Source organism: Mesorhizobium ciceri WSM4083 (genome assembly GCF_000519305.1).
Classification (GTDB): domain Bacteria; phylum Pseudomonadota; class Alphaproteobacteria; order Rhizobiales; family Rhizobiaceae; genus Mesorhizobium; species Mesorhizobium ciceri_B.
Genome location: NZ_JAFG01000004.1, coordinates 1 through 112,399, shown reverse-complemented (window position 1 = coordinate 112,399; position 112,399 = coordinate 1). Strand labels below are relative to the sequence as shown.

At 62.5% G+C, this 112,399-nt stretch carries 103 protein-coding genes, 1 tRNA gene and 1 pseudogene (1 of these 105 cut by a window edge); 51 read left to right on the top strand and 54 right to left on the bottom strand.

The features are described 5' to 3' along the window. Together MESCI2_RS0106460 and MESCI2_RS0106455 are read left to right on the top strand one after the other, a co-directional pair. A protein-coding gene (locus tag MESCI2_RS0106460; RefSeq protein WP_027035848.1) for an ABC transporter permease crosses the window boundary here: on the top strand, positions 1 to 791 show its 3' portion. 334 nt of this gene lie to the left of the window's left edge; the window shows 791 of its 1,125 coding nt (coding positions 335–1,125); its start codon lies off the left edge, out of view; its stop codon occupies positions 789 to 791. 17 nt (positions 792 to 808) lie between these two features. Then, positions 809 to 2,428 (top strand): ABC transporter ATP-binding protein, encoded by a 1,620-nt coding sequence (locus MESCI2_RS0106455; RefSeq protein WP_027035847.1) that lies wholly within the window; start codon positions 809 to 811, stop codon positions 2,426 to 2,428. 33 nt (positions 2,429 to 2,461) lie between these two features. Here MESCI2_RS0106455 and MESCI2_RS0106450 read toward each other — a convergent pair whose 3' ends face one another. The 4 genes from MESCI2_RS0106450 to MESCI2_RS0106435 form a co-directional block, all read right to left on the bottom strand. Continuing rightward, positions 2,462 to 2,806, bottom strand: coding sequence for a hypothetical protein (locus MESCI2_RS0106450; protein ID WP_027035846.1), 345 nt, complete (start codon positions 2,804 to 2,806; stop codon positions 2,462 to 2,464). A 224-nt stretch (positions 2,807 to 3,030) separates the two neighbouring features. Next, the gene (locus tag MESCI2_RS1000000138760; protein WP_027035845.1) at positions 3,031 to 3,474 is read right to left on the bottom strand and encodes a hypothetical protein; all 444 of its coding nucleotides are present in this window, start codon (positions 3,472 to 3,474) and stop codon (positions 3,031 to 3,033) included. Positions 3,475 to 3,480: 6 nt separating this feature from the next. Next, on the bottom strand, positions 3,481 to 3,651 hold the full coding sequence (locus tag MESCI2_RS0106440; protein WP_430981656.1) for a hypothetical protein: 171 nt from the start codon (positions 3,649 to 3,651) through the stop codon (positions 3,481 to 3,483). Positions 3,652 to 4,477: 826 nt separating this feature from the next. After that, positions 4,478 to 4,554, bottom strand: a tRNA-Pro gene (locus MESCI2_RS0106435). A 201-nt stretch (positions 4,555 to 4,755) separates the two neighbouring features. On the opposite strand from MESCI2_RS0106435, the gene MESCI2_RS0106430 reads away from it, so the two are divergent. Then, complete coding sequence (locus MESCI2_RS0106430) at positions 4,756 to 6,276, top strand: phosphomannomutase/phosphoglucomutase (RefSeq protein ID WP_027035843.1); 1,521 nt, start codon at positions 4,756 to 4,758, stop codon at positions 6,274 to 6,276. Positions 6,277 to 6,287: 11 nt separating this feature from the next. Continuing rightward, positions 6,288 to 8,528 (top strand): mannose-1-phosphate guanylyltransferase/mannose-6-phosphate isomerase, encoded by a 2,241-nt coding sequence (locus tag MESCI2_RS0106425; protein WP_027035842.1) that lies wholly within the window; start codon positions 6,288 to 6,290, stop codon positions 8,526 to 8,528. A gap of 9 nt (positions 8,529 to 8,537) precedes the next feature. Here MESCI2_RS0106425 and betB read toward each other — a convergent pair whose 3' ends face one another. Genes betB through betI form a run of 5 tightly spaced genes read right to left on the bottom strand, consistent with a single transcriptional unit; the run spans position 8,538 to position 14,816 of the window. Then, positions 8,538 to 10,001: a betaine-aldehyde dehydrogenase gene (gene betB / locus MESCI2_RS0106420; RefSeq protein WP_027035841.1), complete on the bottom strand. Its 1,464-nt coding sequence runs from the start codon at positions 9,999 to 10,001 to the stop codon at positions 8,538 to 8,540. A 52-nt stretch (positions 10,002 to 10,053) separates the two neighbouring features. Next, positions 10,054 to 11,706 carry a choline dehydrogenase gene (gene betA / locus MESCI2_RS0106415; protein WP_027035840.1) on the bottom strand — a complete coding sequence of 551 codons (1,653 nt, stop codon included), beginning with the start codon at positions 11,704 to 11,706 and terminating at the stop codon, positions 10,054 to 10,056. After that, positions 11,699 to 12,700: a threonine/serine dehydratase gene (locus tag MESCI2_RS0106410; RefSeq protein WP_027035839.1), complete on the bottom strand. Its 1,002-nt coding sequence runs from the start codon at positions 12,698 to 12,700 to the stop codon at positions 11,699 to 11,701. Before MESCI2_RS0106410 ends, betA begins: the two co-directional genes overlap by 8 nt. Then, positions 12,700 to 14,229, bottom strand: a complete 1,530-nt coding sequence (gene betC, locus MESCI2_RS0106405; RefSeq protein WP_027035838.1) for a choline-sulfatase — start codon at positions 14,227 to 14,229, stop codon at positions 12,700 to 12,702. Before betC ends, MESCI2_RS0106410 begins: the two co-directional genes overlap by 1 nt. After that, the gene (betI, locus tag MESCI2_RS0106400) at positions 14,226 to 14,816 is read right to left on the bottom strand and encodes a choline-binding transcriptional repressor BetI (protein WP_027035837.1); all 591 of its coding nucleotides are present in this window, start codon (positions 14,814 to 14,816) and stop codon (positions 14,226 to 14,228) included. Before betI ends, betC begins: the two co-directional genes overlap by 4 nt. A 201-nt stretch (positions 14,817 to 15,017) precedes the next feature. Here betI and MESCI2_RS0106395 point away from each other — a divergent pair, with 201 nt between their 5' ends. Further along, positions 15,018 to 16,184: an acetyl-CoA acetyltransferase gene (locus MESCI2_RS0106395; protein WP_027035836.1), complete on the top strand. Its 1,167-nt coding sequence runs from the start codon at positions 15,018 to 15,020 to the stop codon at positions 16,182 to 16,184. A 25-nt stretch (positions 16,185 to 16,209) separates the two neighbouring features. Further along, complete coding sequence (locus MESCI2_RS0106390) at positions 16,210 to 17,214, top strand: asparaginase (RefSeq protein ID WP_027035835.1); 1,005 nt, start codon at positions 16,210 to 16,212, stop codon at positions 17,212 to 17,214. On the opposite strand, the gene MESCI2_RS0106385 is transcribed toward MESCI2_RS0106390, so the two are convergent. Beyond that, positions 17,207 to 18,583, bottom strand: a complete 1,377-nt coding sequence (locus tag MESCI2_RS0106385) for a TIGR03808 family TAT-translocated repetitive protein (RefSeq protein WP_027035834.1) — start codon at positions 18,581 to 18,583, stop codon at positions 17,207 to 17,209. The genes MESCI2_RS0106390 and MESCI2_RS0106385 overlap by 8 nt on opposite strands. Before the next feature lie 121 nt (positions 18,584 to 18,704). On the opposite strand from MESCI2_RS0106385, the gene greA reads away from it, so the two are divergent. Next, a complete protein-coding gene (gene greA, locus MESCI2_RS0106380; protein WP_027035833.1) occupies positions 18,705 to 19,178 on the top strand; it encodes a transcription elongation factor GreA in 474 nt (157 codons plus the stop codon). A gap of 32 nt (positions 19,179 to 19,210) precedes the next feature. Here the strand turns inward: greA and MESCI2_RS0106375 are convergent, their stop codons facing one another. Genes MESCI2_RS0106375 through MESCI2_RS0106365 form a run of 3 tightly spaced genes read right to left on the bottom strand, consistent with a single transcriptional unit; the run spans position 19,211 to position 23,058 of the window. After that, positions 19,211 to 19,435, bottom strand: a complete 225-nt coding sequence (locus tag MESCI2_RS0106375; RefSeq protein ID WP_027035832.1) for an AbrB/MazE/SpoVT family DNA-binding domain-containing protein — start codon at positions 19,433 to 19,435, stop codon at positions 19,211 to 19,213. Positions 19,436 to 19,495: 60 nt separating this feature from the next. Then, entirely contained in the window at positions 19,496 to 21,619 is a 2,124-nt protein-coding gene (scpA, locus tag MESCI2_RS0106370; RefSeq protein WP_027035831.1) for a methylmalonyl-CoA mutase, read from the bottom strand. Continuing rightward, positions 21,616 to 23,058 (bottom strand): methylmalonyl-CoA mutase subunit beta, encoded by a 1,443-nt coding sequence (locus MESCI2_RS0106365; RefSeq protein ID WP_027035830.1) that lies wholly within the window; start codon positions 23,056 to 23,058, stop codon positions 21,616 to 21,618. The genes scpA and MESCI2_RS0106365 overlap by 4 nt, the downstream gene beginning before the upstream one ends. A gap of 310 nt (positions 23,059 to 23,368) precedes the next feature. On the opposite strand from MESCI2_RS0106365, the gene MESCI2_RS0106360 reads away from it, so the two are divergent. Next, a complete protein-coding gene (locus tag MESCI2_RS0106360; RefSeq protein WP_027035829.1) occupies positions 23,369 to 24,916 on the top strand; it encodes a helicase HerA-like C-terminal domain-containing protein in 1,548 nt (515 codons plus the stop codon). Between the two features lie 59 nt (positions 24,917 to 24,975). Here the strand turns inward: MESCI2_RS0106360 and MESCI2_RS0106355 are convergent, their stop codons facing one another. From MESCI2_RS0106355 to MESCI2_RS0106345, 3 genes are all read right to left on the bottom strand, one after another. Then, positions 24,976 to 26,025 (bottom strand): class I SAM-dependent methyltransferase, encoded by a 1,050-nt coding sequence (locus MESCI2_RS0106355; RefSeq protein WP_027035828.1) that lies wholly within the window; start codon positions 26,023 to 26,025, stop codon positions 24,976 to 24,978. Between the two features lie 158 nt (positions 26,026 to 26,183). Further along, positions 26,184 to 27,266: an alpha/beta fold hydrolase gene (locus tag MESCI2_RS0106350; protein ID WP_027035827.1), complete on the bottom strand. Its 1,083-nt coding sequence runs from the start codon at positions 27,264 to 27,266 to the stop codon at positions 26,184 to 26,186. Positions 27,267 to 27,319: 53 nt separating this feature from the next. Continuing rightward, positions 27,320 to 27,937, bottom strand: a complete 618-nt coding sequence (locus MESCI2_RS0106345; protein ID WP_027035826.1) for a CGNR zinc finger domain-containing protein — start codon at positions 27,935 to 27,937, stop codon at positions 27,320 to 27,322. Positions 27,938 to 28,092: 155 nt separating this feature from the next. On the opposite strand from MESCI2_RS0106345, the gene MESCI2_RS0106340 reads away from it, so the two are divergent. From MESCI2_RS0106340 to MESCI2_RS0106320, 5 genes are all read left to right on the top strand, one after another. Next, complete coding sequence (locus tag MESCI2_RS0106340; RefSeq protein ID WP_027035825.1) at positions 28,093 to 28,806, top strand: alpha/beta fold hydrolase; 714 nt, start codon at positions 28,093 to 28,095, stop codon at positions 28,804 to 28,806. Positions 28,807 to 28,847: 41 nt separating this feature from the next. Beyond that, positions 28,848 to 29,702: an alpha/beta fold hydrolase gene (locus tag MESCI2_RS0106335; RefSeq protein ID WP_027035824.1), complete on the top strand. Its 855-nt coding sequence runs from the start codon at positions 28,848 to 28,850 to the stop codon at positions 29,700 to 29,702. 26 nt (positions 29,703 to 29,728) lie between these two features. Then, complete coding sequence (locus MESCI2_RS0106330; protein WP_027035823.1) at positions 29,729 to 30,499, top strand: SDR family oxidoreductase; 771 nt, start codon at positions 29,729 to 29,731, stop codon at positions 30,497 to 30,499. Between the two features lie 59 nt (positions 30,500 to 30,558). Next, a complete protein-coding gene (locus MESCI2_RS0106325; RefSeq protein WP_027035822.1) occupies positions 30,559 to 31,968 on the top strand; it encodes a mercuric reductase in 1,410 nt (469 codons plus the stop codon). A gap of 66 nt (positions 31,969 to 32,034) precedes the next feature. Continuing rightward, entirely contained in the window at positions 32,035 to 32,319 is a 285-nt protein-coding gene (locus MESCI2_RS0106320; RefSeq protein WP_027035821.1) for a hypothetical protein, read from the top strand. Positions 32,320 to 32,325: 6 nt separating this feature from the next. Here MESCI2_RS0106320 and MESCI2_RS0106315 read toward each other — a convergent pair whose 3' ends face one another. Beyond that, positions 32,326 to 33,150 carry a L,D-transpeptidase gene (locus MESCI2_RS0106315; RefSeq protein ID WP_027035820.1) on the bottom strand — a complete coding sequence of 275 codons (825 nt, stop codon included), beginning with the start codon at positions 33,148 to 33,150 and terminating at the stop codon, positions 32,326 to 32,328. Positions 33,151 to 33,320: 170 nt separating this feature from the next. Continuing rightward, a complete protein-coding gene (locus MESCI2_RS0106310) occupies positions 33,321 to 33,983 on the bottom strand; it encodes a haloacid dehalogenase type II (RefSeq protein ID WP_027035819.1) in 663 nt (220 codons plus the stop codon). 157 nt (positions 33,984 to 34,140) lie between these two features. On the opposite strand from MESCI2_RS0106310, the gene MESCI2_RS0106305 reads away from it, so the two are divergent. The 4 genes from MESCI2_RS0106305 to MESCI2_RS0106290 all read left to right on the top strand — a co-directional run bounded on the left by MESCI2_RS0106305 (position 34,141) and on the right by MESCI2_RS0106290 (position 37,278). Further along, complete coding sequence (locus MESCI2_RS0106305; RefSeq protein ID WP_027035818.1) at positions 34,141 to 35,019, top strand: branched-chain amino acid aminotransferase; 879 nt, start codon at positions 34,141 to 34,143, stop codon at positions 35,017 to 35,019. Between the two features lie 106 nt (positions 35,020 to 35,125). After that, positions 35,126 to 35,725: a superoxide dismutase gene (locus tag MESCI2_RS0106300; protein ID WP_013532667.1), complete on the top strand. Its 600-nt coding sequence runs from the start codon at positions 35,126 to 35,128 to the stop codon at positions 35,723 to 35,725. Between the two features lie 155 nt (positions 35,726 to 35,880). Continuing rightward, positions 35,881 to 36,318 carry a c-type cytochrome gene (locus tag MESCI2_RS0106295; protein ID WP_027035817.1) on the top strand — a complete coding sequence of 146 codons (438 nt, stop codon included), beginning with the start codon at positions 35,881 to 35,883 and terminating at the stop codon, positions 36,316 to 36,318. Between the two features lie 9 nt (positions 36,319 to 36,327). Further along, the gene (locus MESCI2_RS0106290; RefSeq protein WP_027035816.1) at positions 36,328 to 37,278 is read left to right on the top strand and encodes a cytochrome c; all 951 of its coding nucleotides are present in this window, start codon (positions 36,328 to 36,330) and stop codon (positions 37,276 to 37,278) included. Positions 37,279 to 37,400: 122 nt separating this feature from the next. On the opposite strand, the gene MESCI2_RS0106285 is transcribed toward MESCI2_RS0106290, so the two are convergent. The 3 genes from MESCI2_RS0106285 to MESCI2_RS0106275 form a co-directional block, all read right to left on the bottom strand. Then, positions 37,401 to 37,808, bottom strand: a complete 408-nt coding sequence (locus MESCI2_RS0106285) for an SET domain-containing protein (RefSeq protein WP_027035815.1) — start codon at positions 37,806 to 37,808, stop codon at positions 37,401 to 37,403. A 158-nt stretch (positions 37,809 to 37,966) separates the two neighbouring features. Then, positions 37,967 to 38,593, bottom strand: coding sequence for a LysE family translocator (locus tag MESCI2_RS0106280; protein WP_027035814.1), 627 nt, complete (start codon positions 38,591 to 38,593; stop codon positions 37,967 to 37,969). Next, a complete protein-coding gene (locus MESCI2_RS0106275; RefSeq protein WP_027035813.1) occupies positions 38,590 to 40,713 on the bottom strand; it encodes a S9 family peptidase in 2,124 nt (707 codons plus the stop codon). The genes MESCI2_RS0106280 and MESCI2_RS0106275 overlap by 4 nt, the downstream gene beginning before the upstream one ends. Positions 40,714 to 40,893: 180 nt before the next feature. On the opposite strand from MESCI2_RS0106275, the gene MESCI2_RS0106270 reads away from it, so the two are divergent. Together MESCI2_RS0106270 and MESCI2_RS0106265 are read left to right on the top strand one after the other, a co-directional pair. Beyond that, complete coding sequence (locus MESCI2_RS0106270) at positions 40,894 to 41,262, top strand: hypothetical protein (protein ID WP_027035812.1); 369 nt, start codon at positions 40,894 to 40,896, stop codon at positions 41,260 to 41,262. Positions 41,263 to 41,702: 440 nt separating this feature from the next. Beyond that, positions 41,703 to 42,128: a MucR family transcriptional regulator gene (locus tag MESCI2_RS0106265; protein WP_013532660.1), complete on the top strand. Its 426-nt coding sequence runs from the start codon at positions 41,703 to 41,705 to the stop codon at positions 42,126 to 42,128. Between the two features lie 169 nt (positions 42,129 to 42,297). Here MESCI2_RS0106265 and MESCI2_RS0106260 read toward each other — a convergent pair whose 3' ends face one another. Together MESCI2_RS0106260 and MESCI2_RS0106255 are read right to left on the bottom strand one after the other, a co-directional pair. Next, positions 42,298 to 42,726 carry a SufE family protein gene (locus MESCI2_RS0106260; RefSeq protein WP_027035811.1) on the bottom strand — a complete coding sequence of 143 codons (429 nt, stop codon included), beginning with the start codon at positions 42,724 to 42,726 and terminating at the stop codon, positions 42,298 to 42,300. Positions 42,727 to 42,827: 101 nt separating this feature from the next. Next, on the bottom strand, positions 42,828 to 43,181 hold the full coding sequence (locus MESCI2_RS0106255) for a DUF5330 domain-containing protein (RefSeq protein WP_027035810.1): 354 nt from the start codon (positions 43,179 to 43,181) through the stop codon (positions 42,828 to 42,830). A gap of 535 nt (positions 43,182 to 43,716) precedes the next feature. Here MESCI2_RS0106255 and MESCI2_RS0106250 point away from each other — a divergent pair. From MESCI2_RS0106250 to MESCI2_RS0106240, 3 genes are all read left to right on the top strand, one after another. Further along, entirely contained in the window at positions 43,717 to 45,450 is a 1,734-nt protein-coding gene (locus MESCI2_RS0106250; RefSeq protein WP_027035809.1) for a sensor histidine kinase, read from the top strand. Next, positions 45,425 to 46,222 carry a peptidoglycan-binding domain-containing protein gene (locus MESCI2_RS0106245; protein WP_013532656.1) on the top strand — a complete coding sequence of 266 codons (798 nt, stop codon included), beginning with the start codon at positions 45,425 to 45,427 and terminating at the stop codon, positions 46,220 to 46,222. The genes MESCI2_RS0106250 and MESCI2_RS0106245 overlap by 26 nt, the downstream gene beginning before the upstream one ends. Positions 46,223 to 46,291: 69 nt before the next feature. Continuing rightward, positions 46,292 to 46,639, top strand: a complete 348-nt coding sequence (locus tag MESCI2_RS0106240) for a DUF1491 family protein (protein ID WP_027035808.1) — start codon at positions 46,292 to 46,294, stop codon at positions 46,637 to 46,639. Here the strand turns inward: MESCI2_RS0106240 and MESCI2_RS0106235 are convergent. After that, a complete protein-coding gene (locus MESCI2_RS0106235; protein ID WP_027035807.1) occupies positions 46,617 to 47,654 on the bottom strand; it encodes a hypothetical protein in 1,038 nt (345 codons plus the stop codon). The genes MESCI2_RS0106240 and MESCI2_RS0106235 overlap by 23 nt on opposite strands. Before the next feature lie 210 nt (positions 47,655 to 47,864). Here MESCI2_RS0106235 and MESCI2_RS01000000134390 point away from each other — a divergent pair, with 210 nt between their 5' ends. Continuing rightward, complete coding sequence (locus tag MESCI2_RS01000000134390) at positions 47,865 to 48,053, top strand: hypothetical protein (RefSeq protein ID WP_027035806.1); 189 nt, start codon at positions 47,865 to 47,867, stop codon at positions 48,051 to 48,053. A 127-nt stretch (positions 48,054 to 48,180) separates the two neighbouring features. On the opposite strand, the gene MESCI2_RS0106225 is transcribed toward MESCI2_RS01000000134390, so the two are convergent. The 6 genes from MESCI2_RS0106225 to MESCI2_RS0106195 form a co-directional block, all read right to left on the bottom strand. Beyond that, complete coding sequence (locus MESCI2_RS0106225) at positions 48,181 to 48,750, bottom strand: DUF1254 domain-containing protein (protein WP_027035805.1); 570 nt, start codon at positions 48,748 to 48,750, stop codon at positions 48,181 to 48,183. Continuing rightward, the gene (locus tag MESCI2_RS0106220) at positions 48,743 to 49,327 is read right to left on the bottom strand and encodes a DUF1214 domain-containing protein (RefSeq protein WP_027035804.1); all 585 of its coding nucleotides are present in this window, start codon (positions 49,325 to 49,327) and stop codon (positions 48,743 to 48,745) included. Before MESCI2_RS0106220 ends, MESCI2_RS0106225 begins: the two co-directional genes overlap by 8 nt. A 205-nt stretch (positions 49,328 to 49,532) precedes the next feature. Beyond that, positions 49,533 to 51,686, bottom strand: coding sequence for a transglycosylase domain-containing protein (locus tag MESCI2_RS0106210; RefSeq protein WP_027035803.1), 2,154 nt, complete (start codon positions 51,684 to 51,686; stop codon positions 49,533 to 49,535). Between the two features lie 243 nt (positions 51,687 to 51,929). Further along, positions 51,930 to 53,369: an FAD-binding oxidoreductase gene (locus tag MESCI2_RS0106205; protein ID WP_027035802.1), complete on the bottom strand. Its 1,440-nt coding sequence runs from the start codon at positions 53,367 to 53,369 to the stop codon at positions 51,930 to 51,932. 168 nt (positions 53,370 to 53,537) lie between these two features. Continuing rightward, positions 53,538 to 54,470, bottom strand: coding sequence for a dimethylarginine dimethylaminohydrolase family protein (locus MESCI2_RS0106200; RefSeq protein WP_027035801.1), 933 nt, complete (start codon positions 54,468 to 54,470; stop codon positions 53,538 to 53,540). Beyond that, complete coding sequence (locus tag MESCI2_RS0106195) at positions 54,467 to 56,086, bottom strand: peptidase M20 (protein WP_027035800.1); 1,620 nt, start codon at positions 56,084 to 56,086, stop codon at positions 54,467 to 54,469. Before MESCI2_RS0106195 ends, MESCI2_RS0106200 begins: the two co-directional genes overlap by 4 nt. 84 nt (positions 56,087 to 56,170) lie before the next feature. Between MESCI2_RS0106195 and MESCI2_RS0106190 the strand changes: the two genes are divergently transcribed. The 5 genes from MESCI2_RS0106190 (at position 56,171) to MESCI2_RS0106170 (ending at position 61,126) form a co-directional block, all read left to right on the top strand. Beyond that, positions 56,171 to 57,067: a LysR substrate-binding domain-containing protein gene (locus tag MESCI2_RS0106190; RefSeq protein WP_027035799.1), complete on the top strand. Its 897-nt coding sequence runs from the start codon at positions 56,171 to 56,173 to the stop codon at positions 57,065 to 57,067. A gap of 119 nt (positions 57,068 to 57,186) precedes the next feature. After that, the gene (locus tag MESCI2_RS0106185; protein ID WP_027035798.1) at positions 57,187 to 58,281 is read left to right on the top strand and encodes an ABC transporter ATP-binding protein; all 1,095 of its coding nucleotides are present in this window, start codon (positions 57,187 to 57,189) and stop codon (positions 58,279 to 58,281) included. A 68-nt stretch (positions 58,282 to 58,349) separates the two neighbouring features. Next, entirely contained in the window at positions 58,350 to 59,465 is a 1,116-nt protein-coding gene (locus tag MESCI2_RS0106180; RefSeq protein WP_027035797.1) for an ABC transporter substrate-binding protein, read from the top strand. 24 nt (positions 59,466 to 59,489) lie between these two features. Continuing rightward, on the top strand, positions 59,490 to 60,323 hold the full coding sequence (locus MESCI2_RS0106175; protein WP_027035796.1) for an ABC transporter permease: 834 nt from the start codon (positions 59,490 to 59,492) through the stop codon (positions 60,321 to 60,323). Further along, complete coding sequence (locus MESCI2_RS0106170) at positions 60,323 to 61,126, top strand: ABC transporter permease (protein WP_027035795.1); 804 nt, start codon at positions 60,323 to 60,325, stop codon at positions 61,124 to 61,126. Before MESCI2_RS0106175 ends, MESCI2_RS0106170 begins: the two co-directional genes overlap by 1 nt. Here the strand turns inward: MESCI2_RS0106170 and MESCI2_RS0106165 are convergent. Then, positions 61,123 to 61,911 carry a 2-keto-4-pentenoate hydratase gene (locus MESCI2_RS0106165; protein WP_027035794.1) on the bottom strand — a complete coding sequence of 263 codons (789 nt, stop codon included), beginning with the start codon at positions 61,909 to 61,911 and terminating at the stop codon, positions 61,123 to 61,125. The genes MESCI2_RS0106170 and MESCI2_RS0106165 overlap by 4 nt on opposite strands. A 294-nt stretch (positions 61,912 to 62,205) precedes the next feature. Here MESCI2_RS0106165 and MESCI2_RS0106160 point away from each other — a divergent pair, with 294 nt between their 5' ends. The 9 genes from MESCI2_RS0106160 to MESCI2_RS0106120 all read left to right on the top strand — a co-directional run bounded on the left by MESCI2_RS0106160 (position 62,206) and on the right by MESCI2_RS0106120 (position 70,080). Then, complete coding sequence (locus tag MESCI2_RS0106160; protein ID WP_027035793.1) at positions 62,206 to 62,613, top strand: DUF3168 domain-containing protein; 408 nt, start codon at positions 62,206 to 62,208, stop codon at positions 62,611 to 62,613. Between the two features lie 175 nt (positions 62,614 to 62,788). Beyond that, the gene (locus tag MESCI2_RS0106155) at positions 62,789 to 63,091 is read left to right on the top strand and encodes a hypothetical protein (protein WP_013532640.1); all 303 of its coding nucleotides are present in this window, start codon (positions 62,789 to 62,791) and stop codon (positions 63,089 to 63,091) included. 117 nt (positions 63,092 to 63,208) lie between these two features. After that, positions 63,209 to 63,874: a response regulator transcription factor gene (locus tag MESCI2_RS0106150; protein WP_023812809.1), complete on the top strand. Its 666-nt coding sequence runs from the start codon at positions 63,209 to 63,211 to the stop codon at positions 63,872 to 63,874. Further along, positions 63,858 to 65,291 carry an ATP-binding protein gene (locus tag MESCI2_RS0106145; protein WP_027035792.1) on the top strand — a complete coding sequence of 478 codons (1,434 nt, stop codon included), beginning with the start codon at positions 63,858 to 63,860 and terminating at the stop codon, positions 65,289 to 65,291. Before MESCI2_RS0106150 ends, MESCI2_RS0106145 begins: the two co-directional genes overlap by 17 nt. Positions 65,292 to 65,475: 184 nt before the next feature. After that, positions 65,476 to 65,913 (top strand): hypothetical protein, encoded by a 438-nt coding sequence (locus tag MESCI2_RS0106140; RefSeq protein WP_027035791.1) that lies wholly within the window; start codon positions 65,476 to 65,478, stop codon positions 65,911 to 65,913. A 93-nt stretch (positions 65,914 to 66,006) separates the two neighbouring features. Continuing rightward, on the top strand, positions 66,007 to 67,143 hold the full coding sequence (ccmI, locus tag MESCI2_RS0106135) for a c-type cytochrome biogenesis protein CcmI (protein WP_027035790.1): 1,137 nt from the start codon (positions 66,007 to 66,009) through the stop codon (positions 67,141 to 67,143). An 8-nt stretch (positions 67,144 to 67,151) separates the two neighbouring features. After that, entirely contained in the window at positions 67,152 to 67,595 is a 444-nt protein-coding gene (gene ccmE, locus MESCI2_RS0106130; RefSeq protein WP_027035789.1) for a cytochrome c maturation protein CcmE, read from the top strand. A gap of 32 nt (positions 67,596 to 67,627) precedes the next feature. Beyond that, entirely contained in the window at positions 67,628 to 69,619 is a 1,992-nt protein-coding gene (locus MESCI2_RS0106125; protein WP_027035788.1) for a heme lyase CcmF/NrfE family subunit, read from the top strand. After that, complete coding sequence (locus MESCI2_RS0106120) at positions 69,616 to 70,080, top strand: cytochrome c-type biogenesis protein (RefSeq protein ID WP_027035787.1); 465 nt, start codon at positions 69,616 to 69,618, stop codon at positions 70,078 to 70,080. The genes MESCI2_RS0106125 and MESCI2_RS0106120 overlap by 4 nt, the downstream gene beginning before the upstream one ends. On the opposite strand, the gene MESCI2_RS0106115 is transcribed toward MESCI2_RS0106120, so the two are convergent. Together MESCI2_RS0106115 and MESCI2_RS0106110 are read right to left on the bottom strand one after the other, a co-directional pair. Further along, positions 70,077 to 70,385 carry a type II toxin-antitoxin system RelE/ParE family toxin gene (locus MESCI2_RS0106115; protein ID WP_027035786.1) on the bottom strand — a complete coding sequence of 103 codons (309 nt, stop codon included), beginning with the start codon at positions 70,383 to 70,385 and terminating at the stop codon, positions 70,077 to 70,079. The two genes, MESCI2_RS0106120 and MESCI2_RS0106115, sit on opposite strands and share 4 nt — an antisense overlap. Beyond that, positions 70,382 to 70,651 (bottom strand): CopG family ribbon-helix-helix protein, encoded by a 270-nt coding sequence (locus MESCI2_RS0106110; RefSeq protein ID WP_027035785.1) that lies wholly within the window; start codon positions 70,649 to 70,651, stop codon positions 70,382 to 70,384. The genes MESCI2_RS0106115 and MESCI2_RS0106110 overlap by 4 nt, the downstream gene beginning before the upstream one ends. A 196-nt stretch (positions 70,652 to 70,847) precedes the next feature. On the opposite strand from MESCI2_RS0106110, the gene MESCI2_RS0106105 reads away from it, so the two are divergent. Further along, complete coding sequence (locus MESCI2_RS0106105; protein ID WP_027035784.1) at positions 70,848 to 72,401, top strand: Do family serine endopeptidase; 1,554 nt, start codon at positions 70,848 to 70,850, stop codon at positions 72,399 to 72,401. Between the two features lie 194 nt (positions 72,402 to 72,595). Here MESCI2_RS0106105 and MESCI2_RS1000000139145 read toward each other — a convergent pair whose 3' ends face one another. Beyond that, on the bottom strand, positions 72,596 to 72,718 hold the full coding sequence (locus MESCI2_RS1000000139145) for a hypothetical protein (RefSeq protein WP_276325607.1): 123 nt from the start codon (positions 72,716 to 72,718) through the stop codon (positions 72,596 to 72,598). Positions 72,719 to 72,752: 34 nt separating this feature from the next. Here MESCI2_RS1000000139145 and MESCI2_RS0106095 point away from each other — a divergent pair, with 34 nt between their 5' ends. The 3 genes from MESCI2_RS0106095 to MESCI2_RS0106085 are packed head-to-tail and all read left to right on the top strand — an operon-like array spanning position 72,753 to position 77,858. Further along, on the top strand, positions 72,753 to 73,427 hold the full coding sequence (locus MESCI2_RS0106095; protein WP_023812818.1) for a response regulator transcription factor: 675 nt from the start codon (positions 72,753 to 72,755) through the stop codon (positions 73,425 to 73,427). A 7-nt stretch (positions 73,428 to 73,434) separates the two neighbouring features. Next, positions 73,435 to 74,910, top strand: coding sequence for a sensor histidine kinase (locus tag MESCI2_RS0106090; RefSeq protein WP_027035783.1), 1,476 nt, complete (start codon positions 73,435 to 73,437; stop codon positions 74,908 to 74,910). Next, positions 74,910 to 77,858 carry a bifunctional [glutamine synthetase] adenylyltransferase/[glutamine synthetase]-adenylyl-L-tyrosine phosphorylase gene (locus tag MESCI2_RS0106085; RefSeq protein WP_027035782.1) on the top strand — a complete coding sequence of 983 codons (2,949 nt, stop codon included), beginning with the start codon at positions 74,910 to 74,912 and terminating at the stop codon, positions 77,856 to 77,858. The genes MESCI2_RS0106090 and MESCI2_RS0106085 overlap by 1 nt, the downstream gene beginning before the upstream one ends. Before the next feature lie 59 nt (positions 77,859 to 77,917). Here the strand turns inward: MESCI2_RS0106085 and MESCI2_RS0106080 are convergent, their stop codons facing one another. The 4 genes from MESCI2_RS0106080 to pepN all read right to left on the bottom strand — a co-directional run bounded on the left by MESCI2_RS0106080 (position 77,918) and on the right by pepN (position 83,858). Then, positions 77,918 to 78,343 carry a type II toxin-antitoxin system PemK/MazF family toxin gene (locus MESCI2_RS0106080; RefSeq protein ID WP_027035781.1) on the bottom strand — a complete coding sequence of 142 codons (426 nt, stop codon included), beginning with the start codon at positions 78,341 to 78,343 and terminating at the stop codon, positions 77,918 to 77,920. Next, positions 78,340 to 78,600, bottom strand: a complete 261-nt coding sequence (locus tag MESCI2_RS0106075; protein WP_027035780.1) for a type II toxin-antitoxin system prevent-host-death family antitoxin — start codon at positions 78,598 to 78,600, stop codon at positions 78,340 to 78,342. The genes MESCI2_RS0106080 and MESCI2_RS0106075 overlap by 4 nt, the downstream gene beginning before the upstream one ends. A gap of 108 nt (positions 78,601 to 78,708) precedes the next feature. Next, positions 78,709 to 81,030: a PAS domain-containing sensor histidine kinase gene (locus MESCI2_RS0106070; RefSeq protein WP_027035779.1), complete on the bottom strand. Its 2,322-nt coding sequence runs from the start codon at positions 81,028 to 81,030 to the stop codon at positions 78,709 to 78,711. Between the two features lie 182 nt (positions 81,031 to 81,212). Beyond that, positions 81,213 to 83,858: an aminopeptidase N gene (pepN, locus tag MESCI2_RS0106065; protein WP_027035778.1), complete on the bottom strand. Its 2,646-nt coding sequence runs from the start codon at positions 83,856 to 83,858 to the stop codon at positions 81,213 to 81,215. A 156-nt stretch (positions 83,859 to 84,014) separates the two neighbouring features. Between pepN and MESCI2_RS0106060 the strand changes: the two genes are divergently transcribed. Together MESCI2_RS0106060 and MESCI2_RS0106055 are read left to right on the top strand one after the other, a co-directional pair. Then, positions 84,015 to 86,321, top strand: a complete 2,307-nt coding sequence (locus tag MESCI2_RS0106060) for a xanthine dehydrogenase family protein molybdopterin-binding subunit (RefSeq protein ID WP_027035777.1) — start codon at positions 84,015 to 84,017, stop codon at positions 86,319 to 86,321. A gap of 71 nt (positions 86,322 to 86,392) precedes the next feature. Further along, the gene (locus MESCI2_RS0106055) at positions 86,393 to 87,295 is read left to right on the top strand and encodes a DMT family transporter (RefSeq protein WP_245270280.1); all 903 of its coding nucleotides are present in this window, start codon (positions 86,393 to 86,395) and stop codon (positions 87,293 to 87,295) included. Here MESCI2_RS0106055 and MESCI2_RS01000000134385 read toward each other — a convergent pair. The 3 genes and pseudogenes from MESCI2_RS01000000134385 to MESCI2_RS0106040 form a co-directional block, all read right to left on the bottom strand. Beyond that, positions 87,296 to 88,107 (bottom strand): annotated as a pseudogene (locus MESCI2_RS01000000134385) (helix-turn-helix domain-containing protein). Positions 88,108 to 88,161: 54 nt separating this feature from the next. Beyond that, entirely contained in the window at positions 88,162 to 89,043 is an 882-nt protein-coding gene (locus MESCI2_RS0106045; protein WP_027035775.1) for a uracil-DNA glycosylase, read from the bottom strand. Positions 89,044 to 89,271: 228 nt separating this feature from the next. Beyond that, the gene (locus MESCI2_RS0106040) at positions 89,272 to 89,916 is read right to left on the bottom strand and encodes a hypothetical protein (protein WP_027035774.1); all 645 of its coding nucleotides are present in this window, start codon (positions 89,914 to 89,916) and stop codon (positions 89,272 to 89,274) included. Positions 89,917 to 89,926: 10 nt separating this feature from the next. Between MESCI2_RS0106040 and MESCI2_RS1000000137840 the strand changes: the two genes are divergently transcribed. From MESCI2_RS1000000137840 to MESCI2_RS0106030, 3 genes are all read left to right on the top strand, one after another. Beyond that, on the top strand, positions 89,927 to 90,073 hold the full coding sequence (locus MESCI2_RS1000000137840; RefSeq protein ID WP_155936584.1) for a hypothetical protein: 147 nt from the start codon (positions 89,927 to 89,929) through the stop codon (positions 90,071 to 90,073). Between the two features lie 63 nt (positions 90,074 to 90,136). Next, the gene (locus MESCI2_RS0106035) at positions 90,137 to 91,816 is read left to right on the top strand and encodes an electron transfer flavoprotein-ubiquinone oxidoreductase (protein ID WP_027035773.1); all 1,680 of its coding nucleotides are present in this window, start codon (positions 90,137 to 90,139) and stop codon (positions 91,814 to 91,816) included. Positions 91,817 to 91,938: 122 nt separating this feature from the next. After that, positions 91,939 to 92,538, top strand: coding sequence for a DUF922 domain-containing protein (locus tag MESCI2_RS0106030; protein WP_027035772.1), 600 nt, complete (start codon positions 91,939 to 91,941; stop codon positions 92,536 to 92,538). Between the two features lie 4 nt (positions 92,539 to 92,542). On the opposite strand, the gene MESCI2_RS0106025 is transcribed toward MESCI2_RS0106030, so the two are convergent. From MESCI2_RS0106025 to MESCI2_RS0106005, 5 genes are all read right to left on the bottom strand, one after another. Next, positions 92,543 to 93,559, bottom strand: coding sequence for an endonuclease/exonuclease/phosphatase family protein (locus MESCI2_RS0106025; RefSeq protein ID WP_245270247.1), 1,017 nt, complete (start codon positions 93,557 to 93,559; stop codon positions 92,543 to 92,545). Positions 93,560 to 93,660: 101 nt separating this feature from the next. Next, complete coding sequence (locus MESCI2_RS0106020; RefSeq protein ID WP_245270246.1) at positions 93,661 to 95,124, bottom strand: AMP nucleosidase; 1,464 nt, start codon at positions 95,122 to 95,124, stop codon at positions 93,661 to 93,663. 116 nt (positions 95,125 to 95,240) lie between these two features. Beyond that, entirely contained in the window at positions 95,241 to 95,435 is a 195-nt protein-coding gene (locus MESCI2_RS0106015; RefSeq protein ID WP_027035769.1) for a hypothetical protein, read from the bottom strand. A 39-nt stretch (positions 95,436 to 95,474) separates the two neighbouring features. Next, complete coding sequence (locus MESCI2_RS1000000138420) at positions 95,475 to 95,633, bottom strand: hypothetical protein (RefSeq protein ID WP_023812838.1); 159 nt, start codon at positions 95,631 to 95,633, stop codon at positions 95,475 to 95,477. A gap of 224 nt (positions 95,634 to 95,857) precedes the next feature. Continuing rightward, positions 95,858 to 96,199, bottom strand: coding sequence for a DUF2147 domain-containing protein (locus MESCI2_RS0106005; protein WP_027035768.1), 342 nt, complete (start codon positions 96,197 to 96,199; stop codon positions 95,858 to 95,860). 449 nt (positions 96,200 to 96,648) lie between these two features. Here MESCI2_RS0106005 and MESCI2_RS0106000 point away from each other — a divergent pair, with 449 nt between their 5' ends. Further along, the gene (locus MESCI2_RS0106000; protein ID WP_013532614.1) at positions 96,649 to 96,915 is read left to right on the top strand and encodes an SEL1-like repeat protein; all 267 of its coding nucleotides are present in this window, start codon (positions 96,649 to 96,651) and stop codon (positions 96,913 to 96,915) included. A gap of 390 nt (positions 96,916 to 97,305) precedes the next feature. Continuing rightward, a complete protein-coding gene (locus MESCI2_RS0105995) occupies positions 97,306 to 98,427 on the top strand; it encodes an ABC transporter substrate-binding protein (protein ID WP_023812840.1) in 1,122 nt (373 codons plus the stop codon). An 89-nt stretch (positions 98,428 to 98,516) separates the two neighbouring features. On the opposite strand, the gene MESCI2_RS0105990 is transcribed toward MESCI2_RS0105995, so the two are convergent. From MESCI2_RS0105990 to MESCI2_RS0105965, 6 genes are all read right to left on the bottom strand, one after another. Next, entirely contained in the window at positions 98,517 to 100,499 is a 1,983-nt protein-coding gene (locus MESCI2_RS0105990) for an acetyl/propionyl/methylcrotonyl-CoA carboxylase subunit alpha (RefSeq protein WP_027035767.1), read from the bottom strand. A 49-nt stretch (positions 100,500 to 100,548) separates the two neighbouring features. After that, on the bottom strand, positions 100,549 to 100,923 hold the full coding sequence (locus MESCI2_RS0105985; protein ID WP_027035766.1) for a hypothetical protein: 375 nt from the start codon (positions 100,921 to 100,923) through the stop codon (positions 100,549 to 100,551). Positions 100,924 to 101,160: 237 nt separating this feature from the next. After that, on the bottom strand, positions 101,161 to 102,768 hold the full coding sequence (locus tag MESCI2_RS0105980; RefSeq protein WP_027035765.1) for a carboxyl transferase domain-containing protein: 1,608 nt from the start codon (positions 102,766 to 102,768) through the stop codon (positions 101,161 to 101,163). Between the two features lies 1 nt (position 102,769). After that, a complete protein-coding gene (locus tag MESCI2_RS0105975) occupies positions 102,770 to 103,933 on the bottom strand; it encodes an isovaleryl-CoA dehydrogenase (protein WP_027035764.1) in 1,164 nt (387 codons plus the stop codon). Next, positions 103,902 to 104,546, bottom strand: a complete 645-nt coding sequence (locus tag MESCI2_RS0105970; protein ID WP_027035763.1) for a TetR/AcrR family transcriptional regulator — start codon at positions 104,544 to 104,546, stop codon at positions 103,902 to 103,904. Before MESCI2_RS0105970 ends, MESCI2_RS0105975 begins: the two co-directional genes overlap by 32 nt. Before the next feature lie 72 nt (positions 104,547 to 104,618). Beyond that, the gene (locus tag MESCI2_RS0105965) at positions 104,619 to 104,903 is read right to left on the bottom strand and encodes an acylphosphatase (protein WP_027035762.1); all 285 of its coding nucleotides are present in this window, start codon (positions 104,901 to 104,903) and stop codon (positions 104,619 to 104,621) included. A gap of 163 nt (positions 104,904 to 105,066) precedes the next feature. On the opposite strand from MESCI2_RS0105965, the gene MESCI2_RS0105960 reads away from it, so the two are divergent. Next, complete coding sequence (locus tag MESCI2_RS0105960) at positions 105,067 to 106,059, top strand: bifunctional helix-turn-helix transcriptional regulator/GNAT family N-acetyltransferase (RefSeq protein WP_027035761.1); 993 nt, start codon at positions 105,067 to 105,069, stop codon at positions 106,057 to 106,059. Between the two features lie 28 nt (positions 106,060 to 106,087). Here the strand turns inward: MESCI2_RS0105960 and MESCI2_RS0105955 are convergent, their stop codons facing one another. Continuing rightward, a complete protein-coding gene (locus MESCI2_RS0105955) occupies positions 106,088 to 107,200 on the bottom strand; it encodes a pyridoxal phosphate-dependent aminotransferase (protein WP_027035760.1) in 1,113 nt (370 codons plus the stop codon). Positions 107,201 to 107,317: 117 nt separating this feature from the next. Here MESCI2_RS0105955 and MESCI2_RS0105950 point away from each other — a divergent pair, with 117 nt between their 5' ends. Further along, the gene (locus MESCI2_RS0105950; RefSeq protein ID WP_024505736.1) at positions 107,318 to 109,018 is read left to right on the top strand and encodes a tetratricopeptide repeat-containing sulfotransferase family protein; all 1,701 of its coding nucleotides are present in this window, start codon (positions 107,318 to 107,320) and stop codon (positions 109,016 to 109,018) included. Positions 109,019 to 109,249: 231 nt separating this feature from the next. After that, a complete protein-coding gene (locus MESCI2_RS0105945) occupies positions 109,250 to 110,917 on the top strand; it encodes a tetratricopeptide repeat-containing sulfotransferase family protein (RefSeq protein ID WP_024505737.1) in 1,668 nt (555 codons plus the stop codon). Between the two features lie 228 nt (positions 110,918 to 111,145). Here MESCI2_RS0105945 and MESCI2_RS0105940 read toward each other — a convergent pair whose 3' ends face one another. Next, positions 111,146 to 112,321, bottom strand: coding sequence for a porin (locus MESCI2_RS0105940; RefSeq protein ID WP_027035759.1), 1,176 nt, complete (start codon positions 112,319 to 112,321; stop codon positions 111,146 to 111,148). Between the last annotated feature and the right edge of the window lie 78 nt (positions 112,322 to 112,399).

The window sequence follows — 112,399 nt, the reverse complement described above, 5'->3', positions numbered from 1 at the left end:
GGCCGATCGATGATCGCAACATCCGCTATCTCGACCGTTCCGATGCCTTTGACGACACCAAGATCGAGAGCAAGTCGTCCGATGGTCTCGAAGTGACGATGAGCGCCTCGATCAAGCAGCAATATTTCCTGTTCGGCACCGATAACACGGGCCGCGATCTTCTCTCGCGCACGCTGATGGCCGGGCGCATATCGCTGGCCATCGGCCTGCTCGCGGGCGTCGTGGCGGTGATGATCGGCGTGGTCTACGGGGCCGCTGCAGGCTTTGCCGGCGGCAAGGTCGACGAGGTGATGATGCGCATCGTCGACGTGCTCTATTCCTTGCCCTTCATCTTCTTCGTCATCATGCTGGTGGTGTTCTTCGGCCGCAACTTCGTGCTGATGTTCCTGGCGGTCGGCGCCGTGCTGTGGCTCGACATGGCGCGCATCGTGCGCGGCCAGGCGCTGTCGATCCGCCGGCAGGAATATGTCCAGGCGGCGGAAGCCATGGGCGTCGGCCAGCGCGGCATCCTGCTGCGCCACGTCATCCCCAACCTGCTCGGCCCGGTGGTGATCTACATGACGCTGCTGGTGCCTCAGGTCATCATCCTGGAAAGCTTCCTGTCGTTTCTCGGCCTCGGCGTGCAGGAGCCCATGACCAGCTGGGGCGTGCTGATCTCGGTCGGCGCCAAGAACATCGGCACCGCCAACTGGCTGCTCCTGTTTCCCGCCTTCTTCCTCGTCTCAACGCTGTTCGCGCTAAACTTCGTCGGCGACGGCCTGCGCGACGCATTGGACCCGAGAGATCGATAAAGATGGGGATCGCTGAGATGGCTGCTTCCGAAACGATCCTCAGCGTCAAGGATTTGCGTGTCCGCTTCCGCACGCTCGACGGCGCCGTCGAGGCGGTGAAGGGCATCAGCATCCACGTCAATGCGGGCGAGACCGTTGCCGTGGTTGGTGAATCCGGGTCCGGCAAAAGCCAGACGATGATGGCGGCGATGAGCCTGCTGGCATCGAACGGCGAGGCGACAGGTCACGTCGACTATCGCGGCCGCAATCTTCTGACGCTCAGCAAATCCGAACTCAACAAGGTCCGTGGCCGCAAGATCAGCATGATCTTCCAGGAGCCGATGACTTCGCTCGATCCGCTCTATTCGATCGGCAACCAGTTGATCGAACCGATCCGCCGGCATCGGGGCCTGAATGCCGCCGAGGCGCGTGAAGAGGCGCTCAACCTGCTGCGGCTGGTGCATATTCCCGATCCCGAGCGGCGGATGAAATCCTATCCGCACGAAATGTCGGGTGGCCAGCGCCAGCGTGTGATGATCGCCATGGCGCTCGCCAACGACCCTGACATATTGATCGCCGACGAGCCGACGACGGCGCTCGACGTGACCATACAGGCGCAGATCCTGATGCTTCTGGCCGAATTGCAGCGCAAGCTCGGCATGGCGATCGTCTTCATCACCCACGATCTTGGCATCGTCCGCCGTTTTGCCGACCGGGTCTATGTCATGCGCCAGGGCGAGGTTGTCGAGGAGGGGGAGGCGGAGGCGATCTTCGCCAACCCACAGCATGCCTACACGAAAATGCTGCTGGCGGCCGAGCCGACCGGCAGCAAGGCGCCGCCGCCCGCCAATGCCCCAGTGCTGCTCGAAGGCAGGAATGTCGAAGTGACGTTCAGGATCGGCGGCGGGTTTCTTGCTGGTGAACCGCTGATGCTGCGTGCCGTCGATCACATCTCCATCCGGCTGCAGCGCAACCAGACCATCGGCATCGTCGGTGAATCCGGCTCGGGCAAGTCGACCCTCGGCCGCGCCTTGCTGCGGCTGTTGCCGAGCGACGGGCTCATCCGTTTCGGCGATCGCGACATTTCCCAAGCCGACCGGCAGGCGATGCGGCCGCTGCGGCGCCAGATGCAGCTCGTCTTCCAGGACCCGTTCGGCTCGCTGTCGCCGCGCATGACCGTTGGCCAGGTCATCACTGAAGGACTTCTGGTGCATGAGCCTGATCTTTCAGGCAAGCAGCGTGATCAACGCGCGGTCGAGGCCTTGCGCGAGGTCGGCCTCGACCCCAACGCACGTAATCGCTACCCGCACGAATTCTCGGGCGGCCAGCGGCAGCGCATTGCCATTGCTCGCGCCATGATCCTGAAGCCCAGGCTGGTGGTCTTGGATGAGCCGACCTCGGCGCTCGATCGCTCTGTGCAGAAACAGATCGTCGAACTGCTGCGCAAGCTGCAGGCGGACCACGAATTGTCCTATCTTTTCATCAGCCATGATCTGTCCGTCGTGCGCGCCATGGCCGACTACATCATCGTCATGAAACAGGGCAAGATCGTCGAGGAAGGGCCGACCGAGGCGATCTTCAGCAATCCGCAGCACGCCTACACGCAGACCCTGATGGCCGCCGCGATCGACGTGACGCGATTTCGGCTGAGCGCCTGAACCGGGCTCGGCACCGAGGCATTGGCTGTCCGCTCAATTCGCGGACCTCGGGCACTTGCGCGCTCGCACAGCGGCAATGGCATCCTGTTGCTGCTTAAGCCGGTCGATCCTGGCTGTTTCGCGGTTGGCCACCGCCGTCTTCACGCGTGAGCCGCCGAGCAGCCAGCGTGGAACATTGGTGTTGGTGACCTTGCCGCGCGTGATTGCCGTTTGCGAGATGTCACGGGCGACGTCTCCCATCGCACTGTTGAGGTCGGTGCATGTCATCGAATCGTATTTCGCTGGATCGACGGTTCTGCCGAGCGATGAACAGCCAGCAACGAGAACCAGCGTCATCACAAGGATCAAGGGCCGGGCTGTGGTTGAATTCAAATTCATGTCGCACTCGGGCCGCCGTTTCACTCTTTCCATCAGGTCCATCGACCCTAAAGCCGACGCACCTTTTCGTCAAAATATGCGGCCGCGAAGGAACCTGCCACTGGGCCCGGCATTTTCGGCCGACGCAGGAACATTTCAGTCACTCGAATTGCTATCTGGCGCGTGTTGGGTTCCATCGCTGGTAAACGGAGAGGGCCCGCCCCGGCGACGTCGGGCGGCCTTTCCTACGCTGCTTCGGCCACGAGCGCCGACGGGGGGCGCCCGCCGAGCACTGTCTGAGCGATGTCGGCGTCATTTTCATCGACATGCGCCGTCACCAGAACCACCCCCTCGGCAACCGCCTGATCATCCGACTTCATGGCGGCCATGGCGAACGTTCCAAACAGACCGCCGGCAACGCCGCCACAGACCGCGCCAGCCACCGCTGTTGGCAATACGCTCGCAGCAACAGGATTGGTGCCATAGGCCGCAACGGCGCTCAGGCAGGCCAACACGCCGGCGGCAGCGCCAAGTAACGATCCTAAAGTGGAAACCCGAAGGTATCCCGCCTCGTCATTGTAAGGCCCGATGATCGCGATCTGTACGCGAGGAATTCCGGCCGCCACCAAGTCGCTGGCAACCCGCGCCGCATCGGCGGGGGAATCAAAAAGTCTGCTAATCGTCGGCATGGTCGCTTAACGCTTCTGGCTGTTCAGCTGCGTGTCGGTGAGGAATGAAGCGGCAATCAGGTCGTCAACCTCGATTCGGCCCTCGCGGCCCTCCATGATGGCCGCGACCTTCTGGAAGGTCTTCATCTCGTCTTCGGTAATCTGGGCTTCCTGCATCCTGGCCTTGATCTCTGTCATGCGCATGCTCAAGGCATGGGATCTTTTGGTCTCACGGTTCGACATGCTGCTGCTCTTAGTTTCATTGACCATTTTTTCCCGCCACCCGAATTTGGGGCAAGGGCAAGCGTTTCCAACCTGGACTTCGGTCGGGTAAGGGCCGGACCTAAGTCTGGTCGTGGGCACATGATCGGGACGCGTGCCAAGAGGCCTCTCGTGGCCCCACTCCCATCCAAACTCGAACCCCATCAAGAATCTTGGCCGGATCCCTGCGTTCGTACCGTCGTTCGATCACCGCGGGATGGTGCCGATGGGTTAGGACGGAGCCCGTCACGGCAGCGCTGTCGTGGTGATGATGCCGGCGCCCATGATCATAGAACGCCACGACGGAACATTAGGCGTGCCTGACGGTTTATTTCTCGCAGCCAGGATCACGATTTGGTGTCTGCTGAAGATCAGTCGGCAAAGGCTGGTCGGCCCGCGTTCTCTGCCAGAGGCGCGGGCTTCCCCCAGGCAACAGGAGAGAAATCATGAACAATATCATTTGGCTCGTTGGAGCTGTGGTCATCGTGATAGCGATCTTGAGCTTTTTTGGCCTCCGCTGAGCGGGACGCGCGTACCAGTCGGGATGTTTTCCGGAATCTGCCCGCGAGCGCACGCATGAAGGCATCAGGCGGCCGGTTGAGACCGTCTGGTTACTGTCCAGTGCAACAGGCATCGCTGTCAGGCGGTCACAGAGGCACGGCGAATAGAAATTCGCCCATCCGACTGACGGGGGACGAGAGTAATCTCGCTTGAGGGGCAGGTGGAGCGCCGAAGTCGGGATGCGCTAACTCTTTGTTTTTTCTGGTCGGAGTGGCAGGATTTGAACCTGCGACCCCCTCGTCCCGAACGAGGTGCGCTACCAGGCTGCGCTACACTCCGTGACCAGACCGCGGGCTTATAGCCGCCACACTTCGTTCCTGCAAGCGGCATGGCGGCACTTCTGTCGCATTTCGTAGGCTTTCGTCGAGCATAGCCCTAAAGGCTCGGATTCCCTCCTGGGATAAACGTGGCTTAAAGCCTTCTGTGCTAAGCCGCAGTCCTCGACAACTCGTAATTTCCGTCACTCGGAGTTTTCCAGTCTTGTCCTTCAGCATCGTTGGCGACGCCCGGCCCAACAGTTTCGAATTCGAAACCGAAGCGCTGATCAAGGCGTCCGGCTTTCGCGAATATGATGCGCGCTGGTGGTTCGGCCATCCCGGTTCCGCGCAACTGCCGGAGCTCAATCTGATCGGCGTCCAGGCGCTCGGCATGGGGCTTGGCACGCTGATCCGCCGTGTCGGTGCCGGTCCCGATATCGTCACCGGGCATGATTTCCGCTCCTATTCGCTGTCGATCAAACTGGCGCTGGTGTCCGGTTTGATGGCAGCAGGCGCACGGGTGAGGGACATCGGACTGGCGTTATCGCCGATGGCCTATTTCGCCCAGTTCGCACTGGACGTGCCTTCGGTCGCCATGGTCACCGCCTCGCATAACGAGAATGGCTGGACCGGCGTCAAGATGGGCGCGGCGCGGCCGCTGACTTTCGGACCGGAAGAGATGAGCGCGCTGAAGGCGATCGTGCTGGCTGGTGATTTCGATCTCGTCGGCGGCGGCTCCTACGATTTCGTCCGCGATTTTCGCGCCACTTATCTCGACGATTTGACCCGCGACAAGCGCATCACGCGAAAGCTGAAAGTGGTCGCCGCCTGCGGCAACGGCACCGCCGGCGCCTTCGCGCCGCAAGCGCTGCAGCGCATCGGCTGCGAGGTCATCCCGCTCGATGTCGAACTCGACCATACCTTTCCGCGCTACAACCCCAATCCCGAGGACATGCAGATGCTGCATGCCATCAGGGACAAGGTGCTGGAGACGGGAGCCGATGTCGGCCTTGGCTTCGATGGCGACGGTGACCGCTGTGGCGTCGTCGACAATGAGGGCAATGAGATTTTTGCCGACAAGGTCGGTGTGATGCTGGCGCGCGATATCTCCAGCCAGCATCCGGGCTCGACCTTCGTCGTCGACGTCAAGTCGACCGGCCTGTTCAACACCGACAACGTGCTGCGCGCCAACGGCGCCGTTACTGATTACTGGAAGACCGGCCACTCCTACATCAAGCGCCGCGTCGCCGAGCTTGGCGCCGTCGCCGGTTTCGAAAAATCGGGCCATTTCTTCTTCAACCCGCCGATCGGCCGTGGCTACGATGACGGCCTGGTCACCGCCATCGCCATTTGCCGGATGCTGGATCGCAGTCCTGGCAGTTCGATGGCCGATCTCTACCGCGCGCTGCCGCTGACCTTCGGCACGCCGACCATGTCGCCTCACTGCGCGGACGATATGAAGTATGGCGTCGTCGAGCGGGTCGTTGTCGACTTTCAGGCCATGAAGCGGGATGGAATGGTTTTCGCTGGCCAGAAGATCGCGGACCTCATCACCGTCAACGGCGTGCGCGTCGTCGCCGATGACGGCACCTGGGGGCTGGTGCGCGCCTCGTCGAACAAGCCGGAACTGGTCGTGGTGGTCGAAAGCCCGGTATCGTCGCAGCGTCGCCGACAGATGTTCGACGCCGTCGACGCCGTACTGCGCCGCAGCCCCGAAGTGGGCGCCTACAATCAGACCTTTTGAATGGTAGTTGAATGACCGAGCGGATTGTCAGTTTTGTCATGAGCGGCGGCGTCGGCTCGAGGTTGTGGCCGCTGTCGCGCGAGGACAACCCCAAGCAGTTCCACGATCTGTCCGGCGATGGCTCGATGCTGGCCAAGACCTTGCGTCGGCTGACCGCCCGGCCGGAAGGCGAAACGCCGATCTTCCTGATCGCCGCGGAGCGCCATGCCGATCGTGTTCACGCCGATCTTGCCGGCCTCGACCTCGCCGGCGGCGGGCCGCTGTTCGAGCCGACCGGGCGCAACACAGCCGCCGCCGTCGCACTGGCGACGTTGCGCACACTGTCCGAGTTCGGCGACAGTCTGGTGCTGGTGGTGCCGTCTGACCATGAGATATCGACCCCGCGCCAGTTCTGGCAGAGCGTCGAAGCCGGCACCGAGGCAGCGCGTAGTGGACGGCTGGTGGTGTTTGGCATCAAGCCGACACAGCCCGAGACCGGCTACGGCTATATCGAGGTCGCAGCCGAAAGCGGCGGCATCTTCGATGTATCGCGCTTCGTCGAAAAGCCGGATATTGCGACTGCGCAGAGCTATCTCAAGGCCGGAAATTTCTACTGGAACACCGGTATCTTCCTGTTTCGCGCCAGCACCATGCGCGACGCCTTCATAGCGCTCCAGCCGGATATCTGGCAGGCCACCGAAGCAGCTTACAAGGCAGCGACATCGGATCTGTCCGGCCTTTACATGCCGCTAGAACTCTACGCCGCCATTCCGTCGAACTCGATCGACTACGCGATCATGGAGCGGGCAAAAGACATCGCCATGGTGCCGGCCGGCTTCCGCTGGAACGATCTCGGCTCGTGGCAGTCGCTGCTCGATGTCGGCCCCGCAGACGACCGGGGCAATGTCATCATCGGCGATGTCGTCGCCATCGATTGCGAGAATTCCTACATTCGCAGTGACGGCCGCCTGCTGTCGGCGATCGGCATGAAGGACATCGCCATCGTTTCGACATCGGATGCCACCTTCGTCGCCCCGGTCAGCCACAGCCAACACGTCAAGAAGATCGTCGAGCAGCTCGAAAAATCGGGTCGCCTGGAAACCAGGTTCACGCCGGCGCATGACCGCGTCATCGAAAGCGGCGCCTGGCGGCGGCGCGTGCATCACTGGCTGTTTCAGGAGACCTTGCCGCTGTGGTCGACATCGGGCGTCGACGAACGCCATGGCGGCTTTCACGAAGCGCTCGGCCTGGACGCCTCGCCGTTGATGAAGCCCAAGCGCATGCGCACCATGGCAAGACAGGTCTATGCTTTCGCCGTCGCCCGGGCGCGCGGCTGGGACGGTCCGGCTGACCGTCTGATCAGCCACGGCATCGCCTTCATGGCCGGCAAGGGCCGCACCGACAAAGGCGGCTGGGTTCGCACGCTGAATGTCGACGGCTCGGTCGCCGACGCCACCGAGGATGCCTACGATCATTCCTGCGTGCTCCTGGCACTGGCGCATGCGCATATGTCTGGCAATTCCGACGCCTTGCGGCTCGGCGAAGAAACCTTCGCCTTTCTCGATGCGCATCTCGAGGACAGCCGCATGACCGGCTTCCTCGAAACGTCGGACGGGGAGGGCGAGCGGCGCTCCAACCCGCACATGCATCTGCTCGAGGCATTTCTTGCCTGGTATCAGGCGACCGGCGAGCGCGCCCATCTGCGCCGCGCGGCGCGCATCATCGACCTCTTCCGCAGCCATTTCTTCGACCCAGAAAGCTGGACGTTAGGCGAATATTTCGATGCCGAATGGAAACCATCCGCCGGCGAGAAAGGCTCATGGACCGAGCCCGGCCATCACTTCGAATGGGCCTCATTGCTGGTCGATTTCGCCGGGCGTAGCGGCCAGGCCGAGTTGAGCGGCTTTGCCCGGAAACTCTACGCCTCGGCCACCGCCAATGGCCTAAACCGCGCCACCGGCCTTGCCTATGGCGCCGTCTCCAGGCAGGGCCTGCCGCTCGATCTGATATCGCGCAGCTGGCCGCAAGCCGAAGCGGTGAAGGCGGCGATCGCGCTGGACGGTTCGGGTGGTCCCGACCTCAAGCCGGAGATCGAAGCGCGTGTCGGCCGGCTGTTCCGCTGGCATATCGACCCGGCGCCGCTCGGCCTGTGGATCGACCGCATCGACGAGCGCGGCCGCTCGCTGGCATCGGACGTGCCGGCAAGCATCTTCTATCATCTGGTCTGCGCGCTGACCCAGTATCTGGATGGGACGGCCGACCCGAAGGCGTAGAGGGCTGGATCAGTACGGGCTCACCACGTCGCCCGTCTCGACATAGATCGACTTCAGCTGCGAATAGAGCGCCAGCGCCGCCAGTGAATTCTCACGTCCGATGCCCGACTGCTTGAAGCCGCCGAACGGGATTTCCACCGGCGTCAGATTGTAGGCGTTGATCCAGCAGGTGCCGGCCTGTAGCTCGGCAATGACGCGGTGGGCGCGCGGCAGGTCGCGCGTGAAGACGCCGGCGGCAAGGCCGAATTCGGTGTCGTTGGCGCGGTCGATCACCTCGTCCTCATCGTCGAACTTCAGCACACTCATGACAGGCCCGAAAATCTCTTCGCGGGCGATGCGCATTGTGTCGGTGACGCCGGTGAACACCGTCGGCTCGACGAAGAATCCGCCCTGAAAACCCTGCAGCGAAGGCACGCTGCCGCCGCAGGCGAGAACAGCTCCGTCCTGCTTGCCGATTTCGATATAGCCGACCACCTTGTCGTGCTGCGCCTTGGAGACCAGCGGGCCCATCTGAGTTTCGGGATCGAGCGGGTCGCCGATGCGGATTTTCTTGGTCCGCTCTATCAGACGGTCGACAAAGCGGTCGTGGATGCCGCTCTGCACGAAGACGCGCGTGCCGTTGGAGCAGATCTGGCCGGTCGAATAGAAATTGCCGAGCATGGCGCCGCCAATGGCGTTCTCGATGTCGGCATCGTCGAACACGATCAGCGGCGACTTGCCGCCGAGCTCCATCGTCGCGTGCTTCATCTTCGAGCCGGCCAGCGACAGCACCTTGCGGCCGGTCGGCACCGAGCCGGTCACCGAGACCTTGGCGACGACATCGTGGCCGACAAGCCCGGCGCCGACATCGCCATAGCCCTGCACGACATTGAACAGTCCGTCGGGCAGCCCGGCTTCGCTGTAGATCTCGGCCAGCGCCAGCGCCGACAGCGGCGTGTTTTCCGATGGCTTGAACACCATGGCGTTGCCCATGGCGAGCGCCGGTGCTGATTTCCAGCCGGCGATCTGGATCGGATAGTTCCAGGCACCGATGCCGACACAGACGCCGAGCGCTTCGCGTCTTGTGTAGGCGAAGGGCCCGCCGAGATCGACCGACTCGCCATTGTAGGCGGCAACCGCACCGCCGAAATATTCAAGGCAGTCCGCCGCCGAAGGGGCGTCCGCCACCAGCGTTTCCTGGATCGCCTTGCCGGTATCCAGCGTCTCGATGCGGGCGAGGTCGGCATTGCGGGCGCGCAATATGTCGGCGGCGCGGCGCAGGATACGCCCGCGCTCGACCGGCTTCAGCCGCGCCCAGGCGGGTTGCGCAGCGCGTGCTGCCTCGACCGCCAGTTCCAGCACGTTCGGCGTCGCCGAGCGCAGCATGGCAATGGTCTCACCGGTTGCCGGATAGATGACCGGCAGCGGCGCGCCGCCCTCGTCCTCGATGTAGCGTCCATTGACATAGTGCGATGCCGTGGGCTGGGCGCGCATGGTTTTCTCCAGATGTATTCGCTATGGCGGAGCACGTCCGTTCGACAATGCCCTATCGATCCGCGACCTGCCAGCGCGGATTGATCCACGGTTCCTGGTTGGACGGCGCCAGCGGCGTCCGGCCAAGGATGTGATCGGAAGCCTTCTCCCCGGTCATGATCGATGGCGCATTGAGATTGCCGTTGGTGACGCGCGGGAAGATCGAGGAATCGGCGACCCGCAAGCCTTCGATGCCGATGACCCGGCATTCCGGATCGACGACGCTCATCATGTCGTCGGCGCGGCCCATCTTGCAGGTGCCGCAAGGATGGTAGGCGCTCTCTGCGTGATCCCTGATGAAGACGTCGAGATCGTTGTCCGACTGCACGTGGCTGCCCGGCGATATTTCCTTGCCCCGATAGAGGTCGAACGCCGACTGGCCGAAGATCTCGCGCGTCAGCCGGATGCAGTGGCGGAACTCCGCCCAGTCGTCTGGATGCGACATGTAGTTGAAGTGGATCACCGGCTTCGATTTCGGGTCCGGAGAGCGCAGCGTCACCGAGCCGCGCGACTTCGAGCGCATCGGCCCGACATGCGCCTGGAAGCCGTGCGACTTGGCCGCTGCCTTGCCGTCATAGCGGACAGCGGCAGGGATGAAATGGTATTGGATATCGGGGTAGTCGACGCCGGCGCGCGAGCGCACGAAGGCCGCTGCTTCGAAATGGTTGGTGGCGCCAAGCCCGGTCTTGAGGAACAGCCACTGCGCCCCGATGAGCGCTTTCGAGAACGGATTCAGCACCGAATTGAGCGTGATCGGCAGCAATGATTCCTGCTGGATGTAGAGCTCCATATGGTCCTGCAGATTGCGGCCGACGCCGGGTCTGTCGGCCACCACCGGAATGCCGTTTTCGCGCAAATGTTCGGCCGGGCCGATGCCGGACAGCATCAGGATTTTGGGCGAATTGATCGACGAGGCGGCGACGATCACCTCACGTCGCGCCTTAACGACCTGAATCTGTTTGTGAGCTTCGATCTCGACGCCGATGGCGCGTTGATTCTCGATGATCACCCGCCGCGCAAAGCCCTTGACCAGACTCACATTTTTGCGCTTCAGCGCCGGCTTCAGATAGGCTGATGCCGCCGACCAGCGGCGGCCGCCGCTGATGGTCTGCTCCATCGGCCCAAACCCTTCCTGCTTGGAACCATTGTAGTCGTCGGTCAGTTCGAACCCCGCCTGGCGGCCGGCCTCGACAAAGGCGCCATAGAGCGGATTTTTACGCGAGCCGCGCTGCACATGCAGCGGGCCGCCGTGCCCGCGCCAGCCATCCTCCCCACCGTCCGAGTCCTCCATGCGCTTGAAATAGGGGAGCACGTCGGCGAAGCCCCAGCCGGCCGCACCCTCTTCGGCCCAATGGTCGAAGTCGCGGGCGTGGCCGCGCACATAGACCATGCCGTTGATCGAGGACGAGCCACCGATGACCTTGCCGCGCGGTGTCGCCAGCACGCGGCCGCCGAGATGCGGCTCCGGCTCGCTGGCAAAGCCCCAGTCGTAGAGGCTCATGTTGAGCGGGATCGACAGTGCCGACGGCATCTGGATCAGCGGCCCGATATCGGTCCCGCCGAATTCGATGACGATGACCGAATGCTTGCCGTCCTCCGACAGGCGATAGGCCATGGCCGAGCCGGACGAGCCGGAGCCGATGATGACGAAATCTGCTTCAAGCATGGTTCATATGCGCCATAAAATCGGCGAGCGAGACATTGCCGCCGGTAGCCACGACGAGGACGGTTTTGTCCTTCACATCCACCTTGCCGCCGAGCAGTGCCGCCAGCGACGCTGCGCCCGATGGTTCGAGCACCAGCTTCATGCGCTCGAAGGCGATCCGCATGGCACGCCGCACCGATTGGTCGTCAACGGTGATGCCGCGCACACCGGCGGTCTTCACCGCCGCGAACGGTGCGTCGCCCGGCCGTCGCGACATCAAACCGTCGCATATCGATTTCGGCCCGATCGGCATCGTCTCGATGCTGCCATGTGCCAGCGACGAGCCCATGCCGTTGAAACCGTCCGGCTCGACGCCTATGATCTCTGTCGCTGGCGACAGATAGTGGAAGGCAAGCGAAACGCCGCCGATCAGGCCGCCGCCACCGACCGAGCAGAACAAAAGATCGGCGCTGGCACCTTTGGCTTCGAGTTGGTCAAGCGCTTCGAGGCCGGCGCCCGCCTGGCCGGCGACGATCTCCGGATCGTCGAATGGATGCAGCAGGGCCAAGCCTTCGGTTTCAGCGATCTCGCGTGCCTTGGCCGCGGCGACTTCCTCACGTGCGCGCTCGCCATGATCGGTCAGCACGACGCGGGCGCCATAGCCTGCCGTGGCATCACGCTTGGCGGCCGGTGCGTCGATCGGCATGACGATGGTGACGGGAATGCCGAGCGCCTGGCCGGCAGCCGCCAGCCCTTGCGCGAAATTGCCGGAGGAATAAGCGACGACACCTTTCCTGGCTTCGTCAGCCGAAAGCTGCTTCAGGCGCCAATAGGCGCCGCGCACCTTGAACGAGCCTGCCCATTGCAGCGATTCCGGCTTGATGAAGACGCGGGCCGCCCCCATCTCTCTGGCCAAAGCCGTCGATTCCAGCAGCGGCGTGATCTGTGTCGCCCTGGATGTGACGGCATAGGCCTGCTTGAGATGGTCGAGGGAGGGGACGAGAAGGTCTGACATCATTCGCCTCGCGGATACCTTTTGCTCTCTTCGAGATTGTCGAGGTTCATGTGATTGCGCATGTAACGCTCGGACGCTTTTTGCAGCGGCTGGAAATCCCAAGGGTAATAGGCGCCGTTGCGCAGCGCCGGATAGACGACCCAGCGGCGCGCCTGGCTTTCGCGGACGGCGGCATCGAAGCCGGCCATGTCCCAGCGCGCCTGGACCTTGTCCAGGAAGGCCGCCACCAAGCCCGCATTGGCGGGGTCGTCGGCCAGATTGTCTCGCTCGAGCGGATCGACTTCGAGATCGAACAGTTGCGGCGGATCGAGCTCGCAATGGACGAATTTGTATCTGCCGTCGCGGATCGCCACCAAAGGCGCATTGGACCCTTCGGCGGCATACTCCATCAAGACCGGCGCTGTGCGCTCGATACCCTTGGTGAGCGGCAGCAGCGACTGGCCGTCGGTCCACGGCGAGATCGCGGCGATGTCGATGCCGGCGAGGTCGCAAAGCGTCGGCGCCACGTCAAGATTGGAAACCGGCGTCTCGATCAGCCCGGCGTGAACATCCTTGCCGGCAATCATCAGCGGCACCCGCGCCGAGCCCTCGAAGAAACTCATCTTGAACCACAGGCCGCGCTCGCCGAGCATGTCGCCATGGTCCGAGCAGAACAGGATGATGGTGTCGTCGGCCATGCGGGTGCGCTCGAGAACGTCCAGGATCTCGCCCAGCTTATCGTCGACATAGGAGATGTTGGCGAAATAACCCTGCCGCGAACGACGCACCTGTTCCGGCGTAATCTCGAAAGAGGGATAATCGCTGGCGTGGTACAGCCGCCGGGAATGCGCATCCTGCTCGTCATGCGCGATGAACCCGGTTTCCGGATCCAGCGCCTGGCAATGCTCATAGAGATCCCAATATTGCTTGCGCGCGACATAGGGATCGTGCGGATGCGACAGCGAGACGGTCAGGCACCAGGGCCGATGGCTCGCATCGTCCTGTTCGCGCGAAAGCTGATAGAGCTTTTGCGTGGCGAGGAACACGACCTCGTCGTCATACTCCATCTGGTTGGTGATCTCGGCGACGCCGGCGCCGGTCACCGAGCCCAGATTGTGGTACCACCAGTCGATACGCTCGCCGGGCTTGCGGTAATCCGGCGTCCAGCCGAAATCGGCAGGATAAATGTCGGTCGTCAGTCGCTCTTCGAAACCGTGCAACTGGTCCGGCCCAACGAAATGCATTTTGCCCGACAGAGAGGTGTAGTAGCCGGCGGCGCGCAAATGATGGGCGAAGGTAGGGATCGACGAGGCGAATTCGGCCGCATTGTCATAGACGCCGGTGCGCGACGGCAACTGTCCGCTCATGAACGAAGCGCGGCCCGGCGCGCAGAGCGGCGAGGCCGTGTAGTTGTTGGCAAAGCGTGCCGAACGCGCGGCCAACGCTTTCAGATGCGGTGTGTGCAGAAACTCCGCCGGGCCGTCCGGAAACAGGGTTCCGTTGAGCTGGTCGACCATGACGATCAGAAAATTGGGTCGCTTCATTGTCACTGTTTAGGCCGTTCGCCAAGTTTGGTTTCAAGATAGTCCTCGACCAGCGCGATTGCGGTCGCGGCATCAGGCACGCCGTCTTTCAGCGCCCGCCTGATGTAGAGCCCGTCGATCATCGCCGCGGTCGCTTCGGCGGCGCGGTCGGCCTCGGCCCTGGGCAGGATGCCGACAAGCCCGCTCATCAGGTTCGAGTGCAGCCGCCGCGCATAGACCCTGAGCAGCCGGCGCAAGGCCGATGATTTCTGCGCCTCGACATAGAAGGCGAGCCAGGCGGCGATGGTTTCCGGCTGGAACTGGATGTCGGAGAAGTTGACGGCGACCACCGCCGAAACGCGTTCGCGCGCAGTGGCAGCCGATTGCAGGGCGCGTCGCATGTCGATGGTCAGTTCGGCCAGAATGTGCCGCATCGTTGCCAGCAACAGCTCGTCCTTGGCGCCGAAATAGTGATGGGCAAGAGCTGAGGACACGCCGGCGCGTCCGGCGATCTCGGACATGGTGACGTCGAGCGAGCCGCGCTCGCCGATCGCCGAGATCGTCGCGTCGATCAGCGCCTTGCGGCGCAGCGGTTCCATTCCGATTTTCGGCATCTCGCCATGATCCTTTGAGAAACAGGGTTATTTTTTATTGACGCGTCAATCAACAAAAAAATCGGCCGCGATCTTGGCTGTACCAAGCGATTGTCCGCCTCCAGCCCTTCACGAACCAGCCGGATTGTTTATCTTTGAACAATAAATGCGACGTGCGCCGTGAGCCCACATGTTAGGCTGGCGCCAAGGATGGAGACCGCCATGACCGCATGCATCGCTGGCTGGGCGCATTCGCGCTTCGGCAAGCTCGAAGGCGAAACGCTCGAAAACCTCATCGTCAAGGTGGCAACGGACGCGCTCGACCATGCCGGCATCGGTCCCGACGAGGTCGACGAGATCGTGCTCGGCCATTTCAACGCCGGCTTTTCGGCCCAGGATTTCACCGCCAGCCTGGTGCTTCAGGCCGACGACCGGCTGCGCTTCAAGCCGGCGACGCGCGTCGAGAACGCTTGCGCCACCGGATCGGCGGCGGTCAGGCAAGGTATCCGCGCCATCGACGCCAATGCCGCCCGCATCGTGCTGGTGGTCGGCGCGGAGCAGATGACGTCGACGCCGGGGCCGGAGATCGGCAAAAACCTGCTCAAGGCGTCCTATCTGCCCGAGGATGGCGACACGCCTGCGGGTTTCGCCGGCGTCTTCGGCAAGATCGCGCAGGCCTATTTTCAGCGCTACGGCGACCAGTCGGATGCGCTGGCGATGATTGCCGCCAAGAACCACAAGAACGGCGTCGACAATCCCTATGCGCAGATGCGCAAGGATTTCGGCTATGAGTTCTGCCGCCAGGAGAGCGAGAAGAACCCGTTCGTTGCCGGTCCTCTGAAGCGCACCGACTGCTCGCTGGTCTCGGACGGCGCCGCCGCCCTTATCCTCGCCGACACCGCGACCGCACTGAAGATGCGCCGGGCAGTCGCTTTCCGCGCCAACGAGCATGTGCAGGATTTCCTGCCGATGTCGAAGCGCGACATCCTGACCTTCGAAGGCTGCGAGCAGGCCTGGAACCGGGCGTTGAAATCGGCCGGCGTGACGCTCGACGATCTGTCCTTCGTCGAAACGCATGACTGCTTCACCATTGCCGAACTGATCGAGTACGAGGCGATGGGCCTTGCCAAGCCGGGAGAGGGGGCAAAGCTGGCGCTGGACGGCACGACAGCCAGGGATGGCCGCCTGCCGGTCAATCCATCCGGCGGGTTGAAGGCCAAGGGCCATCCGATCGGCGCCACGGGCGTGTCGATGCATGTCTTGACCGCCATGCAGCTTGTCGGCGAGGCCGGCGGCATCCAGGTGCCCGGTGCAAAACTCGGCGGCATCTTCAATATGGGCGGTGCGGCGGTCGCCAACTACGTTTCCATTCTCGACCGGATCAGATAAACCGCCCGCATTTACGGGAGGGTTCATGACAAATCCGGTTCTGATCGAAGTGTTGCGCGGCGCGATCGTCGAGAGCGCGCATCGCGGCTCGGTCGCGGTCTTCGATGGCGACGGCAAGCCCGTCTGGGAGATCGGCGACACGGCCAAGCCGGTGTTTCCGCGCTCGGCGGTCAAGGCGATCCAGGCACTGCCGTTGGTCGAAAGCGGGGCGGCCGATGCCTATGGCTTCGGCAACCGCGAACTGGCGCTTGCCTGTGCGTCCCACTCAGGCGAGCCGGCCCATGTCGAACTGGCGCGATCCATGCTGGCCAAGGCCGGGCTGGACGGGTCGGCGCTCGGATGCGGCACGCATTGGCCGTCCAACCATGACGCCGAGATTGCGCTCGCCCGCGCCGGCGGCTCGCCAAACGCATTGCACAACAATTGCTCCGGCAAGCATTCCGGCTTCCTCTGCACCTGCGTCCACGCCGGCATTGCACATCGTGGCTATGTCAAGCCGGGACACGGCCTGCAGGAGATGGTGCGCGACGCCATGCAGTCGGTCACGGGCGCTGTCCATGGCGCGGACCAGCGTGCCATTGATGGCTGTTCGATCCCAACCTATGCGGTGCCGCTCAGGAGCTTCGCGCTCGGCTTTGCCCGCATGGCCACGACATCAGGCTTTGGCCCAGAGCGAGCCAAGGCTGCAAAGCGGCTGCTTTCCGCCTGCATGGCCGAGCCCTTCTTCGTTGCCGGCAGCGGCCGCGAAGACGTCGCGTTGATGGAGGCCGCACCAGGGCGGATTTTCACGAAAGGCGGCGCCGAAGGCGTCCATTGTGCCGCAATTCCGGAACTTGGCCTCGGCATCGCGCTCAAATGCGATGATGGCGCCGGCCGCGCCGGCGAAGCCATGGTTGCCGCCGTCCTTGCCAAACTGTTGCGTGCCGACGAGGTCTTGGCGGCGAAGCTGCTCGAATTGGCAAACACGCCCATCGAAAACCGCAACGGTGCCAAGGTCGGAGCGCTGAGGCCGACAGCAGCCCTCAACTGACGTGATTGCGCTCGACGGTCAGATGCGCATAGCCGGTATCGTTTGACGAGGCGAGATCGCCTGTCGCCGGCTCGGCCCAGCGCTGGCCGACAATGGCGCCATTCAGCGCGCCGTCGATGACATTGTCGGAGATGATGGCCGTGCCGGCGCCCTCGACGACGGACACGACGATGCCGGTTCCGGCCTTGCGGATGATGTTGCCGGTGGCGACGACATTGCGCAGGTACGGGCCCCAGCCGATCTGCATGCCATAGAGCGGCGCGTTCTCGATGACGTTGTTGGAAACGGTGGTGTCGGCCTCAACGCCGATGCCGACGCCAAATCCCGGCGAGTCGGCGGGGTAGGGGCCGCTGGTCGACAGATTGCGCACGATGTTGCCGGAGCAGACGCCCATACGGCCGCCTTCGTTGAAATTGACGATCGAGATGCCGTTGGAGGCGCCGTCGACAATGTTGTTGCTGATGATGGCGCCTTCGAACGAGAACTCGGAATAGACCGCCGTTTCGCCCGAACGCGAGCAGGTGTTGCCCGATATCTGCAGGTTGCTGGCGCTGTTGGCGCGGATCGCCGAGAAGGCGCAGTCCGAGACGATGTTGCCCGAGATGACGACATTGCCGGCGCGAAAGGCATTGATGCCGTTGCCGTTCTGCCCGGTTCCGCCGCTGCGTGCCTGGATCCCTTGGACGCGGTTGCCGGTGACCATGGTGCCGTCTTCGGCCACCTGCCAGCGGTGCACGAGGATGCCGCCATTGGCGCAATCGGAGACGGTGTTATCAGTGATAGACAGCCCGCCAGCCTCGACCGAATAGATGCCGGCATCGGCGGCGCCCGATATCTCGCTGCGCTCGACCCGGCCCGCCGCATGTTCCAGCGCCAGTCCGTTCTTGCCGCTGCCGGTGATCTGGCAATTGTCGATGGCGAGGTGCGCGATACGGCGCAGATCGAGCAGCCCTTGCGTGTAATCGCCCATCGTGCGGTTGCTGCCGTCAAAGACCAGCCCGCTGAGTTCGACATGGTCGGCCTGTTCGGCCATGAACAGGTGGCCGTCACCGCCGTAAACGATGCGCGTCGCGCCCGGCACCCCGGAAAGACGCACGCGGCCGGGCAGCGAAAGATTGGAGACGACATAGGTGCCGGGCGGCAGGAATATCGGCATGTCGCGGCTGTTTGCGTCACGCAACAGTTTGGCGAAGGCTTTGCTCTGATCGTCTGATGTGCCGGGCTGCACGCCGAGTTCGGTGGCATTGATCGAGCCGCGCATCGAGGCTTTCTCGATGCCGGTCAGACTGGCAGCGGCCGCCTTGCCGAGCGCAAGGCCCAGGACGGCGAAGCCGGCGGTTCCGGTCAGCAGCGTTCGTCTGTTCAACATCGGCACAGAATCCCAGCGTTCAACCTTGGCATCGCAGGAATCGTGCCAGACGGTCTGCCTCTCCTCTCGACGGAAACGACAATGGCTTGTCGAGCAACCTTTCCGCGCCTAAGTTGAGGCAATGAGCAGAGCTTTCACCCGCGAGGAAGACAGCGAAAATGCCATCGCCGGCGTCGGTGAGCGGCCGGTCAGCCACCATCGCAATCTGGTGACGGAACGCGGCCTGGCGCAGATCGAGGAGAATTTGGCCGATCTGCGCGAGATATTGGCAAAAGCCGAACGCAAAGCCGACCGCGAGCGCATCGCGGTCGTGTCGCGCGACCTGCGCTATTGGACCGCCCGGCGTGAAAGCGCCGAACTCTCCGTACCGGAGCCGGGCAGCGACGTGGTGCGCTTCGGCATGGGCGTCACGATCGAGGGCGACGACGGCAGGAAGGTGCACTGGAAAATCGTCGGCGAAGACGAGGCTGATCCCACCAAGGGTAGCATTTCGCATGTTTCGCCGATGGCGGTCGCCCTGTTCGGCAAGAAGGTCGGCGACTTGGCCAGCGTCAACGGCAAGGAATGGGAAATCGTCAAGCTGTCCGAGAGCTAGGACGTCTCAAATCCGCAGCACTGATTGGCGGGTCATTTGGCGAGTTTCTGAAGCCCGACCTGATATTTTTCCATGACCTCGCGCGCGGCCTTCATCTGCCGTTCGAACCTGTCGGCCACCGGCCTTAAAATGATGCCGTCATCAGTTTCGATGATCTGGAGCTGATCGCCCGATTGCAGATTCAAGCTGTCCAGCATTTTCCGTGGCAAGATCAGGGCATCTGATCCGTCGTCGAGCTTGTGGATGGTCGTCTTCACGGTTACCGCACCTTGGTTGCAGTGTCAGTCTAGCACAACCTTTTCAGAGATGCAGCAGTCCTAGTCCGTGGCCAGCAGCCGGTCCAGCAGGCGATCCGCTGCTTCCGGTATGACCGTGCCCGGCGGGAAGATCTCGGCAGCCCCCGCTTGCCGCACCGCGTCGTAGTCCTGCGGTGGGATGACGCCGCCGGCGACGATCAGCATGTCGCCTCGGCCGAGCTTTTTCAGCGCGTCACGCAGTTCGGGGATCAGCGTCAGATGTCCCGCCGCCAGCGACGAGGCGCCGACGATGTGGACGTCCTGTGCGACCGCCAGCCTGGCGATCTCATCGGGTGTCTGGAACATCGCGCCGACGGTGACGTCGAAGCCGAGATCGGCGAAGGCCGTGGCGATCACCTTCTGGCCACGGTCGTGGCCGTCTTGGCCCATCTTGGCGACGAGAATGCGCGGCTTGCCGCCGGTCTTCTTCTCGAAGGCGTCAAGCTTGTCCTGCAGACCCTCGACCACGGGATGATCGCCAAGCGCCTTGCGATAGATGCCGGAAATGGTCTGCACCGTAGCGACGTGGCGCCCAAAGGCTCTTTCCAAGGCCAATGAAATCTCGCCGACCGTGGCATTGGCGCGCGCGGCGCGGATGGCGAACTCCAGCAGGTTTTCGTTGCCTTGCGCGGCACGGGTCAGCGCATCGAGCGCGCTTTCGACGGCGGCGACGTCGCGCGTGCCCTTCAGCCGTTGCAGCTTCGACAATTGCCGCGCCCTGACCTCGGCATTGTCAATCTTCAGCACGTCGACCTCGATGTCGGTCTCGGGCCGATGGGCGTTGACGCCGACCAGCATCTGCTCGCCGGAATCGATGCGCGCCTGCGTGCGTGCGGCGGCTTCCTCGATGCGCAGCTTGGGAATGCCCTGTTCGGTCGCCGCCGCCATGCCGCCGAGCGCCTCGACCTCCTCGATATGGGCAAGCGCGCGCGCCGCCAGATCATGCGTCAGCCGCTCGAGATAGGCGGAGCCACCCCACGGATCGATGACGCGCGTGGTGCCGGATTCCTTTTGCAGGATGAGCTGGGTGTTGCGGGCGATCCGCGCCGAGTGGTCGGTCGGCAGCGCCATCGCCTCGTCGAAGGAATTGGTGTGCAGCGACTGGGTGTGGCCCTGCGTTGCAGCCATTGCCTCGATCATGGTGCGGACAATGTTGTTGTAGGGATCCTGTGCTGTCAGCGACCAGCCAGAAGTCTGGCAATGGGTGCGCAGCGACAGCGAGCGCTCGTCCTTGGGCGAAAAATTCTTCTGCATCAGGGTCGCCCACAACAGGCGCGCGGCCCGCAGCTTGGCGACTTCCATGAAGAAATTCATGCCGATGGCCCAGAAGAAGGACAGGCGCGGCGCAAAGCGGTCGATGTCGAGGCCCGCCGCGACGCCAGCGCGGGCATACTCGATGCCATCGGCGATCGTGTAGGCGAGCTCGAGGTCGGCCGTCGCGCCGGCCTCCTGCATGTGATAGCCGGAGATCGATATCGAATTGAACTTCGGCATGTTCTTCGATGTGTATGAGAAGATGTCCGACACGATCCGCATCGAAGGTTTCGGCGGATAGATGTAGGTGTTGCGGACCATGAACTCCTTCAGAATGTCGTTCTGAATGGTCCCGGCGAGATCCTTCTGCGCAACGCCTTGTTCTTCCGCCGCGACGATGTAAAGCGCCATGATTGGCAGCACCGCGCCGTTCATCGTCATCGATACCGTCATCTCGTCGAGCGGAATACCGTCGAAGAGCTGCCGCATGTCGAGGATGGAATCGATGGCGACGCCCGCCATGCCGACATCGCCGGCAACGCGCGGATAATCGCTGTCATAGCCGCGATGCGTGGCGAGATCGAAGGCGACCGACAGGCCCTTTTGACCAGCGGCAAGGTTGCGTCGGTAAAAGGCGTTGGAATCTTCGGCGGTCGAGAAACCGGCATATTGCCGGATCGTCCAGGGCTGCTGGACATACATGGTCGGGTAGGGGCCGCGCACGAAGGGTGGCAGGCCGGGATAGGTGTCGAGATGCGGCAACCCCTTGAGGTCGCTTTGATTGTACAGATGCTTGGCGACGAGCCCCTCCGGCGTGGTCCGCTGGCCTTTGAGCTCGACAGGCGTGCGGCGTGGCGGGACCCAGCCGATCTGGCCGAAGTCCGGGATCAAGAGCCGGCTCCGATCAATTGGTCGATGCGGACTGGAAACAGCGGCTCGCAGACGGCAACGCCTTCGGTGAAGGCCGGTCGGCGTTCCGCTGCCAGCGTCTCGACCGGGCGTTCGTGTTTCGATGGATAGAGCGTGGTGCCGATGATGGCCCGTTGGCCTGTGCGGTAGGCTGCATTGCGCTGCTCCGCCGCTGCGTGAACGCGCTTCTGGATGTGCCCGTCCTGAAGGCTGGACAGGACACCGCCCTCGGCTTCAATCGTCTGCAACTCCGCCCAGGCCAGTTCGCACAATTCCGCAGTCAGCGCCTCCACAGCGCCGGAACCATAGGCGGGATCGGTGACATGATCGATGTGGCTTTCATTGGCCATGATCAGTTGCGCGTTGCGGGCAACGCGACGGGCAAAACCCGCCGGCAGACCATGCGCAATCGTGTGCGGCAGGATGGAGATCGAATCGGCGCCGCCGCACGCCGCGGCAAAGCATGCAATGGTGGTGCGCAGGATGTTGGTCTCCGGATCCATCGCCGTCATCATGCGAAACGACGTCTCGGCATGGATATTGGCCGTGGATGTCGGGATCGAACAAGCTTCCTGCACCCGCGCCCATAGCCTGCGCAGCGCCCGCATCTTGGCTATCGACAGCAACTGGTCCTGGTCGACGCTGAGTGCAAAACCGATATGAGGTGCGGCATAGATAAGTGGCTGCCGCGCCGTCTCGAACATTCTCAGGTAGGAGACAGCCGAAGCCAGCATGATGCCAAGCTCCTGCGCTTCCGTGGCGCCGGCATTGTGGAACACGCGCCCGTCAGCTTCCAGCAGCACGCCTGGAACGCCCATCGCGAAGAAATGCGCCAGCGACTGCGGCATGGAGGCCTGCAGCGCCTCGATCGACATGCGCAGCCGACCGGTTCCCGCGAAGATCGCCGCTGGATCGATGCCGAAGGAGAGGTTGAGCTTTGCCGGGTCCGACCGCCGCTTGCTCAGGAACGCGACCAGCCAGTCGGCCACGGCGCGGCTCCAGGGATGGGCGTCTATACGAACCTGGATGCGGTTGAGCGGTATGCCGTCCAGCACCGCCTCCAGCGCTTCCGCCGTTCTCGGCAAGCCGTAGCCGAACGCGTTCGGCGCCCCTTCGAAGACCAGCGACAATCCCGTGGCACCCTGTGCAACATCTTCCAGCGCTTGGCTTCTGGCGCGGTCGACGTCGGGATCGTCGACCCGCTGGCTGACGATCCATGGCGATTTCGGGTTTGCGCGCACGATCGGTTCCGCCGCGGTGCTGCGGTCGTAGAGCGGTTCGATACGGATGTTGTCGTCGCTGTGCGAGACCAGCTTTTCCTCGAAGGAAGCGCCTGCCAATGCCTTTTCCGCCAAGGCGAGCCATCGCTGATGCTCGGCGTTCTCGGGTTCCACGTCCTGGATCAAGGCTCCGGCGCCCATCCGTCCTCCTCGTTTCATGCGGCCGCACCGGCCGGGAGCGGTTCAGTCTACGGTCCCCGGTCCGATATCGCAATGCAATGCGCTTTCAGAGGCCGGATTCGATCCATCAGATATAGGTCAGTCCGCGTGGACGACGATTGCCAAACAGCGGCAAAATCCGCAAGCTCCAAAAACCCGATTTGGACGAATGGCCCGGATTTGGACGAATGGCCCCGATTTGGACGAATGGCATTGTCGCTGTGCAATGGCCTCACTATACCTGCGGCAAGGCCACTGGCATTAGACACATCAGTTTGCGGAGACCGGACATATGGCTGACGACACCAGTATTTTCATCGGCGCCAGCCGCAAGCCCGACGACAGCTATCAGCGTGCCGAGCAACTGTTGCTGCAATATGGGAATCGTCATGGCCTGGTGACCGGCGCCACCGGTACCGGCAAGACAGTCACCTTGCAGATCCTGGCCGAAGGATTTTCCAACGCCGGCGTGCCGGTGTTCTGCGCCGACATCAAGGGCGATCTATCGGGCATCGCGATGATGGGCACGGCACAGGATTTCCTCGTCAAGCGGGCCGAACAGGTCAAGCTCGATCCTTATGACTTCCAGGAATTCCCCGTTATCTTCTGGGACTTGTTCGGCGAGCAGGGTCATCCGATCCGCGCCACGGTCTCGGAAATGGGGCCGTTGTTGCTGTCGCGCCTGATGAACCTGACCGAGGCGCAGGAAGGCATCATGAACATCGCCTTCCGCCTCGCGGACGAGGAAGGTCTGCTGCTGCTCGACATGAAGGACCTGCAGGCGCTGCTCGCCAACATCGCCGAGCGCGCCGACGAGATCGGCTCACGCTATGGCAACGTGACGAAGCCATCGGTCGGGGCTATCCAGCGCACGCTGCTGGTCCTGGAGCAGCAGGGGGCGGCAAACTTCTTCGGCGAGCCGGCACTGCGCATCGCCGACATCATGCGCACCACACGCGACGGACGCGGCGCCATCAGCGTGCTTGCCGCCGACAAGCTGATGATGAATCCGCGTCTCTACGCGACCTTCCTGTTGTGGCTGATGTCGGAACTGTTCGAGGTGCTGCCGGAAGTCGGCGACCCCGACAAGCCGAAACTGGTGTTCTTCTTCGACGAAGCGCATCTTCTGTTCGACGAAGCACCCAAAGTGCTGATTGATCGCGTCGAACAGGTGGTCCGCCTGATCCGCTCGAAAGGCGTCGGCGTCTATTTCGTCACGCAGAACCCTTTGGATATCCCCGAAAAAGTCCTGGCCCAGCTTGGCAATCGCGTCCAGCACGCGCTGCGCGCCTATACGCCGCGTGAGCAGCAGGCGGTGAGGACGGCGGCCGAGACGTTCCGGCCCAATCCAGATTTCGACTGCATGACCGCCATTACCCAGCTTGCCACGGGCGAGGCCCTGGTCTCGACGCTGGAGGCCAAGGGTGTTCCGTCCATGGTGCAGCGGACACTGATCCGCCCGCCATCCTCGCGGCTTGGGCCTATTACGGCCGCCGAGCGGCAAAAGCTGGTCCAGGAAAGCCCGGTCGCCGGCCAGTACGATCAGGCCGTCGATCGCGAATCGGCTTTCGAAATGCTGCAGAAGAAGGCGAAGGACGCGCAGGATGCCGAAGAGCAGGCCCAGCAGGCCGGCAGCGGCGGATCTCGCTGGACCATTCCGGGTTTCGGCAATGACGATCCCGCGCCGCAATCCGGTGGCAGGCGCACGTCTTCACCGCGCCCGTCCAACCGCCAGACGGTGGCGGAAGCCGCGATCAAGTCGGTGGTGCGCTCGGTCGGCTCGTCGGTTGGCAGGGCGATTGTGCGCGGCATCCTGGGCAGTCTTTCCAGGGGGCGATGAGTATCGGATCTGAAGGATTTTGGCCGGTTCGAAGATGACCCGAACCGGCCTTTTCTTCGTCAGGTCGCTTCCAGGACCATGTTGAGGGGCGTCTGGGCTGCCCGCCGGACATGAGAGAAACCACCCGACCGGATCACCTCGGTCAGCCGGTTTTCTCCCGCTTGCGCGCCAAGCGCCAGGCCCGTTTCCTGTGCCAGCGATGTGGGAACGCAGATCATCGTCGAGGCCGAATAGTAGAGCCGTCCGACCGGGTTGATATTTTCCTCCAGCGTGTCTCCTGCCATGGGTTCGACGACCATCCAGGTACCGCCGTCTTTCAGCGATTTGCGAATATGCGCCGCCGCCGCCTTTGGATCGCCCATATCGTGCAGGCAGTCGAAGCAGGTGATCAGATCGAAATCGCGCCCGCGAAAATCCTGCGCTCGGCCGACCTCGAAATCCAGGTTCGTCAGCCCGTAGGACCGGGCGTGCGCGGTCGCGGCGGCAATCGAGGCCGAGTGGAAGTCGTAACCTATGAATCGGGAGTAAGGGAACGCCTGCGCCATCAGGATCGTCGACAGCCCGTGTCCACATCCAACATCGGCCACCGACGCTCCCGCCTTCAACTTGTCGACGATGCCGTCAAGCGCCGGCAACCACTCCTTCACCAGGGCATTGACATAACCCGGTCGGAACAGGCGTGACACCGCGCAGAACAGACAACCCGCCTGATCGCCCCAGGCAACACCGCGCCCGGTCTTGAAAGCCGATTCCACCTTTGGTTGGTTCTCGACCATCGCAGCCGCGGTATCGAACCCGCCGATCAGATGGACGGGGCTGTCGGGTTCTGCAAACACGAATGACTGCTCGGGTGTTAGCGAGAACCGCCCATGTTCGTAGTGGACGTAGCCGGACGCTGCTTGCGCCGCCAGCCATTCGCGAACATAGCGGCGCGCGCATCCTGCGGCATCGGCAACTTCATCTGCCTTCGCCGGGCCGATCTCCTTGAGCGTCTTGTAGAGACCCAGCGCATCTCCGATCCGAACCAACGGCACGCTGACCGCACCACCAAGGTCGCCCAGAACGCGGCCTACCAATTCATTGAGCTTGGTTTCATTGAGTTGCGTCATGTCGGGTTCCTCCTGATCTTCGGACGACGGCTTGTCGTTCCGTCGATTCCGAGGATGAGCCCCCCTCTGATGATGGGCATGAGGCAGCGGTCCCGTGGGGGAAGTGAAAGCGAACGCAAATAGGGACAGAAGTCCCTTATTTGTGGTCTGCGAGGAACTCAATCGGGCTGGGGCGCTCGTTCTATGTCGGAGAGCGTCATCACGATTGCCTGCGATCGGCTGTGGACGCCGAGCTTGCTGAAGGTCATCGACAGTTGATTGCGCACGGTCTTCACGCTCTTGCTCAAGCGCTGCGCGATCGCGCGGTTGTCCAGTCCCTGTTTGACCAGATCAAGAAGCGCCAACTCTGCAGGTGTCAGGCCAGCCTCTCGGATTGCGCGTGGCTGCCTGGGCCGCTCATGTCCGAGGAAGGCATCGAGTTCATCCTGGAACACCTTCCAAGCTGGCTCGGTCGGCAGGAGAACGTGATTTTTGCTTTCAAGCGGCAGGAAGCGGGCTCCAGGGATCGCTGCGGCAAGCTTGCAGCCTTCATCGAACGGCACGCGCATGTCCCCGCGGCTGTGCGCGATCAACGTCGGGACGCGGAGTTTTATCGCGAGGTCGAGGACGTCGATCCCCTGCATCTGCCAGAGCAGGCGGGCGGCTACGTCGGCGCTTGCCGTCACGCGCTCAAGATCGCCCCACCAGCGATGCTGTTCTTGTGTCCCGTTGGGAATGAAAAGGTTGGTGAAGAACTGGCAGAACGCAGGATTTTCGCGTCCCCAGCCGATGCGCACGAAATTGACGAGTGTTTCGGCTTCCAACCGCTCGGCCGCGGTGTGCGCGCGAACTCTCGCACCTTGGCCATAGGCATTCAGCAGCACCAGATGCGACACCCGCTCAGGATGCCGCAGCGCATAGGCGATGCTGAGAGCGCCGCCTTGCGAAAGACCGAGCAGAACGAAACTTGGCTGCTCAATGGTCGCCGTCACGGCGTCCAGGTCTGCGTGCCACGCTTCGATCGAGAGGTCGGCGACATGGCGATCCGACAGACCGCAGCCGCGTGGATCGTAGCGAACAAACTGGTTGTGGGCCGAAAGGGCCTGGAGCCATGGCCGCCAAACCGGGCTCTCGAGATCATAATCGACATGACTCAGCCAGTGCGCCGCCCGCACGATCACCTTTCCCTCCCCACATGATGCGACAGCGATGCGGGTACCGTCCTCGGACGTGCAGAACCGTATGCTCTGGCTGAGTTTCATCGCCCAAGAATATCGTAGTGGGGCGCCACGCAACAGACCGGTCTCCGAGGTCTCTAATGTGCCTTGAGCCGATGCCGATGGGCAGCCTGCTTTGCGCGGTTGCCGCAGATCGCCATGCTGCACCATCTGCGGGTATGGCCTCGCGTGTGGTCGACGAACATCAGTGTGCATGCCGGCCCCTCGCACGCTTTCACGTTCGAAAAGCTTTCCTCGCAGACAAATTTCGCGAGCGTTTCGCCGATCGGCAGAAGCAGCGATTCCGGCGAGCGCCAGCGCCGCAGCGTCCGGAATTCCAGGCCGGCGGCATGTCCAGGGTCGCCCGTCACGATACGGCTGAACTGTTCATCACGTTCGAGCAACCGGTTCAGCGGCTCCAGGGCGCGCAGATCCTCAGTCGAAAGCGGGTGTCCTTTGCGTTCCTGAACGAACCCCCTGAACCACTCGCGCAAATGCCTCGCCTGATCCGCCACCTTGTCGAGTTCGCCGGGGAGGGCCTGGGCTCGAATGCTTTCAAGCGCCTCGGCAGGCACCATCCGGGCTTGTTCCAGCCAAATTAGCAATCCCTCGCCGTCGTCGAGCCAGTCGATGGGGATATCGACCGGCGTTGCGATTGAATTCAGGAAATCCAAACCGAGTGCGTCGGCGACAAAAATCGCAGGGGAATGCTGCATCGGAACTCCATTGGTCCCGGCAGCGTCAGTGCCGACCACGTGTTTGTGAACATAACCGCTCTGATGGCAATTGACAAGTTACTAAGTGCTGAGGTAGTTCGGGATAGTAACCTACATAAATGAGTTAGATAGGTTACTAAAACGGAGGAATCGCAATGGCTGCTTCGGAGCACGTCAACATCTTGCTCGCCCATGGAGCCTGGGCTGATGGATCGAGCTGGGCAAAGGTCGTCGGGCCGCTGGCGGCCCATGGTTTTAGGGTGATAGCCGTGCCGTTGCCGCTGACGTCGTTCCGCGACGATGTGGCGGCGTTGGATCGAACCATCGATCGCGTGACGGGGACGGTCGTCCTTGTCGGCCATGCCTATGCGGGAGCCGTGATAGCAGCGACCCGCAGCGACAAGGTCAAGGCGCTTGTCTATGTCGCCGGGCTTGCCCCGGACGAGGGCGAGACAGTGGCGGACGTTTTCTACCGTGCCAAACCGCATCCGCTGGCGCCCGATCTCTCTCCGGATGGCCATGGACTGATCTATCTGCCGGAAACGGCTTTCGCCGACGCCTTTGCCCAAAACGCCACGGCGCAGGACCTAGCGGTGCTGGCGGCAGTTCAGCGGCCGATCTCGCCGGCTTGCATCAGTGTGGCCATGGAGCGGCCGCTCTGGAAGGAGCGCCCCTCATGGTTCCTGGTGGCTGAACAGGACCGCATGATCCCGCCCGAGACGCAGCATTTCATGGCAACGAGGATGAAGGCTCGGGTGCGGTCGCATCAGGTCGATCACACGCCGATCGTCACCGCGCCTAGCGTTGTCGTCGACATCATTCTTGAGGCGGTGGGCGCGCCTTTGAGTGGGACTAGGCAAATAGGTTAACTGCCATAAGAGCCTCAAGAAAGTTACGGAAGGAAAGCAGAATGACCGCAATCACTTATCACACAACTGATGTGGACGGCTTCAAGATCTTCTATCGCGAGGCCGGCGCACCGGATGCGCCGAAGCTGCTGCTGCTGCACGGGTTCCCAAGTTCGAGCCATATGTTTCGGGATCTCATCCCTCTCCTGGCTGACCGGTTCCATATCGTCGCTCCCGATCTGCCGGGCTTCGGCCGGTCGGACATGCCGATGCGGGACGAGTTCGCCTATACGTTCGATAACATCGCCGAAATCATCGACCGCTTCACCACTCAAGTCGGCTTCGACCGCTATGCCCTTTACGTCTTCGATTACGGCGCCCCGACCGGCTTCCGTCTCGCCATCAGGCACCCGGACCGGATCACCGCAATCATCTCCCAGAATGGCAATGCCTACGAGGAAGGCCTGAGCGAAGGTTGGAATCCGATCCGGGCTTATTGGCAGGAGCCTTCGGAGGCCAACCGGGAGGCTTTGCGCGCTTTCCTGAAGCCTGATGCAACGGCCTGGCAATACACGCATGGTGTTCCCGATGTGGCCGCAATCTCTCCGGACGGGTACGCGCTCGACAATTTCTATCTGGCACGGGCGGGTGCCGAGGAGGTGCAACTCGATCTCTTTGGCGACTACAAGAGCAACGTCGAACTCTATCCGACCTTCCAGACTTATTTCCGGACCCACAAGCCGCCCTTCCTCGCCGTGTGGGGAAAGAATGATCCATTCTTTCTGCCTCCGGGCGCCGAAGCGTTCAGGCGCGACATCCCGGATGCGGTTGTGCGCTTCTTCGACACCGGACATTTCGCGCTGGAGACCCATGCCGGAGAGATAGCGGCAGCCATCCGCGACTTCCTTCCACACTGATATCAACCCCGAACGGGGGGCCCGAAATGTCCAACTCCGTCGCCATCGTCACCGGTGCCAGCCAGGGCATCGGTCAGGCCACCGCAATCCGTCTCGCACGGGACTTCTCCGCCGTGGTCCTGGTCGCCCGCAACCGCACCAATCTGGAGCAGACTTCGGAGGCTGTGCGGGCAGCTGGCGCGCAGGCGCTGGTGATCGATGCCGATTTGGCTCAGCCGCAGGCCGCGAAGGCCGTTGTCGACCAGGCCTCGGCTGTGTTCGGCCGCATCGACGCGCTCGTCAACATTGCCGGCGCGGTGCCGCAAGTCGACCTCTTCGACATGACCGACGAACAGTGGGAAGGGGGCCTGGCGCTGAAGCTGCACGGTGCACGGCGGCTCACCATTGCGGCATGGCCGGCCTTGAAAGCGGCCAAGGGCTCGGTGGTTCTGATGTCCGGCAATTCGGCGCTGTTTCCGAAGGCGCCCTACGCGGCCGTCGGAACGATCAATGCCGCAATTGTCGCCCTGGCGAAGGCCTTCTCCGATCGCGGCATCGCTGACGGCGTGCAGGTCAACAGCGTGTTGCCTGGGCCGGTGATGACCGGTCGTCGTCAGTCCTACCTGGAGCACTGGGCGCCGCTGCACAACATGACTGTCGACGAGGCACTGGCCAGTTTCCCCAAGGAAGCTGGGATCGCCCGTTATGGCGAGCCGGAGGAAATAGCCGAGCTGATGGCGTTCCTGGTGTCGCCCGGCGCGCGCTGGATGACTGGATCGGCATTGCGCATGGACGGCGGTGAGGTGAAGTCGATCTGAGACCGGCTGGAGACTATGGCCCGCCGGTTTGCCCTGTCCAAAATTGAACGGAGAAACTCATGTCACAGCCTGAACAATTTGATGTGCTGATCCTTGGCAGCGGCCAGGGCGGCAAGCTGCTCGCCTGGCACCTGGTACGCTCCGGCAAGAAGGTGGCAGTCGTCGAGCGCAGATGGGTGGGCGGCTCTTGTCCCGCCGTTGCCTGCATGCCCAGCAAGAACGAGATTTGGAGCGCGAGAGTGGCGCATCTCGCCAATCATGCCGCCGAGTTCGGCACGATCACCGGCCCGGTGACCATCGACATGGCGAAGGTGCGCCAGCGCAAACAAGAGATGATCGACGGTGAGATCGCATTTCATCTCGATGCCTATCGAAGCAGCGGTGCCGAGTTGATCATGGGCAGCGGGCGTTTCGTCGGGCCAAAATTGATCGAAGTGACTCTGAATGACGGCGGCACGCGTTTGCTCACCGGCGCCAAGGTCATCATCAACATTGGCTCGCATGCGGCGATCCCCGCCATTCCAGGTCTGCAGGCCGCCCAGCCGCTGACGCACATTGAAGCCCTGGAGCTCGACGTCTTGCCGCCGCATCTGATTGTGCTCGGCGGCGGCTATGTCGGTTTGGAAATGGCACAGGCTTACCGCCGCTTTGGCAGCCGTGTGACGGTGATCGAGGCCGGGCCTCAACTTGTCGGCAGGGAGGACCGCGATGTCGCAGATGAGATGCAGCAGCTTCTCGCCCGCGAGGGTATCGAGTTCCTCGTCGGAGCCGAACCGCTGGAGGTCAGCGGCCGTTCGGCACAAGAGGTCAGCGTGACCGTGCGCACGCCTTCCGGCAACCGGAAAATCGAAGGCACTCATCTGCTCGCCGCCATGGGACGTGTGCCCAACACCGCCGGCATAGGCCTCGAAGCGGCGGGCGTTGAGCTGGACAGCCGCGGCTTCATTCGCGTCAATGAGCGGTTGGAGACGAGCGCGCCCGACGTCTGGGCGCTCGGCGAGAGCGCCGGCAGCCCGCAGTTCACGCATGTCGCCGTCGACGATTCCCGCATCATCAGGGACAATCTATCCGGTGGGAACCGAAGCACACGCGACCGCCTTGTGCCCTACACTATGTTCACCGACCCGCCGCTTGCCCGGGTGGGACTAAGCGAGGGCGAGGCGCAACGTCAGGGCGTCATCGTGCGCGTCGCCAAGCTGCCGATGAAGAGCGTGCTGCGCACTGCCGCAACGGGCGAGACGCAGGGCTTCATGAAAATTGTCATCGCGGGCGATGACGATCGTATCCTCGGCTTCACCATGATCGGGTCCGAGGCGGGTGAGGTCTTGGCCGCGGTGCAGACGGCGATGCTGGCCGCGCTTCCGTATCCGAAGCTTCGCGACGCCGTCATTACACATCTGACCATAGCGGAGGGACTTGGCCCGTTGCTGTCCAACGTGCCGCCTCGGTCGGAGCCACAAATCAAATAGGAGGGTGCCGCCGATTCCGGCACTCTGAGCGGAACTGCAAATCATGACAACCCGGAGGATAGGCCGATGGTAGACTGGAACAGCGTGACCCCTGGTCATGTCCTGCAGGCGATAAACGAGTACGACCGGCTAGGCCCGGAGCGGTTCTTCTCCGAGCATGGCTTCGCCCCAACCACGACCTACGAGCTGGCTTGGGAGGAGCACCTTTACCCGCCAAAGGCAATCCTGGGCACGGCTTATGAATTCGCCACCGGTCGGCGGTTAGCCTCCACTGACTTCGAGGGCGGAAAGACGGGTGCTGTAAGAGTGCTTGGACAGCTGGGGTTCACTGTCCAAGCGAAGCGACGCTGACCTGCGTCAGAAGATCGAGTTGGTGATCTCTTTCACCGGTCCGAGCAGCACCGATCCGTCCGGCACGCCAGCATCGATCGGGATCGCCTGGCGGCTGGCTGTCGCCACCATCGGCTGGCTGGCGTCGCTGGTCACGATGACCGGCGTCTTCGAGGGCACGCGGTCATAGAGGTCGATAATGTCCTGGTTCATCAGACGCACGCAGCCTGACGACACCGACTTGCCGATCGACCGCCACTCCGGCGAGCCGTGCAGACGATAGAGCGTGTCGACATTGCCCTGGAACAGATAGAGCGCGCGTGCGCCGAGCGGGTTCTTCAAGCCGCCGGGCATGCCGCCATTGTCGGCGCTGTAGGGTTTCAGTTCCGGCTGACGGGCTATCATTTCATCCGGCGGCGTCCACTTTGGCCATTTCTGCTTCCACTGAACGACGGCGTCGCCGGACCATTCGAAGCCGGCGCGGCCAAGGCCGACACCGTAGCGTATCGCCTGACCGCCTGGACGAACCAGATAAAGGAAGTGGCCGGTGGTATCGACGACTATGGTTCCCGGCTTCTGTCCCGTTGGGTCGGGAACGATCTGACGCAGGAACTGCGGATCGATCTTGTCGACTGGGATGGCCGGCAGATCGAAGCCGCCGTCGCTGACTGCTGCGTACATCGTCACATAATCAGCCAGAGGCGGCTCGACATAGGTTGGTGGCGGCGGCGCGACCGGACCCGGCCCGGTGGTGGCGCATGCGGAAACCGCGATCGAAGCGGCGCCCAGGGCTGCGGCGTTGAGAAAGCCGCGACGGCTCAGGCGAAAAGATTCGATTTCGGTTATGGACATGGTTGCCTTCTTTAAGTCTCAAATCGCAACAAAGCGTGAATTCGCCGACAGTTGCGCGGGTGCCTGACAACACCTGGGGCGATAGGCGGTTCCGATTCTGGCCCGAACGTGGGCAAACAAAGGCGAAGCTGTGACCAGGCTGCTACTGTGGCGCCAGAGACACAGGTCTCCTAGCTGCCGGGCACAAGGGCTTCGAGTGACGGCAGGATAAGGGCCGGCGGGAAGTCCCGGTATTCTTCGGGCTGATTGGAACGGTTGATCCACACCGTGCGAAAGCCGAATTTGGTGGCGCCTGCAATGTCCCAGCGATTGGAGGACTGGAAGGAAACCGCGCCGGGGTAGAGGCGCCAGCCGGTGGCGACCATGTCGTAGACCGCCGGGTCGGTCTTGAAGCGCCGCACCCTGTCCACGGAATAGATGTCATCCAGAACCTGGTCGAGCGCGGCGGATTTGACCGCCGCCTGCAGCATTTCGGGCGAGCCGTTGGACAGGATCGCCAGCCTCGCTCCCGAAGCCTTGAGCGCCTTGAGCACGGCCGGCACTTCTGGATAGCAATCCAGCCGCCAGTAGGCATCCAGCAATATCGCCTTGAGACCGGGGTCGGCCGAGGGAACCTTGCGCAAGGCGAAATCGAGCGCCTGTTCGGTCAGTTGCCAGAAATCGGCATAGGCGCCCATCAGCGTGCGCACCCAGGAATATTCGAGCTGCTTGGCGCGCCAGATCTCGGACAGCAATTGGCCGTCCGGCCCGATCCGGTCGGCATGACGGCGCACGGCGGCATGCACGTCGAACAGCGTGCCATAGGCGTCGAAGACATAGGCGGCGTATTGCATGACAGCAGTTTTGAGGGCAGGTGCGACAAGGTGCAAGCGTTGATTGTATTGCGCCCCGGCACTGGCCTCAACAAAACTCCATGATGCCGGTTGACGGCGCCCGCCAAAGCATCTTCCAATGGCTGTCATACGAGACCGATTAAGACGGGACGACATGATGACACTGGCGGCTGCGGCGCAATCCGCGACATGGACTTTCGTCGATGGTGATTGGCACGAGGGCAACGTCGCCATTCTGGGGCCGCGCAGCCACGCCATGTGGCTCGGCACCAGCGTGTTCGACGGTGGCCGCTGGTTCGAAGGTGTTGCCCCCGACCTCGATCTTCATGCCGCCAGGGTGAATTCCTCGGCGATCGCGCTCGGCCTCAAGCCGAACATGACCGCCGACAAGATCGTCGGGCTGACATGGGATGGGTTGAAGAAGTTCGACGGCAAGACGGCGGTCTACATCAGGCCGATGTACTGGGCCGAGCATGGCGGCTATATGGGCGTGCCGGCCGATCCCGCCTCGACCCGCTTCTGCCTTTGCCTCTATGAATCACCGATGATTCCGGCGACCGGCTTTTCGGTGACCGTGTCGCCGTTCCGGCGTCCGACCATCGAAACCATGCCGACCAACGCCAAGGCCGGCTGCCTTTACCCCAACAACGGTCGGGCCATTCTCGAAGCCAAGATGCGCGGCTTCGACAATGCGATGGTGCTCGACATGCTGGGCAACGTCGCCGAGACCGGAACCTCGAACATCTTCCTGGTCAAGGACGGTCACGTCTTTACGCCTGCGCCGAACGGCACCTTCCTGTCCGGCATCACCCGCTCGCGCACCATAACGCTGCTTGGCGAGTATGGGTTCAAGACTACGGAAAAGACGCTGTCGGTGCGCGATTTCCTCGAAGCGGACGAAATTTTTTCGACCGGGAACCATTCCAAGGTGGTGCCGGTCACGCGTATCGAGGATCGCAATCTGCAACCTGGGCCGGTGGCCAAAAAGGCGCGCGAACTCTATTGGGCTTGGGCGCATTCGACTTCCGCCGCTTGAGCGGATAAAAAGGCAATCGACGCTTCATCCGGAGTTGTCCCAACCCATTCCAGACCTATCTTACTCCGGTATCGACACCGGATTTTTCCACGAGGGAGTACTATCCATGGCTTTTGAATTGCCCGCTCTGCCTTACGACTATGAGGCCCTGCAGCCTTACATGTCGAAAGAGACGCTGGAATATCACCACGACAAGCACCACAAGGCGTATGTCGATAACGGCAACAAGCTCGCCGCCGAGGCCGGCTTGGGCGATCTGTCGGTCGAAGAGGTGGTCAAGCAGTCGTTCGGCAAGAATGCCGGCCTCTTCAACAATGCCGCCCAGCACTACAACCACATCCATTTCTGGAAGTGGATGAAGAAAGGCGGCGGCGGCAACAAGCTGCCGGGCGCCTTGCAGAAGGCAGTCGATAGCGATCTCGGTGGCTACGACAAGTTCAAGGCCGACTTCATTGCCGCCGGCACGACCCAGTTCGGTTCCGGCTGGGCCTGGGTTTCGGTCAAGGACGGCAAGCTGGCGATCTCCAAGACGCCGAACGGCGAAAACCCGCTCGTCCATGGCGCGTCGCCGATCCTTGGCGTCGATGTCTGGGAGCACTCCTACTACATCGACTATCGCAACGCCCGTCCGAAATATCTCGAAGCGTTCGTCGACAGCCTGATCAATTGGGATCACGTGCTGGAATTGTACGAAAAGGCGAAGTGATCGATTTCCAGAAGCCCCGGTATCACCCGGGGCTTTTCTTTTCTGCGTCCCGTAAGAGCAAAGGTCCGGCAAAAATCATCAGGGGAAGGGAATTTCCCCTCTGTAGCATCCGTTAACGTCCTGTCCCGAAATGCCTTCATCATGGAGCCAATTGAATGAGAAAGCTTGTCATCGCCATCTCTATGCTCGCACTCGCGGTCTCGGCGGCCTTTGCCGACCCGATCCTCGACCGGCAGGCACTGATGAAGGAGCGTGGAAAGATCGTCGGCGGCCTGTCGAAAGTGGTCAAGGGCGAGGAGCCCTTTGATGCGGCGGCCGTGCTGACGCAACTTCAGGCGTTGCAGGCGAATGCGGAAAAATTCGATGCCGATGCACTGTTCCCGGCCGGCAGCGACACCGGCGACACCACGGCCTCGCCGAAGATCTGGGAAGACATGGCTGGCTTCAAGGCAGCCGAGGACAAATATCTCGCCGACGTCAAGGCTGCGGTCGCAGCGGCTCCCGCCGATGCCGACGCGCTGAAGGCGCAAGTCGGCGCTATCGGCTCCGATTGTGGCACTTGCCATCAAGGCTACAGAATCAAGAAGGGCTGATCGCCAGCCATGGCATGGCTGAAAAAACTTGTCGGCGCCGTCATCGTTCTGGGCGGCGTCGGCGCGGTTGCCGGGTGGGTCCTGTCGGCGCCGGTGAGGCTCGACAGGGAAACCCTGGCCAAGCTCGGTCCTGGCGACGCAGCCAGGGGCAAGCGCATCTTTTATGCCGGCGGTTGCACATCCTGCCATGCAAAGCCGGGCTCGCAGGGCGACGCCCGGCTTCAACTCGTGGGCGGCCTCGAACTCAAGACGCCGTTCGGAACCTTCGTGCCGCCCAACATTTCGCAAGATCCCAAGGACGGCATCGGCGCATGGTCGGCCGAGGACCTCGCCAACGCCATGATGAAGGGCGTGTCGCCGTCGGGCGAGCACTTCTATCCGGCGTTTCCCTATGCGTCCTACGCGCGCATGAATCCGGCCGACATTGCCGATCTCTATGCCTTCCTCAAGACGCTGCCGGCCGTCGCCGGCAAGGCGCCTGCAAATTCGCTCGGTTTCCCCTTCAACATCCGCCGCGGCATCGGCCTGTGGAAACTGCTTTACCTCAGCGATCAGCCGGTCGTTGCCTTCCCCCAGGGTACGCCTGATCCGGTGATATCAGGCCGCTACCTGGTCGAGGGGCCAGGCCACTGCGGCGAATGCCACACGCCGCGCGATCTTGCGGGCGGTACGAAGAAGAACGAGTGGCTGGCGGGCGCCGTGGCCGCCGAAGGCAGCGGCGTCGTGCCGAACATCACGTCGGGCGAGGGCGGTCTGGGCAACTGGTCGGAGGCTGACATCGCCAACTATCTCGAAACCGGGTTCACGCCAGATTTCGATTCCGTCGGCGGCGCCATGGTCGACGTCCAGCGGAACATGGCCGAACTGACGCCGCAGGACCGTGCGTCCATCGCCGCTTATCTGAAGGCGATCCCGGCGCATCCAAACGGCTATCCGGCCCGCAAGAAGACGGCGAACTAGAGCATTTCATCGTTTCACGGAAACGGCGATCTTCTCTAACTCTTTGTTTTGACGCAATTCCCAAGGGAAAACCCTATGCGTTTTCCCGGGAAAACCGCTTCACACTTTTCCTGGAATTGCCCCTAGACCGAGTCCGCGGATGACAGGTGGCGGTCACCGAGAAAATCGAAGCCCGTTTCGAAGAAATGGTTGTAGTTGCAGGTCAGCTCTTCGCCGGGCGCGATGTCGCGCAGCGCAAAGCTCTCCTCGGGTGAGGAGACGTCGCAGTTCGGCTCGTCGGCATGGTTCATGTAGCGCGCGTCGTCGGCTTCGAAGACGATGTAGTTCGGATCGCGGCGGTCGGGATAGGAGTAGCGATCAAGATAGCTCTTCACCGGGCCGGCCGCGCGCTCATAAGTCTCGACCTCGATGAGCCGATCGAACCTTGGGTCCAGCTTCCAGATCAGAGTACCGCGAGGAATGTGCTTCTTGGCAAAGACGCCGATTCCCTGGATGGCGGATTTGTCGAGATAGACGTCGACGAGCAGCATAATGGACCTTTACGCGATTGGAGGCTGTCAGGCCGGGAAAAGCCGCGCACTGGGTAGCGCGCGATCATCGCAATAGCGAGTGAAAATGATCAACGGCAACTTCAAAAAATCCTGATCACCCAGCCCTCCGGCAAGGGCGCGTCGACCATCGTCTGGAGTCAGCGTTGCTGCAGGGCCAGACGGACGCCCAAAGCGCAATAGATGCCGCCGACAACTTTGCCCTGCCATCGTAGCACCGACGGATTTCGGCGCAGGAACGTGCCGAGCCGGCCAGCGCTCACGGCAAAGACGACCGTGCTGAGAAGGCCCAGTACGACGAAGATGACCCCCAACGCGGCCATCTGAAGCATCACCGTTCCGTTTTCAGGCCGCACGAACTGAGGCAGGAAGGCGAGGAAGAACAGAGCGGTCTTGGGGTTGAGCGCTTCGGTCAGGACAGCCTGTCGAAACGCCGTGCCGGCAGAGATCGCAAGCGCGCCAGCAGCCGGATTGGCCGGTGTTTTCTCCATGATCGCGCGAATGCCGAGATAGATCAGGTAGGCCGCGCCGACGTACTTGATGACGCTGAACAGCGTCGCCGACGCGGCGATGATCGCCGATATGCCGATCATCGCCATAACGGTGTGAAAGACATCGCCGGCAGCGATCCCGGCGCCCGTCGCGATGCCGACCCTGGTTCCGGAACTCGTTGCCCGGGCGATCGTCAGCAGGGTGGCGGGACCTGGAATGAAGACGAAGCCGAGCACGACCGCGATGTAAGCGATCAGGGTGGTGAGGTCGATCATTTGTTGGTTGCTCCTGCAAGCTGCGCCTTGCCCATCACTTTCAGCGCGAAGGAATAGGTGTAGGCGATCTCTTCCAGCCGCGAAAACCGGCCGGAAGCGCCGGCATGGCCGGAATCCATGTTGATCTTGAACAAAACCGGATTGTCGCCGCTCTTGCGATCGCGCAGCCGTGCCACCCATTTGGCCGGTTCCCAATAGGTGACGCGCGGATCGGTGAGACCGGCGAGCGCCAGGATCGGCGGATAGTCGAGTGCTCCGACATTGTCATAGGGCGAGTAGGCAGCGATGTTTCGGTAGTCGTCGGCGGATGCGATCGGATTGCCCCATTCAGGCCATTCCGGCGGCGTCAGCGGCAGTGTTGCGTCGAGCATTGTGGTGAGCACGTCGACGAAAGGAACCTCGGCGACGATGCCGCCGAAGCAATCCGGCGCCATGTTGGCGATGGCGCCCATCAGCATGCCGCCGGCCGAACCGCCCTGCGCGACGATGCGGTCATGCGCGGTGTAGCGCTCGGTGACCAGATGGCGCGCGACGGCGATGAAATCGGTGAATGTATTCATCTTGTTCTCCCGCTTGCCGTCATCGTACCAGCCATAGCCCTTGTCCTTGCCGCCGCGAACGTGAGCGATGGCGAAGACAAAGCCACGATCGACCAGCGAGAACCAGTTGGTGTTGAAGGCGGCCGGCACGGTGATGCCATAGGAGCCGTAGCCGTAGAGCAGGCAAGGCGCGGATCCGTCCAGCGGCGTGTCGCGATGGTGCAAAAGCGAGATCGGCACCAGTTCGCCATCGCTGGCCGGCGCCATCAGTCGCCGCGTGACATAGTGGTCCGCGTCATGGCCGGACGGCACTTCCTGGGTCTTCAGCAGCACCCGCTCGCGGGTGCGCATATTGTAGTCGAACACCTGGGCCGGCGTCGTCATCGACGAGTAGGAAAAGCGCATGATCTCGGTGTCGTATTCATAGGAACCCGACAGGCCGAGCGAGAAGGCCTCCTCGTCGAGGGACAGAAGATGCTCCTCGCCGCTAATACGGTCGCGCACCACAATGCGCGGCAGGCCTTCCTTGCGTTCGAGCCGGACCATGTGGTCCCTGAAGCCGATCACCGACAGGATCAGCCGGCCGGGCTCGTGCGGCACCAGTTCCTGCCAGTTGGCGCGCACGGGATCGCTCGCTGGTGCCGTCATGATCTTGAAGTCCTTGGCGCCATCGGCATTGGTCAGGATGAAGAAGATATCGCCGCCTTCTTCCAGCTCGTACTGAAGGCCAATCTCGCGTGGTGATACCAGTTTCGGTTCGGCAAACGGATCGTCGGCGCGCATCAGGCGGTATTCCGAGGTCTCGTGATCGTTGATGCCGATCATGATCCACTCGTTGTTGCGGGTGCCGTCGACATTCATGAAGAAGCCGGGATCGGTTTCCTCATAGATCAGCCGGTCGCTTTGCGGGCTGTCGCCAAGCGCATGGAACAGCACCTTTGATGGACGGTGGTTGGGGTCAAGACGTGTATAGAAGAAGCCGTCATTGCCGGCGTTCCAGACACCTGAACCGCCGGTGTCGGGAATCTGGTCCGCAAGTTCCCTGCCGTCGGCAAGGTCACGAACGCGAAGCGTGTAGAATTCGGAGCCCTTGTCGTCGAATGCCCACAGCAGCCTTGCGTGGTCGGCCGAATGGTCGACGCCGCCAAGACGGAAATAGGCCTTGCCCGCGGCCTCCGCGTCGCCATCGAGCAGGATATGCTCGGCACCGCCGTCTCGCGACATGCGGAAATAGCGCGGCTGCTCGCCGCCAAGCTTGAAGGACGAGCCATAGGCATAGGGTCCATCCTTCATTGGCACGGAAGAATCGTCTTCCTTGATACGGCCCTTCATCTCCTTGAAAAGCTGCTTTTGCAGTTCGACCGTGTCGGCCATCAGCTTCGACTGGTAGGCATTCTCCGCCTCGAGTTCTGCGCGGATCCCGGCATCGAGCAATGACGGGTCGCGGAACATCTCCTGCCAATTGTCGGCCCGCAGCCAGGCATAGTCATCGGTTCGCGTGATGCCGTGATGCGTGTCGGAAACCGGCCGCTTCTCGGGCGTTGGCGGGCTGACGATCGGAAATATGGAGGTCTTGGTCATTGCGTCTCGCTTTGCCAGTATCTTCAATGGGCCAGTATCTTCAATGGGCCAGTATCTTGAATGGACCATCTCGAATGGAGAATATCTTGAACGGCGAATGAACACCCCGATCAGGGCAGGTTCAAGAGCCGGAGCGTATGGATTGTGTCGGCTCCAGGAGATGAGCCGGGAGGAGAGATGATGACTATTTGGTCTCGGACTGCTGCGGCTTTCGCCGTTGCTTCACTAACTCTGGCCTTTGTCGGCCAGTCTCATGCGACCGTATTCGCGGCTTGGCAAGTGGCCAATGTGCCGTTCGGCGACACGCTCAATGTACGCAAATACCCTTCGGGCACATCCCAAAAGCAGGCGGGATATCCGAACGGGACCGTTCTGCAGATGACCGGCCGATGCACCGGCGGAATAAACCTGCTCGACATCGCCAATCAGCCGGCATGGAAGCAGGAACAAAAGATTCGCTATCGCTGGTGCGAAGTCTGGCATGATCCGGCCCAGAACGGCAATTTCGTCACCGGCTGGGCCTATGGCAAATACATCACCCCGCATTGATTGACGCCGCGGCAATCAGCCGGTTGGATGACTGGCATGTCGCCTGATTGCTTGTGTATGACCACGGCAACCTGTGGTTTTGTGGACAAATGTGAACAACCAATATTGCTCGAGCGATAGCCAAGCAAGATCAAACATTAAAACCCGTTTCGTGAGTTGCCACGAATGTAACGGCGATCTGACGTTACGTCAGCCGTCGCCGACAGGAGCGCGAAATATCGATAAATTACACAATGCACGAAAGATTGAAGCTGATCGCGGAATAATTGATCAATATCGTTCAATATAGCGCGAGGGGCGAATTGACTTACTTGATCTGCACGCTCATTGATGTGCCCGCGACACGAATCGTAGAAACTCTACCTGCACAAAATTCGTGCGATGCCCTGCTTGTAAAAAAGGGCGCAGATCGATGTAACTCTTGTTGGGGCCCGAAGACCATGGATATTGTCGAAACACCTTCCAGAAACAGCGATGCGCTGATCGAATTGACCGCCGATGTGGTGGCCGCCTATGTCAGCAACAATCCCGTGCCGGTCGGCGAATTGCCGAACCTGATATCCGATGTCCATGCCGCGCTTGGGCGTGTGGGCGGAACCGCCGAACAGCCGCCTGCCGACAAGCAGAAGCCGGCGGTCAACCCGAAGCGGTCGGTTCATGACGACTACATCGTCTGCCTTGAAGACGGCAAGAAGTTCAAGTCGCTGAAGCGCCATTTGATGACCCACTATGACCTGACACCGGACCAGTATCGCGAAAAGTGGAACCTTGACCCGACCTATCCGATGGTTGCACCCAACTATGCGGCTGCCCGGTCACAGCTTGCCAAGAAGATGGGCCTCGGCCGCAAGCGCAAAGCGCGGTAATCGCTGCCAGAGCAATTCCAGGAAAGTGTGACGGTTTTCCCGGGAAAAGCGCATAGAGCTTTCCCTTGGGAATTGCGTCAAAATAAGCCAGATCGGATCGACATCAACGGCGCCTTCGGGCGCCGTTTGATTTTGCGAGCCGCGACGCGCGGATTGGGTTGGTGGGGCGTCAGGCGGTCTGCTTCAGCGCTGCCTCGGCGTCGCGCTTGATGCGATTGACCATCGAGCGAAGGCCGTTGGCACGCTGCGGCGACAGATGTTCGTCGAGGCCGAGTTCTTTCAATGTGGCTTCCGCATCGGTTTTCTGGATTTCGGTGGCGGTCCTGCCGGAAAACAGCGCCAGCATGATCGCGACCAGCCCACGCACAATATGAGCATCCGAATCGCCGGTGAAGGTAATGACTGGGTCGGCTCCAGCCCCGCGTTCGGTGGTCAGCCAGACCTGGCTGACGCATCCCGGCACCTTGTTGGCGGCGCTGCGCTGCTCGTCGGGAAATGGCGGCAGCGCCTCGCCGAGTTCGATGACATAGCGATAGCGGTCTTCCCAGTCCTCGAGGAACGAGAAGTCGTCGCGGATCGTCTGGATCGTCGTGGTCATAATGCCGGATATAGTCACGCGGCGGCTCCGCGTCACGGAAAAAACAAGGACACCGCGGGCGTCGAGAGGGCAGACAGCCCGCGGTGCGCCGTCGAAACGGCTTAATTCTGAGGCGGCAGGTTGACGGTCTCGGGCAAGACGATTTCTTCGGGCAGGCTGCCGGTCATCGTCGACGTGTCGGGGCCGGCGGCGGACTTGTCGTCCATCATCGCTGCCGCGATCTTGGCGGTCTCCTTGGCGCGGGCGGTGATGGTGTGCATCGCCGACTTGCCGGTCTCGCAGACATCGGGTTTGCGTTCGCAAATGCCGGCGATATCGCCAACCGCTTCGCGTGCCGCAAACAAGGCCTGGATCGGTCCGACGCTTTCGCGGCCCGATTCATCGGGGCCGACAGCCAGCGGCAGCGCCAGCAACACCAAGGAAAACCAGAAAGCCATTCTTATGAGGAAGACCATGCCCTTGCCCTCTCGTCGCGACCGGATCATGCATCCATATGGCATGACCTCTTTTGTAAGCAGGATCTTGGCACACAGGCGCAAAGGACGGCTTGCGGGCAAAGAGAGAATTTTCCTCAAATTTTAGGCAAATTCGAAACGAACCGTTCTGCAATTGATTTGTCTCAAATCCGAGTGATTTTCCTTAACAACAAATAACCATATATCTCCATGATTTCCCTATGTTTTTCTTGAAATACGGAAGCCCGGGTGCCGGGTGCGCCCGGCCGATGGGCGCCGTCGGCGGATAACTCTCCGTTTACTATGGCTGCATTTGCCCGTGCTTTCGGCCGCCGGCATCCCGATATTTGCCGCAGGCCGGGCCTTGGTCGGCCCTGCCTTATCCATTCCTTAAACGCTGGATGCGAGTTTCAAAGCCAACCAGAACCATCTGCAAAGCAGAGCTGTCCACGACAAGTGCGAGTGCGTTGAGTTGAGTTCAATCAAGGCCAGATACGTTGAATTGCCTGGCGCGATTTCGGCCGGTTGCGAACGTATGGTCCATCCGTCCATCCTTGGGCGGAGCGACCGCGAGCGCCAGCGCCGCTTCATCGGCGTCATGCTCGCCGCTCCTTTCTTCGTCGCCGGCGCCGCGGTCACGCTGGTCACTTCAGGCATGGGCGTCGCCGTCACCATGGCCGCCATCTTCGCCGCCTTTGGCCTGTGCTGGTTCGTCGCCCTGCTGGTGGCGGCGACCGGCAAGATGGCGATAGCGAGTTGGGTCGCCCTGGTGCTGGCCGGCATTTCCCTCGGCAGTCTCATTGCCGCCGCGGGCGGGCTGAGTTCGCCTGTCGCCATGCTTGTCGTGGCGCTGCCTTTCGAAGCCTGGTGGATCGGCGCCTCGCGGCGTGCAGCGCTGTGGGGAGCCGTGTCGGCCGCTGTCGCCATCCTGGCCCAGCCTCTGGCTGAAACCGTATTCCCGTTCGCAGGAGCGCAGATCGCGGCGTGGCACTGGCTGGTGCCGTTGGCCTGGACGCTCACACTGATCCCGCGCGCATCGGCATTTCAAAACACGGCCGATGCGGCTGATGTGCTCGACACTGCCGACCGGCTCGAAGACATCATCGATGCGGTGGTCTTGCGCGTCGCCCGCCATGGCGAGATCCTGGACGCGTCGCCAAAGGCGCGCACGCTTTTGAAACTGCCGCCCGAACTGCTGTCCGGAAACGGCCTCTTCGATCGAGTCCATCTGTCGGACCGCGTTTCCTATCTCAGCGCAATGGCCGACATGCGCGACGGCGCGTTGTCGCGCCGGCTCGAATTGCGCATCCGGCTGCCTCAGAATGGCAATGGCCTGACGGCCGACAATTACCGGCCGTTCTCGCTCGATCTGGTGCGTGGTGAGGAACAGGGCGACGTCTTTACGCTCGTCCTGCGGGAGAATGACGAGATCGCCCGGTTGCGCGAGGATCTGGCGGCGGCCAATGAGGCGGCCGCATCCGCCGAGGTGGCGAAGGGGCGCTTCCTAGCAGTGGTCAGCCACGAACTGCGCACGCCGTTGAATGCCATTATCGGCTTCTCGGATATGCTGCTGCATGAGATGTTCGGCACCTTCAAGGATCCGCGCCAGAAGGAATATGTCGGCCTGGTACGGGATTCGGGCCAGCATCTGCTCGCCGTCGTAACCTCGATACTCGACGTGTCCAGGATTGAGTCGGGCGTCTATGCCACCGAACCCGAGCCGTTCCGGTTCGCGGAAGCGGTCGACATGTGCCAGTCGATGATGCAACTGCAGGCGCAGGCCAAGAACATCGATCTGCAGGCGCAGATCGCGCCGGACGCCGGCGACATCAATGCCGATCGGCGCGCCGTGCAGCAGATGCTCATCAACCTGGTCTCCAACGCGATCAAGTTCACTCCCGACGGCGGCGACGTCGTGGTCGGTGCCAAGCGGATCGGTTCGCGCCTGCATTTCTGGGTCAGGGACACTGGCATCGGCATCGCCGAGGAGGATTTCGCCAATCTCGGCAAGCCCTTCATGCAGATCCAGAACGACTATACCCGCCGCTTCGAGGGGACAGGTCTTGGCCTTTCACTGGTCAAGGGCCTGGTGGCGCTGCACGAAGGCACGATGTCCATCGAAAGCATGCCGGGCGAGGGCACAACGGTGACCATCAGCCTGCCGATGAACGGACCGAAGGGACATCAGGCGGAGAAGGCCGGCGTGCTGACCATGCCTGTGGCGATGGCGAAAGGGGACAGAGATGGCTCGCTCCGCAAAACCGGCTAAGGCGGTCAAGCGCCGCAGCAATGCCTTTCAGGACGGCGCTGTCGCGGTCGGCGGCATGATCTCGCGCAATCCTGTTCTGGTGGGCGGCTCGACGGCATTCCTGGTGACGCTGTTCTACGTCTCCGCAAATGCCTTGTGGTACCAGCCTTTCCCGCATGCCGGCGCATTCTTCGCGACCCGCAGCATTGCGGGCTTTCCGCACGCGACGCCCGACGAACCGGAGACGACATTCAACATCGTGCGGCCATCCGGCGCGCCGGCGCCGATCAAGGGCGATCCGGTTGTCGAGCAGGTGCAAGGCATATTAAAGGATCTCGATTTCTATTCCGGGACGGTCGACGGCATTTCCGGGCCCAACACCCGCAAGGCCATCCAGGACTATCAGCAGAAGGTCGGGCTCAACACGTCCGGCGAGATCGACGCGCTTCTGCTCGATCAACTGGGCGCAACGCCGAAGACCGCTTCCGTCGTACCCAGGCCGCAGCCGCGCCCGGATATGCCGGCCGCCGTTCCGGTGTCTTTGCAGACAGGTTCAGGACAGACAAATTCCGGGCAGGCGGATGCCGCGACGCAAGCGCCCGATGCCCGCATCGTCAAGATCCAGGCCGGACTCAAGGCGTTCGGCAATGACGACATGCAGCTGGATGGTGTCGTCGGCGCGCGCACCAAGGCGGCGATCAAGGAGTTCCAGTCGCTGTTCGGGCTGCCGCAGACCGGCGAGCCCGATGAGATCGTCTACGTCAAGATGCGCGAGATCGGCCTGACCAACTGACGGCTGAAACGACGGCTCGCCCAGCGGCGGAAATATCGATAGAGAACCGGCAGTTTCGGGAGCTCTCTCATGCGCGTCACATCGGATCTGTGGGTCTCGGCCCTGTTGCGCCGGGTTTTCGGCGCCGGGGGATTTGCCGCCGTGGTCAAGCGCGGCGCGACCGAGGCCGGCGCTGTGTTCGTCCTGGCGCGGGGCAGGCTGGGCGAGGTTGCCCTGTTCGGGCCGGCGCCGCAGACAAGCTATGATTCGGCCAAGCCCGACGACCGGTTTTTCACTCTGCTCGGAGCAGGCGACGATGCCGCGGTGCTCGACGCCAGGCTGGAAAGGGAGAAAAAATTCGATCCCGACATCTGGGTGGTCGAGATCGAGGCCGGCACCGTGCCCGTCGAGGAGCTTATTTCCGTGAAGACGCCCTGAGGCCGGAGGTCTCAGCCGCATCGTCGCTGTTCGAAGCGGTGCGTGTATCGCTGTTGGCAGGTGCTGCGCCGCGAACCACCCTTGAAAGGGTTTCCGCTCTCCACGACCGCATCTTGTCCTGGGCCGCCTCGCGATGCAGCAGCCGGTAGCGGTCGAGGAAAGTCCGGATAGCCTGCGGGTGCGGGAACTGGCTGGGATAGACGGCAACCGTGATCAGGAAGGCCCTGTCTTCGCTAAGGTCGAGCGAGCGCAAGGCGGCAAGCAGCGAGGCATAATTCTGGTTGGCGGTGAGCGATCGCGCGATCTCGAAATCGATATCCAGTGCATCGGCGAGCGCGGTCTGGAAGAACGCGGCGTTTCCCGTCAGCGCTGTCTCGCGCAATTTCACATAGGTGTCGGCGCCCTTGAAAGGATCGGGGCCCGTCGCTGTCGCCTCGTCGCCGGTGCGCATCATCGAGCGCAGCCTGCGCCGTGCATTCTCGGCCGCGATGCCGAGCGCCTGTTCCCGGGCGGGCTCGCCGGAGGCGGTTTCCGCACTCGCTGGCGCGATCTTGTCTGCCGCGGCGGTGTTCGCATCCGGTTGCGGCGCGCGCACCAGGGTTGGCTTCTCGAGGGCCCTGATCAGATCAGCAATGGTCGGGTTCAAGCCCTTGCGGCGGGCGATGGCACGCGCATGCGGCAGGCCATGTCGCCCGATCAGGGCGATGAGATCGATGTCGCTGACCGCGCGTGAGCGGATGAGCAGCGGCGCGGCAATGTCGACCGGTTCCTCGCAAAGACGGCGCACCAGGGCGGCGGGTGCGTATTCGCATTCGGAAAGGGCGGCTGCCACGTAGCGGCGAGATTCGACGGACACGTCATTGAACAGCGGCAGCGTCAGGTCTTCGAGTTGGCCGATCTCGCGGCGTGAAGGGCGGGTGAGCGAGCAGAACGCCGACACCGCGGCGCGGAACAGCCTTTCGGCCTTTCCCGGGTCTTTTCGTGCCGCGATTTGCCTGAAGTCCGAAGATGACACGAAGGATACGCCCGTACTCGACACAAACTTGGCCGCGCTCGACCGGGACTGTACCGGTTTTGCGAACGCGTCGGTCAGGAAGTCCTGACCTCTAGAACAAAGGTCAAGTTAGCGACGATCCGTTAGCGTTCCGTTAACCCTCTGCCGGCCTTAATGGCATTTGGAGGCGTTGCGTTGTGCTCCGGGGAAACCGAGAGGAATGCGCGAACCATGGGCATGGTACTGTCTTTCGTGCCGCGTACGGCACCAAACACCAGAGCAAAGCAAACCGCCGAAATGCCGGCGGCGGTGATCATCTTTCCCGGCATTCGATACGAGCGGTCGCATGCCGGCGAAGTGCGGCCGGTCGATCCCGACAAGGCGGGGTCGCCAGGAACAAAACCGGTCCCGCACCACTGAGTTTTTGGCTGCCACGGACCTTTGGTCCGGGATCATGTCTAGTGCATGTCGCCCGACCTCGGTTTTGGGAGAACGATAAACAAAGACCTAAAGCGGGTCGTCTGGATCCGTTCAGACGCGACACGCTTTAGAAGTCCTGCAACTCACAGGAACTCTGTTCGAAGAAGCGCGACACGATCGGCTTCCAGCTATCATCGGGCACGAAGGCGCGGATGACGAAGATGCCTTCCTCGATCGGCGCTTCGACGAAGATCGCCCCCTGAAGATCCTCTGGAAGGTCCTTGCGCACTTCGATCATCTGCGCCGGCGTCAGCACGACGGCATCCAGAACGCCGCCGGTCGCTGTGTGGTCGTTGAAGGAATAGATGTTGTGACCGCTGCGGTCATAGACCGACACCGACCAGAACGGGACATGTCCAGGTGCCTTGACGCGGACCATGCCTTCGCCCAGGTCGAACCGGCAGGCCGTCGCGTAAAACAGCGGGTCGACGGATTTCACCACGGGCGCGCCACCGGCCTCGGCATCGAGCCGCGTCATCCTGTAAAGATCCGACGCCATGGACAGCCGCGACCAGGCATCGCGTTCGGAAAACTCGGGCACCAGCAGCAGCACGGCGATGTGCACGATGCCCGCGCCGAGCAGACCGAGCAGGACGGCATGCAGAAGTCCGCGCATCGCAGCGTAAAAATTACGCATTGCAGCCGACCTTGACGATATGCGGCAGCGAGACGTCCGACAGGCCGGTGCTGCTGGCGATCGGCGTGTCGTAGAAGGTGAGCACGAAATACATCCTGCCGAAGCCGTCGGTCAGTAGCCAATTGCCCGGCATCGGGTGATGGCCGGCGGAAATGATCACCGAATTGTCGGCCTGGCGCACCACCCCGTAGGATTGCAGCGCCGCCAGCCGGGGTTTGCCGTTCTCGACCACGCCGAGCGACTGGTCGGCGGCATAGAGCGTCCAGAACCGTGCCGTCGGAAATCCGCCCTCGATCGTGTAGGTGCATTCGCGCTTGAGCTCGGCGCCGGCCGTGTCGCGCTCGGCGACGAAGGACAGCCCCTCGGCGCGGCCAAGCGCAAGCACACCCTCGCGCGCCACGCGGGCCTTGGAATAGGGATCGGCGGACGGTGTGCCGATATCGGGAAAGGCCGTCCATTGGCCGATCCGGATGGCGCCGACGCCATCCTGGACTTTCAGCGCATACCAGACGCTGCCGCCACCGCCGACGATGGCTATGGCAAGCGAAAGCAGCGTCAGGAAGGCATTTTTGAGCATGAGGGGCCGGGAACACGAAGAGTTGCCGCTCGGGGATATCGCGGCGTGGGCCCTTGTGGCAAGCGGGACGATGTTGAATTGCAGACGGCTCTCCCTTCTCCCCTTGCGGGAGAAGGTGGCCGAGCGAAGCTCGGTCGGATGAGGGGTGTTCCAGCTTGGCAATGGCGGTGATCCGCCCATCACCCCTCAACTGCCTCGGCGCCAATCACAGCGCCGACAGCGTCTCCGGCAGTTGCGGCGTACTGAGGACGGGCGCCGACTGAAACAGCGTGGTCATTTCCCGCAGCGTCTGGGTCGTGCGGCTGGACAGCACCGGCGGCCGTTCGGCGGCTGCATCGGCCGCCGCCTGAGCGTCGCTCTTCTTCTGTGCTTCCTCGGCCTTTGCAGCGATCTCCTCATCGACGAAGGGCTTGTCGATGCCCGGGATCGGCTTGAGGTCGATGTTCTGGTGCGCGTAGACCATCAGTCGCTGCCACACCATCGCCGGCAGCGAGCCGCCGGTCATGTTCTTGGTCGGCGTGAAGTCGTCATTGCCCATCCATACCGCCGCCGTGTAGTTGCCGGTGAAGCCGACAAACCAGGCGTCGCGGTAGGATTGCGTCGTGCCCGTCTTGCCGGCGACGACGATGTTGGGAAGTTGAGCCCGCCGCGCCGTGCCCATCACCGGCACTGCCGCCAGCATGGTGTTCATCGATTTCAGCGCCTGCTCCGACAACACCCGGTGCGGCGGCGGCGCATCCTTGGCGAAATCATAGACCACCTCGCCGGTACGGGTGACGAGCTGGCTGACGCCGTGCCGGAAGCCGACGAAACCGTTGTCGGCGAATACGCTGTAGCCCGTCGCCTGATCCATCACGGTCATGCCCGAGGTGCCGAGAACCATGGTCTTATGTGCTTCGATCGGCGATTCCACACCCATCGCCTCGGCCATGGCCTTGATCGGGCCGATGCCGAGATGGTCCTTGGCCAGCCGCACCGGCACGGTGTTGATAGATTTGGCCATTGCCATAATTAGCGTGACGTTGCCCGCCGACCCGCCATTGTAATTGTGCGGCGACCAGCTGCCCCAACTGATCGGGCCGCCGGAAATGATGGAGTTGGGAGTGAAGCCGTGTTCCATCGCCGTTGCGTAGACATAGGGTTTGAATGACGAGCCGGTCTGACGCAGCGCCTTGGTGGCGCGGTTGAACTGGCTGGCGCCGTAGTCGCGGCCGCCGACGATGGCGCGCACGGCGCCGTTGGTCTCGATGACGACGACCGCGCCCTCGGTGACGTTGTACTCCTTGCCGAACTGGCGCAGGTGGAACTCCACCGATTCTTCCGCCGCCTTCTGGATGTTGGCGTCGAAGGTGGTGTGGGCAACAAGCGAGTGCTGGCCCGGCTTGGCGATCTTCTTGACCTCGTCGAACGCCCAGTCGAGATAATAGTCAGGGCTTTTCTGTTCGCCGCGGTCAACGACATCGGCCGGATGCAGCCTGGCCTGCAGAACCTGGCCCTCGGTCATGAAACCGGCATCGACAAGGTTGGACAGCACCACATTGGCGCGCGCGCGCGCCGCCGGCAGGTTGATGTGCGGCGCATATTTGGTTGGAGCCTTGAACAGGCCGGCCAGCATCGCCGCTTCGGCCAGGTTCAAGTCCTTGACGCTCTTGCCGAAATAGAAGTCGGCGGCAGCCTCGATGCCGAACGTGCCGCCGCCCATATAGGCGCGGTCGAGATAGAGCTGCAGGATCTCTTTCTTTGACAGATTGGCCTCGAGCCACAGTGACAGGAAAGCTTCCTTGATCTTGCGCTCCAGCGTGCGCTCATTGGTGAGGAACAGGTTCTTGGCCAGCTGCTGGGTGATGCTCGAGCCGCCCTGGACGACGGAGTTCGCCCGCACATTCTCGAAGATCGCCCGCGAAAGGCCGAGCACATCGATGCCGTAGTGATCGAAGAAGCGGCGGTCCTCGGTGGCAAGCACCGCCTTGATGACGTGATCGGGCATCTCGTCGACCGGCACCGAATCACGCTGGATGATGCCGCGCTGGCCGATCTCGTTGCCATAACGGTCGAGGAAGGTGACGGCGAAGTCGCCCTGGGCGCGCCAGTCGCCGGCAGTGTCCTGGAAAGCCGGGATGGCCAGCGCCAGCATCACCACGATGCCGCCGGCGCCGAGCGTAAAACCTTCGCTCAACAGTTCGATGATGCCACGGCGCCAGCCTTTGACGCGGAAGCGCCTCGAGAAGATCGTCGCCGATTCCCAGAACTGGCGCGCCTTGAAACCGATCTCGTAGAGCGAGGAATCGATCCACGCGTCGAGCGCCAGCAGCCGGGCGGCGATCGGACCTCTTCTCTTGCGCGGTTCAGGACTGGCCATTCGGAATCCGGCTAGGCAATTGCACGACCTGAGAACCGCAAACCGGCAATTTCAGGGCGATGCATTCCGGAAGACTATTCCTCCATTTTTCCAGCCCTCACAAGGGCGGCGAAGACACAGTATCGGGTTTGTTGCTGATGGGCCGGGCCGGGAATACAGACCGACGCCAACAGCATGTGAAAGCAAAAGTCCGCGCCTCCTGCGGCGACGCGAGCTTTTTTATCACTGCAGCACGGGCGCCCCTCAAGCGGCTCGCAGGTTTTCCTTCGGACGCAAATTCTGGTTCATGCGGAACAGGTTCAATGGGTCGTAGCGCTGCTTGATTTCCAGAAGCCGCCGATGGTTGCCACCATAGGCCGCTTCGACCCGGTCGACCTCGTCCTCCGGCATGAAGTTCACATAGGCGGTGCCGGCGGCATAAGGTTTGGCCGCCTCGTAGATTGCACGAGCCCAGTCGATGCAGGCCTTGTCCATCGCCGGTTCGCGCCAGCGGGCGTGAACGTTCATGACGAAGTGCGAACTGCGCTGTGGAAACGCTGTTGCGTCCGCCTTGACGCGACCTGCCGCGCCGCCGACATGGCCGATAAATATCTCGCATTCGGGTCCCGGCAGCTTGGCTATTGCCCCCGTGACGACCGCAGCCGCCTCCTCGGAAAACTCGGTGAAGTCATGGCTCTTCCAGTAGTTCCGGGCGCCGGGCGTAAGCAGCGGATCGAACGCCTGCTGCCAGCCGGTGAACGGGCTGGGGCCCACGACATCGGCAATCGGCGTGCCGATGGCTCGAAGTTTTTGCGTCGCCTTTTCGCCTGCGTCGATGTCGCCGCAATAGCACATGGCCAGAACCAGAACCTCCTTGCCATGCCACGCCACGGGCAGGAAGGGCAGCGGCGGCGCCTGCCGCATGACCACCCAGCAGGTCAACTCGTCAGGAGCGGTTTCGAGCGCCTTGCGATACTCCCGCAGCACCTTTTCGGCATCGGCGAAGGGATGGACGACAAGCCCCGCCAGCACCTGCGGTCCAAACTCATGGAGATGGAACTCGAATGCCGTGACGACGCCGAAATTGCCGCCGCCGCCGCGCAGCGCCCAGAACAAGTCCGGATTTTCGGTCTGGCTGGCCCGGAGCAGTTTGCCGTCGGCGGTGACCACATCGGCGGAGGCAAGATTGTCGATGGTCAGGCCGAATTTGCGGGTGATCCAGCCGAAGCCGCCGCCCAGTGTCAGGCCGGATATGCCGGTGGTCGAGTTGATGCCGGTCGGCACCACCAGGCCAAAGGCCTGCGTTTCCTTGTCTACATCGGCAAGCGTCGCGCCAGGCCCGACCCATGCCCTTCGCGCAGCGACATCGACCCGCACCGACTTCATCAACGACAGATCAATCATCAGGCCGCCATCGCAGACAGCACTTCCGGCAATGTTGTGGCCGCCGCCGCGCACGGAGACGAGCAGCCTGTTCTCCCTGGCGAAATTCACGGCGCTGATGACGTCGGAAGCGCCGACGCAGCACACGATCAGCCCGGGCAGTCGGTCGACCGTGGCATTCCAGACGGTTCGTGCTTCGTCGTAGGCGGCATCGCCTTCGCTCAGCATTTTGCCGCGCAATTGTGCCGAAAACGCTTCCAGGGCTGCGGCGTCGACTGTCGTTTTGCCGCGTTCAAGCGTGGTGAGGCTCATGGTGTTCATGGTTTCCTCCCGATTTGCAGATGAGCTGTCCTCTCCCAAAAGGCGTTTTTACTGTGCGCTTATATTAGCTATCGCGCAAGTTTCGCACCGACCTTGCACCCTCGGCCGCCAGGATGCCGATCATGCTGATGCAAATGTGAGCGAAGCAGCGTAGCGCTATCCCATTCCTCAGGCCGGCTCGCGCTTCAGCGCCTGCGCCATACAGTGGATGCCGCCGCCGGTCTTGGAAATCTCGCTCATGTCGACTGCCGCCACCTCGAAACCGCGCGCCTTGAGCTGGCCGATCAGCGCCTGGCTGGAGGTCGGTGCGATCACCCGGTCCTTGCCGAGCGACATGAAGTTGCAGCCGAGCGCCATCGTATCCTGGAACGGCACGTCGATGATTTCGTGGCCCTTGCCCTTCAACCAGTCGACAATGCCGGGTTCGGTGCAGGCGAGGCAGACGGCGGTCAGTTTTTCGGCGATCGGCACCACCATCAGGTCGATATGAACATAATACTCGTCGATGAAGGCGATGCGGGTTTCCCAACCTTCCTTGTCGAACCATGCCTGCACCTGGCGGGCACCTTCCTCCTGCGTACGCGCGCCGCCGCAGCCGATCAGCACGACGCCGTCCTCGATGACGTTGAAGTCGCCGCCCTCGAACGTGCCTGCCGTGACCATGTCGTAGATCGGGATGCCGAGCTTTTCATAGGTGCGGATCGCGGCATAGTTCTCGCCGCGCCGCCACCAGTTGGCCATTGCGGTGATGAAGGCGCCGTAGGGCGTCATGACGCTGGAATCGCGGGAATAGACCTGCATCGGCAGCTCAGGCGTCGGCTCGTGCCAGTGGATGTTGACGCCGAAATGCTCGTAGGCGGCGACCAGGTCCTTGTGCTGTGCCTGGGCGATCTGGACGTTGCAGGGTGCCTCGCGCAGATGCTTTCGCGACAGCGAGCTGGTCGACAGATGGCGCAGGAAATTGGGTGAACCGAGCAGGACGTCGGTCAGCACGTCGGTCTCGTTGGCGAAGCCCCAGGCGGTCAGCGGCTTGGTGCCGCCGGCGGGGTTCCGGCGCTGCAGCGAAAACGGCTCGGCGACGATGCGGTCATGAACGGTCATGGGATGCTCCTCGTGAGGTGACTTGGGGGTGTCTGATTGCTCGGTATCCACCAGTCGCGTCCACGCGCAGTGGTGACATATTCTGGCCAGCGAAACCCGATCGGCGGCTCGTAGTCGCAAAGCGGCGCGATCCAGTTCGAACCGCCGATGCCGCCGCCTGTGCGGGCGACGAATTCATTCATCGCCGCATCGCGGGCGGCATGGTCTTCCAGCAGGCGAAGGGCGGCGAGCGCAATCGTGCGGGAGGCGCAGGCCACCATCGGGTCGATGGTGGCGGAAATGCCGCCCAGCGCATTCATCACCCAGGCTGGATAGGGGTAGCCGGTCTCCGAACGCAATGCCGGGCGGGCGACATAGAAGCGCGCCGTCGGCGTATGCCAGCTCATGTCGGTGTAATCGTCGGAGGTCGAATTGACCTGCGAGGGCGGCAGGTCGCGGCGCAGGATCGCTTCCGCTGCCTGCGGCTCGATCAGGCGCTCCAGCTCTTCGATGAACGGCTCATCGCTCGCCATGCGCCCGGCATTGATCTGTATCTCGCGCGCGACGGCTTTGGCGTTTTCGTCCCAGCGCGGCGGCCCGACCGTCGACAGCGCTTCATAGGCGATCTCGGCCATGGCATGGTTGGCAAGTCCCGGCCGTGACTTCGACACCCAATGCCGCTCATGGCGGCAACCACTCATCGCTGCCGCCGCCTCGGCATTGCGGTCGAGCACCGCGGTGACCTGCTCGGCCATGGCAAGCGTCGGCACGCGGATCATGTACTGGATCTCGGCCAGCCCCGCCGGCAAATTGTCGGCGGTCGCTTGCCCCGCCGTCAGGATCGCCTCGCTGATCGACCAGCCGCCCTGGTGCGGCAGCATGGAATCGCGCAGAGCCTTGGAGGCCATGTACATCATCATCAATGCGTCGTTGGCGCCGGGCGCGCGCGCCACCGAATGTGCTTGCGGAATGGGTGCAGCACCCGCAGCCCGCGCCCAGCGCTCCGGTTGGTCGCAGATGAAGCGATAGATCATCGCGTAGGCCGCGCCGCAATGTGTGTCCCAGCGCGCCGTGTTGCAGAGCGGCAGCATGTAGAACGGGTGAAAGGAGATCATGCCGGCAAGGCCGTCATAATAGCCCTTGGCGGCATGGATCGGCTTTGACCCGCGCACCTTTTCCGCCGGCTCGCCGGTGAAGCGCAGCGTGCCTGATATGCCGTGGCGCTGCATCGCGGCCTTGGTCGCCAGCAGCCCGCCGAGGCTCGAAATCCCGAGGCCGGAATGCGGGTCGGTGTGGCCGCCGGCCTGGTTGCCAAGTCCCCGGCGCGGACGCTCGACCGTAGCGGCATCCTGGCAATTGCCCGGCACCGCGTCGTATTCGGCGTACATGCCGATGGTCGGGCCGGGGCCGTTGGTCCAATGCGCGCAGAAGGCGGTCGGCATGCCGGCGGAGCCTTCTTCGACGGAAAAGCCTTCGAGTTTCAGTCGCTCGACATACCAGGCGGCTGATTGATACTCCCGCCACGCGGTCTCGCCGTAATCGAAGATGGTGCGTGTCCACGCGGACAACAACGGCTGGATGCCGTCGAGACAGGCAAGGGCGGTTGCTTGCGCCGAGGTGGCCACCGGTTTCTCCATGGCATGAGAAGAAAGCAGTGAAGCGGGTCGCTAAAAAGTGATATGTTTTCCCGGTTCGTGCAAATTCGGTTCACCTGAGGCCCCTTGCGTATACCATCGACACAAGCGCTGCGTGCGCTCGACAGCTTCGCCCGCCACGGCAGCGTCTGGCGCGCCGCCGACGAGTTGCACCTGACCCGCAGCGCCGTGAGCCATCAGCTTCGCCTGCTGGAGCGCGATCTTGGCTTCGACCTGCTCGAACGCATCGGCAAGGGCGTGGCGCTGACGCCGCGCGGCCAGCGCTACGCCAGCGACGTGCGCAAGGCGCTCACCGTTCTCGGCGATGCGGGGACGCGTGATGCCGGCACCGGCGTCGGCGGCTCGTTCGCCGTCAGTTGCACGCCTGGCTTCGCCTCGCTGTTCTTGTGCACCCATATCGGCGAGTTCCGGCAGATGTATCCTGACGTGGCGCTGCGCATCTTGACGCCGCGCCGGCTCGACGATGTCAGCAACGCCGATGCCGATGCTTTCATTGCGTTTGGTGTCGGCAATTGGCCGAACCGGGCGGTCGAACCGCTCTGCGAAATTTCGTTCACGCCGCTCTGCAGCCCGACGCTGCTGAACAAGATCGGCGGTTTTTCCCGGCCGTCGGACGTGCTGCGCGCCAACCTGCTGCATCTCGATGACACCGAGGATTGGGCACGCTGGCTGGCGCTGTCCAAGGTGGAAAACCCCGACATTGAGGGCGGCATCTTCTTTTCGGACATGAACCTCGTCTTTTCGGCGGCGATTGCCGGGCAGGGCATCGCCATGGGCGACGAACTGACCAGCCGGCGGGCGCTGAGCGAGGGCCGGCTGGTCAGGCCGTTCGACATCGCGATCAAGTCGCCGCGTTCCTATTTCCTGGTCTCCGAACACGCAAAGGCTTCGCATCCGGTTCTGGAGGCTTTCGCAGGATGGCTGCGGTCGAAACTCCAGGAGAACCGCATCCTGCCGTATTGAGGGCAGGTGGCGACATCTCGCCATAGATGAATGGAATTTGCCGATCACGCGAAAACTATTCGGTTGCGGTGAGCCGGCACCCTGCCTACGATTTCGACAAGCGTTAGGGAAAGGGCAGTATGCAGCAACCCGGCCGTGCCGCAGAGATTAAGGCAATCGGGATCGGCAAGAGCTTCGGCTCGTTCCGTGCGCTGGACAATCTGTCGCTCGATATCGGCCGTGGCGAGTTCCTGACCCTGCTCGGGCCGTCCGGTTCGGGCAAGACCACCTTCCTGATGATCCTTGCCGGCTTCGTGCAGCCGACCGAGGGCAAGCTGTTCAGCGACGGCGTCGACATCACCGACCGGCCGGCCGAGCAACGCGCCGCCGGCATGGTGTTCCAGGGCTACGCGTTGTTCCCGCATATGAGCGTCGAAGCCAACATCGCCTTCCCCCTCAAGGTGCGCAAGAAATCGGCCGCCGACATCAAGCGCCGTGTCGGCGAGATGATCGAGCGCGTCGGCCTCAAGGGCCACGAGAAGAAACTGCCGGCGCAGCTGTCGGGTGGCCAGCAGCAGCGCGTGGCGCTGGCGCGAGCGCTGGTGTTCGAGCCGGGCGTGCTGTTGCTCGATGAGCCGTTTTCCGCACTCGACAAAGGCCTGCGCGGCCAGATGCAAGCCGAGATGAAGCGGCTGCATCAGGAGACCGGAACCACCTTCGTCTTCGTCACCCACGACCAGAGCGAGGCGCTGGCGCTGTCGTCGCGCGTCGCCATCTTCAACCACGGCAAATTGCTGCAGGTCGGAGCGCCCGACGAGGTCTATGACCGGCCGGACAACCGCTTCGTCGCCGAGTTCCTTGGCGAGATCAACATGCTGCCGCTGAAGGGCGTCAAGCCCGCCGGCAATGGCTCGACCGGCCTGTGCGAAGACCGCGCGGTCAGCATGGGCTGCAAGGCCGAGGCGGTACGAGGCGATGCAATCCTGGCGATCCGACCGGAATACATGTCGATATCGGGCGAGGCGGCAGATGGTGAGAACGGCATCGCCGCAACCGCCACCAACTCCACCTATCTCGGTGCTGCAACGCGGCTCGACCTGATGACGCGGCAAGGCGCCAAGGTCACGGTCTCGGTGCCCAACGAGGTGGCTGCCGCAGCGCTCAGCAAGGGCAACTCCGTCTGGCTCACCTGGCCGGCGGAAAAGGGCTTCCTCCTTCCGCATGGAGGGCAATGACGAGCGGTGTGGCGAGATATCGCAGCACCGCTTTCCGGCACTATCAACAACAAAAAAGGGGAACTGACATGACACATGATACCAAGAAACAAGCCATCGAGAGCCTGTCCGCCAGGGCAGGCCGCGGCGAGATCTCGCGCCGGCAGTTCACGCAGCTGGCGGCACTCGTGCTGGCCGGCACGCCGATGCTGCTGCGCTCGACAGGTGCCTTTGCGCAGGCCAAGGAACTGGTGCTGGTCAACTGGGGTGGCGATGCCATCACCGCCTACGATGCCGCCTATGGCCAGGCCTTCGCCAAGGACACCGGCATCACCGTCAAGATGGACGGTTCGGGTCCGACCGAAGGTGCTATCGCCGCGCAATTCAAGAGCGGCGCGCCGACCTGGGACCTTGTCGACGTGGACCCCTTCTCGGCCATCACGCTCGGCGCCCAGGGGGCTCTCGAGCCGATCGATTACAACATCGTCGACAAGAAGAAGATGCGGCCCGGCTTTGGTTGGGAATACGCCGCCTCGACCTATTTCTTCTCCTATGTCATCGCCTATGATTCCGAGAAGTATGGCAAGGACGCGCCGACCGGCATGGCCGATTTCTTCGACGTGAAGAAATTCCCCGGCAAGCGCTCGCTCTACAAATGGGGCGTATCGAGCTGGGAAGCAGCACTTCTGGCCGACGGCATCGCGCCGGCGTCACTCTACCCGCTCGATCTCAAGCGCGCCCATGACAAGATCGCCGCCTTCAAGGAAAATGTCGTTGCCTATTGGGGTGGCGGCGCCGAAAGCCAGAGCGTGTTGCTCAATGGTGAGGCCTCGATGGCGATCGTCTGGTCGACCCGCGCTTCACTGATCGAGCAGGATTCCGGCGGCAAGATCAAGTTCATCTGGGACCAGGGCCTGATCTCGCCCGGTGCGCTGGCCGTGCTCAAGGACAACCCCGGCGGCAAGGACGCTGCGATGAAGTTCATCGCCAGTGCCCAGGACCCTGAAAAGCAGCTGGTCATGTTCGACAAGCTCGGCCAAGGTCCTGCAAACCCGGCGGCAGACGCGCTGATCCCGGCCGACAAGAAGCGCATCAACCCGGTCGATCCCGAGAACATGAAGAAGCAGATCGCGCTCGACATGGACTGGTACGCCAAGAATTACGGGCCGGCGCTCGACGAATACACCAAGATCATCTCGGCCTGATCAGGGCAGGGATAATCGGTCGAAATGAGATCCTATCTCTCCGACAGGATGGGCGCGGCGCTGTTGATGGCGCCGCTGCTCCTGTTTCTTGTCCTAGCCTATGCCTGGCCATTCCTCGGCGTCGTCAAATGGAGCTTTACACTGCCGACGCCTGGGCTCGGCCAATATGAGGCGCTGCTCACCGACGATCTTGTGCAGTCGGTGTTCATCCGCACGCTACGCATCGCGGCGATCGTCACCGTGGTTTCGGTGGCAGCCGCCTACGCCATCACCGTCGTCTGGGTGCGTGGAACGCCGGCACAGCGCCTGATCGCCGAATTCTGTATTCTCGTCCCCTTCTGGATTTCCGTGCTGACCCGTGCTTTCGGCTGGGTGGCGCTGCTCTCCAATCGCGGCCTGATCAACACCTGGCTGCAGGCGATCGGCTTCATTTCCGAACCGCTGGCGCTGGTGCGCAACGAGTTCGGCGTCATCGTCGGTATGACCCATTTCCTCATTCCGTTCGCCGTCTTCCCGCTGGCGTCGGCCATGCGCAGCCTCGACGACCGCGTGCTCCTGGCTGCGCGCGGGCTCGGCTCCAGCCGCATGCGCACCTTCTGGACGGTGTTCGTGCCGATGACGCGCTCCGGCATCATCGGCGCGGCGATGATCGTGTTCGTCTTCTCGCTCGGCTTCTTCGTCACGCCGGCGATCCTCGGCGGCGGCCGCAGCGTCATGATCGCCGAGCTGATCTATCTCAGGATTTTCCAGAGCCCGGACTGGGGCCTGGGTGCGGCGATCAGCGTCGTGCTGGTGCTGTTCGTCGGCGCGCTGATGGCGCTTTTGTTCCGATATGTCAGACCGAAGCAGTTGATCTGATGCCGACCTACCGCCCCGGTCCCGTCTCGCTGATCATCGCCGCCTTCGTGGCGCTGTTCCTGCTGATGCCGCTGCTTGCCGTCATCCCGGTGTCGCTGACGCCGAGCCGCATGCTGGCTATGCCGTCGGGCGAGCTGTCGCTGCGCCACTACCGGGCGTTGATCGAGGATCCGCGCTGGCTCCAATCGATCCTGCTCTCGATCCGCATCGGCGTCGTCAGCAGCGCCTTTTCAACCGTGCTCGCGCTGTGCTTCAGCCTTGGCGTCTGGATGTTCCAGCCGCGCTTCACCGCGGCCCTGGTCGGCTTCGTGCTGCTGCCGATGGTGGTGCCGCCGGTGGTCTCGGCGATCACGCTGTATTTCTTGCTGACCTCGATCTCGGGTTTCAGCGCGTTCTTCGGCTACGACACCTGGCTTGGCGTCGCCATGGCGCATTCGGTGATGACCGTGCCCTTCGCCACCGTGCTGATGCTGGTCTCGCTCAGCCAGCTCGACCGGCGCATCGACCTTGCCGCGCGGGGCTTAGGGGCCACTGTGTGGGAGCGCGCCACCCGCATCATCATGCCCAACATCAAGTTCGGCATCATTACCGCCGCACTTCTCTCCTTCGTGCTGTCCTGGGAAGAAATCGGCGTCACTTTGTTCATCACCTCGGTCAACGCCATCACCCTGCCGAGGCTGATGTGGATGGGCCTGCGCGACAACATCGACCCGGCGATCGCCGCGCTCTCGGTGATCCTGATCATCATCACCGTTCTGGTGCTGGCGGTGCGCAGTTTCGTGGCCAGGCAGCGCGGAGCCTAGACAAACCGCACCGAGACGCGGCCGAACCTGCCCAGATCGCCGATGACTTCGTCGCCTGCCTGGACGCCTATCGGCGTCACGCAGGTGCCGGTTATCACCACCTGTCCCGGCTGCAGTGTTATGCCCAGGCCCGACAGCTCGTTGACGATCCAGGTGAGCGCGATGCGAGGATCGCCCAACACCGCTGCTCCCGATCCGCTATGTTGCGACCTTCCGGAAACGGAGGCGACCACGGGGTGCTTTGCAAGGTCCACGTCGCGCCAGTCGTCTTCCTCCGCCTCGCCGATGACAAACAGATTGGCGCAGGCATTGTCCGCAATGAGCTGCGGCGCCCCGACGGCGCAAAAATCGTCATAGCGTGAGTCCGGAATTTCGATCGCTGGGTGCAAGGTCGCCACGGCTTCCATCACTTCGGCGATTTCATAGGGTGCTGGACGAGGCGGCAGCTCGCGGCCGAAGCGGAAAGCAAACTCGATCTCGGCCACGCGCATCTTGCTCGTCGCCAGAGAAACGATCCCGCCGACCTCGACCGCTTTTTCGGCCAGGAGACGTCCGGCCATCGGGCCGTCGACGTTGATGTGCTTTTGTCCGGCCAGACTGGTTGCGGCAATCTTCCAGCCGAAAAGTGGTGTCACCGAGCGATCCATGACGTGCGACTGGATGGCGTAACCTTCGACCCGTGTTTGTGGGCGCAACTCCTCGGGTATGGCGTCGAGACGAGTGCCCTTGTCCCAGTGGCCTACCAACAACCGCGACGCAGCCCTGGTCTTTTCTGCATCGAGCATCATCAGCTTCCAAAATTGCTTCGTGGATCAAAAACGGCAAGGAAACATTGCGTCATGCGGCGCTGTATGGAGCGAGAATATGTGACCAGGAATCGAGAGTCCATGTTCGCGGCGCGGTGCCCGCCGACGATGGTGTTGGCAAAGTCGCCCTTTCGAGATCATCGGCATCCATCATTCCGATGACGAATCGCCATCGCCTCCGCGCGTCGAATGGCTATATCTGTCAGAACACGCAGATCGCGGACAGCTTCCCAAAAGCAATAGTCAGCAGCGCAGGAACCGGAGGAAAAGACGATGACCGCGCCAGGCGATTTACAGCAGGCACTGTTTCTCAGGCTGAAAAGCGATGCATCGCTGTCGGCCTTGCTGGGCGGCGCCGGACTGCTCGAACGGCCAGCCGAGAATGCCGCTTTTCCGTACGTGACCTGCGGCCAGACCTCCGCTTTCGACTGGGATACGAGCACCGAGAACACCGACGATCAGTTGATTACGCTGCATGTCTGGTCGAAAGCCCATGGCGACGCCGAAACGCTAGCCATCATGGCCGCCATCCAGGCGCGCCTTGCCGACGCAGCATTGGTGATCGGCCCTCGCGGCCAGACACGACTGTCGCTGGAATTTGCCGAAGCCCGCCATGACGAGGATCTGCTCGTGCATCACGGGCTGCTGCGTTTTCGCGCGATAACGAAGGAAAATGCCTGATGCGCTTTCAATATGGCCAAAACGGAGTCTAGACTGGACTTTCGCGGGATCTCACCTGTTCGAGGCGGTGAAATTCCAGGTTGACTGTCTCGCGTTGCAGGGGTGTGGCGAGGATGTTTTCAGCGGCGTTCACCGTTCATTTCACGTTCAGCACCGATGCGTTACAACGCCGGTCATGAAAACGCTTCGCTCCCACTTCCGAACCGCGACACTGGCGCTTTGTGCTGCCGGGCTGTTCGCGTCGCAGGCGATGGCGATGCCGGTCATCGCGCCGCCCGACCTGGCCAGCCCGATCGTACTGGCGGCGTCCGATTGCTACGCCATCGGCCAACAGGTGGCCGAGCAGAATGGCGGAACGCTGGCCAAGGCCTCGCAATCGACGCGCGGCGGTCAGCCTGTCTGTGTCATCGTCGTGCTCGTTCCGGGCAAGGACGGACAACGTCCGCGCCGTTCCGAAATCGTCGTTCCGCTGAACTGATCCAATCAACCTCAGGCTACGTTTCCCAGGCCGCCGGAATCGGCCTATATCTGCCCCAGTCTTCAATCTGACAAATCTTCAATCCGACAAAGCTCTTCAACAGGTATCGAACTCCGCATGCGTGTACTCGTCGTCGAAGATGACAAGGATCTCAATCGGCAGATATCGGATGCGCTGGTCGATGCCGGCTATGTCGTCGACCGCGCCTTCGACGGCGAGGAAGGCCATTTCCTTGGCGACACCGAGCCCTACGACGCCGTCGTGCTCGATATCGGCCTGCCGCAGATGGACGGCATCAGCGTGGTCGAGCGCTGGCGGCGCGGCGGCCGCAAGATGCCGGTGCTGATCCTGACGGCGCGCGACCGCTGGAGCGACAAGGTCTCCGGCATCGATGCCGGCGCCGACGACTATGTCACCAAGCCGTTCCACATCGAGGAGGTGCTGGCAAGGTTACGGGCTCTGATCCGGCGCGCTGCCGGCCATGCCTCGTCCGAACTGACCTGCGGGCCGCTGCGCCTCGACACCAAGGCCTCCAAGGCCGATGTCGACGGCGTGCCGCTGAAGCTGACATCGCACGAATTCCGCCTGCTTGCCTATCTGATGCACCATATGGGGGAGGTCGTCTCGCGGACCGAACTGGTCGAGCATCTCTACGACCAGGATTTCGACCGCGATTCCAACACCATCGAGGTCTTTGTCGGGCGGCTGCGCAAGAAGATGGGCATCGACATGATCGAAACCGTGCGCGGCATGGGCTACCGCATGCGTGAGCCGGAGGCGTAACTCGGAACCGCTCAAACCAACCGCAAGGACGCCGCTTTCGCTGCGTTTGTGGCCGCGTTCGCTGACGTTCCGCGTCATCGCCTTTTCCACAGTCTGGGCGATCGTGACGCTCGTTGTCATCTTCACTTTGATCACCACGCTTTACCGCCAGGCCAGCGAGCGCGGCTTCGACAGCCTGCTTTCGGCGCATCTGTTCAACCTGATCGGGTCGATCGGCATCTCCGACAGCGGTGCGCTGACTGGCGCGCCAGACCTCGGCGACCTTCGGTTCTCGGAGCCGAATTCGGGCTGGTACTGGTCGGTTGAGCCCGCTTCGGAAGGCGTGCATGGCGATCTCCACTCTTCGTCGATGACCACGACGATCCCGTCACCGAGCGTTGCCGAGGTGCCGTTCAACGCCAGCTTCCAGCGCAGCTACGCGGCCGAAGGCATCGACGGCGAGCAACTCGAAGTGTTCGAGAGCGAATTCGTCCTAGACGCCAAGAACCGGGCCGCGCGTTTCCGCGTCATGGGCAACCAGAGCGAACTCGAACAGGAAATCGCTACCTTCCAGCGCCGCCTGCTGACCTATCTCAGCCTGTTCGGCGTCGGCATGATCGCCATCAACGCGATCGCGATCCTGCTCGGCCTGCAGCCGCTGCGCCGGGTCAAGAACGCGCTCGCCATGGTGCGCGAAGGCACCGCCCAGAGGCTCGACGGCCATTTCCCGGCCGAGATCGAACCGCTTGCCAACGAAACCAATGCGTTGATCGAAAACAACAGGCGCATCGTCGAACGGTCGCGAACCCAGGTCGGCAATCTCGCCCATTCGCTGAAGACGCCGCTGGCGGTACTGCTCAACGAGGGTCGCGCGCTCGGCGGCGCCAAGGGGCAGCTGATCGCCGAACAGGCCGCTTCCATGCAGAAGCAGGTCGAACACTATCTCCAGCGCGCCCGCGTCGCGGCACAACGCGACAGCGTCGTCTACCGCACGCCGGTGACGCCGCTGGTGCAGCGCATGGTGCGGGTTCTGCGGAAGCTCAATCCGCAGACAAATCTGTCGCTGTCGCTGCCGGCGGCCGAGATCGTCTTCGCCGGCGAGCGCGAGGACCTTGAGGAACTGCTGGGCAATCTCCTTGAAAACGCGATGAAATGGGCAAAGAGCGCGGTGCAGGTCTCGGTCGTGCCCTTGACCGGCAAGGACGACCCGGCCGGCCTGTTCGAGATCGGCATAGAGGATGACGGTCCGGGCATTCCCGAGGACAAGGCGCGCGAGGCGCTGAAGCGCGGCCGGCGTCTGGACGAGACAAAGCCCGGAACAGGTCTGGGGCTGGCCATTGTCGCAGACCTCGTCAACGAGTATGGAGGCGTTCTGGCGCTCGAACGGTCCGATATGGGCGGATTGAAGGCGGTGGTGCGATTGCGGAGCCTTCAGTGATGTTCACCAGAGCCAATCGACATAGAGGGACGGGAGATGTTATTGGCGGCATGTCCATTGGTCCCGCAGTGGCCAGCGGCCAAATTTCCGACAAATATCAATACTATGGCCACGCCGACTTCTCGATGACGCGGCCCCCGGCGCATCCATGGCAGGCTCCAACTCAAGAAAACCGGTTGTTGGCATGAAGATTCGCGTCGCGCTTGTTTCCGTATTGCTGGCTGTTTCCGGCTGCACCACCTTGAGCGGCAAGGGTCCAACCGTGGCAGCGACACCGGCCTCCACACCTCCTTCCAGCGGCAAGGTGACCACGACGATCATTTCGGCGATGGGCGGCGGCCTCATCAGCGGGGCGATCGGCAACGGCCTCAGCGAGACCGAGAAGCGCAGCGCGCTCGAGGCTGAGTACAAAGCGCTGGAATACACGACCAGCGGCCAGAAGGTGACGTGGAAGGGCGCCCAGGCTTCGCGCTACGGCGAGGTGGTTCCGGCTCAGCCCTACCGCGTCGGTTCGCAGGACTGCCGCCAGTACACGCAGACGGTGTTTTCCGGCGGCGCCGGGCTCACGGCGCGCGGAACCGCTTGCCGCAACGCCGATGGCAGCTGGACGCCGCTGACCTGACGACCGTCTGCCGATGATTGGCGGCTGGCGTCGTCAAAGCGTCGCAGCATGCATCTGTTGGCACGGCAGAGCTCTGCCGGTATTGGAAGAACCATGCTGTTCTGGGTCATAGCCGCCATTCTCACGCTGGGTGCAAGCCTGGCGGTGCTGCTGCCGCTGGCCGCCAGCGCCAAGGGCGCGTCGTCGAGCGGCCAACATGATCTCGAAGTCTATCGCGACCAATTGTCCGAGCTCGACCGCGACGCCGCGCGTGGCTTGATCCAGCCGGCCGAAGCCGCCGAGGCCCGCGCCGAGATCGCTCGCCGCATCCTTCGCCTCGACAATGCGGGTGCCGCCGGCGGCGCAACCGCGGGCCGAGCGTCGGTCACGGCAAGGCTGGTGGCAACCGTAGCCGTGCTGGCGGTGCCGCTGGTCAGTTGGGGGCTCTATGTCAAGCTTGGCTCTCCCGACCTGCCGTCGCAACCGCTCAGCGAGCGGTTGGCCAAGAATCCCGCCGACAGTTCGGTCGACGAACTGGTGGCACGGGCCGAAGCCCATCTGGCCGCCAATCCTGCCGACGGCAGGGGCTGGGACGTGCTCGCACCGGTCTATCTGCGCCTGCAGCGCTTTTCCGATGCGGAGGGAGCCTATCGCAACGCCATTCGGCTCGATGGCGACAGCGCCGTTCGCCAGGCGGGTCTCGGCGAGGCGATCGCCAGCGCGGCAGGCGGCATTGTCTCGGCCGATGCCCAGGATGCTTTCGAGGCAGCCCTGAAGCTCGATCCGGCCAATGCGAAGGCCAGTTTCTACCTGGCCATGGCCTTGGCGCAGGAGGGGCGCGCCAAGGAAGCAACCACGGCATGGCAGGCGATGCTGGTCAGATTGCCGCCGGACTCGCCATGGCGCGGTGCCGTCGAGCAGGCGCTCGCAAAATCCGGCAGCTCCGACGTCGCTTCCGGCGCCACCAACGGTCCCGATGCCGGCGATTTCGACGCCGCATCCTCGATGTCGCCGCAGGATCGGGAGACCATGATCAACACGATGGTCGCCGGCCTCGACGACAAACTGCGGCAAAATCCGCGCGACCCGGAAGGATGGATGCGGCTCGTTCGTTCCTATGTCGTGCTCGGCAAGGCCGATCAGGCGCGTGAGGCGCTCGGTCGCGCCATTGCCGTCTTTGGAGCCGACAGTGACCAGGCGAAGAAATTCACCGCCTTTGCCGCCTCGCTTGGCCTGACGGCGACGGAGTAGAACAAGACATGACGCGCAAGCAGAAACGACTGTCGGTGATCGCGGGCGGCCTGGTCTTCCTGGGTGCCGCGACCGGGCTGACTTTTTACGCGCTTGGCCAGAAGGCCTCCTATTTCTACATGCCGGCCGATCTCACCACGGCAAGCGTCCAGCCTGGCCAGCGCATCCGGTTGGGTGGATTGGTCGAAAAAGGCACGATCCAGCGCGGGCAGGGGGCCACGGTCGGCTTTTCGGTGAGCGACACGCACAAATCGGTCAAGGTGACCTACACCGGCATCCTGCCCGACCTTTTTCGCGAAGAGCAGGGCGTCATCACCGAGGGTACTTTCGGCCCGGACGGGGTTTTTGTTGCCGATAGCGTGCTGGCCAAGCATGATGAGCGCTACATGCCCAAGGAGGTTGCGGACGGCCTCAAGGCCAAGGGCGTCTGGCAGGAGAGCAAGAGTGAATAGCTCCGGCAGGAGAGCGACAGCGGATCACGGGCATGGTTGAAACCGGACATTTCGCCCTCGTCCTGGCGTTTGCGCTTTCGCTGGTGCAGATGGTCGTGCCGCTGTTTGGCGCGCGCCTGAACAACCAGCGCCTGATGGCCGTCGGTGGCCCGGTTGCTGTGACCGGCTTTGCCTTGACGGCGCTATCCTTCGCAGCGCTTGCGAGTGCCTATGCGAGTTCCGATTTCTCGGTGGCGAGTGTGTGGGAGAACTCGCATTCCTTGCAGCCGTTGATTTACAAGATCACCGGAACCTGGGGCAATCACGAAGGCTCGATGCTGCTCTGGGTGCTGATCCTGACCTTCTTCGGCGCCCTCGTTGCCGCCTTCGGCTCCAATCTGCCGGCGACGCTGCGCGCCAATGTGCTTGCCGTGCAAGGTGGGATCGGCGCCGCCTTCTTCCTGTTCATCCTGGTGACGTCCAATCCCTTCATCCGGCTCAATCCGGCGCCGATCGAAGGCCGCGATCTCAACCCGATCCTGCAGGATCTCGGCCTCGCCATTCACCCGCCGTTCCTCTATCTCGGCTATGTCGGCTTCTCGATCTGCTTTTCCTTCTCGGTCGCGGCCCTCATCGAAGGGCGCATCGACGCGTCCTGGGCGCGCTGGGTGCGGCCGTGGACGCTGGTCGCCTGGATGTTCCTGACCGGCGGCATCGCCATGGGATCGTACTGGGCCTACTATGAACTTGGCTGGGGCGGTTTCTGGTTCTGGGATCCCGTCGAGAACGCCTCCTTCATGCCGTGGCTGGCGGGCACCGCGCTGCTGCATTCGGCCATCGTCATGGAAAAGCGCTCGGCGCTGAAGATCTGGACGCTGCTGCTCGCCATCCTGACTTTTTCGCTGTCGCTGCTCGGCACCTTCCTTGTGCGTTCGGGCGTGCTGACCTCGGTGCACGCCTTTGCAACCGATCCGACCCGGGGCGTGTTTATCCTGTGCATCCTGACGCTGTTTATCGGCGGCTCGCTGGCGCTGTTTGCGCTGCGTGCTTCCCGATTGACGACCGGCGGCCTGTTCCACCCGATTTCCCGAGAAGGGGCACTCGTCCTCAACAATCTGTTCCTGACGACGGCGACGGCGACCGTCCTCGTCGGCACGCTCTATCCGCTCGCCGTCGAAGCCTTTTCAGCCGACAAGATCTCGGTCGGCGCGCCGTTCTTCAATCTCACCTTCGGACCGCTGATGGTGCCGCTGTTGCTGGTGGTCCCGTTCGGGCCGCTGCTGGCCTGGAAGCGCGGCGATGTCTTCGCCGTCGCGCAGCGCCTGATGGTGGCGTTCGCCGCAGCCCTCCTGGCGACGCTGGTCACCGCTCTGTTCATCGACGGCGCGTCGGTGTTCGCAGCCCTGGGCGTCGGCCTTGCCGTCTGGCTGATCCTTGGCGCTCTGACCGACCTCGCCGTCAAATCGGGGGTCGGCAATGTCGCCGCCGGGATCATGGTCCGACGCTTGCTCGGCTTGCCGCGCTCGGTCTTCGGCACCGCCTTCGCTCACCTCGGCCTCGGCCTGACCACGCTCGGCATCGTCGGCACACTTTGCTTCGGCACCGAGAAGATCCTATCGATGCATGCCGGCGAGACCGTCGAACTGTCCGGGCATACGCTGCGTTTCGTCGGGCTTTATCCGGCCCAGGGACCGAATTACAGCGAGGATCGCGGCCGCTTCGAGCTGATCGGGGTCAGCGGCAGTCCAGTCGGCGAGATCAGCTCCGCCAAGCGGTTCTATCCGGTGCGGCAGATGACGACGACGGAATCCGGCATCAGGACGATCGGTTTCTCGCAGCTCTACATCTCGCTCGGCGACGAGGGCAAAGACGGTTCCGTCGTCGTGCGTCTGTGGTGGAAGCCGCTGGTGACGTTGATCTGGGGCGGTGGCCTGATGATGATGGCGGGCGCGGCGATGTCGCTGATGGACCGGCGCCTGCGCGTCGGCGCGCCGTCGCGACGGCGCAAGCAGGCGAGCGCGGTGCCATCCGCAGGCCTGCCATGAACGCACGGTTCTCGCTGACCTCGATTGTCCTGCTGCTGGCGTTGTTTTTTGCCGGCACGGCCTTGGCGGTGAAGCCTGACGAAGTGCTGCCTGATCCGACGCTGGAGGCGCGGGCGCGGGCGCTGTCGGAAGGCTTGCGCTGCATGGTCTGCCAGAACCAGTCGATCGACGAATCCGACGCCGACCTTGCCCGCGACCTGCGCGTCCTTGTGCGCCAGCGCCTCGTCGCCGGCGACACCGACCAGCAGGTGATGGATTACGTGGTGTCGCGTTACGGCGAGTTCGTGCTGCTGAAGCCGCGTTTCGACCTGCGCAATGCGTTGCTGTGGGGCACGCCTGTCCTGCTGTTGCTGGTGGGAGGTGTTTTCATCGTGCTGACCGCGCGGTCGCGCCGCACGCTGGCAACCAATGCACTGACCACTGAGGAACAGGCGGCGCTGGACAAGATACTAGGCAATTAGCTCGGCCATTCCTCCGAGGGCCAGTCCCGCGACGTGTGAATGACACGCAGGATAACGACGCTCTGACGGCCAGCGATCGGGCGCAACTCATAGGCAATGATGTAGGGCAGGCGGCCGATGAACTTCTCATATGTGCCTGTTACTCGGCCTGGCCGGCCCGTCGCTATATCACCAAGGCCCCGGCCCATTTCACGAATACGATCCGCGAGGCGTCGGGCTGCTGCAGGATTGTCCTGAGCGATAAAGGCAACTTGCTGCTTAAGATCGTCCAGCGCTTCTCGCGACCAGGCGACGAACCGCTTCACGCCTTGCCCAAGCGCCTGGCTTCCGCCGATTCGATGACCGCGTCGATTTCCGCCATGGCATCGTCGTGAGGCACGACACGGCCAGCCGCCGCATCTTCCATGCCGCGTTTGATGCCTTCAATGATATCGAGTTCGCGATCGACGTAGGCCGAGACCGCCTCGGCGGCGAGGAACGATTTGCTACGCCGGGTGTCGGTGGCGATCCGCTCCAGCTTCAGCTTGGTTTCGGAAGAGACCCGGATGGTCAAAGTGGTGCTTGCTGTCATTTATGAAAGCCTTGTGCTGAGTTGTGTACAAGATAGCACATCGGACTTCGCAGCCAAGGGGGTTGTGCGTCCCCTGACCCCAAACATTACCAAAGTTTCATGTGTCGGAAATGGCGCTGTAATGTGTACCGCTCTAATTCTCTTTTCCTGAGGATGCCGATCAAGCAGCGTCCGTTTGAAAGAGGATAAGAAATCCATGAATATTGCCCCCAATTCATATTCCGTCACCCGCAAGCGTCTCATGGCTGCCGTCGCGTCTGTCGCCGTGGCCGGTGCGATCGGTGTCGGCGCGCTGACCAGCGGAACCAGCCCTGTTCTGGCTGATGCCGTGCGTGTCGAGGCGCCGCAGGTGCCGGGCTTCGCCGATGTCGTCGAGCGCGTTTCTCCCGCTGTTGTCAGCGTCAAGGTCAAGGCCAAGATCAGCCCGGCCGCCGATGACGGCTCCGATCCGTCCGACGACCAGGATGGCATGAACAACCTGCCCAACAATCCCCAGCTGCGCCGCTTCTTCAAGGAATTCCGTGGCTTTGGTGACCAGGACGGCCAGGGTGGCGGCAACAGGCGCTTCAGCCACCGCGACCGCAACAACGACCAGCCGCGGCCGGTTGCCCAGGGATCCGGCTTCTTCATCTCGGATGACGGCTACCTCGTCACCAACAACCACGTCGTTTCGGAAGGCTCGGCCTTCACCGTGGTGATGAATGACGGCAAGGAACTCGACGCCAAGCTGATCGGCACCGACCCGCGCACCGATCTCGCCGTGCTCAAGGTCGACGGCGTCGGCAAGTTTACCTATGTCGACTTCGCCGACGACTCCAAGGTTCGCGTCGGCGACTGGGTGGTGGCCGTCGGCAATCCGTTCGGCCTTGGTGGCACCGTCACCGCCGGCATCGTCTCCGCCCGCGGCCGCGACATCGGCGCTGGCCCTTATGACGACTTCATCCAGATCGACGCATCGGTCAACCGCGGCAATTCGGGCGGCCCGACCTTCAACCTCAACGGCCAGGTCGTCGGCATCAACACCGCGATCTTCTCGCCGTCCGGCGGCAGCGTCGGCATAGCCTTCGACATTCCCGCTTCGACCGCCAAGCAGGTCGTTCAGGACCTGATGAAGAGCGGTTCCGTGCAGCGCGGCTGGCTCGGCGTCGAAATCCAGCCGGTCACCTCCGACATCGCTGAGTCGCTTGGTCTGAAGTCCAACAACGGCGCACTGGTTTCCAGCGCCCAGGACGATGGTCCCGGCAAGAAGGCGGGCATCACGGCCGGTGACGTGATCACTCAGGTCGACGGCAAGGATGTCGCTTCGCCGAAGGAACTGGCACGGTTGATCGGCGCCTTCTCGCCTGGCAAATCGGTCGACGTCACCGTGTGGCGCGACGGCAAGAGCCAAGCGGTCAAGGTCGATCTCGGCAAACTGCCCTCGAGCGACAAGCAGGCCTCTGTCGACCAGTCGCAGCCTGCCGCTCCGGCAAAGCCCGACACGCTGGCCGATCTCGGCCTGACCGTCACCAAGTCCGAAAACGGCAAGGGACTGGTGGTGACCGATGTCGATCCCGACAGCGACGCCGCCGATCGCGGCATCCAGCCGGGCGACGTCATCACGTCAGTCAATTCGACCGAAGTGAACGGCACCGAAGACGTCACCAAGGCGATGACCGATGCAGTCAAATCCGGCCGCAAGGCAGTGCTGATGCAGATCACCCGCGACGACACCAATCGTTTCGTCGCGCTGCCCGTCGCCAAGGGCTGAGCTCGGCCCCGGAGCGTTCTCTCGGCCTTTCCAAGGTGGGTGAGGGCGTTCCGGCGGCAAGTTGGACTTTTCCAGTGCGCCGGTTCAACACCCCCGAGCCGCCGTACGGGAAAGCATGGAGGAACGCGCGTTAGTCAGTCATCGCGCCTTCCCCCGGCGGCAGCGGGCTTCCCATCGCCCGCTGCCGCACACTTTCAAAAGCGCTTCGGCGATCCGATGCCAACGACATCGGCAGCGAGCAGCTTTATCGCGCACTGCTTCGAGCGATCTTGATCGCGATGCGCTTTGGCAAAGGCCACAATGCAGATGTCTGCCACTCAACCTTCCGGCGAAATCGCGTATAACAGCCCTATGAAGATTCTCGTCATAGAAGACGATCGCGAGGCTGCGGATTACTTGCAGAAAGCCTTTGCCGAGGCCGGTCACACCGCGCATGTCGCCGGTGACGGCGAAACCGGCTTTGCGCTCGCCGACGCCGGCGACTACGACGTGATGGTGATCGACCGGATGATGCCGCGTCGCGACGGCCTGTCGGTCATTGCCGGTCTCCGGTCCAGGGGCAACACGACGCCGGTGCTGATCCTGTCGGCGCTCGGCGAGGTCGATGATAGGGTCACGGGTCTGCGCGCCGGCGGCGACGATTACCTGACAAAACCCTACGCCTTCTCCGAGCTTCTGGCCCGCGTCGAGGTTCTGAACCGTCGCGCCAGCGCCAAGGAAGCCGAAACCGTCTACCGCGTCGGCGATCTCGAACTCGACAGGCTGTCGCATTCGGTCCGCCGTGCGTCACGCGAGATAACGCTGCAGCCGCGTGAATTCCGATTGCTCGAATATTTGATGCGGCATGCCGGCCAGGTGGTGACGCGCACCATGCTGCTGGAAAATGTCTGGGACTACCATTTCGATCCGCAGACCAATGTCATCGACGTCCATGTCTCCCGGCTGCGCGGCAAGATCGAGAAGGGCTTCGACAAGCCCATCCTGCATACGGTTCGCGGCGCGGGCTATATGTTGAAGAGCGGCTAGCAGCAGCATGGCTCTTTCCGTGCCAGCCATCATGAAGACGACGGCAGCGCGGCTTTCGGCGCTCTACCTCCTGCTCTTCGCGCTGTGCGCGGTGGCGCTCGTCTTCTACATGACCTCGCTGTCGGCGCGCATGCTGACCGCACAGACCCAGGACACCATCAATGACGAGGTGCTCGGTCTGGCTCGCGCCTATCAGCGCGGCGGCCTGCCGGTACTGGTCCGCGTGGTCGAAGCGCGCTCGCGCCAGCCCGGCGCAAACCTCTATCTGATTGCCGACGCCAACGGACAGATCCTGACCGGCAATGTGCAGAGCCTCGAACCTGGCGTTCTCGAAACCGAAGGCTGGACCTCGAGCCCGTTCTCCTATCAGCGCTTTGGCGAGGGAGAACTCGAGCGTCTACGCAATCTGCCCGCCGAGCAGGGCAGCACCCAATCCGAACAGAGCGATGCGCAGGCGCAGGGCGAAAAGGGCCATAACGCCATCGCGCTGGTGCTGCGGCTGCCGAACCAGATGATCATGCTGGTCGGCCGCGATCTCGGCGAGCCGGAACGGTTTCGTGCCGTCATCCGCCGTGCGCTGATGCTGGCGCTCGGCATGATGGGGCTGGGCGGATTGCTGATCTGGTTTTTTGTCGGCCGCGCCGCGCTGAAGCGCATCGACAGCGTGTCGGAGGCCAGCCGCCGCATCATGGGCGGCGATCTGTCGGGCAGGCTGCCGGTGACGGGGGTTGGCGATGAGTTCGACCGGCTCTCCGAAAATCTCAATGCCATGCTGGCCAGGATCGCCACGCTGAATGAAGGCCTGAAGCAGGTTTCCGACAACATCGCGCATGATCTGAAGACGCCGCTGACCCGGTTGCGCAACCGGGCCGAAGCGACGCTTTCGGGCAAGCAAAAGCCCACCGACTACCGGCAGGCGCTGGAAGGCACCATTGCCGAGTCGGACCAGTTGATAAAAACCTTCAACGCCATCCTGATGATTTCCCGGCTCGAGGCCGGCTACTCCTCGGAGAACACCAACCGCGTCGATCTGGCGGAGGCCGTGCGCGATGTCGTCGAGCTCTACGAGCCGGTGGCGGAAGAGGCAGGCGTGTCGCTGGAAGCAGATGTGCGCGAGGCGGTGTCCGTCAACGGCAACCGCGAACTGATCGGTCAGGCGCTGTCGAACATCGTCGACAACGCCATCAAATATTCCACCGGCGCCAATGCCCAGCCGGCGGTGCGCGTCACGCTTGAGCGAGCCGGTGCGGACGTCCGCCTGTCGGTTGCCGACAATGGACACGGCATTCCCGACGACGGCGACCGCGCGCGTGCCACGGAACGCTTCGTGCGGCTGGAGAAGAGCCGTTCGCAGCCGGGTTCCGGTCTTGGCCTCAGCCTCGCCAAGGCGGTCATGACATTCCACAATGGCCGGCTTGAACTCTTGCCCGGCAATCCTGGATTATCCGTGGTCATGAGTTTCCCGGCACGGGAGGATCACTGATGAGCACGGCTGCGAGGGTGAAAGATTGGCTGCTGAAGCCGACGGCCAGGCTTGCCCCGCTGGACAAGGACCGCGCGCGGCTGGAACTGGCCGAGATCGCTTCCGCCGCACGTGAAGAAGGGTTGACGCGGCTGGCCAAGTTCCTGGCCGGCAAAGGGGAGGGCCAGGATTTCCTCGCCGCCGTCTTCGATCTGTCGCCGTTTCTGCGTGATACCGCACGTCGCCGGCCACAAATCCTGGATGGGCTGTTCGAGCAGACGATCGAGGCTCGGCTGAAGGCGATCGGCGCCGCCATCGACCAGGTGCATCTAGCCGAAGCAGTCTCGGAATCCGGCTTGATGATGGAGCTGCGCCAGTGGAAGGCGGAGGCGCATTTCCTGATCGCGCTGGCCGATCTTGCCGGCGAGGCCGAAACGGCGCTGACGGTCCGGCGATTGAGCGATCTTGCAGACGCCTGCACCCGTGCGGCCGTCGACTTCCTGCTGCGCGACGCGCATAGCCAGGGCAAACTCAAACTGCCGGATGTCGGCAATCCGTCGAAACAGTCGGGCTGGATCCTGCTCGGCATGGGCAAGCTCGGCGCGCATGAGCTGAATTTTTCCTCCGACATCGATCTGGTGGTTTTCTTCGATCCGGAAGCGCCGGCCGTCGTCGATCCGCTCGACGCCACTGAGTTGTTTTCGAGGCTGACGCGCCGCCTGGTGCGCATCCTGCAGGACCGCACCGAACACGGTTATGTCTTCCGCACCGATCTGAGACTGCGCCCAGACCCCGGTTCGACACCGCTGGCGATCCCGGTCGAGGCGGCACTGCGCTACTATGAGGCACGCGGCCAGAACTGGGAGCGCGCCGCGATGATCAAGGCACGCCCGGTGGCAGGCGATCTGGCCGCGGGTGCGGCCTTCCTCAAGGAGTTGCAGCCCTATATCTGGCGCAAATACATGGACTACGCGGCGATTGCCGACGTCCATTCGATCAAGCGCCAGATCCACGCCCACAAGGGTCACGGCGAGATCGCGGTCAAGGGCCACAACGTCAAGCTCGGCCGCGGCGGCATTCGAGAGATCGAGTTCTTCGTCCAGACCCAGCAGCTCATCGCCGGCGGACGCTTCCCTGAACTGCGTGGCCGCGAGACCGTGCCGATGCTCGGCGAGCTTGCGACCCGCGGCTGGATCACCACCGAGGCGCGCGATGCGCTGGCTCGTCAGTACTGGTTCCTGCGCCGCGTCGAACATGCCGTGCAGATGGTTGCCGACGAGCAGACCCACATGCTTCCGGAAGATGATGAAGGCTTGGAGCGCATCGCCCGCATGCTCGCCTTTGCCGATGCATCTGCCTTTTCCCAAGCGTTCCGCGCCTCGCTGCAGCAGGTCGAACGCCACTACGCGGCACTGTTCGAAACAGCACCCGAACTGTCGACAGGCATCGGCAATCTGGTCTTCACCGGCGATGTCGACGATCCTGATACACTGCAGACCTTGCACGGGCTCGGCTTTCAGCGGCCAAGCGACATCTGCCGCGTCATCCGAGGCTGGCATTTTGGCCGCTATCGCGTCACCCAATCGGCGGAGGCGCGCGAGCGGCTGACGGAATTGACGCCGGCGCTGCTGCGCTCCTTCGGCCAGACGCGCCGGGCCGACGAAGCGCTGATGCGCTTCGACGAGTTTCTCGCCGGCCTGCCGGCCGGCATCCAGCTGTTCTCCCTGCTGCAATCCAATCCGGCCCTGCTGAAGCTTCTGGCGACGATCATGGGTGCCGCACCTCGGCTGGCGGCGATCATCACGCGCCGACCGCATGTCTTCGACGGCTTGCTCGACCCGGCTTTGCTGACCGAATTGCCGGACCGCGCCTATCTGTCGGCGCGGCTTTCCGCCTTTGTCGAGGGCGACCGGCTCTATGAAGACGTGCTCGACCGGCTGCGCATCTTTGCTTCCGAGCACAAATTCCTGATCGGCGTCCGGCTGCTCGCCGGCTCGATCGATCCGGCGCGGGCCGGCCGCGCCTTTTCCGATCTGGCGGATCTCACCATCGAGGCGGCGTTGCAGGCGGTGACGGCCGAATTCGCGGCGCGCCACGGCACCATTGCCGGCGGCGTGGTTGCGCTGCTCGGTATGGGCAAGCTCGGCAGCCGCGAGCTGACCGCCGGATCGGATGTCGACCTGATCCTGCTCTACGACCACGCGCCGGATGCCGAAGAGTCCGACGGCGACAAGCCGCTGGCGCCTTCGCATTACTACACCCGCATGACGCAAAGGCTGATCGCGGCCGTGTCGGCGCCGACGGCGGAGGGCGTGCTCTACGAACTTGACCTGCGCCTGCGGCCGTCCGGCAACAAGGGGCCGGTGGCCACCCATATCGATGCCTTCAAGAAATACCAGCGCCAGGAAGCCTGGACCTGGGAGCACATGGCGCTGGCCCGCGCCCGCGCCATAGCCGGCGACGCCAGCCTGTGCGGCGAGGTTGAAGCGGAAGTAGCGGCGGTGCTTGGACAGCCGCGCGATGCTGCAAAGGTGATGGCCGAGGCTGCGGACATGCGGGCTATGATCGAGAAGGAAAAGCCGCCGCGCGATCTCTGGGACATCAAGCTGATCCCCGGCGGCCTCATCGATCTCGAATTCATCGCCCAGGTGGCCGTCATCACCGGGCAGGTCGGGGTCGGGCCGCGTGCCACCGGTACGGCCGAGATCCTGTCGCGCCTCGCACCCGGATTCGCCGATGCCGGGATAAGGCAGGAGCTTGGCGATGCCTACGCGCTCTATCTTGCACTGACCCAGATGACGCGGTTGTGCCTCACCGGAGCCTTCGAGCGCGACGACGTGCCGCCGGGGCTTTCGGATCTGCTTCTGGCGGTGACCGACCTGCCGGATTTCGGTGTGCTGGAAGCACACCTCAAGGAGACGTCGCAGACGGTCAGGAAGGATTTCGATCTTTTGCTTCGTACGGGATGACCGTGAAGCGATCGTCCCCTGGAACCGAAGACGTTTCGTGGTCTTCCAGTCTCTTGCAGCTACTCTGTTCGCCGAATCTGCTGGAGCGCCCGGCTCGCGTGAGACTGCAAAATCCGGTCGCGCAGATAGGCATAGAAACGCGGCGGCAGCATGCCATAGTCGAACCGGGACGGTTTGCTCCCCGCGATGGGCCTGAGGTCTGGACCTGGCCAGAGGAAGTCATTGGTTTCGGTCACGACGATCCATGACGGCGTGTCATCGGCTTTGAGTGGCGCAGGTATTTCTACTGCATCGGCAGGATCAGCCGGTGGCGAGTGTGTGACCGGAACGACCGTTATGACTTCACGGCCCTCCACGACCCGGCGCGCGGCGACAATGGCGCATGGCCGGCTTTTGCGGCCTTCCTCCGCACCTTTTTGGTGTTCTCTCACCCAAAGGTACGAATAGGAAATCATCATACCCGGGATAGGTTTGGGCAGGCTCACGGTGTCCAGTCTTTGAGCATCGCATCGAGCCCGGCATATTCGCTCGGTACGGCGCTTTCGGCGATGGCGTTCAGCGTCTCATCGTCCAGTTCTTCCGCGTTACGGGCGACTCGTCCCTTGACCAACACCTCGAACATCGCCGCCGACAGGAGTACCGTGTGGGTCCGGCCATTCTTTGTGATTGCGATCGGCGCACGCTGGGCGGCGTCCTGAAAACGCCCGACATTCTGCTGGAATTCTGTTGAAGTCACTCGCATGACAATGCCTCTCTTTTCTATCTAAAATAGATAAAATAGATAGCTTTGTCAAAGCATCTCACCTCGGGCCTGTGAGGTGGGATCAAGCTTGGAATGGTAATGAAATCTTCAGGCCGCAACCTTGACGGCCAGCACGGCCCTCTTCACCGGGATGCGCACCGACACGATCGTGCCGACACCTTCGCTCGACCGGATCTTCAGCGCGCCGCCCTGAAGCTCGGCCAGCGAACGTGAGATGGCAAGGCCAAGGCCAGACCCGGCATGGCTCTTGGAGAACTGGTTCTGCACCTGCTCGAAGGGCCGTCCGAGCTTGCCGAGCGCCTCCTTGGGGATGCCGCAGCCATTGTCCTCGATCGTCAGCACCAACGCGCCGGATGTGTTGCGGGCCCTGACCGATATGTGGCCGCCCTGGCCGGTGAACTTCACCGCATTGGACAAAAGGTTGATGACGATCTGCTTGATCGCACGGCGATCGGCGACCAGCGTCAGCGCATCGGCAATGCGCGTTTCCACGGTGATGGCCTTTTGCGCCGCCTGCAGCGAAACGACGCGTACGGTTTCGCTGATCAGCGGGCCGAGGTCGATCTCTTCCCGGTCGAGAGAGAACTGGCCGGCCTCGATCTTGGACATGTCGAGAATGTCGTTGATGACGCCCAGCAGATATTTGCCGCTGCTGTTGATGTCGGTGGCATATTCCTCGTAGCGCTCCGATCCGAGCGGGCCGAACAGCCCTTGTTCCATCAGTTCGGAGAAGCCGATGATGGCGTTCAGCGGCGTGCGCAACTCATGCGACATGTTGGCCAGGAATTCGGATTTGGCCCGGTTCGCAGCTTCGGCGCGTTCGGTTTCCTTCATATATTTGCGGTTGAGGTCGACCAGTTCGCGCGAACGCTCCTCTTCGGCCCGCCGCGCGAGGCTGAGATCATGGATCGTTGCCATCAGCCGGCGCTCGCTGTCGACCAGCTTCTCCTGGTGCAGCTTGATCTGGGTGATGTCGGAGCCGACCGAGACGATGCCGCCGTCCCTGGTCTTCAGTTCGTTGACCTGCAGCCATCGGCCATCGGCCAGTTGCCGCTCGAAAGTGGCGCCGCCCTGCAGGCCGCTGGTGTGGGCAAGCCGCCGTTCGGAAGCAAAGGCCAGCATGCGTTCTTCCAGCGCCGCGCGCGCGGTGCCCGGCATCACGTCGCGGTCCGAGAGCCCGTTGTCCTGCTGGTATTTGGAATTGCACATGATCAGGCGCTGCGTCGAATCCCACAGCACGAAGGATTCGTTGATGTTCTCGATCGCCGTTCTGAGGCGAAGGTCGGCAGCCTCGGACCGCAGCGCCAGATGACGCTGTTCGGTGACGTCGACGGCAATGCCGATCAGCTGGATCTCCGGCGCTTCCGGATCGATGACCTGTGCCCGTGCGCGCATCCAGACCCATTGGCCGTCGGCATGGCGCATGCGGAACACCTGGTCGATGTGGTCGATCTCGCGTGCGACGATCCTGTTGGCGAGCTCGAACAGGTCGCCGTCCTCGGGATGGATGATCTGATCGACCTCGCCGAAGGACAGCATCGTGTCGCAGGGCTTGTAGCCGAGCATATCGTACATCGAGCGCGACCAGTACATCTTGCCGCGCACCATGTCCCAGTCCCACAGGCCGCAGCGGCCGCGAACCAGCGCCATGTCGATGCGCTGATGCGCTTCGAGGTAGATGCGGTCGGCCGCCTGCGCACGTGCTGCCTGGCCGAAATAGGCATAGAGGATGACGATCAGCACACCGGCCGTCAGCACGAACAGGGTGACGTTCAGCGAAACAGTCTTGCGCCAGGCATCGAAAACCGCGTCCTGTGGCACCAGGGCCGCCGATGCGCCCTTGCCGCCATTCGCCAGGCTGACCGCCGCGTACCAGTCCCGTCCGTCGATGTTGACGTCCATGACGCCAGCACGATCGCCGAACATGAACAAGGGCTGGCCGCCCTCGACGAGGCCGTCGAGCGAATGGCCCTGCCATGGCATGGAGCGCGGCGTCACCGCGACGATCTTGAAAGCGCTGTCGGTGATGACAAGCACATGGCTGCGGCCCATCGCGCCCTGGCGGCTGGTGGTCTCCAGCAGATCCTGTATGGCGCCGGGCACCGTTTCCGAGGTGGTGGCTAGCGAACTGGCCAGTTGGCCCGCCGCCAGCGTCAGGATCGCCTTGGCATTGCGCTCGACATCGTCACGCTCGTTCATCAGCGACAGCACGCGCAGCGCCGCGATGACGATCAGGAAGGTGATGATGAGGACGGGTATCGATCGGCGCAGCAGCGGCTCGGCGGCCAGAAGCCGCCGGTAGGCCGGTTCGGCGATGAGCCGCGTATTCCCGGCAAGACCGTCGCCGCGCGTCTCGCGATGCGCAAAAACCGTCCCTCCGGGCGCGCCCCACGCGTCCGCCTTCGCCATAAATGGCACTCCCCGAATTGCCTATGCTGCTTGGTGATCCGGCAAACGCCGCACATCCGAATCGTCAGTAAAGAATCAAAGGTGATTCGCCTTGTCCAGTGGTCCGGCGAAAAAAGATTAAAAATAGACTAAAATAATGCTCAAATGGTCGATCTCCCCCCTTGTGGGGGAGATCGCTCTCCCTACGCCAGCGTGCGCTCGACGATATCGCGCAGATCCGCCGACAGGTTTTCGGCGCCGGCGATCGAAAGCAGCGCTTCCCTGGCCTTCGCTTGCCGCAAGGGTTCGAGCGAACGCCAGGATCTGAGCGCCGTCGCCAGCCTTGCCGCCACTTGCGGGTTGCGCTTTTCAACCTCGAGCACAGTCTGGGCAAAGAACCAGTAGCCTTCGCCGTCGGCACGATGGAAACCGGTCTGGTTGGCGCTGGAGAAGGTGCCGATCAGCGAGCGAACCCGGTTCGGATTGCCCATCGAGAAGGCCGGGTGGTTGGTCAGGGCCTTCACGGTGTCGACGGTTTGCGGTCCCGGAACGCTGGCCTGGATCTGGAACCATTTGTCCATGACCAGCGGGTCGGAGCCATAGGTCGTCTCGAAAGCCGCTAGCGCCTCGGCCGCCTCTGGCGAACCGTGGTGACGATGCGCGAGCACGGCAAGTGCTGCCGCGCGGTCGGTCATGTTGGTCGCGGACTGGAAATGCCCGGCGGCGAGTGCCGCTCCGCCCGGCTGCAGCGCCAGATAATCCAGCAGGGTGTTGCGCAAGGCGCGTCGTCCGGCGCTCGCCGCGTCGGGGCTGAACGCATCTTTGTCGGCAAGGCTGCGGTAGAGGCCCGAAAAAACGTCCCGGTTCGCAGTGCCGATCGCCAACGCCAGCGCCTCGCGAGCCGCATAGATGGCATCGGGGTCGATGTTCCTGCCGATGTCGCGGGCAATGTCGGCTTCGCCGGGCAGGGCCAGCGCCAGCGCCCGATAGGCCGGCTCCAGCGCCTCGTCACCGGCAATGCTGCCGGCGAGTTCGATCAGCCGCGGCGCAAAGGCCGGATGCTTGCCGCCGAGGATCTCGCGGAAGGCTGAGATCAATGCATCGGTCAGCAATGTGTTGAAGGCCTGCCAGCGCGAAAAGGCGTCGCTGTCATGGCGGGCGAGGAAGAACTGGTCGTCGGCTTTCTGCTCGACGGACAATGTCACCGGCGCCGAAAAGCCGCGGTTGAGCGACACGGCCGGGCGCTCGGTGACGCCTGAAAACCGCACCATGTGGCGGCGCTTGCGGATATGGATGACGCCGTCCTCGACGCTGGCGCCCTCGACGCCGCTATACGGCACAGGCTTGCCGCCGGCGCCGATCAGGCCGAAAGCCAGCGGGATGTGCATCAGCCGCTTGCGGCTTTCGGAGGGTGTCGGCGGCACCGACTGCTCGATTTCGAGCGTGAATTCTTGCGCCGCCGGATTGTGCGTCGAACTGATCGTCAGGTTCGGCGTGCCTGCCTGATGATACCAGAGCGCGAACTGCGACAGGTCGCGGCCGGACGCATCCTCGAACACCTTGATGAAATCCTCGATCGTCGCCGCGTCACCGTCGTGCCGCTCGAAATAGAGGTCCATGCCGGCGCGAAAGACGTCGGCACCGAGAATTGTGCGGATCATGCGCACCACTTCGGAGCCCTTCTCGTAGACCGTCGCGGTGTAGAAATTGTTGATCTCGCGGTAGCGGCGCGGCCGCACCGGATGCGCCAGCGGACCTTGGTCCTCGGGAAACTGGTGGGCGCGCAAGGTGCGCACTTCGGCGATGCGCTTGACCGCGCGCGAACGCTGGTCGGCGGAGAATTCGTGGTCGCGGAAAACCGTCAGGCCTTCCTTCAGGCAGAGCTGGAACCAGTCGCGGCAAGTGATTCTGTTGCCTGTCCAATTGTGGAAATACTCATGCGCGATGATCGCCTCGATATTGGCGAAATCGGCGTCCGTCGCGGTCTCCCGGTCGGCCAGCACATATTTGTCGTTGAAGATGTTGAGGCCCTTGTTCTCCATCGCTCCCATGTTGAAGTCGGACACGGCGACGATGTTGAAGACGTCGAGATCGTATTCGCGGCCGAACGCCTCCTCGTCCCACTTCATCGACCGCTTCAGGGCATCCATCGCGTAGCCGGCCAGCTTCTCCTTGCCGGGTTCGACATAGATGCCGAGTTCGACTGTGCGGCCCGATAGCGTGACGAAACTGTCCGCAACCTGGCCGAGATTGCCGGCCACCAATGCGAACAGATAGGACGGCTTGGGGAAAGGGTCGTGCCACACGGCATAGTGCCAGCCGTCGCCGAGGTCGCCTCTGTCGACCGGGTTGCCGTTGGACAGGAGCAGCGGCGCTTCGTCACGCATTGCCTCTATGCGCACCGTGTAGACGGACAGGATGTCGGGACGATCGAGGAAATAGGTGATGCGGCGAAAGCCCTCGGCTTCGCATTGCGTGCAGTAGACATTGCTCGAGCGGTAGAGGCCCATCAGGGCTTCGTTGCCCGCCGGCGCCACCTCGGTCTCGATGAGCAACTGGAAGCGACGCGCCGCCGATGGCTTGAGGATGGTCAGCTGGTCAGGTGTCGCCAGCAGATCCGCCGGTTTTACCTTCTTGCCGTCGATCTCGATGCGCTTGAGCGTCAGCCCGTCGCCGTCGAGCACCAACGGTGCCGACACGGAGACGTCGTCACGGCGCTCTATCGTGAGGACGGCGGTGACACGCGTTGCGTCTGGCGAAAGGCGGAAGGTAAGGTCGGTTTTCGGAATGAGGTAGTCGTTGGGGCGATAGTCTTCGAGTTTGAAGACCTGGCCGGTGTCCGTGCGCATTCCGTGGGTTTTCCTGTCGATTGCGTTGGCGGCGGATCGTGTCCGCTGGTCCAAGAAATTTGAAGTCCGCGCTCTTTACACGAAACGGCCCCTCGACAAAACTGAGGCATTGCCTATTTCAGGCGTTCCTTCTCCTGTCATCATCACGAGGCATCCATGACCGTCGTCACACCGAAATTCGGCATGGGCGCATCCGTGCTGCGGCGCGAGGATGCCGCCTTCATCCAGGGCCAGGGCCGTTATACCGACGACATCCAGCCGGCTGGCGTCCTGCATGGCTATGTCCTGCGCTCGCCGGTCGCCAAGGCCAGCTTCACCATCGGTTCGACCGAGGCGGCGAAGGCGGCACCTGGCGTCCATCTGGTGCTGACCGGCAAGGATCTTGCCCATCTCGGCGATCTGAAATCCGGCGTCATGCAGGAACAGCCGGACGGCACCAAGGCGCCGACGCGCGACATCCCGATCCTGTGCCGCGACCGCGTCAACTATGTCGGCGATGCCGTTGCCTTCGTCGTCGCCGACAGCCGTGCCTTGGCGCAGGATGCCGCTGAACTGATCGATGTCGACTATGACGGCGAAGACGCGGCCTCCGGGACCGCAAATGCACTTGCCGAAGGCACGCCGCTGGTCTGGCCGGAGCTTGGTTCCAACCGTGCCTTCAGCTACCACATGGGCGACAGGAAAAAGACCGAAGCGGCTTTCGCCAAGGCCGCCCATGTCACCCGCATCGAGTTCGTCAACAACCGGCTGGTGTGCAATTACATGGAGCCGCGCTCCGCGATCGGCGAATGGAACGTCGAGGAGAAGCGCTTCGTGCTGACCACCGGGTCGCAAGGCGTGCACTCCATGCAGTATATCCTGGCCAGCGTGTTCAAGATCAAGAAGGACCAGCTGCGCGTCATCACGCCTGATGTCGGCGGTGGTTTCGGGCCGAAGAGCTTCGTCTACCGCGAATATCCGCTGGTGCTGGAAGCGGCAAAGCGGCTTGGCCACCCGGTGAAATGGGCCGGTGACCGCACCGAACACTTCCTGACCGACGCGCAAGGGCGCGACAATTTCGTCACGGCCGAGATGGCGCTCGACAAGGACGGCCGCTTTCTCGGTATGAAGGTGGACCTGCTCGCCAACATCGGCGCCTATATCTCGCAATACGGCCCGTTCATCCCCTATATCGGCGTCACCATGTCGACCGGTGTCTATGATATCCAGGCGCTCGACGTCTCGGTGACCGGCCTCTACACCAACACCTGCCCGGTCGATGCCTATCGCGGTGCCGGCCGTCCGGAAGCAGCCTTCCTGCTGGAAAAGCTGGTCGATGCCTGCGCCCATGATCTCGGCCTGCCTGTCGAGGAGATCCGCCGCCGCAACTTCATCCGTCCGGAGCAGTTTCCCTACCGGACGCAGACCGGTCGCCTTTACGACAATGGTGAATTCGAAGGCCATATGGAGCGCGCCATCGAGCAATCCGAATGGAAAGCGTTTCCTGAGCGGCTGGCGCAATCGAAGGCCGGCGGAAAAATCCGCGGTCTCGGCATGGCGACCTATATCGAGGCCTGCGCCTTTCCGGGCTCCGAACCGGCCTTCGTCGAACTCAACGGCGATGGCACGGTGACGCTGAAGATCGGCACCCAGACCAACGGGCAGGGGCACGCCACCGCCTATGCGCAGTTCTTGTCGGAAAAGCTCAATCTCGACATCGACAAGATCCATGTCCGCCAGGGCGATACCGACGAATTGAAAGCCGGCGGCGGGACCGGCGGCTCGCGCTCCATTCCGCTGGGGGGTGTATCGGCTTCCCGCGCGGGCGAGGATCTGGCCAACAAGATCAAGCGCATCGCAGCCGACGAACTGGAAGCTTCTGCCGGCGACATCGAATTGTCCGACGGCGTTGCCCGCATCGTCGGCACCGATCGCTCGATCGATTTTTCCACCATCGCCAAGGCCGCCAAGACGCCTGACGATCTCAAGGGCTTTGGCGAATTCGTGCAGGACGAATGCACCTATCCCAACGGCACCCATATCTGCGAGGTCGAGATCGATCCCGACACCGGCGCCACCGAGATCGTCCGCTACACCATCGTCGACGATTTCGGCGTCACCGTGAACCCGATCCTGCTCGCCGGCCAGGTGCATGGCGGCGTGGTGCAAGGTATCGGCCAGGCACTGACCGAGGACACTATCTATGGCGAGGATGGACAGCTTTTGACGGCGAGCTTCATGGATTACGCCATGCCGCGCGCCGACAATTTCCCGTTCTTCCATTTCGAGACCCGCAACGTGCCTTCGACCACCAATGCACTCGGCATCAAGGGCGCGGGCGAGGCCGGCACCATCGGCTCGACCCCGGCGGCACTCAATGCGGTGACCGACGCGCTCTGGCGCGCCTATGGCGTCAAGCACATCGACATGCCGGCAACGCCGGCGCGTATCTGGGCGACGATCCAAGAAGCGTCGGGAGCGTGACAGCAGGCCCCGGCAGCCCCTCGGCCACAGCCAGCGATGATGCCGGCGGGCACGACACGCTTACCGGCATCATGCTCAAGATCGTGTCGGTGGCGGTCTTCGTCGGCATGCAGACCTGCATCAAAGCCGCAGGCACGGTTCCGGCCGGCCAGATTGTCTTCTTCCGCTCTTTCTTCGCCATCTTCCCGATCATCGCCTTCCTGGCCTTCAGGAAAGAACTCGGCACCGCCTTCACCACCAGGCGTCCGTTCAACCACATCGCCCGCGGCCTGGTCGGCGTCTGCGCCATGGGGCTCGGCTTTTTCGCGTTGACCCGGCTGCCGCTGCCGGAAGCGATCACGCTGAACTACGCGCAGCCGCTGCTGGTGGTGGTGTTCAGCTCGATCTTCCTCGGCGAGGCCATCCGTGTCTATCGCTGGAGCGCGGTCGCGGTCGGCCTGGTCGGCGTGCTGATCATCTCCTGGCCGGAACTGACGCTACTCAGTTCCGACGAGGCGCTCGACGACCAGGAAGTGCTTGGCGTCATGGCCGCTCTTGTCGCGGCAGCGATCTCGGCCGTCGCCATGCTCCTGGTGCGCAATCTCGTGCAAAGCGAGCGCACGGCGACCATCGTGCTGTGGTTTTCGGTGACGGCGAGCGTCATGTCGCTGCTGTCGCTGCCATTCGGCTGGCAGGCGCTGACGCCGCTCCAGACGGCTCTCCTTGTTGCCGCCGGCTTCTGCGGCGGCCTCGGGCAGATCCTGATGACGGCGGCCTATCGCCATGCCGAGGCCTCGGTCGTGGCGCCGTTCGAATATACGTCGATGATCCTCGGCGTCGTCGTCGGTTATCTCGTCTTCGGCGACGTCGCCACGCTCCATATGCTTGTCGGCGGCCTGATCGTCGTCGCCGCCGGCATCTTCATCATCTGGCGCGAACGCCAGCTTGGCCTGGAGCGCACCCGCACGCGCAAGGCGTCTTTGCCTGAAGGGTGATTACGACAGCTCGGCTCGCTCCTTCGCCAACCGAACCAGAACTGTCCTCGTCTGTTCGTCGGCGGGGAAAAACGATTCGATCGCCAGTTCCGAAAGCGTCACGTCGAGCGGCGTGCCGAACACGGTGATGGTGCTGATGAATGACAGCACCTGATCGCCATGCGCCAGCCTGAGCGGATGCACGATGGCATTCGGCTCGACCGGCGACGGCCGGCTGCCTTTCAGGCCGGATGGATAAGTCCTCAGCTCACGCTCCAATTCGATCAGCACCTCGTCGCCGCTGGCATCGTTCTGGTGTTTCAGGCGCTCAAGGAGATGCGTCCGCCACTCCGCGAGATTGACGATGCGTGGTGCGATGCCGCCGGGATGCAGGCTGAGGCGAAGCACGTTGACCGGCGGCGTCAGCAGCGAAGCCTCGCCGACATCGGCAAGGAAGGGGGCGATGGCGGCGTTGGCCGAGACCAGGTTCCAGTGGCGGTCGACGGCGAGTGCCGGGAAAGGCTCGTGGCCTTTGAGCACGATCTCGACCGCCGCCATCGCCGGCGCCAGCGTCGTGTCGGTCAGCGAGCGTTCGCCGAAGCTGGGGGCAAAGCCGGCGGCGAGCAGCAGCTGGTTGCGTTGCCTCAGCGGTATCGACAATTGCTCGGCCAGATGCAGCACCATCTCGCGCGAGGGCGCGGCGCGGCCGCTTTCGACGAAGCTCAGATGCGCTGCGAGATTTCGGCCTCCATGGCGAGATCGAGCTGCGACATGCGGCGGCGGGTGCGCCACTCGCGAATGAGGCTGCCGGCGAAGGTTTGGGCTGCTGTCATGGGTGAATGACTAGGCCGGAGAGGCGCGCATTTCAATTACCTGCGAGGTTATCGCTAGGTGAGCGCGCGCAGCTTCGCCTTGACTTCGAGGAAATCTCGCCACGCCAGCTTCTTGTGCGACGGGGTTCGCAGGAGATAGGCCGGATGCAGCGTCGGCATGGCCGGGATGGCGATGCCGGACGCCGTCGTGTGGACGCGCCAGTTGCCGCGCAGCCGTAATATGCCTTCCGAGGTGTTGAGCAAGGTCTTGGCTGACGGGCCGCCAAGGTTGATCAGCACCTTGGGATTGACCAGCTCGATCTGTCGCTCGATGAACGGCCGGCAGATCTCGGTCTCGTGCGGCGTCGGCGTGCGATTGCCCGGCGGCCGCCAGGGAATGACATTGGCGATATAGACTGAAGTGCGGTCGAGCCCGATCGCCGCCAGCATGCGGTCGAGCAGCCGGCCCGAGCGGCCGACGAAGGGCAGGCCCTCGAGGTCCTCATCGCGGCCGGGTGCCTCGCCGACCAGCATGACGGCGGCTTCCGGGTTGCCGTCGGCGAACACCAGGTTCTTGGCGGTGGCCTTGAGATTGCAGCCGTCGAATGCCGCCATGTGCTGGCGAAGCTCGTCCAGCGTCGTTGCTGTCGTCGCCAATTGGCGAGCCAGTGCCGCCTGCGCTTCATCGGGAACCGCAGTCGTCGCAGACGGCGACCGCGCAACGGGTGGTGCATTTGCTCTGTCCCCGGCTTCGCCGCGGGACACGGTCGTCGAGCGCAGCGGAGTGGAGGTGTCACCCGAAGGCGCTGCGGTCGGCGCGCGCTCCATCGGCTTTGGCGCAACCTCGGCGAACCGGTTCACCGGCTGCTCTTCGAGTGCCTCGTCGACGCCCACGCTGGCGTAAAACGCCAGCAGGTCGGCGATATCAGGTCTGTTGGTTGGGGAAGCGGCAGTCATCGATTCACATTCGTCCGCGTGGCGGCAATTTGCAAGGCTGGCAGCTTCTCTACCAGGGCAACGAACCCGGGTTGACGGGTTCCTTCGGAGCCTTTCGCCGGCGCGCTGGCTGACGGAGCATCAAACGAAAAACCCGCCTGTGCGGCGGGTCACTGGCGCAAATCAGCACCATAGGCAAAAATGTACCATAGCTGATCTCACCGAGTCAAGAAAAAATTCCTATCATTTCTACCCCGTTGGTATGCGCGGGTCCTGCACCAGATAGAAGGTCCAGCGCGGCGTGTAGTCGGTCATGAGGAATTCGAACCTGGCGGTTTTCAGCGGGTCGACCTTGCCATTCCTGAACAGCAGCCGGTCATAGGGTTCGAAATCGCGATCGAAATCGGCGAAATTGCTCGACAAGATATTGTCCGGCGTCTTGTTGCGCTGGTCGAAGGAAAGCCCGTCGCCGAACACGCTCGGCTGGTTCAGGATCTCCTGCAATTCGAACTGGAATTCGATCCAGGCTTGGCCGCTGTTGTTGAGCACCTCGATGCGCATATACATCATGCCGTTGGCGAATTCGCCGGCCTTGCCGAAGGCCTGGATCGGCTTTGTCGTGCGGATCGTCAGCGTCACCGGCGTTGACGAATTCAGCTCTTCGGTGATGACGAACGGATCGTCCTTCGTCCCGATGCCCGAGGCGCCGGTGATGCGGAAGCCGCCAAGCTCGTCGGAGAAGGAGTAGGCGCCCGCCGCCCAGACCTTCACTTCGTCGGCGGCAGCGTGATGCGGCGCCAGCATCAGAAGGGCCAAAAGGAGCGCCCGGCGGATCCGGCCGGGCGGGAAAAGAAAGCGCGTCGATGAAAAGCCGGCTGGCCCAGGAATGCGCATGGCGTGAAGTATGGCCGATAAGCAAGCCGTCGAACAATTAAAAACGCGCGCCTTGGAGGCAATGCCGGGCGAAAAGCCGTCTTCCAGCCTCGCAATGCGCGACTTTTTGGCCAAAACGGCATTGTCACGTATGCGCCGGTTTCCTGTCGTCAATTGATGCGCTATGCAGCGCGGGAGCCAGCAAGATACCCGAATGGGATAAGCCAGTGCGGAGGGGTTGATGAGCGACATCGAACGCGAAAGCATGGAATTCGACGTGGTTATCGTCGGCGCCGGACCGGCGGGCCTCGCCGCCGCCATCCGCCTCAAGCAGGTCAATCCCGAGCTTTCGGTCGTTGTCCTGGAGAAGGGCGGTGAGGTCGGCGCCCATATCCTCTCCGGCGCAGTCGTCGATCCGATCGGCATCGACCGGCTCTTGCCGGGCTGGCGCGACGAGGACGGCCATCCCTTCAAGACGCCGGTCACATCAGATCATTTCCTGGTCCTCGGTCCCGCCGGCTCGTTTCGCCTGCCCAACATTTTCATGCCGCCGCTGATGAACAATCACGGCAACTACATCGTCTCGCTCGGCAATGTCTGCCGCTGGCTGGCGACCAAGGCCGAAGCGCTCGGCGTCGAGATCTATCCGGGCTTTGCCGCCGCAGGCTTGCTGTACAATGAAGAAGGCGCCGTCACCGGCGTCGTCACCGGCGACATGGGCATCGAGAAGGACGGCACACATGGCCCGGGTTTCGCACCCGGAATGGCGCTGATGGGCAAATATGTGCTGATCGGCGAGGGCGCGCGCGGTTCACTCGCCAAGCAATTGATCGCCAGATACAAGCTTTCCGATGGCCGTGAGCCCGGCAAATACGGCATCGGCCTGAAGGAACTCTGGCAGGTCAAGCCGGAGAACCACCGTCCGGGGCTGGTCCAGCATTCCTTCGGCTGGCCGCTTGACTTGAAGACCGGCGGCGGCTCGTTCCTCTACCATCTCGAGGACAATCAGGTGGCGGTCGGCTTCGTCCTCCACCTCAATTACAAGAACCCGTATCTGTCGCCGTTCGAGGAATTCCAGCGCTTCAAGACCCATCCGGCAATCAGCGGGACCTTCGAGGGCGCCAAGCGCCTGGGCTATGGCGCGCGCGCCATCACCGAGGGCGGCTGGCAGTCGGTGCCGAAACTCTCCTTCCCCGGTGGTGCGCTGATGGGCTGTGCGGCGGGCTTCGTCAACGTGCCGCGCATCAAGGGCTCGCACAATGCCGTGCTGTCCGGCATGCTGGCGGCCGAGCATGTCGCCGAGGCGATCGGTGCCGGGCGCGCCAATGACGAACTCACTTCCTACGAGGAAGCCTGGCGCGCGACCGACATCGGCAAGGATCTGAAGAAGGTGCGCAACGTCAAGCCGCTGTGGTCGCGCTTCGGCACCATCGTCGGTGTCGGCCTCGGCGGCCTCGACATGTGGCTGAACACGCTGTTCGGTGTCTCGCCCTTCGGCACGCTGAAGCATGGCAAGGCCGACTATGCAACGCTAGAGCCCGCCGCCCGGCACAAGAAGATCGCCTATCCGAAGCCCGATGGCGTGCTGACTTTCGACCGGCTGTCCTCGGTGTTCCTGTCCAACACCAATCACGAGGAAAACGAGCCGGTCCACCTGCTTGTCGGCGACATGGAACTGCAGAAGCGTTCCGAGCACGATGTCTTTGCGGGCCCCTCGACGCGCTATTGTCCGGCCGGGGTTTACGAGTGGGTCGACAAGGACGGCAATGCCGCCGCCGATCCCACGGCCAAGGATGTGCGCTTTGTCATCAACGCGCAGAACTGCGTCCACTGCAAGACATGTGACATCAAGGACCCGAACCAGAACATCAACTGGGTGCCGCCGCAAGGCGGAGAAGGCCCGGTCTACCAGGGCATGTAGGCCCGCGCCGGCCACAGCGTGCCCCGGCGGTGACTCGGGTCTCCTGTGGCATGTGAAACATTAGGACTGTTGAAACTGCCGCGCGCTTATGGTTCCATTCCTTGACGATAAGGAGATGGCCAATGCGCCTGGCGGTTCTGGCATGCCTCGTGGCGATCACTGCGCTGTTCGGTTTGGCTTCGGCGGCCTCGGCCGGCACCAGGGTGGTGGTCAAGACGCGGACCTACGACATCACCGGGAACACGGGGCTGGCGCTGATGCAGGCGATGGACCGCAAGGGGCCGAAGCACGGCTTCATGACGCATGCCATCGCGTTGACCGGCTACGCAGTGGATTGGGACCTTGACACCAGCCAGGACAATGGCGGTTGCCGCTTGCGGCGTGCCAACGGCACGCTCAATCTCTTCTATACATTTCCGCGTGTCGCCTCAGCCACCACGCCGACGCTCCGGAAGCGCTGGACGCGGTTCTTCGCTGGCGTCCGCGCCCATGAAGAAACCCATGGCCGCATCGCCAGGGAGATGATGCGGGCCACGGAGAGATCGATCTCCGGCCTCAGGATTGCCGACGACCGGTCCTGTTACAAGACACGTCGCGAGGCACAGCGACGTATCAAGGCCACCAATGCCGCATATGAGGCCAAGCAGCTCGCTTTCGATGCGCGCGAGCATCGCGGCGGCGGCCATGTCCAGCATCTCGTAGTCGCTTTGGTCAGGCCCTGATCCTTCAGCCTGGCGTCTTGCCGGTCCGAACAATGGCCGCGGTCGCGGTTTCATGTTCATCGAGCGGCTTTTGCTGGTTCAGCCTGAGCGAGAACTCCACCATGACCGGAAGGTGATCCGAGCCGGTGTCTTCCAGCCGTGTCGCGGAATGGATGGTCACACCGCCCTTGCTGAAAACCTGGTCGATCGGCAGGCCGGCGAAGCGCCGCAGGAAGTCTGGCAGCTTGATGTGGATCCAGGTCGGGCCGGCGGACGGCATCACGGTCAGCCCGCCAAGCGCCGCGACCCGCCGCACGGCGGCACTCCACGGCGCGGCATTGCAGTCGCCAGCCATGATGGCCGTCTCGCCGAGCGCGGAAAGCGGCTCCGTCAATTCACCGATCTGCCAGTACTGTTCGCGTGGCCAGGGCCAGCTGAGATGGATCGCGGCGACATCGACGTCGATGCCGCCGAAGTCGACGGTCGCTGTCGCCATGGCGCCGCGCCGTTCACAACGCGCCTCGGTGCCGGCGGCAAAGGGCCGCCGCGAGAGCAGCGCGACGCCGAATATCTTGTTAGGGTAAGGACAGAGGATCCGGTATGGATAGGCGCTGCTGATATAGCCAAGCTCGGTCGCCCACATCGCCGATACTTCGTCGAGGGTGATCACGTCGGGATTGGTCCGGCCGATCAGCGACAGCACCTTCTTCGGCGTTGGATTGTCGTAGCGCAGGTTCATCTGCAGCAGCTTGTAGATCGCGCGGTCTTCGTTCTTGGCTTCATAGGCGGCCTGAACCGGCCACAGGCGGGAGAAGGACAGCGAACCGGAAGTGGTGGCGAAGGCCGCCACGGCAAAAAGCAGCGCCACGGCCGCTTGCAGGCGAAATGTCGTGGCCAGCAGCGGCAGTGCGCAAAGCGCCATCAGCACGGCAAGGTGGATGCGGAAATGCGAGAAGGAATCGAAGGCCGGATGCAGCGTTCCGAAAAACCCGGCCACGAGCGCGATCGAACAGGCCAGCATTGCCAGGAATGCAACCGACATCAGCAATGTCCCGAAGCTCGCTCTCTCCATGCCGTCTGCTTATCGGCAGAAATGCGGCCCAATCAAGATGACGAAATGCCCATGCGATGCGTGGAACCGGCCTACTGGAACGCCGTCTCCGAAAAACTTCTGAGCTTGCGCGAATGCAGCCGCTCCATCGGCATTTCCGCAAGCTTTTCCATTGCCCTGATGCCGATGGTCAGGTGCTGCGCCACCTGGCGCTTGTAGAATTCGGTCGCCATGCCGGGCAGCTTCAACTCGCCATGCAGCGGTTTGTCCGAAACGCACAGCAGCGTGCCGTAGGGAACACGGAAGCGGAAGCCATTGGCGGCGATGGTCGCCGATTCCATGTCGAGTGCGATGGCGCGAGATTGCGACAGACGCTGTACGGGCCCACGCTGGTCGCGCAGCTCCCAGTTGCGATTGTCGATGGTGGCGACGGTGCCGGTGCGCATGATGCGCTTCAGGTCGTAGCCGGAAAGGCCGGTGACTTCGGCGACGGCTTCCTGCAACGCCACCTGGATCTCGGCCAGCGGCGGGATCGGCACCCAGACCGGAAGATCGTCGTCCAGCACGTGGTCCTCGCGCACATAGGCATGCGCCAGCACATAGTCGCCAAGCGCCTGGGTGTTGCGCAAGCCGGCGCAGTGACCGAGCATCACCCAGGCATGCGGCCTCAGCACTGCAATATGGTCGGTGATGGTCTTGGCGTTGGAAGGCCCGACGCCGATATTGACCATGGTGATGCCGCCATGTCCCGATTTCTTCAGATGATAGGCCGGCATCTGCGGCAGGCGCGGCGGTGCAACGCCTTCACTGGGCGCGCTTTGCCCGCTCTTGGTGATGACATTGCCCGGCTCGACGAACTCCGTGTATCCGCCGCCGCCTTTGGCCATCAGGTCGCGGGCGCGGGCGACGAATTCGTCGATGTAGAACTGATAATTGGTGAACAGCACGAAGTTCTGGAACTGCTGCGGCGTGGTCGCCGTATAGTGCGACAGCCGGTGCAGCGAATAGTCGATGCGCTGCGCCGTGAAAGGCGCCAGAGGCCTCGGCTCGCCGAAGGCGACTTCGAAGGTGCCGTTGGCGATCTGGTCGTCGGTGCCATCGAGATCCGGCACGTCGAACAGGTCGCGGATCGGCCGCTTGATGCGCTCTGCCGCCGCGCCGTCGACATGGGTGCCTTCAAGGAAGGCGAAATGCAGCGGGATGGGTGTGGTCGATTCCGACACCGTGACTGCAACCCCATGATTGCGCATGATCAGGCGCAACTGCTCGACGAGGTAGCTTTCGAACAGGCCCGGCTGGGTGATGGTGGTGGAAAAATGCCCAGGCGTCGGCATATGGCCATAGGCCTGGCGCGAGTCGATCTGGGTGAATGAGTTGGTGGTGACGCCGATCTCCGGATAGAAGGCCCGGTAGCGCTTGCCATTGTCGCCGCCTGCTGCCGCCAGCTCTGCGAAGGAGTCGCGCAGGAACTTGGTGTTGCGGTCGTAAAGCGCCTGCAGTGCCTTGACGGCCTTTTCGGCGCTATCAAAGCTTTGCCGGCCAAAAGGCTCCGGCATGACGACAGATTCGATGGCTTGTGGGTAGATTCGCTTTTCCATGGCTCAATATAGAGACTTGGATCGGCACTTGGGAGGGGTGTCGCGACCGAAGGCGGCCAAAGCGCCGTTTTTCTTCAACCGCGCTGCAGGCTGACCAGGAGCACGAAGCCGACGCCGGACTTCTTCAGGGCTGGTGCGTCGATCGTCGAGCCGGCATCGGAGCGCATCATCGGCACGGCCAGAACCGGAGCGGCCAGAACCGTCAGGATAAGCGCCGCCCGCGGCAGAAGCCGAAGGGTCTTGAGAGCGTTGGCGGCGATGCGGTTCATGATGTCTGAGCTTTTCTTTTCGAGGTCTTGGTTCTTTGTTCAGTTGCGAAGATGGGTGGGGCAGGCGAGGCGGCAGGTTCTGGAACTGGCTTCGTCCCAGGCGCGGGCCGGGCGGCCCGCTTCGGCGACGAGGATGGCGAAGAACATTCCAAACAGGCTCACCAGCAGGCAGACGATGGTGAAGCGGCGAGCAAGCATTGGGTCGGTCTCCTTCAACACGCCGGAGAATGCCCTGATGCAACTGAACCGGCTCTGATGCCGGCGTTCATCTGCGGTTCAAAATGATTGACGGGGTTTTGGCGGAGACGGCGTCGGTTTGGATAGCCGCCGGCGGGTATCGGGCATCACCGGTGCAGGATGTGTCGACAAAACGAAAACGGGGCCCGTCGGGCCCCGTCCTCATGTCGCAAGGATGCGCTCGATCAGAGTTTGTGCCAGGTCTGGCTCTTGCAGATCAGTCCGCCGAGCACGCAGCCGCTCATCTTGAGAGAGGTGCCCGACAATGTCGCCTTGCCCGAATAGGTCTTGTCGTTTGCCGGGTCGGTGATGTTGCCGGCGTATTTGTTGTCGCCTGTCGCCTTGAGCGAGCCGATGGTCTTGCCGGCATATTTGCCGGACTTGAGCGTGATGGAAAACGAGCCGCCGCCTGCGATGGCTGCGGTGTCGCCGGCCTGCGTCTTCCAATTGCCCTCGATCGGATCGGCCCAGGCCGCACCGGCCATGATCAATGTGGCCGCAAGGGCCAGGCTCACTTTTCGAAACATATCTTCCTCCCTTTGGATGTCCGGCCGGATGCTCCGCCTCGCCGGTCTGCCGCTTACGCAAACGTAAGCTAATCCAGCTCCCGGCAAAACAAAAGCGGTGCCGCAACGGAAGACTTTCGGATTTTGAAGGGCCCCGAATGCGCCTCCTGGCCAAGGAATTGAAACGATCGGCGCATCGCCTTTGTCTCCCGTGGTTAGCGAAGTCTTGACTTGGCATTGGAAAATTTTCGTCAAATTTGACGCAAGCAGGCTGAATTGCTGGTTTTGTATCCTTAACGAATTTTCGCGTTTACCTCTTGTTTTAGCTTTGTTTTCCTCAAATTAAGCACGCCATTTAACGACGGATTCAAGCCTGCACGGCATTCTCGAAAGCATCGGAAGAGCAGCCGGCAAGGACGAAAGAAGGCAGCTCTCGGGAGCCTGACAGGGCCGGAAAACAGGGGATTGAAATGGCACGTTTTGAAATGCTTGAAGCAGGTTTCGGCGCCATGGGGGCAACTGCCCAGGCCGACATCCTTTTCGAACTGGGCATGATGTATGCGACCGGCCGCGATTGCGAGACCGATGTCGTTGCCGCCCACAAATGGTTCAACATCGCCGCCATCAAGGGCTCTGCCCGCGCCGCGGAACTGCGCTCGGAACTGTCGGCGGCCATGTCGAAGGTCGAGATCGCCACGGCACTGCGCGAAGCCCGCGAATGGATGACCATGCACTGAAATCTGCCAATCGCAGACAGGCCTATCGAAGACAGGGAAGCTCCGGGATCAAGGCCGCACAGACAGCCAGACCCGGCGAAATCGAAGGCCGCGCAAGACGGTCACGGTTAAGAAAGAGAACGCGGCAGGCCGCAAGGCCCAGTCGTGCGCGACACAGGGAAGCTGAGCGGGATTTTTAGGCGCGGGGGCGCCTGGAGATTGCTCGACGGGCAAAAAAGCCACGACCAGCCGGAACAAGGCTGGCGTGGCTTTTTGCGTGGATGACGTCTTGCAGGCCCAATCGAGCGGCGCCAATGCGCCTAGACAGGCCCAATGAAGGATGAAATTGTCCGGCCTCTCTGGAAGAAGCGCGGCCGGGCGGCCGCGCGTGAGTGGAGGAGTTCTACCATCATGAAAAAATTGAGTATTTTGAACGCGGCCATATTCGGCCTGATGATGAGTACGCCGGTCGCATTCGCCGACGACATCACCTTTGCGGTGATCGGCCCGATGACCGGACAGCTCGCCACCATCGGCGATCAGTTCAAGCAGGGCGCACAGGCCGCTGCCGACGCGATCAACGCCGCTGGCGGCATCAACGGGTCGATGATCAAGCTTGATATCGAAGACGACCAGTGCGATCCCAAGCAGGCCGTCTCGGTTGCCAACCGCGTCGTCGCCGATGGCGTCAAATTCATCGACGGCCATGCCTGCTCGGGTTCGAGCATTCCGGCCTCGGCCGTCTATGCCGAAGCCGGCGCGCTGATGATGAGCCCGGCTTCTTCCAACCCGGTGCTGACCGACGCGGCCGCCAAGGCCGGCTGGCCGACGATCATGCGCCTTTATACGCGTGACGATGCGCAGGGCGCTTTCATCGGCCCATGGATCGCCAAGAAGTTCGCCGGCAAGAATGTCGTCGTCCTGCACGACAAGAGCGCCTACGGACAGGGCGTGGCTGACGCCGTCAGGGCAACGATGAATGCCGGCGGCCTCAAGGAGGTCTACTATGACGGCATCAACGCTGGCGAGAAGGACTATTCGGCTCTCGTCACCAAGCTCAAGGACTTGAAAGCCGACGTCGTCTATTTCGGCGGCTATCATCCTGAAGCTGGCCTGATCCTGCGTCAGTCGGCGGAACAGAACCTGAAGTTCCAGCTGATCATGCCGGACTCCATCGCCTCGCCGGAATTCTGGCAGGTCGCTGGCCCGGCCGGCGAGGGCACCATGTTCGTCTTCCCGTCGGATCCGCAGGCAAAGCCGGAAGCCAAGGCAGCCGTCGAGAAGATCAAGGCCGGCGGTTTCGTGCCGGAGGGCTTCACGCTGTTCTCATACGCCACCATCCAGGCATTCGCCGAAGGCATCAAGCGTGCCGGCAGCGACGACCCGGCCAAGGTTGCCGAAGCGCTGAAGAACGGCACGCCGATCAGCACCGTTGTCGGTGATGTCACCTTCGATGAGAAGGGCGACCTCAAGAATGCCAGCTACGACATCAACCAGTGGCATGACGGCAAATACGCACCGATCGCGCAGTAATCGCCGGCCTGGCGACTGGATAGCATAGAGAAATGGCCGGGCTCGTCCCGGCCATTTTCTTGTTTGCCCTGTAGTCTGCCTTCGAACCGTCAGCTGGCGACGGCGGCCGAAGCGGCTTGTTCCTCGACGAACCGTACCAGCACCGTCCCGTCGGTCACCTGCGCGCCCTCGGTGGCGATCTCGGCGATCACGCCGTCATGCGGCGCGGCGATGGTATGTTCCATCTTCATCGCCTCCAGGATCAGCAGCGGCTGGCCCTTGATCACGGCATCGCCCTTTCCCACGCGCACCAGCTTGACCAGCCCCGGCATCGGCGCGCGCAGGCTGCCTGACCCCGCCGCTGCCTCATCGGCTCGTGCCAGAGGGTCCGGCACGGCGAAGGTGTAGCCAACGGCGCCTTCGAACACGGTGATGTGGCCTGGCCAGCGGGCGAGGCGTGGTGTTGAGCGAAAATCATGCGAATTGGTGTCGTCATAGGGCTTGTCCAGCGTCACCTGGAACCGCCCGTCATGCCGCACCGAAACCTTCGCCACGATTTCGTCTTCGCCGAACTTCAATCGTGTGTGCCGCGCCACGCCGTGGAAATGCGCATAGCCGGCAAGCGACGACCACGGATCGTCTGATAACGGCGATGCTCCGGCGCCGGAGGCCGCAACGGCCGCGGCAGCGATGGTTTCGCCGGTCGGCGGCGCGACCTCGGTCAGCGCCGTCTGGTGCCTGGCGATCAGGCTGGTGTCGACATCGCCTGCGGCGAAATCCGGATCGGCGGCAAGAGCGGCAAGAAAGGCGGTGTTGGCGGTCGAGCCGGCGACCTCGGTTCGCGACAGCACTGCACCGAGAGCTTCGAGTGCCGCCTGCCTGTCCGTTGCGTGGACGACCAATTTGGCGATCATGGGATCGTAGTAGGGCGAGATGGCGTCACCCGCCCGCACGCCTGTCTCTATGCGCATCGCGGCGCCTTGCGGGGCTGCATCCGGAAATTTCAGATGATGCAGCGTGCCCGTTGCCGGCAGAAAACCTTTTGCCGCATCCTCGGCATAGATGCGCGCCTCGAAGGCATGGCCGGCAAGCGCGATCTCGCTTTGCGTCTTCGGCAGCTTTTCGCCGCTGGCGACCCGCAATTGCCACTCGACCAGGTCGGTGCCGGTCACCATTTCGGTGACGGGATGCTCGACCTGCAGACGGGTGTTCATCTCCATGAACCAGAAGCGGTCGGCCTTCAGGCCCTGCGAGGCATCGACGATGAACTCGATGGTGCCGGCGCCCGAATAATTGATCGCCTTGGCGGCCTTCACCGCCGCATCCGTCATCGCCTTGCGCAGCGCCTCGGTCATGCCGGGGGCCGGCGCTTCCTCGATCACCTTCTGGTGGCGGCGCTGCGCCGAGCAGTCACGTTCGTAGAGATGCACCGCATTGCCGAAGCTGTCGCCGAACACCTGCACTTCGATATGGCGCGGCTTGTCGACATATTTTTCGACCAGCACACGGTCGTCGCCGAAGGCGGCTTTCGCCTCGCGCCGGGCGCTGGACAGCGCCTCGGAAAACTCATCGGGATGCTCGACCCGGCGCATACCCTTGCCGCCGCCCCCGGCGCGCGCCTTGATCAGTACGGGATAGCCGATCTCGCGCGCCTTGGAGGCAAGCAGCACGATCTCCTGTGCCTCGCCATGATAGCCCGGCACCACCGGCACGCCGGCCTTTTCCATCAGCCGCTTGGCGGCATCCTTCAACCCCATGGCACGGATCGAGGCCGCCGACGGGCCGATGAAAATGAGCCCGGCTGCCACCACCTGGTCGACGAAATCGGGGTTCTCCGACAGGAAGCCGTAGCCGGGATGAATGGCTTGCGCGCCCGTTGCCAGGGCTGCGGCGATGATCTTGTCGCCGCGCAGATAGCTTTCGCCGACGGGCGAGGCGCCGATATGCACCGCCTCGTCGGCCATCTCGACATGCAGGGATCTCGCGTCGGCATCCGAATAGACGGCGACAGTGCGCACACCCATCTTGCGCGCCGTCCGGATGACACGGCAAGCGATCTCGCCGCGGTTGGCGATCAGGATCTTGGCGAACATGGAGCCTCCCGGTTTTGCCTCGGGCGGCGCCACTCTGGCAGGCGCCAGCCTATTTGGAGGCAGCGATCTCGCAGACGCCGCCGGTCGTGACCTTGTAGTGGCCGCGGGTGGACTGACAGGATTTCATCGCCAACTCTTCGGCCCTCTTTTGAGATGGTGCGTTGAGGTGGCCGCCGCAAACTATGTACGACGACATTATCCGCGCGTAGGGAGTGGTTGCGTACGCTGAATGGCCACCGGCCGCGACATAGGCCTTGTAGGCCTTGGTACAGGGGTCTTTGGGATTTCGCGGCAGATACGGCGGGAAACGCTTGTCTCCCTCGCTTCCAGTGAGTGAGCCGGCCATGCCCGCGCCGGATGCTGCGAACACCAGCAATACAGCAAGTATTGAGGCGGACGCCATCCCCAAATATTTCAGCTTCATTTCTACCCCATCCCCATTGCGTAGTGCAGGATAAGCAGTAGCAACTATCTTCAACTGCCGCCAGTTTCATGACGAAGGCTCGCGATTTCGTGACTGGATAGATGATCTCGTCGATGAAGTTCACTTTCCACCCGCTGGAGCAATGGCCTGCCGGTATAGTTCCGCCATGTGTGACGGCATGGCATCGAACATCGCGATGTCGCCGGTGAGAATGCGGATCCCGTCGCTGATCCATTCTCACATCCGAAACACGCCGAAGCGCGTCTCCTCGATTTCGGCGTTGAGCGCCGCGGACAGGCTGAGCGCCAGCACGTCGCGCGTCTTCGCCGGGTCGATGATGCCGTCATCCCACAGGCGTGCGGACGAATAGAGCGGATGACCCTCATGCTCGTATTTCATCAGGATAGGCTTCTTGAATTTCGCCTCTTCCTCGGCGCTCCATTCCCCGCCCTTGCGCTCGATGCCTTCACGCTTGACCATGGCAAGCACCGTTGCCGCCTGTTCGCCGCCCATCACCGAGATGCGGGCATTCGGCCACATCCACAGGAAGCGCGGTGAATAGGCGCGGCCGCACATGCCGTAATTGCCGGCGCCGAACGAACCGCCGATGATGACAGTCACCTTCGGCACCTTGGCGGTGGCAACCGCCATCACCAGCTTGGCGCCATCCTTGGCGATGCCGCCTGCTTCATATTTTCGACCGACCATGAAGCCGGTGATGTTCTGCAGGAAGACCAATGGAATTTTGCGCTGGCAGCACAGTTCGATGAAGTGCGCGCCCTTCACAGCACTTTCGGAAAACAGCACGCCGTTGTTGGCGATGATGCCGACCGGCATGCCATGGAGATGGGCAAAGCCGGTGATCAGCGTGGTGCCGTAATTCTGCTTGAACTCGTCGAATTCGGAACCGTCGACGATGCGCGCAATGACCTCGCGCGCGTCATAGGGCTGGCGCAGGTCGGTCGGCACGATGCCATAAAGTTCATCCGCCGGATGAAGCGGCGGAATCGATCTCTGTAAGGTCAGGCCCACGATCTTGTTTCGATTCAGGTTTTTGACGATGCGCCGGCAGATGGCGAGCGCATGGTCGTCGTCGAGCGCATAGTGGTCGGCAACACCGGAAAGCCTGGTGTGCACATCCGCACCGCCGAGATCCTCGGCACTGACATCCTCGCCGGTCGCCGCTTTCACCAGCGGCGGGCCACCGAGAAAAATCGTCGCCTGGTTGCGCACCATGATCGTCTCGTCGGACATCGCCGGCACATAGGCGCCGCCCGCCGTGCAGGAACCCATGACGCAGGCGATCTGCGGAATGCCTGCGGCGGACATGTTGGCCTGGTTGTAGAAAATGCGGCCGAAATGCTCGCGGTCGGGAAACACCTCGTCCTGGTTGGGCAGGTTGGCGCCGCCGCTGTCGACGAGGTAGATGCAGGGTAGATTGTTCTGCAGTGCGATCTCCTGCGCCCGCAAATGCTTCTTCACGGTCAGCGGATAATAGGTGCCGCCCTTCACCGTGGCGTCGTTGACGACGACCATCACCTCGGTGCCCTCGACGCGGCCGATGCCGGCGATCATTCCGGCCGAAGAGATCTCCTCGCCATACATCGACCATGCCGCGAACTGGCCGATCTCGAGGAAGGGCGAGCCGGTGTCGAGCAACTGGGCCAGGCGCTCCCGCGGCAACAGCTTGCCGCGCGAAACATGCCGCTCGCGCGCCTCATCCGAGCCGCCGCGCTCGACGGTGGCCGCCTTCTCCGCAATGTCGGCGACCAGCGCCCGCATGCGCTCGGCATTGGCGCGGAATGCTTCGGAGGAGGGGGAGATCTGGGTTTGCAGCGCAGCCATGCTATACCCCCTCCGCCATGATCTCGCGGCCGATCAGCCAGCGGCGGATTTCGCTGGTGCCGGCGCCGATCTCGTAGAGCTTGGCGTCGCGCAGCAGGCGGCCGGTCGGATAGTCGTTGATGTAGCCATTGCCGCCAAGCAGCTGGATGGCGTCGAGCGCCATCAGCGTCGCCTTCTCGGCGGCAAACAGCACGCAGCCCGCGGCATCCTTGCGCGTCGTCTGGCCGCGATCGCAGGCGGCGGCGACGGCATAGACGTAAGCGCGCGCAGCGTTCATCGTCGTGTACATGTCGGCCAGCTTGCCCTGCACCAGCTGGAACTCGCCGATCGCCTGTCCGAACTGCTTGCGCTCATGCACATAGGGGATTGCCACGTCGAGGCACGCCGCCATCAGGCCGATCGGGCCGCCGGCAAGCACCGTGCGCTCATAGTCCAGGCCAGACATCAGCACTTCGACGCCGCGCCCTTCCTCATGCAGCACGTTGTCGAAGGGCACCTCAACATTTTCGAACACCAGTTCGCCGGTGTTGGAGCCGCGCATGCCGAGCTTGTCGAGTTTCTGCGCCACGGAAAATCCGGCAAAAGCCTTCTCGACGATGAAGGCGGTGATGCCGCGCGATTTCAGGTCCGGATCGGTCTTGGCATAGACGACCAGCGTCTCGGCGTCCGGCCCGTTGGTGATCCACATCTTGGTGCCATTGAGCACGTAGCGATCATTGCGCTTTTCGGCGCGCAGCTTCAGCGAGACGACGTCCGAGCCGGCGCCGGATTCCGACATCGCCAGCGCGCCTACCCGCTCGCCCGAGCACAACGGCGGCAGGAATTTCTCCTTCTGCGCCGCCGTCGCCCAGCGGTTGATCTGGTTGACGCAGAGGTTGGAATGAGCACCGTAGGAGAGGCCGACCGAGGCCGAAGCGCGCGAGATTTCCTCGACGGCGATCACATGGGCGAGATAGCCCATGCCGCTGCCGCCAAAATCGGGATCGGCGGTGATGCCAAGCAGGCCGAGCGCGCCGAGTTCGCCCCACAGATGCGCCGGGAATTCATTCGAGCGATCGATGTCGGCGGCGATCGGCGCGATGCGATCCTGAGCGAAGCGCCGCACCATGTCGCGCAGCGCCTCGATCTCCTCGTCATGCCCGAAGCTGAGCGTGTTCGTGTACATTTTTCTCCTCCCTGCCGTCGATCTTCCCGCCGACGAGCCGCATTGTCATTGAAAGATATGTCGCCGTGACTTCGGCGATCGATAGCCGTTCGCCCGGCCGAAACCAGACGATGACGCCGGTCATCATCTGGATTAGCGCCATGGCCGTCAGGCCGGTGTCGTCGATGCTGAAGGCGCCCGTCTCGTCGCCGTCGCGCAGGATGGCACGCAGCTCCTTCTCGTAAGCGGTGCGCATGCGCAGTATCTGTGTCAGCCTTTCCGGCGACAGACTGCGCAATTCCATGTTCGACACATGCGTAGCGTGCCGTCGTTCGATGTGAAAGGCGATGTGATTGCGCACATAGGCCGAGAGCAGTTGCGCCGAATCTGCGTCCGCCGGGCGGGCTGCTTCCCATGCTGTGGCCAGACCTTCCATGTGCTCGCGCATCAGCGTGAACAGAAGCTCTTCCTTGGTTGGAAAGTAGCGGTAGAGCGCGGCTGCCTGGACGCCGACCTCGGCGGCAAGCTGGCGCATCGACATCGCCTCGTAGCCAAAACGCGCGATGAGATTGACGGCCGCCTCTCGGACGGCTGCTTCGGTCTTTTCGCCATCGGATCCGGTGGTGCGCGCCATGTCAGCTCCTCTGCGAAGCAACAATAAAACGAACGTTCAATTAATTCAAGGCGCTCAAGCCCAAATCCACCTTCATGCAACGATCCTGAACCCAACAGGGGCGTTTTCTGCCTCCAACTCCTCGACGTCGACCTTGGAAACCGAAGCCCCGGCCGGCCCTTTCCAGAGGCGCTCGATCATTGTCGATACCGCTTCATCGAGGCCTGCGATCTGGGCCGTTACGGACCCATCCGCTTCATTGCAAACCCAGCCCGCAAGACCAAGCCCTGTGGCCTCGCCCCGAACCCAGGCCCTGAAGCCGACGCCTTGCACATTGCCGTAGACGCGCGCCTGCACTTTCCTGCGCTGACCAGCCATGAATCTCTCCAAGCCTGTCTCGTTTTGAATCTGGCGCATGGCCTGAGGAATGCAACCTGGGAACTGCGCGGGCGCGATATCTGGGCCTTCTGGCTTTTGAATTTGATTGACTCAGTCCACTGATTTTGGAAAATGGAACTGCCTAATTGGGAACTGGACGCGGATGCTGGACGAACGCAACGCACTGGTGGCCGATGTCAGGCGCTTCAATCGCTTCTACACGCGCACCGTCGGCCTTCTCGACGAGACGCTGACACAAAGTGCATTCACTTTGACCGAGGCGCGCGTGCTGTTCGAACTGGGTCACCGCAGCAACCCGGCTTCCGCCGAAATCGCCGGGGAGCGAGGTTTCCTGGCTGGTGCTTTTCGGCTGGAGAATGGCCCGGCGGCCTCCGAAATATCAAGACAGTTGCGTGTCGATGCCGCCTATCTAACGCGGATCCTGCGCAAGTTCGCGGGCCAGGGGCTGACCGAGGCAAAAACGGACCCGGCTGACCGGCGCCGAAGGGTTCTCTCGCTGACCGCAAGGGGCGAGGCAGCGCTTGCCAGACTGCAGGCGGCGGCCGATCGGGACACGGCGCGGCTGATCGAAAGCGTACCCGACGACAGGTTGCATGAACTGCGCAGCGCCTTGCGCAAGGCGGGGGAATTGCTGGGAGATCCCACCCGTGACAGCAACGAGGTGACGTTGCGGCCGCATCGCGTCGGCGATGTAGGCTGGGTCGTGCAGCGCCAGGCCCAACTCTATGCCGAGGAATATGGCTGGACGATCGAGTTCGAGGCCATGCTCGCCGAGATCGGCGCCGATTTCATTCGCAATTTCGTGCCCGGCCGCGATTTCTGCTGGATCGCAGAGCGCGGTGGTGAGCCGGTCGGCGCGGTGTTCCTGGTTCATCAGGACGACAAGGTGGCCAAGCTGAGAATGCTGCATGTCGAGGCGTCGGCGCGCGGCCTCGGCATCGGCAAACGACTGGTCGCGGAATGCGTGAACCAGGCCCGGGCTTGCGGCTACACCAAGCTGGTGCTGTGGACCAACGACATCCTCGTTGCGGCGCGCGCGATCTACGAACGTGCCGGCTTCTGGCTGGTCTCGCAGGAGCACCATCACAGCTTCGGCAAGGATCTGACTGGCCAGACCTGGGAAATGGATTTGTAGGCAGCTTTTGCTGCTTGCAGACGCGATCCTAGTTTCCCCGCGCTGTTGCCAGCGCGCCAGGCAATTCCTCGGCAAAGATGTCGAGCTCATGGTCGAGGCCGACGCTGACGCGGATGCAGCGGTCGAGCCGTGGCACCATCGGTTTGCGGATGAAGACGTCGCGCGACAGCAGGGCTTGCAGAACTTTCAGCGCGAAGGCGCCGTCGCCGCAGCAATCGATGGTGACGAAATTGGTCGCCGACGCCAGTGGCTTCAGCCCGTTCGCTTCGGCAATGCCGGCGATGCGTCGGCGGCCGGCCGCGACCCGCGCCACCACGCTTTGCAGATAGTCCTGATCGGCGAGCGCCTCGACGCCGGCGATCTGCGCCATGCGGCTGACGCCATAATGGTTGCGGATCTTCTCGAAGTCGCGGATCACCTGAGCCTCGGCGATCGCATAGCCGCAGCGTATGCCCGCCAGCCCGTACGCCTTCGAGAAGGTGCGCATGCGGATGACGTTTGGCCTGGAGATATCGATCGGCGGCAGCGCCGAGGCCGGTCCGAGTTCGCCATAGGCCTCGTCGAGCACCAGCATGGTGGTTTCCGGCAGCGCCTTGCTGAAACGGGTAAGCTCGCTCGCCTCCCACCAGCTACCCATCGGATTGTCGGGATTGGAGAGATAGACCAGCGGCGCCTTGTCCCTGCGCACCGCCGCCAGCAGGCCGTCCAGGCTTTCCTTGTCGTTCTCGTAAGGGACCGTCACCAGTCGCCCGCCGACACCGGCAATGTGGAAGTTGAAGGTCGGATAAGCGCCGAGCGAGGTGACCACAGCATCGCCGGGTGCCACATACATGCGTGCCACCAGAGCGAGCAGGCCATCTATGCCTTCGCCGACAACGACGTTCTCTGTCTTTACGCCGTGATGCGCGGCCGCCGCCACCTTCAGATCGTGATTGTCGGGATCGCAATACATCCACATGTCGCCGGCGATCTCGGCCATGCGGGCGATGACGCGCGGCGAGGGACCAAAGCTGCTCTCATTGGCGCCGATGCGGGCGCGAAAAGCGCGGCCACGCTCGCGCTCCTGTGCTTCGGGGCCGACAAACGGCACCGTCGAGGGAAGCGCTGCGATGAGCGGCATGAGGGGAGGGCGCTGGTGCATGGCGGAAGCTCGCTTGAAAGGGCCTTCTTGCTAGCGCGCCGGATGGGTCGGTGCAAGTTGCCGCCGGGCAGATCCGTAGCGCTGGATTCTTTCGTCCCTTTTTGCTAGCGACACGTGATGAGCAATCGATTGCCACCAGCCTGGTCCAAGCATCTGAAGGCACAGACCGGGCCGACAATCGCGCCGCCGAAAATCGTGCAGCCGAAGACCGCGCAGCCGAAGACCGCGCAGCCGAAAGCGAAACCGCAGCCGCCTGCGGTGAACGACGACATGCTGCTGAGGCAGGCGCTCCAGTTTCAGCAGGCCAAGCGGCTTCCTGAAGCAGAGGAGCTATGCCATCGCGTTCTGACCCGCAAGCCTAACCACGCATTGGCCCTCTACATACTCGGCACGCTCGGGCTTGGTGTCGACAACGAGTTGGCAATTAGGTATTTTGCTCGGGCGGCCGACCAGGAGCCCAACAATCCTTATTATCAACTTAGTCTGGGCGAAGCCTATTTGAAGATCGGTGACTATCCTCCAGCGATTAGGCATCTGCAGCGCGCCTGTGAACTGAAGCCCGATCTGGTAGAAGCTCTCCGTGGACTAGGAGATGCTTATGGAAAGTTTGACAAGGCAGATATCGCCTTGTCGGTCTATGAGAAGGCACTCGGAATCAATCGAGACCACCCGACGGTCCGAATGGGCCTGGCGAGCGTCCTTATCAACCTTGGACGTATGGACGAGGCGACCAGCTATCTCAAAGAGACCATAGACCGTCGAGTTGACGTTGCGGATGCCTATCAGGCTCTTGTTAACATCCACAAATTCTCCGAGGAGCCGCCGGAACTCAAACAGATTCTCGGTGAAATTTCCAACCCGGCAGCCTCGGACGACCAACCATATGCCCTTCATCTTGCGGCAGGCAAGATCCTGAATGATCTTGGCCGCTATGATGAAGCGATGGACCATTTTCTGAGGGCGAAGGCTGTTAAGCCCCACGACGATTTTGAAATCGAACTCTACCGCAGGCGTGTTGATTCCATCATCCGGCTGTTCAGCGCGGAGTTTTTGACGAGCGCGGCGAAGTATGGCGATCCGTCCGAAACCCCCGTATTCGTCTTGGGAATGCCACGCTCAGGCACGACGCTTACCGAGCAAATCTGCTCCAGTCATCCGGATGTCCATGGAGCCGGCGAACTCACCAAGCTGAGACGTATAGCGGCAGCCAGCGGTCTGACGAAGACATCGGAAGAGCCCTTTGGAAAAAACCTCCGGTCGATGACGATCCAGCAATCCCGGACTTTTGCCGAGGACTACCTCGCCAACCTGCGTCTTTATGCGCCCTCCGCGGCGCGAATTATCGATAAGATGCCGCACAATTTCGAGGCTATTGGCCTTATCGCAATCCTCTTCCCGAACGCTCGCATTATCCATTGCCGGCGGGATGCTGTTGATAATTGTTTATCGCTGTTATTCTCCAACCTGAATAAAAATCACGCTTACATCAGCGATTTAACGTGTCTTGGACTATACTATCGGGAGTATGACCGATTAATGCGTCATTGGCATACGGTGTTGCCTGGGCGGATTCTTGAGAACCGATACGAAGATCTTGTTTCCAGCCAGGAAGGACAATCCCGCCGCCTGATCGATCATCTTGGGCTCGAATGGGATGACGCCTGCCTCCGCTTCTTCGACAAGGCCGGCTCCGTCAGGACGCTGAGCCGCTGGCAGGTACGCCAGCCGATCTATGGCTCGTCGATCAAGCGCTGGAAAAATTATGAAGGCAGGATTCGGCCGCTGATAGAGGCCCTCGGCGATCTGGCCGAACTCTGATTAATCTGTACCGTATTCGAGCTGTTTTCGTTGGCGCCAGTAAGGGCGAAAGCGCGGCCCGCTATCGTGCTCCGTGCTTTGAGGCGACAAACGGCACTGCCCGAGATGCCAGGACGAGCCGCGTTAGCTCGCTTTGAAACTGCCCTCTAGAATCCTGTTTGGTTAGTGCACGTTGCCGCGAGGCAGGTCAGAACGCTGGATTCCTGTGGCTCTTTTTGTTAGCCAGACACCATGAGCAATCGATTGCCACCAGCCTGGTCCAAGCATCTCAAGGGCCCTGCTGGCCCCAAAATCTCTCAGCAGAAAATCGTGCAACCGACCGCGAAACCAGTGCCGCGCGCGCAGGCAGATGACGCACTGCTCAGGCAGGCCCTCAACCTTCAGCGGGCAGATCGGTTGGCGGAGGCAGAGGCGCTTTGCCAGCGCGTATTGGCGCGCAATCCCCGACATCCTCTTGCTTTGTACTTGCTGGGCACCTTTGCGCTCGATCTGGATGACGAGATGGCCATTCGATGTTTTGAGAGGGCCGTGAGGGAAGCACCTCAAAATCCGCACTATCACCTGACGCTGGGTGAAACCTATTTGAAGGTCGGCGAACATTCCGATGCGATCCGGCATTTTGAGGTTGCCTGCCAGTTGAAAGCCGGCTGGGTGGAGGCGCTTTGCGCCCTTGGCCGCGCCTACACCGAATTCGGCAAGGCCGACGCTGCGGTGCCGCTTTATGAGAAAGCGCTTGAAATCGACAGCGGCCGTTCCGCCATTCGAATGGGACTGGCCAATGCGCTTGTAAGCCTCGGTCGGATGGACGAGGCGGCGAGATATATGAAGGAGGCGATCGGCCACCGTCAGGATATCGCGGCCGCCTACAACGGCCTGGCCAGCATCCGAAAATTCGCTGAAGAGCCGGCGGAATTGAAATCCATTCTGACCGAGTTGAAAAATCCGGGACTCGACAGGAAAAGCACACAGCAGTTCCACCATGCGGCCGGGAAAATACTGAACGATATCGGGCGCTACGACGGGGCGATCGGCCATTTCCGCCAGGCAAAGGAACTGTCAACCCGCCGCTTCGACATGGACTCCTATCGGCGCAGCGTCGATTTCATGATCGAACTGTTCGACCCCCGGATGCTGGCCGCCAAGGCAGGTCATGGAAGCACATCGGACGTGCCTGTTTTCGTGCTTGGCATGCCGCGTTCAGGCACCACTTTGACCGAGCAGATCCTTGCTAGCCATCCCGACGTGCATGGAGCCGGCGAGTTGACAAAGCTCCGGCGCATCACAAACAGGCTGGCGCCGAAAACGCGCTCGCCGGAGGAATTGCGTAGATCTATCCTGGACATGACTGTTGAACAGTCGAAGTCCCTGGCCGATGAATATCTCGCCCATATCAGGCAACGATCGCCCGACGCGCGGCGGATAGTCGACAAGCTGCCGCATAATTTTGAGCTTATCGGCCTTATAAGGATCCTGTTTCCCAAGGCACAAATCATTCACTGCCGTCGCGATGCCATCGACAATTGCATCTCGTGCTATTTCCTGAGTTTCAACGAGGACAATATCTACAACGCCGACCTCCATACGCTCGGACTGTATTATCGCGAGTACGACCGGCTTATGGGTCATTGGGGCAAGATTTTTCCAGGGCAAATCCTGCAGAACCGCTATGAGGACATGGTCTCCGACCAGGAAGGCCAATCGCGCCGCCTGATCGACCATCTGGGACTGCCATGGGACGACGCCTGCCTGCGATTCTTTGACAAGGGCGGTGCGGTGAACACGTTTAGCCGCTGGCAGGTTCGACAACCGATCTACACCTCGTCCGTCAGTCGCTGGAAGAACTATGGCAGCGCAATCCAACCGCTGATCGATGGCTTGGGTGATTTGGCTGGGAATTGATCCAGCCGCGAAAGCTCCGGCGCTGGGGGACTGGCGAATAGACCCGATTGCCGGAACTGTCAGGGCTCGGCTTCGTCAGCTGGCTATTGTCCGCTCGCAAACCTTCAAGAAGTGCAGGGGCTCGGTCTCGGGGGCGGCGTCGCCGCATTTTGGTGAGCCAATGAAAACCCGGCATGAAAAAACCCGGCGGTCGCCCGCCGGGTTTCGATTTCGACAAGGCGAAATTGATTAGAAATCGCGCTGGAAGCGGAGGAGACCGCCGACGTTGTTCTTCTTGGTTGCCAGGACCCAGGCGGAGTCGTTGTCGAAGGCTTTTTGACCGACCTGCTGCCAATCGACTTCGGCCGTGACCGTGAGGCCAGGAACAACGGTGTAGGCGACGTTCGCCGCGACGCCGATATCCTTCCAGTCGTCATACGACGCCTGCAGGTTGAACGAGGTCTTCTCGTTGAACTTGTAGGTGCCACCGCCCCACAGAGCCCAGTTGCCGCCCCACTGCTTGTAGAAGCCGCGGCCGAGCGCGTCGATGTTGTTGGTATGATCGTTGAGGTTGTCGTCGGTGCCGTAGCCGGCCATCAAGAACAGCGACAGTTCGTTGGTGGCGTTCACGTCCAGGCGAACCTTGCCGGCGACTTCCTCGTAGTTGCTGTCATACGACACAACACCAGTGATGGCGCCCCAGCCCTGCGTGTACTTCAGACCGCCGACGACATGCGGAACATAGCTGTCGATGGTGCCAACCTCACCGGAACCTTCTTCGAGCGAAACCACGGCCGAGAGACCGTTGCCTGCATCGAAGTAGTACTGGATCACGTTGGTCTGGAAATTGCCGTAGGGCACGATCGTGTCGTTGATGACGTTGCCGGCGTAGCCGATGAACGTATCGAAGGCCGATTCGTCAGCACCGACGCGCAGACCGCCGAGCTGGATCCAGGCGAATTCCAGGGCGCTGCCCTTGTTTCGAGCCTGCCAACCACCCGCTCCATTGGCAGCGATAGTGTGCCCGTCATCATAGTCGCCGTAGCTGTTGCCGAAATTGATGCGGTATTCGGTGTAGGTCTTCAACGTGCCGAGCTCGGTTTCCTGGCCGGTCCAGGTCTTCAGCGTGAAGCGGGTGTTCTTCCAGTAGGTCGAGTTGTCGTCGCCATTCTGATGGTCCGTAACGTGATTGACGCCATCGAACGAGCCGGCATCGCCCACGCCGATATCTTCGCGGACATAGCCGCCGATGCGCAGGCAGGTTTCGGTGCCGGGGATGTAGAAGTAGCCAGCGCCGTAGACGTCGCAAATCTTGACGTATTCAGCGGGTTCCGGCTCGGCGACGACGACGGCGTCGGCGGCGCGCGCACCGGAAACTGCGATCAGGGCCGCAGCGGAGCCGAGGAGAAGGCTCTTGATGTTCATTTTCTGACCTCCAGTCAGAATCGAATGAAATTGCGGAAGCTGCCGCCCGCTTGGTTGGGGTAACGATCTGTTATTACT

Bases quoted from the DNA above. Each gene is read 5' to 3' on its own strand.
- MESCI2_RS0105980 (WP_027035765.1), bottom strand. From the start codon at position 102,768: ATGGCTGCGCTGCAAACCCAGATCTCCCCCTCCTCCGAAGCATTCCGC.
- MESCI2_RS0106345 (WP_027035826.1), bottom strand. From the start codon at position 27,937: ATGCAGCATTCCCCTGCGATTTTTGTCGCCGACGCACTCGGTTTGGAT.
- MESCI2_RS0106205 (WP_027035802.1), bottom strand. From the start codon at position 53,369: ATGAACACCATGAGCCTCACCACGCTTGAACGCGGCAAAACGACAGTC.
- MESCI2_RS0106335 (WP_027035824.1), top strand. From the start codon at position 28,848: ATGACCGCAATCACTTATCACACAACTGATGTGGACGGCTTCAAGATC.
- MESCI2_RS0106040 (WP_027035774.1), bottom strand. From the start codon at position 89,916: ATGCGCATTCCTGGGCCAGCCGGCTTTTCATCGACGCGCTTTCTTTTC.
- MESCI2_RS0106275 (WP_027035813.1), bottom strand. From the start codon at position 40,713: ATGACCAAGACCTCCATATTTCCGATCGTCAGCCCGCCAACGCCCGAG.
- MESCI2_RS0106385 (WP_027035834.1), bottom strand. From the start codon at position 18,583: ATGTTGAACAGACGAACGCTGCTGACCGGAACCGCCGGCTTCGCCGTC.
- MESCI2_RS0105995 (WP_023812840.1), top strand. From the start codon at position 97,306: ATGAAAAAATTGAGTATTTTGAACGCGGCCATATTCGGCCTGATGATG.
- MESCI2_RS0106325 (WP_027035822.1), top strand. From the start codon at position 30,559: ATGTCACAGCCTGAACAATTTGATGTGCTGATCCTTGGCAGCGGCCAG.
- MESCI2_RS0106090 (WP_027035783.1), top strand. From the start codon at position 73,435: ATGGCTCTTTCCGTGCCAGCCATCATGAAGACGACGGCAGCGCGGCTT.
- greA (WP_027035833.1), top strand. From the start codon at position 18,705: ATGAGCAGAGCTTTCACCCGCGAGGAAGACAGCGAAAATGCCATCGCC.
- MESCI2_RS0106200 (WP_027035801.1), bottom strand. From the start codon at position 54,470: ATGACCGTTCATGACCGCATCGTCGCCGAGCCGTTTTCGCTGCAGCGC.
- MESCI2_RS0106120 (WP_027035787.1), top strand. From the start codon at position 69,616: ATGAACGCACGGTTCTCGCTGACCTCGATTGTCCTGCTGCTGGCGTTG.
- MESCI2_RS0106425 (WP_027035842.1), top strand. From the start codon at position 6,288: ATGACCGAGCGGATTGTCAGTTTTGTCATGAGCGGCGGCGTCGGCTCG.
- MESCI2_RS0106290 (WP_027035816.1), top strand. From the start codon at position 36,328: ATGGCATGGCTGAAAAAACTTGTCGGCGCCGTCATCGTTCTGGGCGGC.
- MESCI2_RS0106285 (WP_027035815.1), bottom strand. From the start codon at position 37,808: ATGCTGCTCGTCGACGTCTATCTCGACAAATCCGCCATCCAGGGAATC.
- MESCI2_RS0106225 (WP_027035805.1), bottom strand. From the start codon at position 48,750: ATGCGTAATTTTTACGCTGCGATGCGCGGACTTCTGCATGCCGTCCTG.
- MESCI2_RS0106155 (WP_013532640.1), top strand. From the start codon at position 62,789: ATGAAAACGCTTCGCTCCCACTTCCGAACCGCGACACTGGCGCTTTGT.
- pepN (WP_027035778.1), bottom strand. From the start codon at position 83,858: ATGCGCACGGACACCGGCCAGGTCTTCAAACTCGAAGACTATCGCCCC.
- MESCI2_RS0106240 (WP_027035808.1), top strand. From the start codon at position 46,292: ATGCGCGTCACATCGGATCTGTGGGTCTCGGCCCTGTTGCGCCGGGTT.
- MESCI2_RS1000000137840 (WP_155936584.1), top strand. From the start codon at position 89,927: ATGGCCGATAAGCAAGCCGTCGAACAATTAAAAACGCGCGCCTTGGAG.
- MESCI2_RS0106270 (WP_027035812.1), top strand. From the start codon at position 40,894: ATGACTATTTGGTCTCGGACTGCTGCGGCTTTCGCCGTTGCTTCACTA.
- MESCI2_RS0106055 (WP_245270280.1), top strand. From the start codon at position 86,393: ATGCTCAAGATCGTGTCGGTGGCGGTCTTCGTCGGCATGCAGACCTGC.
- MESCI2_RS0106095 (WP_023812818.1), top strand. From the start codon at position 72,753: ATGAAGATTCTCGTCATAGAAGACGATCGCGAGGCTGCGGATTACTTG.
- ccmE (WP_027035789.1), top strand. From the start codon at position 67,152: ATGACGCGCAAGCAGAAACGACTGTCGGTGATCGCGGGCGGCCTGGTC.
- MESCI2_RS0106265 (WP_013532660.1), top strand. From the start codon at position 41,703: ATGGATATTGTCGAAACACCTTCCAGAAACAGCGATGCGCTGATCGAA.
- betA (WP_027035840.1), bottom strand. From the start codon at position 11,706: ATGCTTGAAGCAGATTTCGTCATCATCGGCTCCGGCTCGTCCGGCTCG.
- MESCI2_RS1000000138760 (WP_027035845.1), bottom strand. From the start codon at position 3,474: ATGCCGACGATTAGCAGACTTTTTGATTCCCCCGCCGATGCGGCGCGG.
- MESCI2_RS0106150 (WP_023812809.1), top strand. From the start codon at position 63,209: ATGCGTGTACTCGTCGTCGAAGATGACAAGGATCTCAATCGGCAGATA.
- MESCI2_RS0106035 (WP_027035773.1), top strand. From the start codon at position 90,137: ATGAGCGACATCGAACGCGAAAGCATGGAATTCGACGTGGTTATCGTC.
- MESCI2_RS01000000134390 (WP_027035806.1), top strand. From the start codon at position 47,865: ATGGGCATGGTACTGTCTTTCGTGCCGCGTACGGCACCAAACACCAGA.
- MESCI2_RS0106005 (WP_027035768.1), bottom strand. From the start codon at position 96,199: ATGTTTCGAAAAGTGAGCCTGGCCCTTGCGGCCACATTGATCATGGCC.
- MESCI2_RS0105955 (WP_027035760.1), bottom strand. From the start codon at position 107,200: ATGCACCAGCGCCCTCCCCTCATGCCGCTCATCGCAGCGCTTCCCTCG.
- ccmI (WP_027035790.1), top strand. From the start codon at position 66,007: ATGCTGTTCTGGGTCATAGCCGCCATTCTCACGCTGGGTGCAAGCCTG.
- betB (WP_027035841.1), bottom strand. From the start codon at position 10,001: ATGCGCGCCCAGCCCACGGCATCGCACTATGTCAATGGACGCTACATC.
- MESCI2_RS0106360 (WP_027035829.1), top strand. From the start codon at position 23,369: ATGGCTGACGACACCAGTATTTTCATCGGCGCCAGCCGCAAGCCCGAC.
- MESCI2_RS0106395 (WP_027035836.1), top strand. From the start codon at position 15,018: ATGACCGCATGCATCGCTGGCTGGGCGCATTCGCGCTTCGGCAAGCTC.
- MESCI2_RS0106045 (WP_027035775.1), bottom strand. From the start codon at position 89,043: ATGACTGCCGCTTCCCCAACCAACAGACCTGATATCGCCGACCTGCTG.
- MESCI2_RS0105950 (WP_024505736.1), top strand. From the start codon at position 107,318: ATGAGCAATCGATTGCCACCAGCCTGGTCCAAGCATCTGAAGGCACAG.
- MESCI2_RS0106070 (WP_027035779.1), bottom strand. From the start codon at position 81,030: ATGGCGAAGGCGGACGCGTGGGGCGCGCCCGGAGGGACGGTTTTTGCG.
- MESCI2_RS0106030 (WP_027035772.1), top strand. From the start codon at position 91,939: ATGCGCCTGGCGGTTCTGGCATGCCTCGTGGCGATCACTGCGCTGTTC.
- MESCI2_RS0106125 (WP_027035788.1), top strand. From the start codon at position 67,628: ATGGTTGAAACCGGACATTTCGCCCTCGTCCTGGCGTTTGCGCTTTCG.
- MESCI2_RS0106340 (WP_027035825.1), top strand. From the start codon at position 28,093: ATGGCTGCTTCGGAGCACGTCAACATCTTGCTCGCCCATGGAGCCTGG.
- betI (WP_027035837.1), bottom strand. From the start codon at position 14,816: ATGCCGAAAATCGGAATGGAACCGCTGCGCCGCAAGGCGCTGATCGAC.
- MESCI2_RS0106220 (WP_027035804.1), bottom strand. From the start codon at position 49,327: ATGCTCAAAAATGCCTTCCTGACGCTGCTTTCGCTTGCCATAGCCATC.
- MESCI2_RS0106355 (WP_027035828.1), bottom strand. From the start codon at position 26,025: ATGACGCAACTCAATGAAACCAAGCTCAATGAATTGGTAGGCCGCGTT.
- MESCI2_RS0106195 (WP_027035800.1), bottom strand. From the start codon at position 56,086: ATGGAGAAACCGGTGGCCACCTCGGCGCAAGCAACCGCCCTTGCCTGT.
- MESCI2_RS0106255 (WP_027035810.1), bottom strand. From the start codon at position 43,181: ATGGTCTTCCTCATAAGAATGGCTTTCTGGTTTTCCTTGGTGTTGCTG.
- MESCI2_RS0105970 (WP_027035763.1), bottom strand. From the start codon at position 104,546: ATGGCGCGCACCACCGGATCCGATGGCGAAAAGACCGAAGCAGCCGTC.
- MESCI2_RS0106245 (WP_013532656.1), top strand. From the start codon at position 45,425: ATGGCTCGCTCCGCAAAACCGGCTAAGGCGGTCAAGCGCCGCAGCAAT.
- MESCI2_RS0105990 (WP_027035767.1), bottom strand. From the start codon at position 100,499: ATGTTCGCCAAGATCCTGATCGCCAACCGCGGCGAGATCGCTTGCCGT.
- MESCI2_RS0105960 (WP_027035761.1), top strand. From the start codon at position 105,067: ATGCTGGACGAACGCAACGCACTGGTGGCCGATGTCAGGCGCTTCAAT.
- MESCI2_RS0105965 (WP_027035762.1), bottom strand. From the start codon at position 104,903: ATGGCTGGTCAGCGCAGGAAAGTGCAGGCGCGCGTCTACGGCAATGTG.
- MESCI2_RS0106315 (WP_027035820.1), bottom strand. From the start codon at position 33,150: ATGTCCATAACCGAAATCGAATCTTTTCGCCTGAGCCGTCGCGGCTTT.
- MESCI2_RS0106310 (WP_027035819.1), bottom strand. From the start codon at position 33,983: ATGCAATACGCCGCCTATGTCTTCGACGCCTATGGCACGCTGTTCGAC.
- MESCI2_RS0105945 (WP_024505737.1), top strand. From the start codon at position 109,250: ATGAGCAATCGATTGCCACCAGCCTGGTCCAAGCATCTCAAGGGCCCT.
- MESCI2_RS0106020 (WP_245270246.1), bottom strand. From the start codon at position 95,124: ATGCCGGAGCCTTTTGGCCGGCAAAGCTTTGATAGCGCCGAAAAGGCC.
- MESCI2_RS0106140 (WP_027035791.1), top strand. From the start codon at position 65,476: ATGAAGATTCGCGTCGCGCTTGTTTCCGTATTGCTGGCTGTTTCCGGC.
- MESCI2_RS0106170 (WP_027035795.1), top strand. From the start codon at position 60,323: ATGCCGACCTACCGCCCCGGTCCCGTCTCGCTGATCATCGCCGCCTTC.
- MESCI2_RS0106455 (WP_027035847.1), top strand. From the start codon at position 809: ATGGCTGCTTCCGAAACGATCCTCAGCGTCAAGGATTTGCGTGTCCGC.
- MESCI2_RS0106060 (WP_027035777.1), top strand. From the start codon at position 84,015: ATGACCGTCGTCACACCGAAATTCGGCATGGGCGCATCCGTGCTGCGG.
- MESCI2_RS0106025 (WP_245270247.1), bottom strand. From the start codon at position 93,559: ATGTCGGTTGCATTCCTGGCAATGCTGGCCTGTTCGATCGCGCTCGTG.
- MESCI2_RS0106330 (WP_027035823.1), top strand. From the start codon at position 29,729: ATGTCCAACTCCGTCGCCATCGTCACCGGTGCCAGCCAGGGCATCGGT.
- MESCI2_RS0106085 (WP_027035782.1), top strand. From the start codon at position 74,910: ATGAGCACGGCTGCGAGGGTGAAAGATTGGCTGCTGAAGCCGACGGCC.
- MESCI2_RS0106440 (WP_430981656.1), bottom strand. From the start codon at position 3,651: ATGACAGAGATCAAGGCCAGGATGCAGGAAGCCCAGATTACCGAAGAC.
- MESCI2_RS0106250 (WP_027035809.1), top strand. From the start codon at position 43,717: ATGGTCCATCCGTCCATCCTTGGGCGGAGCGACCGCGAGCGCCAGCGC.
- MESCI2_RS0105985 (WP_027035766.1), bottom strand. From the start codon at position 100,923: ATGAAGCTGAAATATTTGGGGATGGCGTCCGCCTCAATACTTGCTGTA.
- MESCI2_RS0106260 (WP_027035811.1), bottom strand. From the start codon at position 42,726: ATGACCACGACGATCCAGACGATCCGCGACGACTTCTCGTTCCTCGAG.
- MESCI2_RS0106280 (WP_027035814.1), bottom strand. From the start codon at position 38,593: ATGATCGACCTCACCACCCTGATCGCTTACATCGCGGTCGTGCTCGGC.
- MESCI2_RS0106305 (WP_027035818.1), top strand. From the start codon at position 34,141: ATGACACTGGCGGCTGCGGCGCAATCCGCGACATGGACTTTCGTCGAT.
- MESCI2_RS0105975 (WP_027035764.1), bottom strand. From the start codon at position 103,933: ATGTACACGAACACGCTCAGCTTCGGGCATGACGAGGAGATCGAGGCG.
- MESCI2_RS0106450 (WP_027035846.1), bottom strand. From the start codon at position 2,806: ATGAATTTGAATTCAACCACAGCCCGGCCCTTGATCCTTGTGATGACG.
- MESCI2_RS0106175 (WP_027035796.1), top strand. From the start codon at position 59,490: ATGAGATCCTATCTCTCCGACAGGATGGGCGCGGCGCTGTTGATGGCG.
- MESCI2_RS1000000138420 (WP_023812838.1), bottom strand. From the start codon at position 95,633: ATGCTTGCTCGCCGCTTCACCATCGTCTGCCTGCTGGTGAGCCTGTTT.
- MESCI2_RS0106410 (WP_027035839.1), bottom strand. From the start codon at position 12,700: ATGTCAGACCTTCTCGTCCCCTCCCTCGACCATCTCAAGCAGGCCTAT.
- MESCI2_RS0105940 (WP_027035759.1), bottom strand. From the start codon at position 112,321: ATGAACATCAAGAGCCTTCTCCTCGGCTCCGCTGCGGCCCTGATCGCA.
- MESCI2_RS0106390 (WP_027035835.1), top strand. From the start codon at position 16,210: ATGACAAATCCGGTTCTGATCGAAGTGTTGCGCGGCGCGATCGTCGAG.
- MESCI2_RS0106180 (WP_027035797.1), top strand. From the start codon at position 58,350: ATGACACATGATACCAAGAAACAAGCCATCGAGAGCCTGTCCGCCAGG.
- MESCI2_RS0106015 (WP_027035769.1), bottom strand. From the start codon at position 95,435: ATGAACCGCATCGCCGCCAACGCTCTCAAGACCCTTCGGCTTCTGCCG.
- MESCI2_RS0106105 (WP_027035784.1), top strand. From the start codon at position 70,848: ATGAATATTGCCCCCAATTCATATTCCGTCACCCGCAAGCGTCTCATG.
- MESCI2_RS0106000 (WP_013532614.1), top strand. From the start codon at position 96,649: ATGGCACGTTTTGAAATGCTTGAAGCAGGTTTCGGCGCCATGGGGGCA.
- MESCI2_RS0106320 (WP_027035821.1), top strand. From the start codon at position 32,035: ATGGTAGACTGGAACAGCGTGACCCCTGGTCATGTCCTGCAGGCGATA.
- MESCI2_RS0106075 (WP_027035780.1), bottom strand. From the start codon at position 78,600: ATGCGAGTGACTTCAACAGAATTCCAGCAGAATGTCGGGCGTTTTCAG.
- MESCI2_RS0106350 (WP_027035827.1), bottom strand. From the start codon at position 27,266: ATGAAACTCAGCCAGAGCATACGGTTCTGCACGTCCGAGGACGGTACC.
- MESCI2_RS0106300 (WP_013532667.1), top strand. From the start codon at position 35,126: ATGGCTTTTGAATTGCCCGCTCTGCCTTACGACTATGAGGCCCTGCAG.
- MESCI2_RS0106295 (WP_027035817.1), top strand. From the start codon at position 35,881: ATGAGAAAGCTTGTCATCGCCATCTCTATGCTCGCACTCGCGGTCTCG.
- MESCI2_RS0106160 (WP_027035793.1), top strand. From the start codon at position 62,206: ATGACCGCGCCAGGCGATTTACAGCAGGCACTGTTTCTCAGGCTGAAA.
- MESCI2_RS0106365 (WP_027035830.1), bottom strand. From the start codon at position 23,058: ATGGGCGCCGGAGCCTTGATCCAGGACGTGGAACCCGAGAACGCCGAG.
- MESCI2_RS0106210 (WP_027035803.1), bottom strand. From the start codon at position 51,686: ATGGCCAGTCCTGAACCGCGCAAGAGAAGAGGTCCGATCGCCGCCCGG.
- MESCI2_RS0106110 (WP_027035785.1), bottom strand. From the start codon at position 70,651: ATGACAGCAAGCACCACTTTGACCATCCGGGTCTCTTCCGAAACCAAG.
- MESCI2_RS0106165 (WP_027035794.1), bottom strand. From the start codon at position 61,911: ATGCTCGATGCAGAAAAGACCAGGGCTGCGTCGCGGTTGTTGGTAGGC.
- MESCI2_RS0106185 (WP_027035798.1), top strand. From the start codon at position 57,187: ATGCAGCAACCCGGCCGTGCCGCAGAGATTAAGGCAATCGGGATCGGC.